Source organism: Falsibacillus pallidus (assembly GCF_003350505.1).
GTDB classification, from domain to species: domain Bacteria; phylum Bacillota; class Bacilli; order Bacillales; family DSM-25281; genus Falsibacillus; species Falsibacillus pallidus.
This window is the reverse complement of the sequence record NZ_QQAY01000002.1, coordinates 306,276-421,618: the sequence shown is the minus strand read 5'-3', so window position 1 is coordinate 421,618 and position 115,343 is coordinate 306,276. Positions and strand designations below refer to the sequence as shown.

The 115,343-nt window shown below is 42.2% G+C and carries 120 protein-coding genes, 1 pseudogene, 2 riboswitches and 1 other annotated feature (1 of these 124 only partly in view); of the genes and pseudogenes, 42 read left to right on the top strand and 79 right to left on the bottom strand.

The features are described from left to right. The 7 genes from parE to DFR59_RS05810 all read right to left on the bottom strand — a co-directional run. On the bottom strand, positions 1-1,114 hold the 5' portion of the coding sequence (parE, locus tag DFR59_RS05840) for a DNA topoisomerase IV subunit B (protein ID WP_114744662.1). It extends 857 nt beyond the left edge of the window; only the first 1,114 of its 1,971 coding nucleotides appear in the window; it begins with the start codon at positions 1,112-1,114; the stop codon falls past the left edge of the window. 205 nt (positions 1,115-1,319) lie between these two features. Continuing rightward, positions 1,320-1,733 (bottom strand): CoA-binding protein, encoded by a 414-nt coding sequence (locus DFR59_RS05835; RefSeq protein ID WP_114744661.1) that lies wholly within the window; start codon positions 1,731-1,733, stop codon positions 1,320-1,322. 201 nt (positions 1,734-1,934) lie between these two features. Continuing rightward, on the bottom strand, positions 1,935-2,828 hold the full coding sequence (locus tag DFR59_RS05830; protein ID WP_342768308.1) for an ABC transporter substrate-binding protein: 894 nt from the start codon (positions 2,826-2,828) through the stop codon (positions 1,935-1,937). 18 nt (positions 2,829-2,846) lie between these two features. Further along, entirely contained in the window at positions 2,847-3,485 is a 639-nt protein-coding gene (locus DFR59_RS05825; protein ID WP_114744660.1) for an ABC transporter permease, read from the bottom strand. After that, positions 3,482-4,615: an ABC transporter ATP-binding protein gene (locus tag DFR59_RS05820; protein WP_114744659.1), complete on the bottom strand. Its 1,134-nt coding sequence runs from the start codon at positions 4,613-4,615 to the stop codon at positions 3,482-3,484. The genes DFR59_RS05825 and DFR59_RS05820 overlap by 4 nt, the downstream gene beginning before the upstream one ends. A 217-nt stretch (positions 4,616-4,832) precedes the next feature. Then, complete coding sequence (locus DFR59_RS05815) at positions 4,833-6,122, bottom strand: purine/pyrimidine permease (protein ID WP_245948388.1); 1,290 nt, start codon at positions 6,120-6,122, stop codon at positions 4,833-4,835. A gap of 10 nt (positions 6,123-6,132) precedes the next feature. Further along, positions 6,133-7,875, bottom strand: a complete 1,743-nt coding sequence (locus tag DFR59_RS05810; protein WP_114744657.1) for a glycosyl hydrolase family 18 protein — start codon at positions 7,873-7,875, stop codon at positions 6,133-6,135. Between the two features lie 153 nt (positions 7,876-8,028). On the opposite strand from DFR59_RS05810, the gene plsY reads away from it, so the two are divergent. The 3 genes from plsY (at position 8,029) to DFR59_RS05795 (ending at position 10,232) form a co-directional block, all read left to right on the top strand. Next, positions 8,029-8,613 carry a glycerol-3-phosphate 1-O-acyltransferase PlsY gene (plsY, locus tag DFR59_RS05805; RefSeq protein WP_114744656.1) on the top strand — a complete coding sequence of 195 codons (585 nt, stop codon included), beginning with the start codon at positions 8,029-8,031 and terminating at the stop codon, positions 8,611-8,613. Positions 8,614-8,732: 119 nt separating this feature from the next. Beyond that, positions 8,733-9,878 carry a CapA family protein gene (locus DFR59_RS05800; RefSeq protein ID WP_114744655.1) on the top strand — a complete coding sequence of 382 codons (1,146 nt, stop codon included), beginning with the start codon at positions 8,733-8,735 and terminating at the stop codon, positions 9,876-9,878. A 63-nt stretch (positions 9,879-9,941) separates the two neighbouring features. Continuing rightward, positions 9,942-10,232, top strand: a complete 291-nt coding sequence (locus tag DFR59_RS05795) for a HesB/YadR/YfhF family protein (RefSeq protein ID WP_114744830.1) — start codon at positions 9,942-9,944, stop codon at positions 10,230-10,232. A gap of 39 nt (positions 10,233-10,271) precedes the next feature. Here DFR59_RS05795 and DFR59_RS05790 read toward each other — a convergent pair whose 3' ends face one another. The 8 genes from DFR59_RS05790 to DFR59_RS05755 all read right to left on the bottom strand — a co-directional run bounded on the left by DFR59_RS05790 (position 10,272) and on the right by DFR59_RS05755 (position 14,849). After that, positions 10,272-10,571, bottom strand: a complete 300-nt coding sequence (locus DFR59_RS05790; RefSeq protein ID WP_114744654.1) for a hypothetical protein — start codon at positions 10,569-10,571, stop codon at positions 10,272-10,274. A 23-nt stretch (positions 10,572-10,594) separates the two neighbouring features. Further along, on the bottom strand, positions 10,595-11,014 hold the full coding sequence (locus DFR59_RS05785) for an acyl-CoA thioesterase (RefSeq protein ID WP_114744653.1): 420 nt from the start codon (positions 11,012-11,014) through the stop codon (positions 10,595-10,597). A 136-nt stretch (positions 11,015-11,150) separates the two neighbouring features. Further along, entirely contained in the window at positions 11,151-11,402 is a 252-nt protein-coding gene (gene tlp, locus DFR59_RS05780) for a small acid-soluble spore protein Tlp (RefSeq protein ID WP_114744652.1), read from the bottom strand. A gap of 105 nt (positions 11,403-11,507) precedes the next feature. Then, complete coding sequence (locus DFR59_RS05775) at positions 11,508-11,651, bottom strand: acid-soluble spore protein N (protein WP_114744651.1); 144 nt, start codon at positions 11,649-11,651, stop codon at positions 11,508-11,510. 66 nt (positions 11,652-11,717) lie between these two features. Next, positions 11,718-11,849 carry an FbpB family small basic protein gene (locus DFR59_RS05770; protein WP_114744650.1) on the bottom strand — a complete coding sequence of 44 codons (132 nt, stop codon included), beginning with the start codon at positions 11,847-11,849 and terminating at the stop codon, positions 11,718-11,720. A 64-nt stretch (positions 11,850-11,913) separates the two neighbouring features. Further along, entirely contained in the window at positions 11,914-12,465 is a 552-nt protein-coding gene (locus DFR59_RS05765) for a peroxiredoxin family protein (protein ID WP_114744649.1), read from the bottom strand. Positions 12,466-12,706: 241 nt separating this feature from the next. Further along, complete coding sequence (locus DFR59_RS05760) at positions 12,707-13,870, bottom strand: iron-containing alcohol dehydrogenase (RefSeq protein WP_114744648.1); 1,164 nt, start codon at positions 13,868-13,870, stop codon at positions 12,707-12,709. Between the two features lie 103 nt (positions 13,871-13,973). After that, positions 13,974-14,849 (bottom strand): LysR family transcriptional regulator, encoded by an 876-nt coding sequence (locus DFR59_RS05755; RefSeq protein ID WP_114744647.1) that lies wholly within the window; start codon positions 14,847-14,849, stop codon positions 13,974-13,976. Positions 14,850-14,992: 143 nt separating this feature from the next. Here DFR59_RS05755 and DFR59_RS05750 point away from each other — a divergent pair, with 143 nt between their 5' ends. Next, positions 14,993-15,532 (top strand): flavodoxin family protein, encoded by a 540-nt coding sequence (locus DFR59_RS05750; protein ID WP_114744646.1) that lies wholly within the window; start codon positions 14,993-14,995, stop codon positions 15,530-15,532. A gap of 129 nt (positions 15,533-15,661) precedes the next feature. Here the strand turns inward: DFR59_RS05750 and acnA are convergent, their stop codons facing one another. Beyond that, entirely contained in the window at positions 15,662-18,373 is a 2,712-nt protein-coding gene (acnA, locus tag DFR59_RS05745) for an aconitate hydratase AcnA (protein WP_114744645.1), read from the bottom strand. Between the two features lie 390 nt (positions 18,374-18,763). On the opposite strand from acnA, the gene sspO reads away from it, so the two are divergent. Further along, complete coding sequence (gene sspO / locus DFR59_RS05740; protein WP_114744644.1) at positions 18,764-18,913, top strand: small acid-soluble spore protein O; 150 nt, start codon at positions 18,764-18,766, stop codon at positions 18,911-18,913. 61 nt (positions 18,914-18,974) lie between these two features. On the opposite strand, the gene DFR59_RS05735 is transcribed toward sspO, so the two are convergent. After that, positions 18,975-19,238 (bottom strand): hypothetical protein, encoded by a 264-nt coding sequence (locus DFR59_RS05735; RefSeq protein WP_114744643.1) that lies wholly within the window; start codon positions 19,236-19,238, stop codon positions 18,975-18,977. A 113-nt stretch (positions 19,239-19,351) separates the two neighbouring features. Here DFR59_RS05735 and DFR59_RS05730 point away from each other — a divergent pair, with 113 nt between their 5' ends. From DFR59_RS05730 to DFR59_RS05705, 6 genes are all read left to right on the top strand, one after another. After that, complete coding sequence (locus DFR59_RS05730; RefSeq protein ID WP_114744642.1) at positions 19,352-19,495, top strand: small acid-soluble spore protein P; 144 nt, start codon at positions 19,352-19,354, stop codon at positions 19,493-19,495. A 136-nt stretch (positions 19,496-19,631) separates the two neighbouring features. Continuing rightward, positions 19,632-21,170: a spore germination protein gene (locus DFR59_RS05725; protein WP_245948387.1), complete on the top strand. Its 1,539-nt coding sequence runs from the start codon at positions 19,632-19,634 to the stop codon at positions 21,168-21,170. Beyond that, positions 21,154-22,251 (top strand): GerAB/ArcD/ProY family transporter, encoded by a 1,098-nt coding sequence (locus tag DFR59_RS05720; protein ID WP_114744640.1) that lies wholly within the window; start codon positions 21,154-21,156, stop codon positions 22,249-22,251. The genes DFR59_RS05725 and DFR59_RS05720 overlap by 17 nt, the downstream gene beginning before the upstream one ends. Further along, a complete protein-coding gene (locus DFR59_RS05715) occupies positions 22,244-23,380 on the top strand; it encodes a Ger(x)C family spore germination protein (RefSeq protein ID WP_114744639.1) in 1,137 nt (378 codons plus the stop codon). The genes DFR59_RS05720 and DFR59_RS05715 overlap by 8 nt, the downstream gene beginning before the upstream one ends. Before the next feature lie 87 nt (positions 23,381-23,467). Then, entirely contained in the window at positions 23,468-23,848 is a 381-nt protein-coding gene (locus tag DFR59_RS05710) for a hypothetical protein (protein WP_114744638.1), read from the top strand. Between the two features lie 112 nt (positions 23,849-23,960). Then, entirely contained in the window at positions 23,961-27,113 is a 3,153-nt protein-coding gene (locus DFR59_RS05705) for an EAL domain-containing protein (protein ID WP_114744637.1), read from the top strand. A 40-nt stretch (positions 27,114-27,153) separates the two neighbouring features. Here the strand turns inward: DFR59_RS05705 and DFR59_RS05700 are convergent, their stop codons facing one another. From DFR59_RS05700 to DFR59_RS05660, 9 genes are all read right to left on the bottom strand, one after another. After that, the gene (locus tag DFR59_RS05700) at positions 27,154-29,643 is read right to left on the bottom strand and encodes an AAA domain-containing protein (RefSeq protein WP_158538329.1); all 2,490 of its coding nucleotides are present in this window, start codon (positions 29,641-29,643) and stop codon (positions 27,154-27,156) included. Positions 29,644-29,764: 121 nt separating this feature from the next. Next, positions 29,765-29,971 (bottom strand): spore germination protein, encoded by a 207-nt coding sequence (locus DFR59_RS05695; RefSeq protein ID WP_114744635.1) that lies wholly within the window; start codon positions 29,969-29,971, stop codon positions 29,765-29,767. A 228-nt stretch (positions 29,972-30,199) separates the two neighbouring features. Further along, on the bottom strand, positions 30,200-31,765 hold the full coding sequence (locus DFR59_RS05690) for a glycine betaine uptake BCCT transporter (RefSeq protein WP_114744634.1): 1,566 nt from the start codon (positions 31,763-31,765) through the stop codon (positions 30,200-30,202). Between the two features lie 235 nt (positions 31,766-32,000). Further along, positions 32,001-32,624: a lytic transglycosylase domain-containing protein gene (locus DFR59_RS05685; protein ID WP_211318523.1), complete on the bottom strand. Its 624-nt coding sequence runs from the start codon at positions 32,622-32,624 to the stop codon at positions 32,001-32,003. Between the two features lie 195 nt (positions 32,625-32,819). Next, positions 32,820-33,314 carry a cupin domain-containing protein gene (locus tag DFR59_RS05680; RefSeq protein WP_114744633.1) on the bottom strand — a complete coding sequence of 165 codons (495 nt, stop codon included), beginning with the start codon at positions 33,312-33,314 and terminating at the stop codon, positions 32,820-32,822. 86 nt (positions 33,315-33,400) lie between these two features. Beyond that, positions 33,401-34,057 carry a type 1 glutamine amidotransferase domain-containing protein gene (locus DFR59_RS05675; protein WP_342768307.1) on the bottom strand — a complete coding sequence of 219 codons (657 nt, stop codon included), beginning with the start codon at positions 34,055-34,057 and terminating at the stop codon, positions 33,401-33,403. Between the two features lie 125 nt (positions 34,058-34,182). Then, positions 34,183-35,538, bottom strand: coding sequence for a TldD/PmbA family protein (locus DFR59_RS05670; RefSeq protein ID WP_114744632.1), 1,356 nt, complete (start codon positions 35,536-35,538; stop codon positions 34,183-34,185). A 1-nt stretch (position 35,539) separates the two neighbouring features. Then, positions 35,540-36,931, bottom strand: coding sequence for a TldD/PmbA family protein (locus DFR59_RS05665; RefSeq protein WP_114744631.1), 1,392 nt, complete (start codon positions 36,929-36,931; stop codon positions 35,540-35,542). 163 nt (positions 36,932-37,094) lie between these two features. Then, positions 37,095-38,354, bottom strand: coding sequence for a GNAT family N-acetyltransferase (locus DFR59_RS05660; RefSeq protein ID WP_114744630.1), 1,260 nt, complete (start codon positions 38,352-38,354; stop codon positions 37,095-37,097). A 161-nt stretch (positions 38,355-38,515) separates the two neighbouring features. Between DFR59_RS05660 and DFR59_RS05655 the strand changes: the two genes are divergently transcribed. Then, a complete protein-coding gene (locus DFR59_RS05655; RefSeq protein WP_114744629.1) occupies positions 38,516-39,313 on the top strand; it encodes a GNAT family N-acetyltransferase in 798 nt (265 codons plus the stop codon). Between the two features lie 16 nt (positions 39,314-39,329). Further along, on the top strand, positions 39,330-39,755 hold the full coding sequence (locus DFR59_RS05650; protein WP_114744628.1) for an NUDIX hydrolase: 426 nt from the start codon (positions 39,330-39,332) through the stop codon (positions 39,753-39,755). A 33-nt stretch (positions 39,756-39,788) separates the two neighbouring features. Here DFR59_RS05650 and DFR59_RS05645 read toward each other — a convergent pair whose 3' ends face one another. Both DFR59_RS05645 and DFR59_RS05640 read right to left on the bottom strand, forming a co-directional pair. Next, entirely contained in the window at positions 39,789-40,727 is a 939-nt protein-coding gene (locus DFR59_RS05645; RefSeq protein ID WP_114744627.1) for an acetamidase/formamidase family protein, read from the bottom strand. Positions 40,728-40,908: 181 nt separating this feature from the next. Then, entirely contained in the window at positions 40,909-41,733 is an 825-nt protein-coding gene (locus DFR59_RS05640) for a 3D domain-containing protein (protein ID WP_114744626.1), read from the bottom strand. A gap of 303 nt (positions 41,734-42,036) precedes the next feature. On the opposite strand from DFR59_RS05640, the gene pyrH reads away from it, so the two are divergent. Both pyrH and DFR59_RS05630 read left to right on the top strand, forming a co-directional pair. After that, positions 42,037-42,786: a UMP kinase gene (gene pyrH, locus DFR59_RS05635; protein ID WP_114744625.1), complete on the top strand. Its 750-nt coding sequence runs from the start codon at positions 42,037-42,039 to the stop codon at positions 42,784-42,786. Further along, positions 42,779-43,255: a GNAT family N-acetyltransferase gene (locus tag DFR59_RS05630; RefSeq protein WP_114744624.1), complete on the top strand. Its 477-nt coding sequence runs from the start codon at positions 42,779-42,781 to the stop codon at positions 43,253-43,255. Before pyrH ends, DFR59_RS05630 begins: the two co-directional genes overlap by 8 nt. Before the next feature lie 54 nt (positions 43,256-43,309). Here DFR59_RS05630 and map read toward each other — a convergent pair whose 3' ends face one another. The 5 genes from map to DFR59_RS05605 all read right to left on the bottom strand — a co-directional run bounded on the left by map (position 43,310) and on the right by DFR59_RS05605 (position 49,313). Continuing rightward, positions 43,310-44,053 (bottom strand): type I methionyl aminopeptidase, encoded by a 744-nt coding sequence (gene map / locus DFR59_RS05625; protein ID WP_114744623.1) that lies wholly within the window; start codon positions 44,051-44,053, stop codon positions 43,310-43,312. Positions 44,054-44,214: 161 nt separating this feature from the next. Beyond that, complete coding sequence (locus DFR59_RS05620; RefSeq protein WP_158538328.1) at positions 44,215-44,859, bottom strand: class D sortase; 645 nt, start codon at positions 44,857-44,859, stop codon at positions 44,215-44,217. 19 nt (positions 44,860-44,878) lie between these two features. Next, positions 44,879-46,189 (bottom strand): COG1361 family protein, encoded by a 1,311-nt coding sequence (locus tag DFR59_RS05615; protein WP_114744621.1) that lies wholly within the window; start codon positions 46,187-46,189, stop codon positions 44,879-44,881. 179 nt (positions 46,190-46,368) lie between these two features. Then, positions 46,369-47,814: an aldehyde dehydrogenase gene (aldA, locus tag DFR59_RS05610; RefSeq protein WP_114744620.1), complete on the bottom strand. Its 1,446-nt coding sequence runs from the start codon at positions 47,812-47,814 to the stop codon at positions 46,369-46,371. Positions 47,815-47,891: 77 nt separating this feature from the next. Beyond that, a complete protein-coding gene (locus DFR59_RS05605; RefSeq protein WP_114744619.1) occupies positions 47,892-49,313 on the bottom strand; it encodes a PAS domain-containing sensor histidine kinase in 1,422 nt (473 codons plus the stop codon). Between the two features lie 216 nt (positions 49,314-49,529). On the opposite strand from DFR59_RS05605, the gene DFR59_RS05600 reads away from it, so the two are divergent. Together DFR59_RS05600 and DFR59_RS05595 are read left to right on the top strand one after the other, a co-directional pair. Next, complete coding sequence (locus tag DFR59_RS05600; protein ID WP_114744618.1) at positions 49,530-49,952, top strand: pyridoxamine 5'-phosphate oxidase family protein; 423 nt, start codon at positions 49,530-49,532, stop codon at positions 49,950-49,952. Positions 49,953-50,097: 145 nt separating this feature from the next. After that, a complete protein-coding gene (locus tag DFR59_RS05595; protein ID WP_114744617.1) occupies positions 50,098-52,335 on the top strand; it encodes an FUSC family protein in 2,238 nt (745 codons plus the stop codon). 83 nt (positions 52,336-52,418) lie between these two features. On the opposite strand, the gene DFR59_RS05590 is transcribed toward DFR59_RS05595, so the two are convergent. The 13 genes and pseudogenes from DFR59_RS05590 to DFR59_RS05525 form a co-directional block, all read right to left on the bottom strand. Beyond that, positions 52,419-53,891, bottom strand: coding sequence for a SulP family inorganic anion transporter (locus DFR59_RS05590; RefSeq protein WP_114744616.1), 1,473 nt, complete (start codon positions 53,889-53,891; stop codon positions 52,419-52,421). A gap of 600 nt (positions 53,892-54,491) precedes the next feature. Further along, positions 54,492-55,244 (bottom strand): FixH family protein, encoded by a 753-nt coding sequence (locus DFR59_RS05580; RefSeq protein ID WP_114744614.1) that lies wholly within the window; start codon positions 55,242-55,244, stop codon positions 54,492-54,494. Positions 55,245-55,277: 33 nt separating this feature from the next. Then, complete coding sequence (locus DFR59_RS05575) at positions 55,278-55,862, bottom strand: DeoR family transcriptional regulator (RefSeq protein WP_114744613.1); 585 nt, start codon at positions 55,860-55,862, stop codon at positions 55,278-55,280. A gap of 203 nt (positions 55,863-56,065) precedes the next feature. Then, a complete protein-coding gene (locus DFR59_RS05570; protein WP_114744612.1) occupies positions 56,066-56,467 on the bottom strand; it encodes a DUF2500 domain-containing protein in 402 nt (133 codons plus the stop codon). Positions 56,468-56,578: 111 nt separating this feature from the next. Then, positions 56,579-57,412: an undecaprenyl-diphosphate phosphatase gene (locus DFR59_RS05565; protein WP_114744611.1), complete on the bottom strand. Its 834-nt coding sequence runs from the start codon at positions 57,410-57,412 to the stop codon at positions 56,579-56,581. A gap of 143 nt (positions 57,413-57,555) precedes the next feature. Then, positions 57,556-58,167: a class I SAM-dependent methyltransferase gene (locus DFR59_RS05560; protein ID WP_114744610.1), complete on the bottom strand. Its 612-nt coding sequence runs from the start codon at positions 58,165-58,167 to the stop codon at positions 57,556-57,558. An 85-nt stretch (positions 58,168-58,252) separates the two neighbouring features. Beyond that, positions 58,253-59,722, bottom strand: coding sequence for an adenosylcobinamide amidohydrolase (locus tag DFR59_RS05555; RefSeq protein ID WP_114744609.1), 1,470 nt, complete (start codon positions 59,720-59,722; stop codon positions 58,253-58,255). Beyond that, positions 59,715-60,782 carry a FecCD family ABC transporter permease gene (locus DFR59_RS05550; RefSeq protein WP_114744608.1) on the bottom strand — a complete coding sequence of 356 codons (1,068 nt, stop codon included), beginning with the start codon at positions 60,780-60,782 and terminating at the stop codon, positions 59,715-59,717. The genes DFR59_RS05555 and DFR59_RS05550 overlap by 8 nt, the downstream gene beginning before the upstream one ends. Then, positions 60,745-61,719: an ABC transporter substrate-binding protein gene (locus DFR59_RS05545; protein ID WP_114744607.1), complete on the bottom strand. Its 975-nt coding sequence runs from the start codon at positions 61,717-61,719 to the stop codon at positions 60,745-60,747. Before DFR59_RS05545 ends, DFR59_RS05550 begins: the two co-directional genes overlap by 38 nt. Before the next feature lie 148 nt (positions 61,720-61,867). Continuing rightward, a riboswitch (cobalamin riboswitch) is annotated at positions 61,868-62,060 on the bottom strand. Between the two features lie 97 nt (positions 62,061-62,157). After that, complete coding sequence (locus DFR59_RS05540) at positions 62,158-64,332, bottom strand: DNA topoisomerase III (RefSeq protein WP_114744606.1); 2,175 nt, start codon at positions 64,330-64,332, stop codon at positions 62,158-62,160. Positions 64,333-64,531: 199 nt separating this feature from the next. Next, positions 64,532-65,260, bottom strand: a pseudogene (gpmA, locus tag DFR59_RS05535) (2,3-diphosphoglycerate-dependent phosphoglycerate mutase); the annotation flags it as partial. A 147-nt stretch (positions 65,261-65,407) separates the two neighbouring features. Further along, the gene (locus DFR59_RS05530; protein WP_114744604.1) at positions 65,408-65,947 is read right to left on the bottom strand and encodes a GNAT family N-acetyltransferase; all 540 of its coding nucleotides are present in this window, start codon (positions 65,945-65,947) and stop codon (positions 65,408-65,410) included. A 29-nt stretch (positions 65,948-65,976) separates the two neighbouring features. Beyond that, a complete protein-coding gene (locus DFR59_RS05525) occupies positions 65,977-67,752 on the bottom strand; it encodes an ABC transporter substrate-binding protein (RefSeq protein ID WP_158538327.1) in 1,776 nt (591 codons plus the stop codon). Between the two features lie 106 nt (positions 67,753-67,858). On the opposite strand from DFR59_RS05525, the gene DFR59_RS05520 reads away from it, so the two are divergent. After that, positions 67,859-69,115 carry an MDR family MFS transporter gene (locus tag DFR59_RS05520; protein WP_158538326.1) on the top strand — a complete coding sequence of 419 codons (1,257 nt, stop codon included), beginning with the start codon at positions 67,859-67,861 and terminating at the stop codon, positions 69,113-69,115. Positions 69,116-69,153: 38 nt separating this feature from the next. Beyond that, the gene (locus tag DFR59_RS05515) at positions 69,154-69,633 is read left to right on the top strand and encodes a hypothetical protein (protein WP_114744601.1); all 480 of its coding nucleotides are present in this window, start codon (positions 69,154-69,156) and stop codon (positions 69,631-69,633) included. Positions 69,634-69,681: 48 nt separating this feature from the next. Here the strand turns inward: DFR59_RS05515 and DFR59_RS05510 are convergent, their stop codons facing one another. Beyond that, positions 69,682-70,230, bottom strand: coding sequence for a CcdC protein domain-containing protein (locus DFR59_RS05510; protein ID WP_114744600.1), 549 nt, complete (start codon positions 70,228-70,230; stop codon positions 69,682-69,684). A 251-nt stretch (positions 70,231-70,481) separates the two neighbouring features. Between DFR59_RS05510 and DFR59_RS05505 the strand changes: the two genes are divergently transcribed. Beyond that, positions 70,482-70,580: a YjcZ family sporulation protein gene (locus DFR59_RS05505; RefSeq protein ID WP_114744599.1), complete on the top strand. Its 99-nt coding sequence runs from the start codon at positions 70,482-70,484 to the stop codon at positions 70,578-70,580. Between the two features lie 60 nt (positions 70,581-70,640). Here DFR59_RS05505 and DFR59_RS05500 read toward each other — a convergent pair whose 3' ends face one another. The 4 genes from DFR59_RS05500 to DFR59_RS05480 all read right to left on the bottom strand — a co-directional run bounded on the left by DFR59_RS05500 (position 70,641) and on the right by DFR59_RS05480 (position 73,645). Next, on the bottom strand, positions 70,641-71,549 hold the full coding sequence (locus DFR59_RS05500) for a cation diffusion facilitator family transporter (protein ID WP_170137267.1): 909 nt from the start codon (positions 71,547-71,549) through the stop codon (positions 70,641-70,643). Positions 71,550-71,795: 246 nt separating this feature from the next. Further along, positions 71,796-72,563, bottom strand: a complete 768-nt coding sequence (locus tag DFR59_RS05490; protein ID WP_114744596.1) for a hypothetical protein — start codon at positions 72,561-72,563, stop codon at positions 71,796-71,798. Further along, positions 72,556-73,131, bottom strand: a complete 576-nt coding sequence (locus tag DFR59_RS05485; RefSeq protein ID WP_245948386.1) for a sigma-70 family RNA polymerase sigma factor — start codon at positions 73,129-73,131, stop codon at positions 72,556-72,558. Before DFR59_RS05485 ends, DFR59_RS05490 begins: the two co-directional genes overlap by 8 nt. A 121-nt stretch (positions 73,132-73,252) precedes the next feature. Beyond that, on the bottom strand, positions 73,253-73,645 hold the full coding sequence (locus DFR59_RS05480) for a thiol-disulfide oxidoreductase DCC family protein (RefSeq protein WP_114744595.1): 393 nt from the start codon (positions 73,643-73,645) through the stop codon (positions 73,253-73,255). A 201-nt stretch (positions 73,646-73,846) separates the two neighbouring features. Here DFR59_RS05480 and DFR59_RS05475 point away from each other — a divergent pair, with 201 nt between their 5' ends. After that, positions 73,847-74,557, top strand: coding sequence for an SGNH/GDSL hydrolase family protein (locus DFR59_RS05475; RefSeq protein WP_114744594.1), 711 nt, complete (start codon positions 73,847-73,849; stop codon positions 74,555-74,557). Positions 74,558-74,619: 62 nt separating this feature from the next. Here DFR59_RS05475 and DFR59_RS05470 read toward each other — a convergent pair whose 3' ends face one another. Beyond that, positions 74,620-74,889: a late competence development ComFB family protein gene (locus DFR59_RS05470; RefSeq protein WP_245948385.1), complete on the bottom strand. Its 270-nt coding sequence runs from the start codon at positions 74,887-74,889 to the stop codon at positions 74,620-74,622. 142 nt (positions 74,890-75,031) lie between these two features. Between DFR59_RS05470 and DFR59_RS05465 the strand changes: the two genes are divergently transcribed. From DFR59_RS05465 to DFR59_RS05445, 5 genes are all read left to right on the top strand, one after another. Continuing rightward, positions 75,032-75,634: a DNA-3-methyladenine glycosylase gene (locus DFR59_RS05465; RefSeq protein WP_114744825.1), complete on the top strand. Its 603-nt coding sequence runs from the start codon at positions 75,032-75,034 to the stop codon at positions 75,632-75,634. An 87-nt stretch (positions 75,635-75,721) separates the two neighbouring features. Beyond that, positions 75,722-76,390 carry a BMQ_0737 family morphogenetic spore coat protein gene (locus DFR59_RS05460; RefSeq protein ID WP_114744593.1) on the top strand — a complete coding sequence of 223 codons (669 nt, stop codon included), beginning with the start codon at positions 75,722-75,724 and terminating at the stop codon, positions 76,388-76,390. 138 nt (positions 76,391-76,528) lie between these two features. After that, entirely contained in the window at positions 76,529-77,461 is a 933-nt protein-coding gene (locus tag DFR59_RS05455; protein WP_114744592.1) for a nucleoside hydrolase, read from the top strand. Between the two features lie 188 nt (positions 77,462-77,649). Beyond that, complete coding sequence (locus DFR59_RS05450; protein ID WP_114744591.1) at positions 77,650-78,213, top strand: BclA C-terminal domain-containing protein; 564 nt, start codon at positions 77,650-77,652, stop codon at positions 78,211-78,213. Between the two features lie 300 nt (positions 78,214-78,513). Then, positions 78,514-80,382, top strand: coding sequence for an LTA synthase family protein (locus DFR59_RS05445; RefSeq protein ID WP_114744590.1), 1,869 nt, complete (start codon positions 78,514-78,516; stop codon positions 80,380-80,382). Between the two features lie 81 nt (positions 80,383-80,463). On the opposite strand, the gene DFR59_RS05440 is transcribed toward DFR59_RS05445, so the two are convergent. From DFR59_RS05440 to DFR59_RS05425, 4 genes are all read right to left on the bottom strand, one after another. After that, positions 80,464-80,874 carry a disulfide oxidoreductase gene (locus DFR59_RS05440; RefSeq protein WP_114744589.1) on the bottom strand — a complete coding sequence of 137 codons (411 nt, stop codon included), beginning with the start codon at positions 80,872-80,874 and terminating at the stop codon, positions 80,464-80,466. A 1-nt stretch (position 80,875) separates the two neighbouring features. Beyond that, positions 80,876-81,577: a DsbA family protein gene (locus DFR59_RS05435; RefSeq protein WP_114744588.1), complete on the bottom strand. Its 702-nt coding sequence runs from the start codon at positions 81,575-81,577 to the stop codon at positions 80,876-80,878. Between the two features lie 236 nt (positions 81,578-81,813). Next, positions 81,814-82,089 (bottom strand): hypothetical protein, encoded by a 276-nt coding sequence (locus tag DFR59_RS05430; RefSeq protein WP_114744587.1) that lies wholly within the window; start codon positions 82,087-82,089, stop codon positions 81,814-81,816. Positions 82,090-82,629: 540 nt separating this feature from the next. Beyond that, positions 82,630-83,634, bottom strand: coding sequence for an S-layer homology domain-containing protein (locus DFR59_RS05425; protein WP_114744586.1), 1,005 nt, complete (start codon positions 83,632-83,634; stop codon positions 82,630-82,632). A gap of 261 nt (positions 83,635-83,895) precedes the next feature. Here DFR59_RS05425 and DFR59_RS05420 point away from each other — a divergent pair, with 261 nt between their 5' ends. Then, complete coding sequence (locus DFR59_RS05420; protein ID WP_114744585.1) at positions 83,896-84,324, top strand: RDD family protein; 429 nt, start codon at positions 83,896-83,898, stop codon at positions 84,322-84,324. Positions 84,325-84,539: 215 nt separating this feature from the next. Here the strand turns inward: DFR59_RS05420 and DFR59_RS05415 are convergent, their stop codons facing one another. The 4 genes from DFR59_RS05415 to DFR59_RS05400 form a co-directional block, all read right to left on the bottom strand. After that, positions 84,540-85,154, bottom strand: a complete 615-nt coding sequence (locus DFR59_RS05415) for a DUF2238 domain-containing protein (protein WP_114744584.1) — start codon at positions 85,152-85,154, stop codon at positions 84,540-84,542. A 62-nt stretch (positions 85,155-85,216) separates the two neighbouring features. After that, positions 85,217-85,537 carry an MGMT family protein gene (locus DFR59_RS05410; RefSeq protein WP_114744583.1) on the bottom strand — a complete coding sequence of 107 codons (321 nt, stop codon included), beginning with the start codon at positions 85,535-85,537 and terminating at the stop codon, positions 85,217-85,219. Between the two features lie 87 nt (positions 85,538-85,624). Next, positions 85,625-86,119 (bottom strand): hypothetical protein, encoded by a 495-nt coding sequence (locus tag DFR59_RS05405; protein WP_245948384.1) that lies wholly within the window; start codon positions 86,117-86,119, stop codon positions 85,625-85,627. 4 nt (positions 86,120-86,123) lie between these two features. Continuing rightward, positions 86,124-86,912: a hypothetical protein gene (locus DFR59_RS05400; protein ID WP_114744582.1), complete on the bottom strand. Its 789-nt coding sequence runs from the start codon at positions 86,910-86,912 to the stop codon at positions 86,124-86,126. 193 nt (positions 86,913-87,105) lie between these two features. Beyond that, positions 87,106-87,191, top strand: a riboswitch (ZMP/ZTP riboswitch). Positions 87,192-87,243: 52 nt separating this feature from the next. Between DFR59_RS05400 and DFR59_RS05395 the strand changes: the two genes are divergently transcribed. Together DFR59_RS05395 and DFR59_RS05390 are read left to right on the top strand one after the other, a co-directional pair. Then, positions 87,244-88,086, top strand: a complete 843-nt coding sequence (locus tag DFR59_RS05395) for a bifunctional 5,10-methylenetetrahydrofolate dehydrogenase/5,10-methenyltetrahydrofolate cyclohydrolase (RefSeq protein WP_114744581.1) — start codon at positions 87,244-87,246, stop codon at positions 88,084-88,086. Between the two features lie 160 nt (positions 88,087-88,246). Further along, on the top strand, positions 88,247-88,534 hold the full coding sequence (locus tag DFR59_RS05390) for a hypothetical protein (protein ID WP_114744580.1): 288 nt from the start codon (positions 88,247-88,249) through the stop codon (positions 88,532-88,534). Positions 88,535-88,551: 17 nt separating this feature from the next. Here DFR59_RS05390 and DFR59_RS05385 read toward each other — a convergent pair whose 3' ends face one another. The 7 genes from DFR59_RS05385 to DFR59_RS05355 form a co-directional block, all read right to left on the bottom strand. After that, entirely contained in the window at positions 88,552-89,292 is a 741-nt protein-coding gene (locus DFR59_RS05385) for a cytoplasmic protein (RefSeq protein WP_114744579.1), read from the bottom strand. A gap of 20 nt (positions 89,293-89,312) precedes the next feature. Beyond that, positions 89,313-90,032: a polymer-forming cytoskeletal protein gene (locus DFR59_RS05380; protein ID WP_114744578.1), complete on the bottom strand. Its 720-nt coding sequence runs from the start codon at positions 90,030-90,032 to the stop codon at positions 89,313-89,315. Between the two features lie 13 nt (positions 90,033-90,045). Continuing rightward, positions 90,046-90,669, bottom strand: a complete 624-nt coding sequence (locus DFR59_RS05375) for a YhbD family protein (RefSeq protein WP_114744577.1) — start codon at positions 90,667-90,669, stop codon at positions 90,046-90,048. Positions 90,670-90,857: 188 nt separating this feature from the next. Beyond that, a complete protein-coding gene (gene cls, locus DFR59_RS05370) occupies positions 90,858-92,366 on the bottom strand; it encodes a cardiolipin synthase (RefSeq protein WP_114744576.1) in 1,509 nt (502 codons plus the stop codon). A gap of 229 nt (positions 92,367-92,595) precedes the next feature. Beyond that, positions 92,596-93,183, bottom strand: coding sequence for a signal peptidase I (lepB, locus tag DFR59_RS05365; protein WP_114744575.1), 588 nt, complete (start codon positions 93,181-93,183; stop codon positions 92,596-92,598). 184 nt (positions 93,184-93,367) lie between these two features. Next, on the bottom strand, positions 93,368-93,844 hold the full coding sequence (locus tag DFR59_RS05360) for an NUDIX domain-containing protein (protein ID WP_114744574.1): 477 nt from the start codon (positions 93,842-93,844) through the stop codon (positions 93,368-93,370). Positions 93,845-93,995: 151 nt separating this feature from the next. Continuing rightward, positions 93,996-94,853 carry a VOC family protein gene (locus DFR59_RS05355; protein WP_114744573.1) on the bottom strand — a complete coding sequence of 286 codons (858 nt, stop codon included), beginning with the start codon at positions 94,851-94,853 and terminating at the stop codon, positions 93,996-93,998. A gap of 209 nt (positions 94,854-95,062) precedes the next feature. Here DFR59_RS05355 and DFR59_RS05350 point away from each other — a divergent pair, with 209 nt between their 5' ends. The 3 genes from DFR59_RS05350 to DFR59_RS05340 all read left to right on the top strand — a co-directional run bounded on the left by DFR59_RS05350 (position 95,063) and on the right by DFR59_RS05340 (position 98,179). Then, positions 95,063-96,106: an ArsR/SmtB family transcription factor gene (locus DFR59_RS05350; RefSeq protein WP_114744572.1), complete on the top strand. Its 1,044-nt coding sequence runs from the start codon at positions 95,063-95,065 to the stop codon at positions 96,104-96,106. An 87-nt stretch (positions 96,107-96,193) separates the two neighbouring features. After that, positions 96,194-97,414: an MFS transporter gene (locus tag DFR59_RS05345; RefSeq protein ID WP_114744571.1), complete on the top strand. Its 1,221-nt coding sequence runs from the start codon at positions 96,194-96,196 to the stop codon at positions 97,412-97,414. Positions 97,415-97,480: 66 nt separating this feature from the next. After that, positions 97,481-98,179 carry a DUF421 domain-containing protein gene (locus DFR59_RS05340; RefSeq protein ID WP_114744570.1) on the top strand — a complete coding sequence of 233 codons (699 nt, stop codon included), beginning with the start codon at positions 97,481-97,483 and terminating at the stop codon, positions 98,177-98,179. Here the strand turns inward: DFR59_RS05340 and DFR59_RS05335 are convergent. After that, on the bottom strand, positions 98,174-98,569 hold the full coding sequence (locus DFR59_RS05335; protein WP_114744569.1) for a His/Gly/Thr/Pro-type tRNA ligase C-terminal domain-containing protein: 396 nt from the start codon (positions 98,567-98,569) through the stop codon (positions 98,174-98,176). The two genes, DFR59_RS05340 and DFR59_RS05335, sit on opposite strands and share 6 nt — an antisense overlap. A 326-nt stretch (positions 98,570-98,895) precedes the next feature. Continuing rightward, positions 98,896-99,126 (bottom strand) — a binding site (T-box leader). Between the two features lie 205 nt (positions 99,127-99,331). Between DFR59_RS05335 and DFR59_RS20500 the strand changes: the two genes are divergently transcribed. The 5 genes from DFR59_RS20500 (at position 99,332) to DFR59_RS05315 (ending at position 102,577) form a co-directional block, all read left to right on the top strand. Beyond that, complete coding sequence (locus DFR59_RS20500) at positions 99,332-99,460, top strand: hypothetical protein (protein WP_281269338.1); 129 nt, start codon at positions 99,332-99,334, stop codon at positions 99,458-99,460. Positions 99,461-99,556: 96 nt separating this feature from the next. Next, the gene (locus tag DFR59_RS05330) at positions 99,557-99,808 is read left to right on the top strand and encodes a hypothetical protein (protein ID WP_114744568.1); all 252 of its coding nucleotides are present in this window, start codon (positions 99,557-99,559) and stop codon (positions 99,806-99,808) included. 172 nt (positions 99,809-99,980) lie between these two features. Beyond that, positions 99,981-100,823 (top strand): P-loop NTPase family protein, encoded by an 843-nt coding sequence (locus DFR59_RS05325; RefSeq protein WP_114744567.1) that lies wholly within the window; start codon positions 99,981-99,983, stop codon positions 100,821-100,823. An 81-nt stretch (positions 100,824-100,904) separates the two neighbouring features. Beyond that, on the top strand, positions 100,905-101,867 hold the full coding sequence (locus tag DFR59_RS05320; protein ID WP_114744566.1) for a helix-turn-helix transcriptional regulator: 963 nt from the start codon (positions 100,905-100,907) through the stop codon (positions 101,865-101,867). Between the two features lie 74 nt (positions 101,868-101,941). Beyond that, positions 101,942-102,577 carry a type 1 glutamine amidotransferase family protein gene (locus DFR59_RS05315; RefSeq protein WP_114744565.1) on the top strand — a complete coding sequence of 212 codons (636 nt, stop codon included), beginning with the start codon at positions 101,942-101,944 and terminating at the stop codon, positions 102,575-102,577. Positions 102,578-102,693: 116 nt separating this feature from the next. Here DFR59_RS05315 and DFR59_RS05310 read toward each other — a convergent pair whose 3' ends face one another. The 9 genes from DFR59_RS05310 to DFR59_RS05270 form a co-directional block, all read right to left on the bottom strand. Next, positions 102,694-103,413: an MraY family glycosyltransferase gene (locus DFR59_RS05310; protein WP_114744564.1), complete on the bottom strand. Its 720-nt coding sequence runs from the start codon at positions 103,411-103,413 to the stop codon at positions 102,694-102,696. Between the two features lie 237 nt (positions 103,414-103,650). Then, the gene (locus DFR59_RS05305; RefSeq protein ID WP_158538325.1) at positions 103,651-104,427 is read right to left on the bottom strand and encodes a class I SAM-dependent methyltransferase; all 777 of its coding nucleotides are present in this window, start codon (positions 104,425-104,427) and stop codon (positions 103,651-103,653) included. Between the two features lie 94 nt (positions 104,428-104,521). Further along, positions 104,522-105,208: a DUF4825 domain-containing protein gene (locus DFR59_RS05300; RefSeq protein ID WP_114744562.1), complete on the bottom strand. Its 687-nt coding sequence runs from the start codon at positions 105,206-105,208 to the stop codon at positions 104,522-104,524. Next, positions 105,198-105,716 carry an RNA polymerase sigma factor gene (locus DFR59_RS05295; RefSeq protein WP_114744561.1) on the bottom strand — a complete coding sequence of 173 codons (519 nt, stop codon included), beginning with the start codon at positions 105,714-105,716 and terminating at the stop codon, positions 105,198-105,200. The genes DFR59_RS05300 and DFR59_RS05295 overlap by 11 nt, the downstream gene beginning before the upstream one ends. Positions 105,717-105,856: 140 nt before the next feature. Next, positions 105,857-106,459, bottom strand: a complete 603-nt coding sequence (locus DFR59_RS05290) for a hypothetical protein (protein ID WP_114744560.1) — start codon at positions 106,457-106,459, stop codon at positions 105,857-105,859. Positions 106,460-106,475: 16 nt separating this feature from the next. Further along, positions 106,476-107,795, bottom strand: a complete 1,320-nt coding sequence (locus DFR59_RS05285) for a PD40 domain-containing protein (RefSeq protein ID WP_114744559.1) — start codon at positions 107,793-107,795, stop codon at positions 106,476-106,478. Further along, positions 107,796-108,296, bottom strand: a complete 501-nt coding sequence (locus DFR59_RS05280) for an RNA polymerase sigma factor (protein ID WP_158538324.1) — start codon at positions 108,294-108,296, stop codon at positions 107,796-107,798. It lies immediately after the preceding gene. 183 nt (positions 108,297-108,479) lie between these two features. Then, complete coding sequence (locus DFR59_RS05275; RefSeq protein WP_114744557.1) at positions 108,480-109,298, bottom strand: alpha/beta fold hydrolase; 819 nt, start codon at positions 109,296-109,298, stop codon at positions 108,480-108,482. A gap of 121 nt (positions 109,299-109,419) precedes the next feature. Further along, positions 109,420-109,704: a hypothetical protein gene (locus DFR59_RS05270; protein ID WP_114744556.1), complete on the bottom strand. Its 285-nt coding sequence runs from the start codon at positions 109,702-109,704 to the stop codon at positions 109,420-109,422. Between the two features lie 163 nt (positions 109,705-109,867). Here DFR59_RS05270 and DFR59_RS05265 point away from each other — a divergent pair, with 163 nt between their 5' ends. Beyond that, positions 109,868-110,116 carry a DUF3949 domain-containing protein gene (locus DFR59_RS05265; RefSeq protein WP_114744555.1) on the top strand — a complete coding sequence of 83 codons (249 nt, stop codon included), beginning with the start codon at positions 109,868-109,870 and terminating at the stop codon, positions 110,114-110,116. A gap of 118 nt (positions 110,117-110,234) precedes the next feature. Here the strand turns inward: DFR59_RS05265 and DFR59_RS05260 are convergent, their stop codons facing one another. Beyond that, positions 110,235-110,753 (bottom strand): PCYCGC motif-containing (lipo)protein, encoded by a 519-nt coding sequence (locus DFR59_RS05260; RefSeq protein WP_114744554.1) that lies wholly within the window; start codon positions 110,751-110,753, stop codon positions 110,235-110,237. Positions 110,754-110,923: 170 nt separating this feature from the next. Between DFR59_RS05260 and DFR59_RS05255 the strand changes: the two genes are divergently transcribed. The 3 genes from DFR59_RS05255 to DFR59_RS05245 all read left to right on the top strand — a co-directional run bounded on the left by DFR59_RS05255 (position 110,924) and on the right by DFR59_RS05245 (position 114,071). Further along, positions 110,924-111,940, top strand: coding sequence for a S66 family peptidase (locus DFR59_RS05255; protein ID WP_114744553.1), 1,017 nt, complete (start codon positions 110,924-110,926; stop codon positions 111,938-111,940). Between the two features lie 194 nt (positions 111,941-112,134). Continuing rightward, the gene (locus DFR59_RS05250; RefSeq protein ID WP_245948383.1) at positions 112,135-112,701 is read left to right on the top strand and encodes an RNA polymerase sigma factor; all 567 of its coding nucleotides are present in this window, start codon (positions 112,135-112,137) and stop codon (positions 112,699-112,701) included. Positions 112,702-112,703: 2 nt separating this feature from the next. Continuing rightward, positions 112,704-114,071 carry a DUF4179 domain-containing protein gene (locus DFR59_RS05245; protein WP_114744552.1) on the top strand — a complete coding sequence of 456 codons (1,368 nt, stop codon included), beginning with the start codon at positions 112,704-112,706 and terminating at the stop codon, positions 114,069-114,071. Positions 114,072-114,461: 390 nt separating this feature from the next. On the opposite strand, the gene DFR59_RS20025 is transcribed toward DFR59_RS05245, so the two are convergent. After that, positions 114,462-114,629, bottom strand: coding sequence for a hypothetical protein (locus DFR59_RS20025; RefSeq protein ID WP_158538323.1), 168 nt, complete (start codon positions 114,627-114,629; stop codon positions 114,462-114,464). Between the two features lie 36 nt (positions 114,630-114,665). Here DFR59_RS20025 and DFR59_RS05235 point away from each other — a divergent pair. Further along, on the top strand, positions 114,666-115,343 hold a 678-nt coding region (locus DFR59_RS05235; protein WP_245948382.1), incomplete at its 3' end, for an LD-carboxypeptidase.

Genomic DNA, 115,343 nt, shown 5'->3' with positions numbered 1-115,343 from the left:
TGACATCATTGTTTTCTTCAAGGAAATAAGATAAATGTTCGGAAACAACGGAATCCACCGCAGACCTTGCTTCGCTTGTCCCTAATTTCCCTTTCGTCTGACCCTCGAATTGAAGGAGTTCTTCCGGGATCCTGACTGAAACGATAGCAGACATTCCTTCGCGAATATCCGTTCCTTCAAGGTTTTTATCCCGCTCCTTCAAAAGGTTGACCTTGCGTGAAAATTCATTGAAGACACGAGTCATGGCTGTCTTCGCTCCCGCTTCATGGGTTCCGCCGTCCTTTGTCCGCACGTTGTTTACGAAGGAAAGAACGTTCTCAGAGAAGCCGTCGTTGAATTGAAAGGAGAATTCGACTTCAATTCCGTTTGCTTCTCCTTCAATGAACACAACCGGATGGAGGACATCTTTTTCTTCATTCAAATACTGAACAAACGCTTCAATTCCACTTTCATAGTGAAAAACGTCCTGCTGATCATGACGTTCATCAATGATTTCGATTTTTAAGCCTTTGAGCAGGAATGCGGATTCTCTTAGACGTTCACAAAGTATGTCATAGTTGTACGTGGTGGTGCTGAAAATGGTGGGATCCGGTTTGAAATGAATGGTTGTCCCGCTATGTTTGCTTTTCCCGATCTTTTCCAAGGTTGTTTCAGGTTTGCCGCCATGGCTGAATTTTTGCTGGTAAGTAAATCCGTCGCGATTGATTGTGACAACCAGCCATTCGGAAAGGGCATTAACGACAGAGGCACCTACACCGTGCAATCCTCCGCTCGTCTTGTATCCGCCTTGTCCAAATTTCCCTCCTGCATGAAGGACGGTGAAAATGACTTCCGGCGTCGGCTTCCCTGATTTATGCATACCAGTAGGCATCCCGCGTCCTTTATCCTGGACTGAGATGCTGTTGTCTTTATGTATTTTCACAATTATATGATCTCCGTATCCGCCAAGTGCTTCATCAACGGAGTTATCTACGATTTCATAGACTAGATGATGCAGTCCTCTGGCGTCTGTAGAGCCGATATACATCCCAGGGCGCTTCCTGACTGCCTCGAGGCCTTCCAAAACCTGAATGGCATCATCATTATAGTCGAATATATCCTGTTTAGTGGCCACGTGCATTCCCCTTTCAAAACAAAAACAACAACGAACGAGTGTTCGTTACATTCAATTGTAGCATATTTTTTATGTCTTATTGTACTGTTTTCTGGCGTTTTGGCAAATCCCTCTGAAACAGGAAGCTGCCAAATCCTATTTTTAAAATACGGTTAAACCCAAAACGAAAGCAAGCGAAATCGTTACGCTTGCTTGGTCAGCATGGTTATTTCGTAAGAGCATGTTCCACCTTGATGCAGCGATCCATAATAACAGTATAACCTTTTTTCGCTAAGAATTCATAGGCTTCCTCATTTGCCACCCCGAGCTGGGCCCAAAAAACATCCGCATCTATTTCATCGAATTCCTTTGCAATGGCCGGCAGGAATTCAGAACGCCTGAAGATATTCACAATGTCGATGTGCCCTTCAATGTCCTTTAATGTCGGCACCGCTTTCATTCCGAGGACCTGTGAGACATTTGGATTAACGGGTATGATTTCATAGCCGGCATCCTGCATGGCTTTGGATACTGCATAAGAAGTGCGTTCAGGCTGATCGCTCAACCCAACGACAGCGATTCTTTTTGATTTTTTTAAAATAACACCGATCTCTTCCCTGGATGGATTGTTAATTGGCATTGATGAGTCCCCTTTCAGCAAGTAAGGTTTTCGTTTGAATTATCGCACCTAGTTAAGTTGGTGAAATATTCCTTCTTTTTTTAGAGTAAGGCAAGTTTTGCCGTTGTGCAAGTTTCTTTTTAATTATTGCCTTAGCCTATGTTTAGAAAACAGACTAAAGCAAAAAGGGAAACGACAGGCGTTTTCCCTTTTTTTGTCCCATTATTTTTTGATTAATCCTTTTTTGATCAGGAAGTCCTTTGCTACTTTTTTTGGATCCTGATGGTCGATGTCCACTTTTGCATTCATTTCACTCATCTCTGCTTCGGAGATTTTTCCGGCAAGCTGGTTGACGACATCTTTCAGTTTCGGGAATTTCTTTAGGACATCCTCCCTGACGATTGGCACTGCATCATATTTCGGGAAAAAGCCTAAGTCGTCTTTCGTTGTCGCAAGGTCATAGCGCTGGATGCGTCCATCGGTCGTGAAGGCGGGTATTACGTCAACATCTCCGTTTTTAACCGCATCGTACATGACATTTGGATCAAAGCTTTTTTGATCCTTGAATTTAAACCCATACGCTTTTGCCATGGCATCATATCCATCTGCACGTTCATAGAACTGGTGAGGTGCTCCGAAAGTCATGGAGCTTGAATCAGGGACTAAATCTGAGAAAGTTTTTGCATCGATTCCTGAATCTTTTTTATAGGCTAAAGTATAGGTGTTTTCAAAGCCGAGCGGCTCAAGCCAGTCTACCTTGTATTTCTTTTTATAGCCTTCCCTGACTTTTTTCAACACATCTTCTGAGGATTCTCCCGGTTTTGCTTTGTCTTTAAGGACCGCTTCCAGCCCTGTTCCGGTGTATTCCACATACATGTCGATATCCCCTTTATCCAGGGCAGGAGTCAAGATTGAGACTTCTCCCAAGCCTTCTTTGACTTTGACTTTGTAATCCGTTTTGGCTTGGATATATTGGGATAAAATCTCTGGGAGTATGTACTGTTCGGTCCATTTTTTCCCTGAGATAACGATGGTATCTTTATTATCGTTTCCGCAGCCTGCGGAAAAAACGGCAGCCATGATAACGATGGCCAATAGGGTGCTTATTTTTTTCACTGAAATTCCTCCGATTTTCTAATTTTTTAATCCTTTTGGCGTTGTTGCTCTTTCAATCAACCTAAGCAGGAAATCAAAAAGCAAGGCGAGCAGGGCGGCAGGTAAAGCGCCGGCCAAAACGAGCATATTGTTATAGGTTGAAAGGCCGCGGTAAATGATGTCGCCAAGGCCCCCGGCACCGACAAAAGTGGCAAGTGTGGCTACACCGACGGTCAAAACTGTCGCCGTCCTGATTCCTGCCATCATGACTGGAAGGGATAGCGGCAATTCGATCTTCATGAGGATCTGCCCTTTTGTCATCCCCATCCCCCGTCCTGCTTCAATGATCCCGCTGTCGACCCCCACAATTCCTGTATATGTATTCCTTAAGATTGGCAGGAGGGCATATACCGTTAAGGCGATGATGGCTGTCGGGTTTCCGATGCCAAGCAGCGGTACGAGAAATCCGAATAAGGCAAGACTTGGGATCGTTTGGAAAATAGCCGTGATCCCTATGAAAAACTCCGCCATTCTTTCATTGCGTGAAATAAAGATGCCGAGCGGGATGGAAATGACGATCGCAATCAGAATGGAAATGAAAGAGAGATATAAATGCTGGATGAGGCCCTCTATAATCAAATCCTTGCGTGATGTTATGGTCTCCCAAAACAAGCTCATACCGTTGATTCCTCCTTAAGGCCAGCCATTGCAGCAAACAGTCTATCCTTCGTGACCAATCCTGCATAATGCCCATTTGCCGCTACAGGAACACTTGTTCTGTTCGTTGAAAATAGCATTCTGGCTGCTTCTTTAATGGTATTGGTGTGAAGTGCGAACGTATCTGAATGATGCAAAAGGTTCAAGGTTAACGGCTGGGATTCCATTTCTTCCTTGAAGACAGTCCCTGCATAGGAATGATTTTCGTCAACGACGTGGATTTCATGGATTCCTGCTGGCATATCCTCCGGCCAAGGCTCAAGCTTAGTCGTGAAATCTTTTTCCAATGAAAGGACAGGAAGGCCGGTCATGCAGTAGTCAAGAAGGTTGTATTCAGGTGGGCCTGCTGCTGCCCGAGCATTCTTCAATCGTTCCTCTCCGATGAATTGCTCGGCAAAGAGATTGGCTGGTTTTGCCACTAATTGCGCAGGGGTATCGTATTGTACGATTTTCCCTTCTTTCATCAAGGCAATCCGGTCCGCAAGTTTTAACGCTTCATCGATATCATGTGTGACAAAGACGATCGTCTTTTTGATCTGCTTCTGCAGATTTTTTAATTCATCCTGAAGCTGTTCCCTGCTGATTGGGTCTAATGCACTGAATGGTTCATCCATTAAGATGATGGGTGGTTCAGCGGCAAGTGCACGGATGACGCCGACGCGCTGCTGCTGTCCACCGCTCAACTCCAATGGATATTTCCGTTTGAATTGAACGGGGTCTAATCCGACCATATCGAGCAGCTCGTCTACCCGCTTTACGTATTTTTCTTTCTTCCATCCTTTAAGCCTTGGGATCAGGGCTACATTTTGTTCAATCGTCATATGTGGGAACAATCCGATCTGCTGAATGACGTACCCGATATTCCTTCTTAATTCAACAGGATCTTTTGCTGCAATGTTTTCACCGTTTATGTAAATTTCACCGCTGGTCGGTTCAATCAGCTTATTGATCATCTTCATTGTTGTCGTCTTTCCACAGCCGCTCGGTCCGATCAATGCAGCGAATTCCCCTTCCTGAATATCAAGATCCAGACCATCCACTGCAGTGGTTCCATCTTTGAAAGTCTTCTCCACACCCTTGAATGAAATCAATTCAATCACCTTCCTTCAATTGTATTCCGTTCATGTTTCCCTAATATTCCAGCAGGCAAACCTTATAGTGTTTTCTTTTCTTATGATATAACCCCGAGTGAGAAAATATGTGAGAGCTGACCATAATGCAAGAAAAATCGGGAAGTGACAGGGACGCCCCGGTTTTTGTCAAAAAAGAAAGAACCGCCTGCAATGCAGCTGCTGACGGTTCTTTCTGTCACGTATTCCTTTGTTTGAAGCGGATGAATTGTTCTGTGAGAATGGCCGCTAGAGTTCCGAGGATGAGGCCGTTATTCAATAATGAAGCAAATATGGTTGGCAGACCCTTTGTGGCCTCAGGAGGGATGAACATCGCTCCTACCCCGATCATAAGGGAGACTCCTGCTGTCAATTTGGCCAACGGCTTGTCTGATTCTTTTTCAAATTCACTGAAGGCCATCCCTACCATTCTAGAGAAAATTACGAATGTCACTGCGTACCCGGCAGGTGCAGGGATGGAAGCCATGATATCCATGACCTTTGGGAATAAAGAAAGGATGGTAATTAAGATTGATCCAAGTATGAATGGTTTTATCGATGGCACGTTGGTAGCTGAAACAAAACCGGCTGCTCCTGAGATCGGAACAGGGCCGACAGCTCCAAACAGCCCACCCGCAGCCTGATTCACACCAGACACAATCCCTGCCCGCTTGTAGTCAGGTGTCGGAAGTTTCCCAGTCAGCTTCTGCTGCGCCTCTTCCATGACCCTTACGGAAGCAATCATATTAGTTGTCAGAAGGAGTGCGGTGAATGCCGCTGTCGCAATCATCCCGCTATCTATCTTCGGAAATCCGAAGGGAAAGATTTCAGGCATCGCCATAATGGGATGGCTTGCTTCTGATACCGGCGGAGCTAGCCCTAAAAGGATGAACAATAGCCAGCCGAGCGCTAGACCTAAGAGTATGGAATATTGATTGATCCACCTAATTTTGACACTGCCAAGGAAAAACGTGAGAATCACGATCACAGTGCTTCCGATGAGCACCATCGGCTGTACATGTGGATGTTCATTGGATAGTCCCAGCATACCCTTAATAAAGGATCCGCTCAGCTGCAGGATTAAAAGGATCAGATAAACAAATGTAGCCGTTGGGGTAAAGAGATTCTTCAATTTTTCAATGAGACCGAATACGGCAAGAATGATAAATACAGCGGCACTGATAAGCATCCCGCCTTCTAATGTACGGAGAGCTTCATCCCCTGAAGAATAGATGGTACCGATGAAGCCAGCATAGATAGCAAATACACTCCACCATAAACCAGCCGGTCCTTCATTGATGGGAAGCCGGTGCCCGAACAAACCTTGAAGAATACTGGAGATCCCAAGAACGAAGATCGTCCGTTGAACGAATAGGGTTGTTTCAACCGGCTGCAAATGGAATAGATCTGCTATCGCGATCGGAGCCACGACAGAACTGGCAATCATAAATGCCACCCATTGGATGGCACTGAAACTAGTCTTAAACACTGTTAAACACCTACTTTTTTGGATAAAACGCTGTCATGGAAGAATTCATGGCAGTCCACGCCTTGTCATCTGCGAAAATCCTCGCCCATGCAGCAATGCCTGCCAGCTGATACTTATCAGCCAGCTCTACTCTCTTTTGAAGAGAGGTTTCATCTTCCAGCCACATGCGATAAATGGCTTTTTCTTTTGGATCTGTATATTGAACAAAATTTTGTCCAGTTTCCGGGTCATACTTCGGGGAAAGGCTCCTCTCTGCCATCCACTTTTGAGCGGTCTGCATCTTTAATGCTTCAGAAGTCATCTGAGCTGCCCCGGAAGAATCAGTCGTTTCCTTCCAAAGACGGGTATAAAGAGGCACGCCAAGGACAATTTTCTCATTTGGAACCTGCTCCAATAGATTCTGCAAATTCTGTTCGACCCATGGAAGACTCGCGACGCTGCCTGCAGTCTGTGAACTTGCCCAATGCTCATCATAGGCCATGACCATGAGATAATCAACTGATTTGGCCAGCTCTTTGCGATCGTAGAATTGAGACCAATTTCCGCTTGATGATAGGAATGTGACGTCCATGGAAACGATTAGTCCAGCCTGATGGAATCTGGCGGCTGCTTCTCTAGTAAACTGTGTGACATAGGCTTTGTCTGCAACATCTACATTTTCAATATCCAGATTGATGCCGCTGAGGCGATACATCTTGCTGTAATGAAGCAGCTGCCTTATGACTGCCTGCCTCTTTTCATAATTCGAAAAGGCTTCATGCGTCAACTGAGGATCGAATGAATTCGTGAATACACCCCAGATTTGCTTCTGGTTCTTTTCCGCCCAGTTTACATACTCGTTGGAGCCCATATTATCGACTTCGCCAGTTCCATTGATTAAATGAAACCAGGTCGGTGACACGATATTCACGCCGGTCATGGAAGGAAGCGATGTGACATCAGGATTTTTGCTATAGACGGCCTCCCACGCAAGTTGAATCGGGTATGGACTTTTTGGCATGGCCCATTCATTTTCCTTCTGGCTTATCATAATGCTTTGTACATTGCCTATATTAATATAGTCCTTCTGGATATAGCCTGCCGTTCCATTTTCTTTTCTGACAAATAAAAATCCATCCGTTTCGTTTTCTACAACAACTTTTTCACCCTGGGCGACTTCTTGATAATAAGGTGATTGAAGGTCTGGTTTTTCTCTTAAACGGAGAAAGGCTTTCCTGGCTTCTTGATTTTTGACAGTTGCCTGCTTGATTGTATCCCCGTTCTTTTCTATTAAAAGGATGCCTGTCTCTTTCAATTCCCTGTAGCGGATGCCGTATAGTTCAAGCAGTGGGTCGAGCGCAATGTATTGTTCGCCGCCTGCTGATTTTGCTGCAGGGAAATGCAGTTTGACTTCCTTATCATTGATATAATACTCCAAGGAGGAATCAGGGAAATGAATGACTTTATTCTTAGTCGTGAGAACGACAGAATGGCTGTCAGAGTCTTCAAATAGCGAAGGGTCGATGTTTTTTTGTATGATGGAAACTGGAACATATGCCGTCCCATTTTCCATAATCGCATTCCCTTGCAGCTTGCCGTGATAAAGAATAGGATGCCCGCTCCGGACATATGCCTTCTTTTCATTGGAAGCGTAAGGGTAAAATATGTATAAAAGAATGCTTGATATTAGTATCAAGACAAGACTGACCGCCAACCCTGCAATCAGCGCAGCTTTTTGCGGTGCCCTTTTTCTATTTATTTGCATTGTTTCCATTTTTCTTCCTCCCCCAATTTAATCGTACAGGATGCCTGTTAAGTTGAAAAGAGTAATTAATCAAATCCGGCTGTGAAAATTGATTTCATTTCCTATGATTTTTCATGGTACAATAAGAGGACCTATGGGAGATTTAGATAAAGGAGTTTTCAAATGGTATATGCACTTATTATCCTTCTAGCTTATTTACTAGGATCGATTCCTTCCGGGCTTATTGTGGGGAAGGTATTCTATGGAAAAGATATCAGGCAATTCGGAAGCGGCAACCTTGGTGGAACAAATACATTCAGGACATTGGGAATCAAAGCAGGAATTGCTGTGACACTGGCAGATATTTTAAAGGGAACGCTTGCGACTGCCCTTCCTTTCCTTTTTGGAGTTGAGCACCTCCACCCTCTTCTTGTCGGGACATTTGCCGTCATCGGCCACATGTTCCCGGTCTTTGCAGGTTTTCGTGGCGGCAAAGCGGTTGCAACTTCAGGAGGCGTTTTGCTGGGGTATGTCCCGCTAATATTCCTCCTATTGATTGCGATTTTCTTCCTTGGACTTTACTTGACAAAATATGTTTCTCTTTCCTCGATGATCGCTGCATGTGCAGCATTTATCGTAAGCCTCTTTACGAAGGATATCCCGCTGATCATCGTCATTACGGTCATGGCCTTCTTTGTCATCTATCGCCACCGGGCAAATATCAGCAGGATCAAAAACGGAACTGAACCAAAAATTAAATGGCTGTGAAACCAGCAGCATCCAAAGAGCCGAGGAATTCTCAGGCTCTTTTTTCTTTTGGGGCCACACGCTTTCCCGGATTTATTGTAAAATTATGATAGATAAAATAATTTAGGGGAACTAGAGAGATGAAAAACAAATGGGTATGGGTCATCATTGTTTTAATCGTATGCATCGGCAGTCTATTATCCTGGCAGTATACACAGAGCAAACAGAAAATGGCTAAAGTGCTTCATGTTGTGGAGCTGAATAAATCAAGCACTGTTTCCATTGAACCAAAAGGATATCAAACAACAGCTGTCATCGGGGGAATCGGGGATGTCCTTCTCCACGACTGGGTTTATGATGATGCGAAAACAAAAGATGGCTATCAATTTGACAAAATGTTTTCAGAAGTGAAAGATTCGCTTATTAAACCGGACTTCCTGATTGCCAATCAAGAATCCATTCCAGGCGGGGAAGGATTGGGGGTTTCCAACTACCCCATTTTCAATAGTCCCTTTGAAATTGTCGACACCTTGAAAAGAAACGGAGTAGACCTCATCTCTTCTGCCAACAATCATTCAATGGATAAAGGGGAAAAGGGTATCTTAAGTGCCATCGGGTATTTTAACAAAGTTGATATACCATATGTAGGAATCAATAAAGATATGACGGATCAGCAAAGGCTCCGCATCTCCAACATCAACAATATTTCAACGGCCGTCCTTTCCTACACTTTCGGAACGAACGGGATCCCAATTCCAAAGGGAAAGGAATATTTGGTCAATCTTATCAATAAAGACAAGATCATCAGCGATATCCATCTGGCAAAAGAAAAAGCCGATATCGTCGTCATCAGCATTCACTGGGGAAGCGAATATCAAAGGATGCCGAATGACAGCCAGATTACTCTTGCCCAGGAGATGGCGGATGCGGGGGCAGATATCATATTTGGCCATCACCCCCACGTTCTTCAGCCAATCGAGACCATCAAACGGGCGGATGGATCGAATGCTGTCGTGGTCTATTCGCTCGGGAACTTCTTGTCCGGCCAGATGTGGGAATATAAAGATATCGGCGGATTGGCATCTGTTACTGTCCAAAAGACTGTCAGCACAACCGGCACAACCATCAAGGTTGGAGATGTGCAATTTCAGCCTACATATGTTGAAAGCCACCATTTGAGGAAGTATAAAGTACTGCCGCTGGATAAAGCATTTAAAGAAGGATTGATCGACCATTCTCCGGAGGAAATCCAGCATTTCATGTTCGATGAGATGAAAGGTCAATAACTAGACCTCGACCGGGGCAATCTGTATACTGAGGGGACAGATGTCTTGAAAGGAGAATCCATCATGAAAATCGTATTATCCGAAGGAGCCTTGAAATGGTTTCAGGAGGAAATGGATGCAGCAAAAGGAGACACAATCAGATTCTACGTTAGATATGGCGGCTCCAGCCCTGTGCAGCAAGGGTTCTCACTGGGGGTCACGAAAGAAGAGCCGATTGATATGGCAGTATCCGTCCAACATGAAGATGTGACTTATTTTATTGAAGACCGCGACGTATGGTACTTTGACGGCCATGATTTGCATGTGGTCTTCGATGAAAAGAAAAATGAATTGGTGTACGAATATAAAAAGTAAAAAATAAGCGCATTCCCACCAATAGGGAGTGCGCTTTTCTTATCTAAATGGGGTGAGCTGCTCTTCCAACCCTTCTTTATGAAGGATCTCTTTTTCTTTATCCCCCAATAAGTCAAAATGGGAGTAGCCATCTTTTCTGATATCGATCCATGCTTTCTTGAGGCCGTATTGGGCTCCCCACTCTGCAAGCTTGTCCAGGTCCCTGCAGCCGACCTTTGTGACGGTTTTGCATCCCGGGAAGCGTTCATCGATCCAGTAATGGGTCAGGAATGCGATTTCACCGTTGTCTATCTTTCTTTTCCACTGACGGACTGTCTGACGGTCAATTCCAAATGCCATTTGACATTCTTCCTTTCAACGGATCAGTCCTTTTTGGCTTGTTCATAAGCTGCATGCCAGTCCGGATAAAGTTTTTTCACTGAAATCGGACGGAAATTGCTCTTTTTCACACAAACATGTTTGGAGAGTGCCGTAACGGCCAATTCCTGCTCATCTGTGAATATTTCATATTCGTATGTAACGCGAAGGCCATCATAGTGATCGATCCAAGTATGTACGATTGCTTTTTGGCCATATCTGAGCGGTTTTTTATAAGAAATTTCGATATCCATGACCGGTGATATGATGCCGTCCTTTTCCATATCCGCATAGCGGAAACCGAGGTCTTCTATTAATTGGGTGCGTCCCAGTTCCATCCATACCAGGTAGTTGGCGTGATAGACTACTCCCATTTGATCTGTCTCTGCGTAGCGGACTTCCACTTCTTTTTTTGAAATATGCATGTCCTCTCTCCTTTCGTTTTCATGCAATGTTCAAATTATAGCATTGATTTGGCAAAGTCGCCTTTGGTTTGCATTTTGAATAAGGAGCCGGAGCCTGAATAAAGAAGCTGGCTCCTGAAGAGAAGCCAGCACTGGATTATTGATATTGGTTATTTTGTCCCTGCCCGTTTTGTGCAGCAGCTTCGTCCTTCATTTCTTCGCGCATTGCATCAATGCTTTCGCGTCGGCGTTGGTTTTTCGCCTGGATCTGCTGCTCTTGTGTGGAGCTGTCTGCATATGCCAGCGATTCTTCTGCTTTTGCGATATTTCCTAGTGTATTCTGCACCATGTTTTGCAATTTTTCTACATTATCGCTGCGGTCATCTGGATTCGGTTGATTTCTTGTCATGATGAAATACCTCCCGGTGGTCGTTAATTGGTCTTGCACAATTCATAGTATGTTCGATAATCCATACCCCTATGATTGTGAGTTTTTGTTATAAAAGGAGAACAATTACTCCCCTTTTGTTTGGATGACTTGTGCGTGCTGTCCGGATTGATCCTGCATTTTCTTCCCTTTATTCCCGCCAGCTGAACGAGACTGGGTACCGATGTGGTTTGGTGCAAAGTGATTTGGATTTGCTTTCGGATTGCTCATAAAAAAATCCCTCCCTTAAGAACATTTTTTCCTGCGGGGAAGGATTTATGTCACCAATATAGTGGTTTATTCTGCCTTTTGAACATGTTTGTCCTCAAGCCTTGCTTCGATCCTTTCCATTGCTTCAGAATCCTTAAGCAAAGCCAATTTATTTTCTAACACGAGGTCTGAAAATGATTTCTTTCGTGGTTTTCTCATCCGTTACTCTCCTTTATTTGCGTATTCATACGTGTAGTATGGACGAGAAATGGAATAATTATAATTATTTTGTAAATTTTTGAAAATCTTCGAATGTCATGGCCCCAATGTGCTTGTTGATGATGGTCCCTTTTTCATCAATCAGATACGTGGTTGGTATCGTTAGCAGCTGATAAGCTTGATTGACTTCATCTTTTTTGTCGAGGAGGATTGGGAACGTCGCGCCGTATTTTTTGGCAAACCCTTTGACATTGCTCATTGGGTCGATATTGATCGTAAGCAAAACGACATGATCATTGAGTGTTTTTGAAAACTTTTCAAGCTCCGGTATTTCCATCTTGCATGGCGGGCACCATGTGGCCCAAAAGTTAAGAAGTACTTTTTTGCCTTTGTAATCCTGGAGGGACACGTTCTTTCCTTCAGTAGTAGTTAATGAGAAATTTGGCGCATGCTCCCCTATTTTTAAACCTGGAAGCGTATCTGTCGTCTCTGTTTGAATGAGCTCTTCTCCTTGAGTTTGGGGTTGGGTCGATAATGCCGGCCGTTCAGCTGCTTTGACGATAAAAGCGGTGCAAAGGCCGCCAAGAAGCACGATAAATGCTATTTTTTTAAACACGAAAATCCCTCCTGCATCTGCTTGTCTACTAGCATTATTATTCCTCAATTCCAAAAAATATTGCAGGAGCGACAGACTTTTCCAATAAACGACAGAATTTAATCAAACGTTTGATTAAAATAGAAAAGCGGAGACTCTAGCCGGCAGAGCTGGACAAATAGAAAAGCGAAAGCGCCATGGTTGCGGCTAGGAGCTGGACAAATAGAAAAGGACAAATCGAAATCGATTCGTCCTTAATTGCTCAAAGGGAGCGTCTTAATATATCCCTTACGCTGTCATGATCCATTTCCTTATAAGTCCCTACACCTGGTTTTATGAATGTTTTTTCGACAATGGCATCAAACTCGCTGTCATCAATATCATAATCAGCAAGTGTGCTTGGAGCGCCTAATGAATTCCAGAATTCCCGGAGTGCTTTCGCTCCTTCTCTTGCCAATTCCATATCGTCTTTCCCTTCAGGGGAGATACCGAACACGTTGACCGCAAGCTGTTTCACCCGTGACGGATCATCTTCAAGAACATGCTCAAGCCAGTTTGGGAAAAGAATCGCAAGACCGCCTCCATGTGGAATATCATAAATCGCAGAAATGGCATGCTCAATCCTGTGGGTGGCCCAATCTCCACCATCTGTCCCGTTGGAAAGCGTCCCGTTGTATGCGGTAGTACTGATATACATCATCGTTTCTCTATGCTTGTAGGATTGCAGGTCCATAAGCAGCTTAGGACCTGCCTCCATCGCCGTTCTCAGTAGGGACTCAATGAAGCCATCAATCATCGGAGCGTTTTCAGTGCGGTGGAAATAATTCTCCAGCGCATGAGACATGCTGTCCACAATGCCATAAACCGTCTGATCACGTGGTACTGAGAATGTATATGAAGGATCCAGAATGGAAAACTGCGGAAACACATGTGGAGACCCCCAGCCTAATTTATCCTTCGTCTCCCAGTTTGTGATGACGGATACGCAATTCATTTCGGAACTTGTAGCAGCAAGAGTCAAAACTGTTCCAAAAGGAAGTGCTTCATGAATTGTTGCTTTACCGGTAATCAGCTCCCATACGTCGCCTTCAAATTTTGCACCTGCGGAAATGGCTTTTGTGCAGTCGATGACACTTCCACCTCCTACTGCAAGGATAAAGTCGATGCCTTCCTTTTTGCAGAGTTCCACGCCTTTTCGTACAGTCGTTACTCGGGGGTTAGGCTCCACTCCGCTTAGCTCGAACACCTGGGCATCCAGTTTGTTCAACTGATCCATTACATCATTGTAGACGCCATTTCTCTTGATGCTCCCTCCTCCATAAACAAGCAGGATATTCAAACCTTTATCAAGGACGGAAGCCAATTGCTTCACTTCATCTTTTCCAAAGTAGAGTTTCGTCGGATTATATTGTAAGAATGTTTCCATTTTTTTGCACCTCATTTTAAAATAGTCTCTATAAAAGAGTAGCATGATTACGCCAATATCAATATCGATAGTTTTTCATGATTATCATCAATAATATTGATGATTAAGAAGTGAGTGAAGAAATCAATTGTGTAATTGGAGGTGTTAACCATTTTTTCTTTTGATAAACAATCTGTGTAAACACTGGTTTTTTCTCATGATTGAATGGCAGTTCTATTATTTTCCCGCTCTCGATGTCTTTTCTCACGGCAATTTCAGGCATGATGGCAATGCCTAAATCATCCGCTACACACTGCTTGATGGCTTCTAAGCTGCTAAAGGAAATGACCGATTTTGCTTCTACTTGTTCTTCTTTTAATAACTGCTCCAATAGTACCCGATAAGAACATCCTTCCTCTGTCAAAATAAGCGTTTCGGCTTCAAGTTCTTTTAAATTCATACCACTGAGGCTGCGAAGTCGATGATTTGGAGAAGCAATCATCACCAATTTCTCTTGGCGTATGGGAATGGTCGTTAATTCGGGATGTTTTGTTAATCGGTCGAGTATAATGGATAAATCGAATTTCCCTTCCAAAGTGCCCTCTTTTAAATTTGGGCATAAGCCGGATTCCAGAAGGATTTTTAATTCAGGATTTTTTCCTTTTAAATCTTTAATATATGGAGTGATAAAATAAGCTGCGAGGGATTCCACTGTTCCCACCCTTAAGGTTCCTCTCAAATTGCTTTTCTTAGAAATTCTCTCTTCCGCTTCATCGACTAACGCTAAGATTTTCTCAACATAGTAGTAGAGCTCTTCGCCCGACTGGGTCAGCCTCATTTTCCGGCCAACACGCTCGAATAATTTTACCTTGTAGTGATCTTCCAGCTTTTTGATCTGGGTTGTCACACTTGATTGGGCATAGCCTAACTTCTCGCCTGTTTTTGTATAACTTCCCCATTTTGCAACTTCTTTAAATGTATAAAAATAGTTCAGATCCATAATTATCTCCCATCAGTAATTACAATAATTAATATCGAATATTATAGATAACTTTGATCCTCACATCAATGATATACTCCAAAGGAATGCTATAAAGAGGACGAATAAGCCCTGAACGGAATTTCATGAAGGAGTGTTGATAAATGAAAATATTAGCCTTGTTAGGAAGTACACGAAAAAACGGAAACTCTGAATATCTAGCCAAGAAAATTGTTGACGGGACAGATCACACCATCGTTCACCTTGCTGATTTGCATATTGAACCAATCGAAGACCTCCGCCACGCTGAAGGAGGATTTTTACCCGTCGAGGATGATTATGAACAACTAGTACGATTGATGGAAGAGCATGACGTGCTGCTGTTTGCCACTCCACTTTACTGGTATGGGATGAGCGGTCCGATGAAGAATTTCTTCGACCGTTGGAGCCAGTATTTGCGCGATGAGCGCTTCAATTTAAAAGAAGAGCTTGCGAAGAAAAAAGCGTATGTAGTGGTTACAGGAGGAAGCTCGGCTAATATAAAAGGGCTGCCACTCGTCCAGCAGTTTGATTACATTTTCCAATTCGTCAATATGGAGTTTAAGGACTATATGATCGGTGCAGGCGTGAAACCTGGTGAAATTGTCAACGATACAGCTGCACTTGAAAAAGCTGAACGCTGGAATGCTGATTTTAAATCATAAATGACTTTGTTTGAAAGCATCCTATGGAGATTGTTCTCTATAGGGTGCTTTTTCATTTTTAAATAAAAAAGATGACCCCTGAATTACAGGGATCATCTTCTTCAGGCATCTGCCTTATTTCATGATGAATTATCCTTTTAATTTGTCGCGAAGGACCATTGGCAGGATACCACCATTGCGGTAGTAGTCAACTTCAACGTCAGAATCGAAACGTGCAAGGACTTCAAATACTTTTGTATTCCCTTGTTCGTCTGTAGCAGTGACAGTAAGGATGTCACGTGGCTTAACGTTTTCATCGATTTGAACTGCGATGGACTCTTTTCCAGTCAATCCAAGTGTTTCAGCGCTTTCGCCTTTCTTGAATTGAAGTGGAAGTACTCCCATCATGACAAGGTTGGAACGATGGATACGCTCATAGCTTTCCGCGATGACTGTTTTGATGCCAAGAAGGTTTGTACCTTTGGCAGCCCAGTCACGGGAAGATCCCATTCCGTAGTCTTTTCCTGCCAGCACAGCAAGACCAGTTCCGTCAGCTTGATATTTCATGCAAGCATCGTAGATAGCCATGACTTCATTTGTTGGAAGGTACGTAGTGTATCCACCTTCAGTTCCTGGAGCCATGCCGTTGCGGATGCGGATGTTAGCAAATGTTCCGCGCATCATGACTTCATGGTTACCGCGGCGGGAACCGTATGAGTTGAAGTCGCGGATCTCTACGCCATTGCTGCGAAGATATTTTCCAGCTGGCGTATCTTTTCCGATTGCACCTGCAGGAGAGATATGGTCAGTCGTTACGGAATCACCGAATTTACCAACGACTCTCAAGCCGGACAATGGTTTGATTTCTTCCGCACTTGGAGCAAGCTGCTCGAAGAACGGAGGATTTTGAATATAAGTGGAGTTGTCATCAAAGCTGTACAACGGCTCGTTGCTAGTTTTGATTTCGTTCCAGCGTTGGTTGTCATTGAAGACATTTTCGTATTCTTTACGGAACAACTCAGGAGTGACGGAATGCTTCACAGCTTCTTTTACTTCTTCCGTTGTTGGCCAGATATCTTTGAAGAATACGTCATTTCCGTCTTTATCTTTTCCAATCGCATCTGTTTGAAGATCGATATCCACAGTACCAGCAAGCGCATATGCTACAACCAATGGTGGTGAAGCAAGATAGTTTGCTTTTACAAGTGGATGGATGCGTCCTTCGAAGTTACGGTTACCGGAAAGAACTGAAGTAACAAGCAAATCGGAATCAGCTACTGCTTTTTCGATTTCATCCTTCAATGGGCCGGAGTTTCCGATACATGTTGTACAGCCGTAGCCGACAACGTTGAAGCCTAATTTATCAAGATATCCTTGAAGGCCGGCATCTCTTAGGTAGCCAGTAACAACCTTAGATCCTGGAGCCAAAGAAGTCTTAACGAATTTAGGTACTTCCATACCTAGTTCAACAGCTTTTTTCGCAACAAGTCCAGCACCAAGCATTACGTATGGGTTGGAAGTATTTGTACATGAAGTGATCGCAGCAATCGCTACAGCACCAGTCTTCATTGTAGTTTCATCGCCGTTTTCAAACGCTACTTTCACTTCTTTATTCACTTCTTCACCAGTCAATCCAAAACCTTGGTTGCCAGATGGAGCTGTAAGAGAAGTGCGGAACGCTTCTTTCATATTAGAAAGAGGAATCAAATCTTGCGGACGTTTAGGACCGGAAAGATTCGCTTCGATGTCAGAAAGGCTGATTTCCACAACATCTGTGTAAATTGGATCTTCATTGTCTGGTGTGAAGAACATGTTATTTGCTTTCAAGTATTGTTCAACCACGCAGATATTAGACTCTTCACGGCCAGTCAGGCGCAAGTAGTCAAGAGATTCAGCGTCAACCGGGAAGAATCCGCAAGTTGCACCGTATTCAGGAGCCATGTTGGCAATTGTAGCACGGTCTGCAAGCGGCAATGTAGCAACGCCTGCGCCGAAGAATTCTACGAATTTACCTACTACGCCTTTGCTGCGTAGTACTTGAGTCACTTTAAGCGCAAGGTCAGTAGCAGTAGCACCGTTTGGAAGCTCGCCAGTCAATTTAACTCCGATAACTTCCGGAATCGGGAAGTATGAAGGTTGGCCAAGCATACCAGCTTCCGCTTCGATACCGCCTACACCCCATCCAAGAACACCGATACCGTTGATCATTGTTGTATGAGAGTCAGTTCCGACAAGTGTATCAGGATATGTTTCGAAATCGCCTTCAGTTGTTTCAACAGCGTGGACAACGTTTGCCAAGAACTCAAGGTTAACTTGGTGGACGATACCAGTTGCTGGTGGAACTGCGCGATAGTTTTTGAATGCTTTTTGTGCCCAGCTCAAGAACTGGTAGCGCTCAGCATTGCGTTCGAATTCAAGCTCCATGTTTCTTTCAAGAGCTTCAGGTGTACCATAGCGGTCAACCTGTACAGAGTGGTCGATTACTAGATCAACCGGAATTTCAGGGTTGATTTTGTCAGCGTCGCCGCCCATTTTAGCCATCGCTTTGCGAAGGGAAGCCAAGTCAACTACAGCTGGAACCCCTGTGAAGTCCTGAAGGATAACACGGGAAGGTTTGAATGGAACTTCTGCATCTTTAACAGACTCAGAACCCCATTTAGCCAAGTTTTCTACGTGTTCTTTCGTAATGACGCGTCCGTCCATTTGGCGAAGCACAGATTCCAATAATACCTTAACGGAATAAGGCAAACGGGAAACTTCTGCCACACCTGCTTCTTCTAAAGCAGCCAATCGATAATAGTGATAACGTTTTCCTTCGAGTTCGAAAGAAGAACGAGCGTTGAATACATCGTTCTTTGCCATTTCGATTCCCCCTATAAAAAGTTTTAAGTTTGGGATAGAATTTGTCTGAAAAACTCGATAAATAACCGTTCAAGCTTTTCTCACAATACAATCTTAATACAAGCGATTACATAAGTAAATAACAAGAAAGTTATTGTTTTTGATAAGTTTTTCTTATTATAAAAAACAAAACGAATCAACTCGCTTAATGAGTGTATCATAAATGGGCTGATATTGGTGAACATTATGCATAAAAATCATTCAATTCTGACTGTGTGAATTATATGTAATTCCATTATCGATATTATTTTGAAAAAGTAAATTGAGGGAAAATAGGGTTCGATTCCCCTCCTCTTCCCTTGTTGTAAAAAGTCGAATCCGTAACATACTAAAGGAACGGAGGTGATTTTCATGGCAAAGAGGAAAGCAAACCATGTCATCCCGGGCGCAAATGCTGCAAAGGCACAAGGGATGGGCGCAGGCTACAACGAAGAATTGGCGAATGAACCAATGACGGAGATGGAACGCCGAAACAATAAGAAGCGTAAAAAGAATCAGTAGATCATAAAAACAGCCAGCATCCCTTTAGCTCTAAACGCTGTGAAGGCTGCTGGCTGTTGTTTTACTCCTGGTAGTCGTTGACTTCCTGGACAAGCCCCTGCAGGTCTGACTGGAATCTTTGCAACTGGGCTTTTTGGTGTTCGCTTGCGACTTCCATGGCATTTTCAATCTGCTGGAAAGCTTCGTTCACTTCATTTTTCAGATGGGATAGCTGAGCTCCATAGCTGCCGCTATCCTTAACGATCATATTGGAAGCAAGCTGTGCTTGGTCAAAGCTTTTTTGAGCATCCTGGAAAGCTTGCTGTTTGTCCTTATGATATGGCATGGTCGGCACTCCTTCATAGTTGATTGCACATTTATCATTTCCGTTAATCCAAAATATATACAGTATACCGCCCCTCCTTTCTATCCATCCTATAAAAAAGGGAGGGATTCACCATGGACAAAAACAACAGCAAAGACATGCACAGAAATGCACCAAAAGGAAATCAATCCGGCCAGCCGCAGCCACTAAGCGGCTCGCACAAAGTAAAAAACCGCCAGCACTCCAGGCAGAAGCATAATTCAGGACACGATATGTAAAAAGCTAAGGTGGCTATTTAGCACATCCAAACCTTGCATAGTAAGACGCTATGCAAGGTTTTATTATTGATTGACGAATATTCCTCAAAAAATTTCCCAAAATAAGTACATCTTGTATTGAATGGAGGGGTGTGGAGTGTTAAGGAGAAAACGGACAACCAAAAAATTGAACGAATTGACCCAGGAAAAGAAAGTGGAAAAATCTGTTCCAAATAGTACTCTTATCACTTCAGACCTGCAGAAGAATCTAGATTTTATTTATGAATCTATTTCACAAACAGAGGATTTTAGCACTCGTGAAATTATTTTTAATCATAAAAGGTGTCTGCTTATTTACCTCAGTACCATTATTGATAATGACATTATACAAAATTTAATTTTGAAGCCGTTGATTGAGAAAGTTGAAGGAAGCATTCCGCAAACGGTATTTGTCAATAAGGTGGAAGAAATTACTCAAAAGGATGACTTGTCCCTTGCTCTGCTAGATGGAAATGTTCTTGTATTAATGGAAGATGAAAGCATCATTTATAGCTTAGGGGCGCATGAAAGCAAGAATAGAAGTGTTGAAGAACCAGTTAATGAATTAATTATTCGCGGCTCTCATGAAGGTTTTGTCGAGGATCTGAGATCAAATCTAAATTTGATACGAAAGCGGGTAACGAATGCAGACCTGCAAATCTGCTTCCGGACACTTGGCACTGAAACACATACGAAAATGGCCTATTTATATATTAAAGACATAGCCAATTCTGAACTTGTGCAGGAGCTGGAAAGACGCTTGTCTTATGTCGACGTCGATTACATTGATTCGCCGGGACAGTTGGAGGAATTTATTGAAGACTCTCCTTTCTCTCCTTTCCCGCAAATGCTCAATACAGAAAGGCCTGACCGGGTGACTTCCCAGCTTCTGGACGGACGGATTGCCCTATTTTGTAATGGAAGCCCTTCAGCACTTGTGTTTCCCATTACATTTTTTTCGTTCTACCAATCTCCGGATGACTATAACAGCCGTTGGCATGTAGGGTCTTTTTTCAGATTTATCCGCTTGATGAGCTTCTTCGTTGCAGCAGGGCTGCCGGCTCTGTACATTGCCATCGTTTCTTTCCATTATGAAGTCATCCCATTGGACCTGGTGTTTACCATTAAAGGTTCGCTGGAATATGTCCCTGTCCCCCCGCTTGTAGAGGCTTTATTGATGCAAGTCATTTTGGAATTGTTAAAAGAAGCAGCCATCCGCTTGCCTGGCCCCATCGCCCAGACGCTTGGTGTTGTAGGCGGTTTGGTCATCGGTACGGCAATCGTTCAGGCGAATATTGTTTCAAATACTATGATTGTTGTCGTCGCCCTCACAGCAATTGCTTCTTTTGTTGTGCCAAATTCAGAAATGGCTACCTCCGTTCGAATTCTCGGGTTCCCCCTAATGCTGAGTGCTGCATTTTTGGGGTTTATCGGAATGACGTTCGCTTTTATCTTTCTAGTCATTCATTTATGCAAGCTGGAATCGTTTGGATCGCCGTATTTCTCACCACTTGCCCCTTTCCGTTCGAAGGACTTCAAAGATACATTTATTCGTTTGCCATTGTGGAAAATGAGCACCCGCCCTTCTACACCTGGTACTCAGCGAATCAAACGTCAAAGCAATCCAAGAGGGTGGAAAAATGAACAAGGAAATTAAGTCTGTTTCTCCATTCCAATTGGTTTTCATCATCATTCAAGCACAGGTTGGGGTCGGATTGCTGTCATTGCCATTCAGTGTCCATGCATATTCGAATCAGGATTCATGGATTTCTGTCATTATTGCAGGTGCAGTGATTCAATGTTTCATTGTAGTAATCTGCTTGCTTGGCAAAAGATTCCCATCCAAAACAGTTTTCGAAATCGCTCCATCCCTTTTTGGAAAGTTTGCAGGCAATGCTCTAAATTTATTGTATTTAGTCTATTTCCTTGCTGTTGCCTTATTGATTGCATTATTGTCTGTGGGCGTCATTAAGGATTGGATTTTGGCTTATACACCTGATTGGGTCCTTTATATATTGATTCTCTCTTCTGCCTTATATTTGGCAAGAGAGAATATCCGCATCATTGCGAGATTTACCGGATTGGTTACCATTTTTATCGTTTTCTTCATCTTGTTTTATCTGATGGGTCTGACTAATGTCAATTATCGGTATTTGTTCCCGATGGCGCACACCAATTATCTTGATTTGCTAAAAGGAGCACATGCATCAGTTGTTTCAATGCTCGGCTTTGAAATTCTATTGGTCATTTTTCCTTACATCAATGGGAAATCGGGCAAGGTATTGAAGGTATCTTTAATTGCATCAGGATTTACCACACTTTTATATGTATTTTTCATGGTCATCACATTAATGTATTTCAGTCCGGCAGAAATTGAAGTAATACCCGAGCCTGTGCTTTATCTCTTGAAATCCCTGGTTTATCAAAGCATTGAAAGGCTTGATTTGATCTTTCTATCTTTTTGGCTCATCACGATGATCACATCCATTGTGGTCTATATTTATTTGGCCAGTAAAGCGCTTGGCGTATTTTTATTCAAAGGGAGCCACAAAAAAACAAGCCCATTCATTTGCTTCACTATATTTGCCTTTACATTTTTTATTAAAAATGAAGATGTAATCCAGGTCTTCAGCAAATATGTCTCATTAGCAAGCTACCTGTTTACTTTTGCTCTTCCCCTCTTATTACTGATTATTTCAATCCTTTTCAAGAAGAAGGAGGCAGCACTGAATGAATAAATCGTTGTTGATTATCATAATGTCTCTTTGTCTGATATTGTCAGGCTGCTGGGATCAACAGCCGCTTAGAAACGCCAGGCTTGTGTTTGCTTCCAGTTTTGATTTGACTGAGAATAATAAAATTTTGACGACTTCAGATATCAGGAGTTTAAAAGGTGAGGTGCGGGGGACTGAAAATTTACAGGCAGCAAACGTATTCGTAGAAGCGGAAGGAAATACATTGAGGGACACCCGCATTCTAATGGATAAAAAACTGTCTGGAGACTTTTCACCGAATAAAACGAGGGTGCTGCTGATAGGAGACGAATTGGCGGCAAAAAGGGAACTCTATCCCCTCTTTGATATCTTATACCGTGACCCACGCAGTTCCCTTGGGGCAAAAGTAGCCATTGTAGAAGGTTCTGCATCTGAATTATTGAAAATGAATGTGGTCGGAGAAGTCCTGATCGGAGAAGAGATTTATAAGCTTTTACAAAGTGTTGAAGTAAATACTCTTGCCCCGATTGAAAATGTCCAATCTGTCTGCACCAAAATTTTTGATGAAGGACAGGATTTTATGCTCCCTTATTTATCAAGAATCCAAAACCAAGAGGAATTTGCTGTAGATGTAACGGGAACTGCTTTGTTTCATAAACAAAAATTCACCGGTAAAATACTGAGGGGCGATGAACCTTCATTGATCCTCCTATTAAAAGAAGAGCGAAAAAAATTCACGCGGTTTTCCATAAAAGTGAACCCTGATGCTATCAATGGCCAAAAATACATTACGATTCAAGTGAAAAGGGATAAAGTGCAGCGACATCTCCATATCCAAAATAACAGATTGCAATCTGTTACGTTTGATGTGAATTTTGATGTAATCGCAACTGAATATCCAAAAAATAAGTTATATAGTAAAAAGGAAATAAAGGAATTAAACAAAAAGATATCCAAATCGATGACCGATTGCATGAATCAGGCAATAAAGAAAATACAGGACGCGAACAGTGATGTTTTGGCCATCGGCAGAGACCTCATTTCCTTCCATCCGGAAGTTTGGAAGCAAATGGACTGGGAAAACGAGTACCCTAATATTCCTATTAAAGCCAAGGTGAATGTAAAGATTGTCGATACGGGAATCATTAAATAACCAGGCTGCTTGTGATGCCGACAACCTGTTCACTTTTTGATGCGCTATTGAATACACTGCTTAAAAGGTGTTTTCGGGGGCATATTCATGAGCAGCGAAAAAAAGGATTGTAATTGGGGAGATTTAGAAAAGTGCTTGGAAGAGATGTTTTTGGATCCGTACACGTCCGTATTGGATCATACTCAATTCCGCATTGATGTGTTTGAAACAGGAGAAGAAATCATCATTGAAGCGCAGTTTCATGACGATGCCATGGAAGAAATCATCCTCGCTCGGAAGGAGCATGAACTGACGGTTGAAGCGGTATGGAAAGATTTAAGCGTCAGGAAAAGGACGATTCAATTCCCGTTCTCCCTTCAATATATTCCTATGGAGTATTTTTTCATGGATGACAGAGTGGAAATAAAAATGAAGAAGACTCTTGCCTCCTCCGCTCAGCCCCCTTATTACAGGATTCAAACGCAGTAATCAGAATATTCTACAAAAATCGGGCCAATCCCCGATTTTTTTGTTGCCTCCACTATTAGGACAGAAGTATGATAGAGTGTGACAGTTTTTTATAAAGGTGGTAATTTTTTCAATGGAATATTCGCCGATTCGGTTTAGTCCTTTTATCGTAGTTATGCTGTCCACCCTAATCCCACTCGTTGGCAGCTATACTTTTTTCGAACTTTTTTTAGTTGGACGCGGACAGCCCATCCGGATCCGAAAGATCCTTCTTGGCACCGCCATTTTAAGTGTCGCCGTGTGGTCAGCAGCTGCCACCAGCATCATCTCTATCAGCGGGAATCATTCTTTCCATATTTGGAGGCTGGCAGGGGCTTTTGGAGTATCAATTCTTTTTTCATTCTTGTCTATATTTGTCTTTGCTAAAAAATCTTCAAAGGCTATTGGCTATTTATCATCCGGTTTCCTATTAGGGGCGGGTCTTCTTTTCACACAATTTTCACTTGAAAAAAGTCTTGTTGACCTTTCTTTTTCCCAGACTGGCATCCATTTTTTCTGGATCATCAGCTCTTGCTTCATCTGCACGATGTTGGCTGCTTTTGTTTTTTATAGGACGTTGGCCAAAAATCAAGTCATCTTTAAGTATTGGCAGACCCTCTTGTTAAGTGCTGCCATGTTCATCATGAATTTTATAACATTAGCCTTCTCAAAGGGTGCGTCCCATCCCGCGGTTTCAGGACCGGCTGTAGGCGAATCGAATGTTATCATCTTTATTTTATTTTCCATGTTCTTGATGGTCGGGGTATTCTTGATGATTTCACAGATCAAACAAAAGATGTGGGAAGAGCAGGCGGAATGGAAAAATGTCCAGCTTCAATCTTTATTCCGGCAAAACCCTCATGGATTGATCATTTTCGATCGAAAGGGCACGTTTGTCAGGGCAAATCCTGCAAGCCAGAGCATAACTGGCTATTCTGCTGATGAAATTAAAGGAAAGAGCTTTACATTTTTTATTTATCAAGAGGATACAGAAAAGGTTAAGAGGTATTTCAAAGAATCTTTGAACGGGGTCTGTCAAAATCTCGAAATTAAAAGCCGCCACAAGGATGGCCGGGAATTACTCTTAAAGGTCGAAACATTTCCTATTTTACATAACGAATCGATCGTTGGGATTTATTGCCTCATTGAAGATCGCACCAATGTCTTTCAATTAGAAACAAATCTCAGGGAGAAAGAAGAACATTACCGGCTTGTATCAGAAAATACAAGTGATCTGGTCAGTGTAATGACTCACAAAGGAAAAATTGAATTCGCTTCTCCCTCACATAAAAAAATATTAGGCTATGATGGTGAATTTTTTATCGGTCAGCAAATCAATCATTTTATCCATCCCGACGATTTTCAATTACTCCTTTCCAAATATCGAGTGATGATGCGGACAACGGAACCGGTCATCGTCCATTATCGCTTAAAACATCGGGAAGGACATTATATTCCGACAGAGTCTTATGCGGTTCCAATTCTGGATCAAGAAAAGAAACTCATAAAAATGCTTGTTTCTTCACGTGATATCACGGAAAGAAAGAAGCATCAGGAAGAACTGCAGGACAGTGAAGAAAAATATCGGATCATAGCCGAGTATTCCTATGATTTGATCAGGGTAATCGATCCAGAAGGCATCGTGCAATATGCATCCCCTTCCCATGAAGTGGTTTTAGGCTATTCTCTGGATGAAATTATTGGTTCGACCTTCGACCAATCGATACACCCGGACGATAGAAAGGAAATATCAAATCGTTTTCAGCAAAATCTTGCGAATGTGAAAAGGGAAATTTTGGAGTATCGCCTGATCTGCAGCAGCGGGGAAACGATTTGGGTGGAAGCCCATTCCACGCCGGTTTTTGATCAAACCGGAGCGTTTCGCCATTTTGTAGTGGTATCAAGGAATATTTCTGAAAGAAAACTGTACGAATCCCAGCTGGAGCAGCTTGCCTTCTATGATTTATTGACAGATATACCGAACCGCCGCTTTTTTCAAGGAGAATTCCAAACTCTTCTTTCGAGAACCATACAATCACATTCGATGTTAGGTCTCATGCTTATAGACTGCGACCGGTTCAAATGGGTGAATGATACATTCGGACATGATACCGGGGATGCCCTATTGAGAGAATTTGTCTTGAGAATCAAGGATCACTTATTGGATAGCTATGTTTTTGCCAGACTAGGCGGTGATGAATTTGCTATTTTAATTCCAGATTCCAACAAGGGCGATATCGAATTTTTCGCTGAAAAAATCATTGATGCCCTTCAATCTCCGTGGCATATCAACGGTCATGAGTTCATTACGACTTCCTCTATCGGAGTCTCTTGTTCTCCGACTGATGGAGATACGATGGATTTACTGATGGCTCATGCAGATCAGGCACTATATCATGCAAAAGAATTAGGCAGGAATAATTATCAATGGTATTCAATGGAGATGGAGAGGAAAATGTCTCGTTCCCTCTTGATTGAAAATGGGTTGAAGACCGCATTGAAGCATCATCGCTTCCATCTTGTTTTTCAGCCGCAGATTCATATGCTGAATGAGGAACTGACAGGTGTTGAGGTGCTGCTGCGCTATGAGCATCCAGAGCTTGGATCGATCTCCCCGATTGAATTCATACCGCTTTGCGAACAAACGGGGATCATCGATGAAGTGACGCATTGGATTTTAACAGAAGCCGTCTTCCACCAATTAGAATGGAAGAGAAAACAATATCCGCGAGTGAAAATGGCCATTAATATTTCTCCTTTGACCATCGAGAAAAAAGGATTTGTTCAGTATGTCAAAAATTTAGTTGAAAGAACAGGCGTCGATCCATCCCTGTTTGAATTCGAAATCACTGAAGATGCTTTTATGAACTTTACTGAAGAAGTAAAAAGTCATATGCTTGAACTGCAGAATTTAGGAATCCGAATTGCTTTGGATGACTTTGGATCAGGATATTCCTCACTCAAGCAGCTCAAGGATCTGCCGATTGATAAGATCAAGATTGACCGCACCTTCATTCAGAATGTCCCTGCCATTGAACGGGACCAGGCCATCATTGAAAGCATCCTTGATTTGACGTCTAGATTGAACAATGAAATCATCTGTGAAGGCGTTGAAACCAAGGAGCAGGTAGACTACCTGATTACGCAGAATTGTCTTTATGCCCAGGGGTATTACTACAGCAAGCCGGTGAATTCAACGGAATTAGAAGAACGTTGGTTTAAAAAAATGCAAAAGATTAGATCTTAATATAAAAAACTGCACGGGGATTTCCCTCTGTGCAGTTTTTTTAGTAGTAAATACTTGGTATATTGTTTTTTTCCTTGCAGACCCTGCACTTGATTTCGAGGTGCCTTCCGTTCTTTTCTGCATATAGATCGGTATGGCCTTCAGGGCAGGTCATAGCTGCGTGATTCAGATATAATTCTAGCTGCTTGATTGTTAAGTAGCGTTCTTCGCTGCAGGAGAGACAAGAAAATAAGACTCTTCCGCTTCCTTCTAATATGGTATTCCTTCTTCCTCCGCAAAACGGACATGTATCCCATGTGGCCAGATATTCCTGAAGGGAGATCCTTTTCTTCCATCCTTTTCGTACGCTGGCTGCTTTTATGATTTTCACTTTGCATTTATGGAGGTCCATCATTTCGATGAACGTCCTGACGGCATCCTTAGACCATAGTCGCGCAAAGGGTAGTATAGATTTTTCTGTAAGCGCTCCCCCGCTCCAGATTACTTTTCGGTCGATGATGATGAATGGAATCTGGTAGTCCGTTTCAACTTCCTGGTATGTCGTTAATGGCGTCATCCTTGAATCGGGGGTGATGATTCTAATCTTTATAGATGCTCCTTTGTTTGAGAGCTCGTCCCAAATTTTGCTCCCGAGCATGTTTGGGTGTTGAATGGAGATAACAATCTCCTTTTCCGCCCGTTGTATATCTTTAACGATGCCCGCCCATTGCTGTCCGTCCATCCATATCAATCTTTTATTGGTTGATTGATATGAGACGCCGCGGATATCTTCAAATCTTCCTTCTTCTGAATAGTGGCTGGCCATTTTTCTTACCGGCTGCTGTTCGTTGAATTTTCTCTTAATGAATCGATCATTTCCAAGCGCAATGAATTTCCCTCTGGACCGGGTGACCGCTACATTCACCATCCGCAGGCTGTTTTCATTCGTCAATAGCCTTCCTGCCGTGGAATGGCTGTCCGTATCCACCAAGTCAAACAGAATCATATCTTTCTCCGAACCTTGAAATTTATGAACGGTTGCTGATGACAGTCCTTCCTCTTCCCCTTCAAAAATGTGATCGATGAAAGTTTGGACCAGTTTTGCCTGGGCCCTGTAGGGGGAAATGAAACCGATCGATTGAAGGCCGTCAGACTTAGCGTTCATCATCAATTGCACGGCAGCAAGTGCTGAAAATAAATGAAAACGGGAGAAGGAGCTCCCTTCCCTTCCGCCGTATTGCGACGCCGTATCCATATTGAGAAATATAGCAGCTGCATTCGGAAATGGGGCTTTTTCAACAATGGATGCCCTCGATTCAATCGTGCTGGGATGATCGAATACTTGATTCTGATAAACATGGCGATTTGTAAAAGAAGAAATGGCTGGATGCATCCGGCGCTGTTCCTTCAGCATAAACAATTGGGGATGAACTTCTTTTTTCTTATCCAAAGAAGATGCGACTCCTGCATGGTGGAAGATGTCCTCTTGCAGCCACTTCGTCGTCATCGGATGCTTCGAAATGGCTACAGGTGGAAGCTGCATGAAGTCCCCGCACACAGCGATCCTTTTCCCAAGAGTGGAAGCAAAGGCAAGCTGGGGGACATACGCCATACTGGCTTCATCGATGATGACAAGGTCGAATGATTCCAAATAAATGGCTGGATCTGCCGCCGCTTTGGAAAGCGTACTGCCAATCATCCTGGCATCTTTCACAAGCCCCTTTTCTTTTTCTTTAAATTCAGTTTTTATCGCAGAGGGAGTTTGGTCGGCAGGAATTGAAAAATGGTCGCGATTGATTTCGGGATAGCATTCTTCTGTCCACTTCATCGAACTTAGAAAGGGATATTTCTTTAACACATCCGACCCGGGCATTCCATATCGAAGCACCTTTCCATCTTTCCATTTCTTTTTGGCAATCAAATAGCGCGTGATCTCTTCCATTAATACATCCAAAGCAGCATTACTGTGGGACAGGATGAGCACCCTTTTTCCTTTGACCAATTTTCTGGCTGCCAAGCGTGCCAGCGTATAGGTCTTGCCAGTTCCGGGTGGTCCCCAAATAAAGGTGGATGGATTATATTTCGTGCGGAGATACAGTTCATGAATGTTATTTTTTATTTTTTCAACCGGATGGTTTGTTTCTTTTGAAGGCTTCATCAGGTGTTGAATTTTTGATCGCTTGTGTTTATCTTCTTTTGCTTCTTCAAGTCTTTTAGATAACTCCAGCAGCAGCTGCCATGTTTCACTGGATATCCATGCTTCTTTGAAGGATTCCATGATTACATCTGTAATGGACAGCAGTATTTCTCCTCGAGTATTTGAGATGATTAGTGCCTGGAAGCTCTCCCCGTTGATTTCAATCATGACAGAAGCTCCATCAGGCAGCGGCAATTCACCATTCGTAATACATGTGAAGTACCTTGTGTTTTTTATCCTGTGCACGCATGTCCCTTTTTGGAGGCGGTATTTCGCTCCCCCATTTTTTTTAAGCTGGGCAGCTTCATATTTTAAGGCAAATTGCCATTGTTCGATCAATTTGTGTATTCTCATCGCTATACTCCTTATTCTTGCCGAAAAAACAAGCACGATTTCTACCTTACTAATAGACCCTTTTATCGTCAAGTGTCGGAATTTAGCAATAAACAAAGCAGGATAGTACTCTCCTGCTTTGTTACTCTTTTCTTTTCGTGGAAATCTTCGTGATCGGATTGATCTGGATACAGCGGCAGGAACTGAAATCCCCAACCGAAAAACAGCTCCCGACAACGATGGAATTAGCCGTATGGCTGTTCTGATAGACAGGGCCGAAGTTGATGTTGGCATTGTTTGTCATACTCCCAACTTCAAATCGACCGATATTAATGATCTGGGAAAACATTTTGTCCACGCCCTTTTTGATAGGGTATGCAGACAAGGCCGGACAGGCGTGTGTTTTTGTCCATAAAGAAAGGAAGGATTTCCGATGTGGAATCCTTCCTTGTTGTCGACGTCCAGCTCCAGCACCTAGCCCCTCGAGTCATAAGCCGTCCCTCTACGGAAATCAGGATTTCCTTCGAGTTCCGTCTTATGCTGGTCGGGGCTGACCAAGGTGCTTGCGCTTTTGTACTTACCCGTTTATTTCAGGTTCCCCGTCTGGATTGCGGGTTTTTACTTTCTTTTCTTTATTCCTTGGTTTTGGCTTGATATAAAGGCCAAGTTCTTTTCTTTCCCAATTCAATGCTTTATAGAGCGAAATCATCATCAGGATCATGATGAAGGAGAACGGGAAAGCTGCCACAATGAGGGCATTCTGCAAGGCCTGAAGTCCTCCGCTGTATAAAAGGATCAAGGCAACGGCTGACTGTGCAATACCCCAAGTCAATTTGACTGAGTTAGGTGGTGTAAGAGAGCCGTAAGTTGTCTGCATTCCCAAAACGAATGTAGCAGAATCGGCAGATGTGATGAAGAATGTACCGATCAAGATGATTGCCACAATCGATAGAATGATTGAAATTGGGTAATGGTTAAAGACAGCAAATAATACCTCTTCAGTTGCATTTTTAGTTAAATCAGCTGCTCCTGATTGCTGAACATCAATCGCAGCGGTTCCGAAGACTGCGAACCAAAGGAAACTTACAACGGAAGGCAAAATCAAAACGCCTATTAGGAATTCACGGATTGTACGGCCTTTAGAGACACGTGCAATAAATATTCCGACGAATGGAGACCATGAGATCCACCAAGCCCAATAGAAAATGGTCCACCCGTTGATCCATTCGCGATGTGCAGCATTCAGTGGAGCGATTCTAAAGCTCATTTGAACGATGTTTTGGATATAAGAGCCGAGTGTATCGGTGAATAAGTTTAGAATAAGCAATGTCGGACCTACAATCAACATGAGGATCAACAAGGCGGTTGCAAGCACCATGTTTGCATTACTCAAATATTTGATTCCTTTACTCAATCCGGACCATGCTGACATCATGAATAATACTGTTACGATAGCAACGATGATCAGCTGGACAGTAAAGTTTTTCGGTATTCCGAATAAGTAAGAAAGTCCACCGTTGATCTGGACCGCACCAAATCCTAGAGTAGTCGCAACTCCTACAACTGTTGCGAATACAGCGATAACATCTACGAGCACTCCGATTTTGCCTCTTGAATATTTACCTAGAAGCGGCTCTAAAGTAGCACTAATTAATCCTGGTTTATCTTTTCTAAATTTGAAATATGCCAGCGCCAAGGCGACTACAGCGTAAATCCCCCATGCATGAAGTCCCCAATGGAAGAATGTGTAGCGCATTGCATCCTTCAATGCCTGATCTGTACCCGGTTTTGCAAGCGGCGGGCTGGAGGCAAAATGTGAAATCGGTTCTGCTGCTCCCCAGAATACGAGGCCGATCCCCATCCCGGCACTGAATAGCATGGCAAACCATGTTCCAGTTGAATACTCAGGACGATCTTCTGGCTTTCCTAAGCGGATGGAGCCCATCGGACTGAAGATGAAGAATAGACAGAATACGACGATCACGGTAACGAGAATTAAGTAGTACCACCCAAAAGAGGATGTAATGAATGATTGAATATTGGCTGTAACAGTTTCAAAGCTTTTCGGTGCAGCCACACCGTAGATTACAGCAGCAAGTACGATTGCAACCGTAATCCAAAAAACATTCGATATTTTTTTCATAAAATACTCCTTTCAAGATAATTTTTGTGTGGGGAATGAAAAGATAATGGCAACAGGTATATATTCCCCGGTTTTCTAATAAAAAAACCACGTTTTCAACCATAACAAAAAAAAGAACCTGAATTCAAAGGATATCCCTTGATATGGTTCTTTTTACCCATGAATACAAAATTTTTAAACAAAGAAAACCCGAATTCATTGAATCACGATGCACGGATTCCTATGAATTCAGGTTTTAGTTAGGGCCTTTATAGATCTTGGCAAAATAAAGGACCTCTTTTACATAGCGCTGGCTGTGGTTATAGGCAAATACGGCTTTTGAGATTTCCCCGTCTGCAGCCCCGTTTTTCGCTAAGTAATTTGCAGCGCTGTAAATGGCGTCTTCATCGTCCCATGGATCTGCTTTACCGTCTCCATTGGCATCGACCCCGTATCCGCCGTATTTCTTGATGACATCCGGATTTGTTTTATCCTTTTCAGGGATATTCCCTTTACCGAGGCCGCTGCATGAAGGATACGACCATCCAACAAATGTGCAGGGCATGAATTGCATCGGGCCTTCCGCTCCAACTGAAGAGACCATATTGTTCATCGAAGAGAATTTAGTTTCCACCCGATGGTGCGCGGCAAGCAGGGTCCATGGAATACCGTATTCCTTCGCAGCTGCTTTATAGATCGGGATATAGTCTGGGGGTATTTCTTTTTTCGCCTGGTTGGAAACAAATTGGTTGAGCTGATTCATTGACTTGTCCGGGCCATAAATTAAAAGATGGAGGCTGAAAAGAATGACTGGGATCAGCAGTATATGTATAATTCGAATTTTTCTTTTTTTTCTTTTTGGTTTTTTATTGATTGTCATCGAGCAAAAGCCCTTTCTATTGGTGAATCTATTATGAAACCTTAATAGAGTAAAGAATAATTGCACTTTTTTAATTATAGTCCAAAATAGTGCGATTTTAAAAGGGGATATCCGCCAGAAATGGAGAATTAAAGCGTTTGTAATCGTATTGTAAAAAAAGGAGGACCAAATTTGGCCCTCCTTTGTTGAAATATTCTATTTCCAATAGTCAAACAGTCCGTCTTTTTCACCAAATACCGGGTCTTTTTCTGGCAGCGGGACATCTTCTATGTTTGATTTGGCTTGTTCATGGTCATGGTTTTCGGATTTAAGCAGGTCAGCTTTTTGTCCTTTTGGGTAGGCGCCAACAACGTGGAAGTCGCTGCTTGCCTCTAATTTTTTGTGGCCCACGCCTGCCGGGATGATGATGACATCCCCTTTTTCAACGGTCAGCACTTTTCCGTTTTCTCCGCCCATCTGAACGACTGCAGTTCCTCCTGCAACACCAAGGACTTCATGTGCTGTGCTATGGAAATGGTGGTACGGGTACACGCCGTTTACCCATACTCCATCCCATCCGTTCGATTCAAATAATTCTCCGCAGGCTTCGGCTGTATTCTTGTCTCCCAATCCATTTTTATAAATAAGCAACGGCCATTTAGAATGGTTAGGTGTTTTTCCATCATCGGAAAATTGATAATGATCAATCATTTTAAAGGTGCTCCTCCTTTATAAAAATAATATTAGGCCCAGCATATTCGCCGGGCCAAAATATTCATATCAAAGTCTTATGTCGATTATCCTAGAGCTTCAATGAAAGCTTTTGCTGTTGATGCACTTGACTGCGGATTTTGTCCAGTGATGAACTTGCCGTCTGCCACAACATAATCTGAGTAAGCAGCAGCTTTTTCAAATTTTGCCCCTTGTTCTCTCAGTTTGGATTCAAGCAGGAACGGCATGGCTTTTTCCAATCCCGTCTGCTGTTCTTCTTCATTGGTGAAGCCTGTCATGTTTTTTCCATCAACGAGCCATTTGCCATTTGATAATTTAGTTCCTGTAAATCCTGCAGGACCGTGGCATACGGCACCGATTACTTTATTATTTTCAGCGAAGTGTGCGAGCGTTTCCGACAGCTCCTTGCTGTCAGGCAGGTCAAACATAGTACCGTGTCCACCTGGGAGGAAAATACCGTTGAAATCGTGGGTGTTCACTCCTCCAAGAATTTCGGTGTTTTCCAGTTTAGAAATGGCTTCGTCCCATTCAGATAGCTGCTCGTCTTCAAGGCTGTTTGGGTCTAATGGGATCCTTCCTCCTTCGGGACTGGCTACCTTTATCTCATAGCCATTGTTTTTGAAGGCCACATACGGTTCGGCAAATTCAGAAAGCCATAGGCCGGTTTCGTGTTCGTCATCAATTTTGCTTGAATTCGTCAATACCATTAATACTTTTTTCAAAACAATCCCTCCAAAATCTATTATGATCTCCACTTAGTATTTAACCGAAACGCCCCTTTCATAAACACTGAGATAGGAATTCAAAAAAAAGAACCCCGCCTCAAAACTGGCAAGGTCCCCTTAAATTATTCCACCGTAACGGAAAGTTTCTTCACTTTCAATGATGGAGATCCGATATATCCTGGAGAGACGGAGAAAGCAAAATCGAGGTCGCTTCCTACCTCTTCTATATCCTTTAAAAGGTCAAAGAAATTTCCGGCAATCGTCATTTGATTGACGGCCGATTTAATTTTCCCATCAACAATCCGGTATCCGTATGCAGCCACAGAGAAATCACCTGATACGGCATTCGCCCCTGAGTGCAATCCGGAAAGGCCTGTGATCACGACACCTTCTTCAATAGATGAAACGAGATCATCAAATGATGATTGGGAAGGTGTGATATACAAATTGGAAGGAGCAACCGTCAACGCGCCTTTATATGAATCTTTGTAGGCGTGGCCAGTTGATTCCGTTCCTTCTTTTTTGGCTGTCTTGCGATTGTGAAGGAGAGATGTCAATTTTCCTTTTTCAATCAAGTTTAACGGCTTTGATGCCACACCCTCGCCATCAAATGTCCGGCTGAAAACACCTGTTTTAAGGAAAGGGTCATCTACGACATCCAGGATGGAGGAAGCAATCGAATCCCCTACTTTGTCTTTTAACTGGGACATTCCCTTTTGAGCTTCTTCAGCTGAAAAAATTGAGGCAAATGTACCAAACAAGCTTGCGGCTGCAGTGTTTCTTAAAACAATCGGATACTGTTTATTTGGGATTGATACGGCTTCTAAATAGGAAACAGCTTCTTCCACTGCTTCTTTTGCAATTTTAGCAGGGTCTAATTCCCGCAGATCTTTTGAGAATACAAGCTTTTCACCGGTTTTTGTGATCCCATTTTCTTTCACGACGACTGAAACATATAAGATAAGGTCATTGAGCTTCTCATGAAGGGAAAGCCCTTTATTGTTGAAAAGTGCACGTTCTTTCTCCTGCACTTGCATGGTGAAATAATCCGTACCATCCACTCTGGGATCGGCTTCATAGATGCAGCGGTCCAGTTCCTTGAGGAATGCCAATTTTTCATCTACGGACGTTTCTTTTAAACTCGCAGAATAAAAATTTCCTTGTTCATAAAATGTGCTGCCTGAAAAAATTTCTTCAGGGGTATCCACTTCCATGATTGCGGCATTTTCCATGGCACTATTCAATAGGAAATCAATCGACTCTTCATCGAGTTTTTCCGTGTAGGCATACCCCATATTCCCGTTATATAATCCCCTGAAAGACAGTCCCATCTCAACTGATGTTGAATAGGAATCAATCTCTCCTTTATAAATATTACTGGCAAAATTCTCTGCTTTTTCATAATAGATTTCCATATCCGAAAATCCGTGGGCTTCCCCTTTATTCAGAAGTTTTTTTTGAAATTCCTGCAGATTCATCTTAATTGCCCTCCTTGCTTCCACCGACTGTCATTTCACTGACGCGGATCATGGGCTGCCCCACATTGACCGGGATGCTGCCGCTTAAAGAACCGCACATTCCTGCTCCATGGCCCAGGTTGTTTCCAACCATGTCAACTAATTGGAGCGTTTTCGGACCATTTCCAATCAAAGTGGCTCCTTTGACAGGCTTTGTGATTTTTCCATTTTCAATCATGTATGCTTCCATAACAGCAAAGTTGTAGTCGCCAGTTGTCGGATTTACTTGTCCTCCACCCATATACTTCGTATAAATTCCGTGTTCAGTATTGCTGATGATTTCTTTCGGAGTGGATGCTCCCGGAGCGATGTATGTATTTGTCATCCTGGATGTCGGGGCGAAGCGATAGTTTTGGCGGCGGCCAGATCCGGTTGAATCCATTTTCATTCGACGCGAGTTGAATTTATCAATCAAGTATCCTTTTAAAATCCCATTTTCGATGAGGACATTTTTACGTCCCTGCTCCCCTTCATCATCAATGGAAGTGGATCCCCACTCGTTTTCAATTGTGGCATCATCGATATACGTGACAACATCCGAAGCCACTTGTTCTCCTATGCTATTGGCGAAAACCGAGTTATTTTTCGCAACGGATGTCGCTTCCAAACCATGACCACATGCTTCGTGGAAAATGACTCCGCCGAATTCATTATCGATGACTACAGGGAATTTTCCGCTTGGGCAGGCCTCTGCATCGAGCATTGTTACTGCGATTCTTGCCGCTTCTTTTGCATAATGCTCCAGGTTGAGGTTTTCAATGAATTCAAATCCTTTGCAAGCTCCCGGTCCATAGAATCCAGGCTGCATCTTGCTTCCCTCAGCTGCAACGGCTTGAATGGCCATGCGGCTTCTTGTTCTTTTATCTTCTGTAAAAGTCCCTTCAGAGTTGGCAATGAGGACATTTTGCTCTTCATCAAAATATCTGACCATTACCTGCTGGATTTTTTCATCATAGTTCTTGGCAATTTCATTCGCTTTTCTCATCACGGCCACTTTTCTCGCGTTTTGCACACTTGTCGGCGGAATGGCAATCAAATGTGGAGATTGATAGATTCTCTTTTCTAGTGGAAGTCGAGTAATCATCCCTCCTCCTTTTACAGCCTGTGCAACATTCCTCGCTGCCTGCAAAAGACCATCCCTTGAAGAATCATTTGTATAGGCATAGTAGCTCTCTAAGCCTTTGAAAATACGGATGCCAATTCCGTAGTCTCTTCCTGATAAGCTTTTTTCCACTTTTCCGCTTTGCATCGTAATGGTATTCGTCAAGCGATCTTCTACGAAGATTTCTGAAAAGTCCCCGCCAGTGCTGAGGGCCTCAGAAAGGACATCTTCAATCAATGCTTTATTCAGCATAGTCTACCTCCTGAGAAATCTTATTTTAGAGAAAATTAAAACAACTTATCTCTATGTTGATTATACATGAACATAATTCCTTTTATAACCATTAGTAGGAATGATTTCTAATCCGTCTCAAGGCGGACTTAAAAGAAAAATAATCCCCCGGTACGGAGGAATTTTAAAATGCAGTCATGGACACAGGACGGTCCATATGGGAAAACACTGTTTTGATATGGCGGATGTTGTCTGGCCCTGAGATTGAAAGTTTGCCATATTGATAGAGCTTCGCTGGTGAAACAGCACCCATGATCATGGAAGAAAAATCAGCGATGTCGATTTGTATTGCGAAGTCATGCCCTTCGCCCTCATTTTTTTTAAGAGAAAGAATATGGTTCTGATTAGAAAGGATCCATTCTTTTTCTCCGTCAAGGTCAAAAGAGTCGTTGATGAATAGTTTACAAACGAAATCAGCTGCAGGATTTGGCATGATTCCAATGGCGTTGATAAGTTGAGGGGGATCTACCGCCCGATACATGATTCCTGCACCTGATTTATTGGTTTCATGGTAGACGCTTGGAATTAAATGATCCGTCCCATTTCGCGGGTCGTCAAAAATCATATGGAAACTTTCATCCTGCGTATTAATGATGATCCGTTCGAATTGATCGTCCTGTGAATGAAGGAACGACGAAAATTGCTTGAATGCTTCTTGTGTTTCGTAAATCCATTCTTTAATGATCAAGTGATTTTTGATGAAATTCATTTCGCTTGCTTTCTTAAAATGAAATTGCAGATACCCTTCCAATTTCCCATTATTCTTATAACCGATTATTTTTATTTCGGGATTTTGAAACATCCGGTCGAGTTCAGCCTCTGTTTTGTGCATCATTCCGTGGGTGCTCATTACTTTTAGCTCATAGCATTTTTTTACATCCTCTTTGTCGGATGCATCCAGGAATACCAGCCCGCTTTTGTCTTTGAAATTAGGGAAGGCTCTAGGGACTACTGCATATTGATCCATTTTCGTACCCATTCCAAACCCCATTTTTTTATAAAAATCAGGACGAAATGGATACAGACTAAGAAGGGGAACGCCTTTTTCCTTAAAATGACGGATAAAATATTGAATTATTTCTTTGGCGATTTTTTCTTTTTTGTGGAGTAAATCAACACTAACAAATCCGACACCCCCTGTTTGAATCATATTCCCATGAAAGTTCATTTCATATTGATGAAGCCGCATTCCTCCGACAAGTGTGCCGTTTTTCCAAACGCCCATCAGGTCAATAGAAGGATCTTCGGCTTGTGCTTTTTGCAGCGATTCCATTAATTTTTGCTTTGCTTCAAGCCCTCCGCTCATCATCCCTGGATAAGCATTTACGGCAATTTCGACAAATGCGCCCATTTCTTCCTCTTTTAACAGCCTGATATCTGTCATTTTTCCCCTCCTCTAATAAAATAGACTACCTAGTTTATATTATATGTATCCATCAATTTTTTGGCAATTTTATTTTTTCAATATTTTTGGAGATTCTCCACGTTTATGTTTATGGTAAAATGGAAGAAAAATACTTGTTATGTATTGGGAGAGTAATTGACATGATTAGAAGATTGACAGAAGCTGACCATGAGAAAGTGATGGAATTGGTGCTGCCGAAAGCAGCGGAAAATCTATTTATCATTGGGGATATTGAAGCATTTGGATATGATCAGGATTTTCAAACTTTATGGGGCGATTTTGACCATGAAGGTTCCCTTAAAGGCATTCTATTGAAATATCAGCAGAATTATATCCCTTATGCGGAAGATGTAGAAGGAGTTGATGCGTTCGGTTTTGCCAAAATCATTGGAGAAGATGATCATGCAGAGATGGTATCGGGGCTTGAACCCATCCTTGAACGGGTCAGACCATTCCTCCCTTGGAATTCGCTGCATGCACGGAAATTCTACTATGCAAAATGTACAGATGCCGAAAATGTTCCTTCCGACCTGGACTTGGTAAAACAAGCAAAACCGGCAGATGTCGATAGAATAGTTGAACTGTATGGGCATATCAAGGAATTCAACAGTATGGAAACTGCTGAACAGAAACGAAGGAACATGGAAAAAGGTACTGCCAGGTCATTTTTCATTGAAAAAGATGGTGAAATAATTTCCGCTGCGTCCACTGCAGCAGAAAATACCCAATCGGCAATGGTTGTCGGGGTATGCACCCACCCTTCCCACACGAAAAAAGGATATGGATCCATGTGTGTCAGCAAGGTTTGCCAGGTTCTGCTGGCTGAAGGCAAAGAGCTTTGCCTCTTCTACGATAATCCGGCTGCAGGAAGCATCTATAAGCGGATCGGGTTTAAGGATATCGGATTTTGGACGATGTATAAACGGAACCGGGATTAGAAAGGAGCAGCAGAAAATGAAAGAAGAGAACCAAATTGTTATGGCGGTAAAAGGGATCATCCTGCATGAAGGGAAATTTTTGATTGTTCAGCGCTCCCCCCATGACTCTGGAGGCGGAACGTGGGAATTCCCGGGAGGCAAGCTGGATTTCGGAGAACAGCTTGAATCGGCACTGGCAAGGGAGATAGAAGAAGAAACGGGACTTTCAGCATCCGTGAAACGCATCCTTTATGCCACCTCTTTTTTCACCCATGCGCACCGGCAAGTGGTGATCAATACGTATTTATGTACAGCCGATCGTAATGATGTCACCCTTTCTTTTGAGCATTCGGATCATAAATGGGTCGATTTTGCGGATGCCCAAAACTACCTGCCTGAAAATATCAAGCATGATTTTGAGCGTTATCAGGTTGCGAATATGCCAGAATTTTTACATATGTAAATAGAGAGCCCCTGACTCGGGGCTCTCTTTATTTTAAGATTCGCGGAAAACCCCATGCGGCAAAATCGCGTGGACTCCCTTGACCCCATTGACGATTTGAGTGATATGCAGATCAACGGCGGTACTGGCCAAAGTGACAGCTTCCGTTCTACTCAAATCATATTTCTTTTGCATGAAATGAATCATTTCGTTCAGTGCGATGATGGTCGCCTCATTCAGATCTTTATGGAAGCCGAACGTCATCCATCCTTTAGGGGTATTCGCCAGTGGTCCATTCAATTGCATGTCAACGGCTTCAATATTAAGGACGACAGAATCCATAGGGCATTCAATAGCCTGTCCGGAAACCTCCCCATCCCCTTGCTTTGCGTGCCCATCGCCCACAGAAAATAATGCACCTTCGACGAACACGGGCAAATAAAGCGTTGTGCCTTCCACAAGTTCTTTACAGTCGATATTGCCGCCAAAACGTCCAGGCGGGATCGTCGGATGTATTCCCGGCTCTTCAGGTGCAACGGCCATGACCCCCATAAATGGTTCTAGATCTACGGTGAATGACCTTTCTCCTATGCGGGTTTTACCAGTCTTATGGTCCCGGTCAATTTCCCAATCCAATGTCGATTCTTCCATTGTGTCTACTCCCAAAATCCTGCTGTGCCAGCTTTGATTGCCCCCAGCGCAGTTCCAGCCATAATGAGCAGGGGTGATTTGTTCAATTTGAATCTTTAAAGCCATTCCTGGTTTCGCTTCCTGAACGTAAATTGGGCCGATCATCGGATGCCCCCACTCCTGCTCTTTTAGACGGGAGTGGAAATTCGTCCTGTGACCCTGCGGATCGTTGTAGCCCCAGCCGATATCCGGTGTCATGCACTCAATGGAATCCCCGGATTGTATCGTTAAGACAGGTTCATAGTCTCTCGAAAAAGACGCATGAAGATGTTCATTTTTCAATTCAATTTTATGTACAGCCATTACAAAACCCCCTTCAATCAACTACATTCTATCAGACCACAAATTCTGAAAAATGACAATATTTTAATGGGGTGGTGATTCTATCTCAATCTTCTCTCCCCTTTAATAGAAAAAAAGAGGCCCGCCAATCGGCGGACCTGAAAAATTTATAGTTTAATAGGGGGGAACTAAACTAAATGGCTTATTTTAAAACTTTCACTTTAACTGTTCTTACTCCCCAGTCCATTGCTTGATCCTTGGATGGGAATAAGATATCGATGCGGTTGCCTTTGATGGCGCCGCCCGTATCGGCTGCAGTTGCATAACCATAGCCTTCTACGAATACTTTAGAACCAAGCGGAATGACACTAGGATCTACAGAGATTACCTTGGCATTCGGGTTATCTTTTACATTCATCCCGGTAGCGGTAATTCCTGAACATCCTTCACAATCAGCTGTGTAGCCTGTTGCTTTAACAGTAAGTTCTTTCGCAACATTGCTGTCTTCACTGGATGCAGCTTCTGCTTTTGCAGGTGCAGCTTTTTCAGTGTTTGCTGGTTGTGAGCTTGGTGCTGCTGCTGGTGCAGCTGTATCTTTTGCTGGTGCTGCAGGTTTTGCCTCTTCCTTAGGTGCTTCTGTCTTTTGTTGGACTGGAGCGGATGAAGCTTTATCGTTTAAGTAAATAACTAAGCTTTGGCCAGGCTTGATCAAGTCAGATGAAAGTTTATTCCATTCCTTCACTTGATCCACTGTAACGCCATATTGATTGGCGATGCCCCATAGTGTATCTCCTTCGCCAACAGAATAATGTTCTAATGGGGAAACCGTTAATTCCTGATCAGGATATATGATATCGGAACCTAGATTGTTCCACTCTTTAAGATTTTCAACGGTTGTACCGTAATGTTTTGATATACCCCAAAGTGTGTCTCCCTTGTTTACTTCATATTCTTGTGCGGAAGCAGTTCCAGCCATTGCTCCTGTAAATACTGCGGCTGTCGCCAACGCTACGATAGATTTTTTCATTGAAGTATCCTCCTTTTCGTCAGCACGTTTTTGCTAACAGGAAAAAGACTAACACATGAAAATGACAAGCAAATAACAAAATAATGTTCATTTGGTTACATTCCCATTACATATACAGTTGTTTCCATTAGTGGAAATTCCACTGATATAAATAGGTGGTTTTTCTACTATTCTTTTACATTAGGGGTTTATTTTACCTTATCATTTTTAAGGAATATTTAAGAAAAATAATGGACAGTGGAGGATTTAGTGGTATAATTTTGACAGTTTGCAAAATTATGGGTGTGATTTGGAGGGGTTGGAGTGAGTTTTTATAAACGAGTTTTGATCAAATTGAGCGGCGGTGCCCTCGGAAATGATGCAGGAGAAAACTTTGCGCAGGAAAAATTGGAGCACATTGCCGAAGAAGTGATGAGCATCGTGAATCTTGGCGTGGAAGTCTCGATTGTCATCGGCGGCGGGAATATCTTCAGAGGGAATCTTGCTGAACAATGGGGCATCGATCGTGTGGAAGCGGACAATATCGGAACGATGGGAACCATCATTAACAGTTTGATGTTACGGGGTGTCCTGAAATCGAAGACTGATAAGGAAATACGCGTGATGACATCCATCCCCGTCCCTTCTGTTGCGGAACCATACATCCGATTAAAAGCACTTGAACATTTGAAAAAAGGATATGTCATCATTTTCGGAGGCGGCAACGGCCAGCCGTTTGTGACCACGGACTATCCAAGCGTGCAGCGTGCCATAGAGATGAACTGCGATGCCATCCTGGTTGCCAAGCAAGGGGTCGATGGAGTCTACGATATGGATCCCAAAAAACATGTGGATGCGAAAATGTATCAAACATTGAACTACGATGATGTCGTCAAGAACAATATCCGAGTGATGGATCAATCCGCCCTCCTCCTTGCACGCGACTACAGCCTCCCTGTCCATATTTTCAACTTTGATAAGGCGGGTGTGATGAAGAATATTTGTCTCGGAGGAAAAAACGGTACAGAATTATCATCTCAAAAGTCCAGCTGGATGGAGCAAAAGGTTGAATGATTCTGTTGAACTGGCGCTTCAGTTTGAAAAGATGAGGGATGGAACTGCAAATGCTGCACTTGAGATCATTATCCAAGGGTTGAAAGAGTATTTCGATCCTTTTGATATCAAATATAATGAGGATTTAGTCCATTTTAGACAATATTATATGGAATCGCCCAATACTCACCAAATGTATATCGGCAAATGGAATGGGGAAATCGTTTGTACGGGTGCCCTTTCGATTGAAGATATATATACGGGGCGGATTCAGCGGCTTTCTGTAAAGACTGAATTTCGCAAGATGGGGTTTGGCGCCGAGATGCTGATCTTTCTTGAAAGCATTGCCGCTGAACAAGGATTCGATAAAATCGTCCTCGAAACCAACCGGGATTGGGAAAAAGCAATCAGGCTTTATCAGCGAGCACATTATATAGAAGAAACTCGTTCAGAAGAAGAAATTCATTTTTGTAAAGTGCTGGCATTTTGAATGAATGTACACAAAAGAGCATCCTCACAAATGGAGGATGCTCTTTTTAAAATTTTAAAGTGTCAAAATGATCGGTTTGTCTTTTGTAATGACGATGGTATGTTCAAGCTGCGCCACTAGACTTCCGTCCGGAGTTTTATATGTCCATCCGTCGCTTGCTTGGATGACCTCGTCAGCCCCCATTGAGATGAATGGTTCGAAGGCAATGACTGTTCCTTCTTTGAACAGTGCATTATCCCATGGATCAAAGTAATTGAGGATATGATCTGGTGCTTCATGGAGCGATTTGCCGATTCCATGGCCGGTCAGGTTCATGATGACATTGAAGCCATTTCTTCTTGCTTCATTCGTTACCGCTTTTCCAATTCCGTTGCGTTTAGATCCTGCTTTTGCTTTTTCCAATCCTTTTTGGAAGGCGCTCTCGGCACATTGGCAAAGTCTTTCGAGTTCCGGATTCCCGCCTCCGACCACAAAAGAAATACCGGTATCTGCATAGAATCCATCTTTGGAGCCGGAAACGTCGATATTTACTAAATCGCCGTCTTGAATCACCCGGTCCCCTGGAATTCCATGTGCGACTTCATCATTGACACTGATGCAAGTGAAGCCAGGGAAGTCGTATTCGCCTTTCGGTCCGGAGATGGCCCCAGCCTCTTCAAACATTCTTCCTGCTATCTCATCAAGTTCCTTGGTTGTGATGCCTGGTTTTGTATTACTTTTCATTTCTTCTCTAATGGAGGAAACAATTTTACCGATTTCCTTCAGTTTTTCTAATTCCTGTTCTGTTTGTACAATCATCGAATCTTCCTTTATTAAGAATTTATCACATCTATCATTTTATATAATAAATGCCCATTGCACAAATCAAGTGCACGGCTGTGAGCTTACATATGAGGAATGATACCGCATTTATTTTGGAGAATCCTGACAAAGCTAAAAGAGGCGGAATTTCCGCCTCTTTAAACTTTTATCGCTTTTACGATTAATCGGTTTTTGCTTGAGTACATTGGAGTACAGGTGATCAAAGTCAATTCTGATTTTTTTGAAGGGTTTAGAACAGAAACTTCCGTTGGTTTCACTACAAATTTTTTATAAACTTTGTAGCGGTAGATTCCCTTTTTGGTCTCGATGGTAATCATGTCGCCGTTTTTGAGTTCGTCCAATCTATTGAAAAATTGGCCGTATGTGTAGCTTCTGTGTCCGGCCAGCGCCATGTTGCTTCCTTGATCAGGCAAGGATGTGTCCGGGAACCAGCCGACAGCATATTTCAGATCTTTTGCTTCTACACCCTTCACGATGTAAGCCGATAAATCAATTTTATCTATCGTGATTTTCCCGATGGCCGTCCTAGGCAAAGAAACTTTAGATTCTGTTTGTTTATCAGATGTCTTATCAGGTTTGTCATTCGGTTGGTCATTTGCTGATTCCACTGTTGGCTGCTGCTGCAGTAAATCTGGTTCATCTGATGCATAGGCTGTATTCAGGTTATTCCATTGATTTTCCAGATTGGCTTGAACGGTATTCACTTTATAGCTTGAATAGATTGGAAAAGCAATGAATACCGCTCCGATGATGATCAGAAAAAGTGCCAGCCATTTACTCATTGTGAAACGCCTCATTGTTTTAGATTTTTCCTAATGATTTTCTAAAGAAAAGGAATAGTCCTGCGAATAGGAACATGCTGCCGATTAAGATGAATGCTTTCCCATTCCATACAGATCCCGTTTTTGGAAGCATCATCATGGATCCGTTTGCAGCTGATGCTGTCAATGTTCCATTCTTCACCATAGTGGAGCTTGAATTGTTGGAAGCCGAAGACGTGCTGCCGGATGAAGGAGTTTTTGTTGAGACTCCTTTTACGGCTGTTCCACCAGTTTGATTGGACCCCTTATCAGCTGATGTAAATACAGGTAAAACAAGCTCTGATTTAAGGGTAGTTCCATTCGATTCATTTGAAACGTCTCCTGTAACCCCTGAAGTTGAATGTATCATTGCACTAAGCATCTTGTGTTTTTCTCCTGGCAGCGCCTCTACCATTAAAGTAAAATGGCAATCTTTTGATTCACCTGGTTTTAAATCTGGAAGAATGAAGACTGGATTGTTTTTTTCATTAAGTTTAATTTCTTTTCCTTTTAGGTGCAAGGCTTTATCCAGCATCAATTCCAGCATCGCGCCTTTTGAAAGTTTATCCATGTTGTTTGTAGCCATGATGGTTATATCAATCTTATAATTCCCTTTGTCATCCAATGCGATGGCATTTGTTTTGATTTTCGCATCAATTTTGCCTTTAGGCTCTTCCTTAGAAGGAAGTCCTGGCAAATATAGATCGCCTTTCATGCAAGTTTCTTCTTTACCATCCTCTATATTCGCTGTAATCTTGGCGTTGATGGCTTTATGTTGAATTCCTGGAGAGGCTTTAACATTCATTGTCCATGTATATGTTTTCGTTTCGCCTGCCGCAAGGTCTGGGAGGCTGATAACGAGATTGTTGTCTTTGTCCAGCTTGAGGCCGTCTAATAGGTTGTCCAATAGGTGGATGGAATGATCAAGTTTTATCTCAAGTTGGACATCCGTTGCTGTTTTATCCATTTTATTAGTCGCTGTTACCGTCAAATCGAGTTTATATTCACCTTCTTCGTCCAGTGCGACAGCCTTTGCATCTACATTTGCACTGATGTGGCCTTTTCCTTGGATTTTACCGCTTTCATCCTCTTTGTTTCCATCTTTATCACAATCTTCATCTTTTCCGTCATTTTGATCCTTGCTGTCTCCATCCTGTTGTGAATCGCTGCTATCAGAATATGTTTGGTTATTATTTGTAGTTATTTTTACAGTCGTGCTATTCCCCGAACTGCCATCGCCTTCGGATGCAAATGCCATCGTAGGAACCATCATGATAAATAAAAGACTTAAAACCAGTGCAAACTTTTTCAAATAAAATCCTCCCCTGAAAATAATTGTCAGTTTGTGCGCACGGTATTTTCTTCCCAAAGTCCCGGGACCTTAAACCTATATAAAGAAAATTTAGTTTTTTTTAAGAATTTATTTTCATAATAAAAAGCCATTCCCCTATAAAACAGTGGAATGGCTTAATAAATAAATGCGGGTAAAAATCACTTCAACCCTTTATATTCTAAATAAACTGCATGCGTCACGAGGAAGTCTTCTACTCCATGTTTTCCATCGGCACCGCCAAGTCCGGATTTTCTCAGACCGGCATGATAGCCCTGGATGGCTTCAAAGTTTTCACGATTGACGTATGTCTCTCCATATTTCAATCCGTCGATTACCTGCATAGCCTCATGGATGTTTTCTGTATAAACGGATGAAGACAAACCATAATCGGAATCGTTGGACATTTCGATAGCTTCATCAAGTGTTCGATAGGTCATGATCGGAAGGACGGGGCCGAATATTTCCTCTTGGATGATTTCCATGTCTTGACGGACATTCGTCAAAATCGTTGGTTCATAAAAATATCCTTTTTCAATTGAAGCACGCTGACCTCCCGTTTCAATCTTCGCTCCTTGGGAAACGGCTTTTTCGACCATTTCATGAACCGTCTTCAAACGGTCCTCACTGATCAGCGGCCCCATATCGGCTTGATGGTCTTCTGCGGGGTTGCCAAGTTTAGTATCTTTAAAGGCATGGACAAGCTTTTGGATAAACTCTTCTGCAATGGATTCATGGACATATACTCTTTCGGCATTGTTGCAAGCCTGTCCGGCATTGGTGATTCGGGATGTCTTGATATGTTTGACTGCAAGATCGATATCCGCATTTTCGGTAACAATGGCTGGTGCCTTGCCGCCAAGCTCAAGGTTCACTTTTGCCATGCTTTTGGCAGCTGCTTCCATGACTTTTTCACCTGCGCCAACACTGCCGGTCATACTGATCATCCGGACTTTTGGGTGGGAGGCAAGGACGTTTCCGATTTTAGAGCCTGTTCCGAGCACAATATTAACGACCCCAGCTGGAATGTCCACTTCATCGATGACCTTGGCAAATTCCATCATGGTATTTGGCGTTTGTTTACTCGGCTTCAACACAAGGGTACAGCCCGTAACCAGCGCTGTGGCTACTTTTCGTGCCAAAATGAAAACAGGGAAATTCCAGGGGACGATCCCTGCAACGACCCCGATAGGTTTTTTGAATATCATGATATGTTCATTGGACCGGTCGCTCGGGACAATTTCCCCTTCAAGTCTTCTTGCCCATTCGGACATATAGTGAAAATAGTCAATAGCAGTGTCGACTTCACCTACTGCCTGTTCGTAGCTTTTTGCCTGCTCTTCCAGCAGGAGGCGGATAAAGTCTTCTCTGCGCTCAGCAAGCTTGTCCCCAAGCTTCCTCACAATCCTGCCTCTATCAATGGCGGGCTTTTTTTCCCACTCTTTAAGCGCGTTATGTGCTGCTTCCACTGCTTTATTGGCATCCTCTTCCGTTCCATCTGGGATGGTGGAGATAACCTCTTCAGTGGATGGATTGATGATTTCAATGGTTTCATTTGAAGTTGATTGGACATATTGTCCATTTATATAGTGTTGATGTTTCTTCACGGTACCACTCCTCACAAGAATTAAAATCTATTAATAAATGTTCCCTTGTGAGGAGCCACTAAACATTTGCCGGCACATCAATCGATTCTTGGAAGATAGATATGGACTGTTGTCCCTTGCCCCAGCTCACTTTCCACTTCTACTTTGCCTTGATGCTGCTCAACAATGTTAAAGCTTGTCATGAGTCCGAGGCCTGTCCCTTTTTCCTTAGTGGAGTAAAAAGGTTCACCCAGTTTATTCAAGCGGTCTGGCGGGATTCCGCAGCCGTTGTCTTTTATTTTGATGCAGACATAAGAAGAATCGCTCTGAATGCTGATGACCACTTGGCCATGTTCTTCGATGGCATCCAATCCATTTTGAATGATGTTGACGAACACCTGCTTTAATGAATTGGAGTCACCTTTTATCTTTGGATTTTGCACGGATGGATAAAAGTTGATTTTTTTATTTTTCATATTGGCTTCAGCCTCTAATAAATCGACCAAGTCTGCCAATTGGTGGTTGATTGCCAACGGTTCCGACCGCTCATGATGGGGCTTTGCCATCGCAAGGAATTCAGAGATGATATTCTCCACCCTGTCCAATTCATCCAGCACAATATTTACGTATCTCTCATCCACTTTTTCAGCATCCTTGAAAAGCTGGACAAATCCCTTGATTGGAGTTAAAGGATTTCGGATTTCATGGGCTACTGCAGCTGCCAGCTGACCTACGACTGCCAGTTTTTCGGATCTCCTTAACAGCCTGTCCGTTTCAATCCGCTTATCGATATCCCTGGAAACGGAAATGAAGTCCGGTTCACTATCTTCATCGGGGTTATTGACGATTTTAATAGTCGTTTCCAGCCAGACATAGCTGCCATCGCTCCTCAGTGCCCGATAGGTTATAAGAACGGGCTTGGAATCCTCTAAGATTTGTTTATGATATTTTTCAACGAGCGATCTATCATCAGGATGTATATAATCATAGGGATTCTTGCCAATCATATCAATCGCATCATAGCCAAGAGTTGTCGTCACTGACGGAGAAACATATAAATAGGTTCCATCGCCTGCATGCAGATTGATGATATCGGAAGAATTTTCAGCAAGGAGACGGTACTTCCTTTCGCTCTCCCTCAATGATTGTCCTATTTTGATTTTATCTGTGATATCCTGAATCTGCCTGAGAAGATACTTTTCATTCGAGGCGTCATCATGGATCAAGCTTACATTTAAAATGCCGTACTTTATTTCGTTGTTTTTGCACACATATCTTTTTTCAAAATGGTACCCTGACCTTTTGCCATCATACATTTCCTGAAGAAAATTCCGGTCTTTTTCAAAATCTTCCGGGTGTGTCACATCCTTGATCGTCAAAGTCTCCCATTCCTCAAGCGAGTAGCCTGTGAATTCTGCCAGTGCCTGATTGACCCATGTTTGCTTAAAATCCAGGGTACTAACCATTTGAGGGATCCTTGATTGAAAAAAGACTTCTTTAAAAATAGATGAAATAGACATAGTTCCTCCGTTCACTTCATTGCAGCACTGCGGTTATATACCGAACTAAAGTATTGATGTCCTTATTTTATACGATTTTTGCCAAAATAAAAAGTAACAGAAGAAAGTAATTATTTTTAACCGACTTCTAAATGTGCTCCCCTTTCAATTTAAAGTTTAAAGGGACAAACTTTAAGGAATAGTAAAAGAAGATAAGTATAGGAAGGGGAATTTATTATGAGTGATCAAAAATTACGTGAAGAAGTTTTGGAAGTCTTGAAAGAGAATAAGGTCGGGACATTGGCTACTGTTCAAAACAATAAGCCGCATACGAGATATATGACATTTTTCAATGAAGATTTAACCCTATTTACGGCAACTGATAAAAACACCCATAAAGTCGAGGAAATCGAACGCAATTCAAACGTACATATCCTGATCGGGTATGATGGGGAAGGTGTCGGTGATGCCTATCTTGAAATCGAAGGAACTGCAGCGGTCAAGGACAACCAGGAGTTGAAGGATCAATTATGGAATGATCATATGAAACCTTGGTTTGATGGACCGAATGATCCGAATTATATCATCCTTGAAATTCATCCATCTGCCATGACGTTGATGAATAAAAAGGATGAATCAGCGAAGACATTAAATGTATAACGGCTTCCCTATTGCCAGCAGATTCCGGCAATAGGGATTTTTTTAAGCAAAATGAATGTGTATCAGTTGGCTAGGGCATTAATTTCCTATAAGATATAAACTACATCTATCAGGATGAACATTAATGATAAAGGTTTGATTGCCTATGAATTATTATCCAAGCATCCGGCATTGGCTGACACGGTTGTCTGCATCCGATCCGGGACTGCTTAGATTGAAGCAAGCATCAAAAGTGATTTTCAGTGTCATCAGCTCCGTTGTGACCACCCTGCTTCTATTAAAACTCGCAGGCAGCCCCCTTTTTACTGCTGCCATCCTATCGGGTGTCATCGGAATGATGGGCATCTTGGTCGTCATGGGTGATACGGAAAAAGAAAAGAAAGTAACGACTTTACTTCTTGCATTATCAAGCTCCGTTTCTGTAACACTCGGCACATTCCTGCCTCGTTGGAATCATGCTGCGGACGGGGCACTTCTATTAATTATTTTTCTTGCCTTCTATCTTCAAAAATATGGGATGAGGTATTTTTCCATCTGTATGGTTGGATTTATGTCTGTCTATTTTTCATCGTTGCTGAAGCTCAAGCTGACACAGGCACCTTGGTTTTATGTCGCTATTGCAGTGGGAATCACCTACGCTTTTCTATGGAATTTCTACTTGATGAAGGACAAGCCGGAAAAAGTGCTGAAACGAAGCATGATGTCTTTCCATAAGCAGACGAATCTCACATTGGAAATCGTGAAAGAATCCATCCTTGATCCCAATAAGAGCAAGGCACGGCTTCGCTCCCTTCGAAAAAATGCTACCAAATTAAATGAATATGCAAGGGTCATTTCAGAACAGCTCGGTTCTACCGATCCGGGAGACATATGGCCGGGCATCAAGCCAAATCAGCTCCGCCTTTATGTATTCGACACTGAAATGCTGATCGAGACATTTGTAACCGCGTCTGTTCAATTGAAACTCCTTCACGCCCTTGAACACAAAGAAGTTCGTGAAACGTTGTCTAATGTGGCAAAAGCATTAATAGATGCCGAGGTCCTGCGTGATGAATACGATCCGAAACATTTACATGTAGCGGAAAAAACCGTTCAATCCCTTCGAAGTCAATTAAATGCCTATAATACGAAACAAATGGATTCCTCAAAATGGCTGTATCTGGTCCGTAGAATTGAATCCATCGCCAATCATGTCATTGATGGGGCGTACATCCTTCAGAAAGCTCAAGAAGATTACCTGAAGTATGGCGCCAAAGATGAGACCAAGCCAAAAGAAGATGAGCCTTCTGATGAAGAAAATGATTCAAATGATGATGAAGAAACGGGTTTGAAACTTTCTACCAAAAAAGCGTTCCAAGCGGTTATTGCAGGAGGATTATCTATATTATTAGGGTATCTACTGTCTCCCACGCACCAGTATTGGATTTTATTGACTGCATATATCGTTCTCTTGGGGACAGAATCAGTGGGAAGCACCTATGTAAAAGCATTTCAACGGACTGCTGGAACATTGATCGGTGCGATTCTTGGATTCTACCTGGCTGAACTCGTGTCAGGGACAGGCATTTTTGAAGTGATCTGCCTCTTTTTCTGTGTTTTCATGGCTTTTTATTTGTTCCAGGTATCCTATGCCATCATGTCCTTTTGGATTACGATGATGCTTGCCTTGATGTATGATCTGCTACTTGGCGGAATTACCGAGAAGCTCCTGCAGGACCGATTCGTCGATACATTGATCGGTGCTGGAATCGCGTTGCTTGTCTCCTCCTTCCTCTTCCCGCTAAAGACGCGGGACAAAATCAATGAGTCCATCATCGAATTTTTCGAGGAGTTGGAAACGTACCTGTCAGGATTCTTAGAGAGCTTCGCAGGTAAAAATAAAACGATCAATCTGGCAGATGCTGCTTTTAATTTGGATCAAAAATTAAACCAGATTCGGATCAATGCCAAACCATTTGAAAAAATCCCCGGGAAGTTTCAAAATACCGGGGTCGAAAGATGGATGACGATCTTGGTGGCGATCAACTACTATGCCAAGCACCTTGTCGCTTCAACAAGCAGAAAATCGCAGTACGAACAAGAGAATGAACTGGTCGAAATGATTGAACACATCAGTGAGTGTCTGAAAGATAATTCGCAGACGATGAGAGAGCTGCTAAAAGGAAATCGAAACCTTTCCGTCTGGGACCTGCATGATGAACGGAAATTCATCGAAAAGTATCCCGACCGGAATAAAGGCAAGGTGCTGAACCACGCCCTACTCATTCACAACCTGTACTATGTGTGGAAAATCAATCAGTCCATCCTTTCCCTTGCTACTGAACTTGGAGCAAGCAGAAAATTAGCATCGACCCAAAAAAGCAGCGGAGACATGGCGAAATAAAAAAAAGCGGAAGTTCCTTCGAGAGAGGAGCTTCCGCTTTTTTGTCGAAAAAAACGAGCCCCCAATTGGGACTCGTTCCTTTTTTAATGATTCGCTGCTTTTGCATTTGGTTTATGATGGACGCCGATTTTTTCAACTAGTAATGAGCTTTGGTCATTCATCCCTATTAATTTCACCTTAGTTCCATTCTCGCGGTATTTCAATACAACCTTGTCGATTGCATCTACTGCAGAATGATCCCATAAATGGGTATGGGCCAAGTTAAGCTCTACTTTAGCGACATCTTCTTTGAAGTCAAATGATGCTACAAAGTCTGAAACAGATGCAAAGAATAACTGGCCACTGACTGTGTATCTCTTAATGTTCAAGGCCTCATCCAACTCGGAAGTGATGTGCACTTTGGAAATCTTCGATGCGAAGAAGACGGCGCTTAAGATGACTCCGGCTACGACACCGATGGATAAATTGTTTGTATACACAACTGCGCCAACGGTAACGATCATTACAATTGTATCTGTCGCTGGCATCACATGAAGCGTTTTTAAGGATGTCCAATCAAACGTTCCGATGGAAACCATAAACATAACGCCTACAAGGGCAGCCATCGGGATTCTGATCAAGAATCCATTTAATACGATGATTAGAATCAATAGGAAAACACCGGCTACGAGCGTTGAAAGGCGGCCCCTCCCGCCGGACTTCACGTTGATAACAGATTGGCCGATCATTGCACAGCCTGCCATTCCTCCAAAAAATGCGGAAACAATGTTGGCAATACCCTGTCCTTTTGCTTCACGGTTTTTGTTACTGGATGTATCCGTCATATCGTCGACGATTTGAGCCGTCAGGAAGGATTCTACCAAACCGACAAGCGCAATCCCAAATGAATAAGGGAAAATGATCTTTAGTGTATCAATGTTAAAAGGAATATCCGGTATCATGAAAGTCGGCAATGCACGCTTCAGTTCACCCATATCTCCAACCGTGCGAACATCGCTTCCAGTAAAGACAGCGATCAGCGTAATCACAATAATAGCAACTAACGGTGATGGAACTGCTTTGGTGAAACGCGGGAAAATATAAATGATGGCTAAAGCACCTGCAACCATGGCATACATCGGCCATGATTCCCCTATAAAGTGTGTAAGCTGAGCCATGAAAATCAAAATGGCTAGTGCATTGACGAATCCTACCATAACGGATCTAGGGATGAATTTCATCAAACGTCCTGCTTTAAAATATCCAAGAATGATCTGAATCACACCTGTAAGGATAGTAGCAGCCAAAAGATATTGGAGACCGTGGCTTGCAACCAATGATCCCATCAATAAGGCTGTTGCCCCTGTTGCAGCAGAAATCATCGCAGGTCTTCCACCAAAAAAGGCAGTCGTCACTGCGATACAGAAGGACGCATACAATCCTACCATTGGGTCAACTCCTGCAATGATGGAAAACGCTATGGCTTCCGGAATCAGCGCCATGGCAACAACCATACCAGCAAGGATATCTCCTCGAATGTTTCCAAACCATTCAGTTTTAAGTTTCTGTATATTCAATACAGCACCTACTTTCTATTCTGTTTTTATTCAATAATCATGGCTTTCAACTCTCATGAAAGCCGGGTCCGTTGGCAACGCTGAGTATTATATCACAGAAGGCAGTAAGTTGTACCCATTGAAAAATCGGTTACAATATGTGATTTCTTTCTTTTTCGAGCGTATTCTCTTTATTTTGTAGTTTCATGGAAAAAAGAAATTTCTTAAGGGGATTTTTTTCACTTTTGAATGGCAGGTTGTACGGTGATATTAGGGAGATATATTGGGCAGAAATTTTTCAAATTAGTGGGCATATAGTTAATTGGAGTCAGCGTGACCACTGGTTAATGCCGATGGCGCATAAGAAGGGGATTTTGGTGCATAGGAGGTATTTAACGGCGCATAAAATCCGTTTCTCGCGCATAAGAGGGGAAAAACCGCGCAAAGCCACCATTTTTTGGCGCAAAGGGCATGTCTAAAGGTACTATTCGGGATGATTTTCTCCTTAATTTCCTTCATGGATTATCTTCAATGGCATATTTCGGACTCAATAAGAACAATTTGGCTCTCCTACACCCTAAAATAAGAAAAACTGCCCTATATCAGGCAGTTTTCTGCGAATTATTGAACAGCGACAGTCTCTTCCGTATGATCATGGAGTCCTTCATCGTTTTCCACGTGGATTTTTACTGTATATTTTCCACTTTCCTTAAATGTATATTCAGCCGTGTATTGTCCGGGACCTTCTGCTTTGGTTTCAACATATTCATGCTTCTCGGAATTCTCTTTCCAAATCTCAAAGCGGACATGTGCATTTTCCAGCATTTCATCACCTTTCATGATATGCGCCATCAACTTGACTGATTTCCCAGCTTCGATGACCTTAGGAGACATAAGATGAATATCAACGGCATGCTCATGGCCTTCCTCTCCGTCGTGATGGTGTTCTTCTTCTTGAGTCTGAGCTGCCTCTCCAGTCCCTACCGTTACTTGTGTCTTAGGCATCGTATGCATCTGCCTTGCTGTCACGTGGACTTGTACCGAGTAGACACCCTCCATATCGAATTTGTATTGCGCTGTGTAGTGGCCGTTTTTCTCATTTTTAGCATCGATTAATTGGCTATCATCTTTCATGCCGTCCATCCACACTTCATATTTCACTTCATCCGCATCTTTTACGGCTTCTTTTCCTTGTGTGACATATGCATCCAATTTTACTTTTTGGCCTTTATCCACTTTTTCAGGAACTTTTATATCTACTTTTACCTCTTGTGGTACACTGCCCCCGTTTTGTTCATCTTTCTCATTTTGACCGCACGCGCCCAGGATTATCATGGAGACGGCGAGGATCAAAATTCCTATCATCTTTTTCATACATAACTTCCTTCCTGAATGTACTGGACTTTATTATTTTTTCTTCGAATCACAGCTCGAATGGCTATTCATGGACTGATGAATCGTTTCAAGTGCCTCTTCAAACGAGTAAATCTCCCCGCCAAATCCATTTAAAAACCTTTGAGCGTCCCGAAGCGTGCCAAATGTTAAGACAGTTGGCTGGCAGCAATTGAGATCCAGCTCTGGATTAAATACATAATAGGCAGATTTTGCATTAAGAGTCGTATCCCTCAAGAAATCTTTGCAAATGATTTGGACAAACGAATCTGGCCGGTCAGAATATCTTAACAATGCACAATGGGCACAGCACGTATGCTCGACTGCATGTCCACTCGTAAAGAGCTGGATGGACTGTTTGGTAAGTGAAATTTTATGGCAATAACTGCAGGAGTGATGCTGCAGCTGCCCTTCTGGTGTGGGGGCAAGCATGATGCCTCCAGATGTCTTGACGACTTCCCCGCTTTCCAAAAGTGGACGGAGATCGCGGTAGACTGTCATTTCAGATACTTCCAGACGGCTGCTGATTTCAGCAATCTTAAGACTTCCCTCTTTGGTCAGCCAATCGACGATTTGTTTTTTCCTTTCAATTGGAAGCAATCTGTCCACCTCTTTCGATCGTTTTCTATCTTCTTAAGCTTATTCCATAGAACGCTTTCAAACAAGTTGGCCCAAGGGATTAAATGTTACTATTTGTTGAACTTTAACATCATAGCCAAATATAGGAGTTTCCACACGCAAAAAAGACCTCTTTTTTAGAGGTCATCATTTGTAAGAGTTTGTTAGTTAACATAATAATATTATTAAAAACTAGCTTTTGAGATGGATCGCTCAAATCCTAAGTAGCGCGTACCTTGGAAAGACAGCGTCCCTTTGTCCCCTTCTGCGAGCATCCCGAATTCGCTTCCGTCGACTTGAAACTCCATCCGGTCACCGCTTTCGACTTCAAATGTGGCATAATAATTAGTCGAAGTAGAGTGATGGTGGTGTCCATCGTGATTGTGGCTGTGCCGGCTGACTTCGTCACGCTTAGATACCACTTTCGCATCTACTGTCAGTTTAGGCTGTTTATTATTATGGCTCCATTGAGAAATCCCTTTAATAATAGAAAAAATAATTCCCCCGATGACGATGATGAATATAACCCCGATAAAAATTGGCCCGAGTGTGAAAATCAAGTTTGAAGGGCCGTTGTCAAATGGCATTTCGATTCCCCCTATTTTATCTCTTATCATTAGTCTACGAACGAATTTTCAAAAAAGTTTCATTTTCTTCATAAAAAAACTCTCCGCATACACGGAGAGTTTTTCTTTCAATCAAATATGAATGATCACAAACAAAATGACCGCAAGTACGATTCGGTAAATCGCAAATGGTACGAGCTTGATGCGGTTGATCAATGCCAGGAAGAACTTGATGGAAATCAAGGCTACGATAAACGCACTGACAAATCCCACGATAAAAAATGGAATGACGTCAGAAGTGATCGCAGATGCGTGTTTCAATAATGTTAATGCACTTGCTCCCGCCATGATTGGAACAGCCATGATGAATGTAAAATCTGCTGCTGCTTTATGGCTCAAGCCGGACATGACCCCTGCTGAAATCGTAGATCCTGATCGGGAGAACCCTGGCCATAGAGCCAAGCATTGAGAAAGCCCGATGATCAAGGCGTGTTTATACGTCAGCTTGTCTACTGTATCGACTGCAGGCGTCCTTTTTGCTTTCCAGTCAGCAATCAGCATGAGGATAGCTCCGGCAATCAACCCGACGATGACCGTATTGACGGAGAACAAATGAGCCTCGATGTAGTCATCAAATAAAAGTCCTAAGATGACTGCCGGTAAGAGTCCGACAATGACTTGAAGCAAATTTAATTTGTGGTGGTGCACTTCATCTTCGCTTTTCATTCTCTTCAATCCCAATAGGTCAAAGAAACGATTGCGGAAAACGACTACAACAGCCAGGATGGATCCGAGCTGGATGACGACTTTAAAGACCGTCGCAATTTCTGGTGTCAATAATTTTTCTGATTTTAAAAACATATCGTCGACAATGACCATGTGTCCTGTAGAGGATACTGGCGCAAATTCCGTCAGTCCTTCTACTAATCCAAGGATGGCTGCGACGAAAAGATTCCATAAGTGCAAAGAATACACACTCCTTTGTTTCGAATACTTTCTTCTGAATCACTTCCTAATATTAAACGTTCTGGCAAAGGAATGTCTAGTGAAAATAATAATGGAAGAAAGGATTGATTCAACATTCATAGATAATAGGCAGGACTATCCTTTTACTTCTTCTTTAAAATCATTGCTTGATAGTCTGGCCCCTGCCCGTCCATCGGAATGACCTTAAGGTCTATAATTTCAAATTCTTTTATGACTTCATTCTGGATATCTTCATTTGTATAAAAGGAAAAGAATCTCTTCGGTTCATAATGATCCCCTTCCCATATCCCTTCACTGTCCTCTCCCCCATAGACGCCTAGATAGAATAATCCGTTTAGCTTAAGTACGGATTTCAGGTTCTGAATCACCGTCTGGAAGTCTTTTTTTGGCACATGCAAAAGGGAGTTCATCGACCAGATTAAATCGAAGGATTCAGTTGGAAGATTCATATGGAAGTAATCCATCACTTCTGCCTTGAGTCCTTTTTCTCTGCAAATCTTCACCATATTCTCCGAAAGATCGATGCAGGTGACATCAAATCCATTTTCTTTCAGGTATTCCCCTTGAAGCCCCGGTCCTGCTCCTGCATCCAACAGACTCAATCTGCCTTTAGCGGGTACAGCTCCAATAAATCGGTTCAATTCTTCGATTTTCCAAGGCTCCATATGGATTTTGCTGCGTTCGTCAGCTTTTTGTTCGTAGCTTTCTTTTAAGAGATTTCTATATTCTGACATCCATTTTCTCCTTCTTAACGTTTTATAATATATATTTTACCATAATGTGCTAATTTTTAAGGAAGAAATTAATCTGAATAGGTTTTTAGTTACTGATCCGTTTTCTATAGTTATGGACGGCTTTTCTCGTACATTCATACACGCCTCTACTGATCATTTGACCAAGGGCTGTCATGGTTCCGGCAAAAGGATGTTCTTCACCCGATTGTGTTGCTGCAATGGATATGCTGTCCGTTGACGTTCCCGTGGCAGTAGTCCCTGTTGTCGGGTCAATGATTTCTTCATCCTGCATGACTTTGACCTTTGCTTCAGTCGCTGTGACGATCCCTTGGATGAAGGCTTCTTCAGATAGTTTTCCATTGACGAATATCCACGTATTGATGGTACCAGGTGAAAGATATTCATCGCGGAAATCTTCATGCTTCGACGCATCGATTGCATTGGCAGTTCCGGCAGTGACAAGGATGAAGACGGAAAAAGCACTGGCACGATATAGATGATAAGCCGCATCTTCCAAGTTTACGGCTGTCATGAAACCGACTGTTTCCATTGGATCGAAGTCATTCTCTATCAAGTAATTTGCCATTTCTTCCTGGTAGTTCAAGTGACTGTATTCAGGCGGCACCCTTCGGATCATAAAGCTTCTGTGCCATCCCAATCCCGCTCCTGTCACTCCAGAGGATAAGGTTTTTAAAGGCATCGGTGACTGAATAACAAGATGAGACTCACCGATAGTTAGAAAAGAATCATTAATTTCCGGGGATTGATTCTTTTCGATATATTCAGGCACTAGCAGCATCTGCGGCTTGGCAACAGAAGGATGCGCCTGCTTTTGAATGCTGGTATTATAAACTTCTTCGATCAGCTCTTCCTTCAATACTTTCTTCGGTGCATCTACCGCCATTACTTCCCCGTTTTCCATCAAGAGGATGCGGTCGCAGTAAAGACTCGCCAGATTCAAATCGTGAAAAATCGAAATAACTGTAAGTTTTCTCTCCAGCGTCCACTGCTTCAATAAATCCATCAGCTCTTTTTGAAAGGAAAGATCTAAATGGTTTGTCGGTTCATCCAATAGCAAAATCTCAGGTTCTTGCGCAAGGGCCTGGGCAAGGAAAATACGCTGCTGCTCTCCACCAGAACATTCGGAGATTTGCGCAGACTCAAGATGACGGACCCCGGTCTGCTCCATCACGGATTGGACAATCTGTTCGTCATGTTCAGTCCATGTATGGAAAAGGCCGCGTTTGTGTGCATATCTGCCGAGGGCTACGGTTTCTTTAACCGTATAAGAAAAAGTTTGGGGTGACATCTGCGGAAGAACGGCCGCCTTTTTGGCAAAGTCTTTGGCAGAATATTTTTCAATCGGCTTCCCATCCAAGATGATTTCACCATTCTCCTTTTTGATCAAATGGGTCAAGCTCTTCAGGAGTGTGGTCTTGCCGCAGCCATTCGGTCCTGCTATCCCGAAGAATTCCCCTTTTTTGACGTCAAAAGAAACATTCTTCAGGATCGGCTTTGCCTCATATCCAGCTGTCAGGTTTTTTACATTAAGCATGGCGCTTCCGTCCCCCCTTCCGATTCCGCATTAAAATAAACGCAAAGACAGGCGCACCAATCAATGAAGTGATGACACCGATCGGCAGCTCAGACGGTGCGATGACGATACGGGCAGCAAGATCTGCCAAAATCAAAAATCCAGCACCAAAAAGCCCCGATAGGATCAAAAGTCTGCCATGCGGCGGCCCCCAGATCAGCCTGATGAAATGGGGAATGACCAATCCGACAAATCCAATCGTACCTGACACTGCGACCGCAGCCCCTGTCAAAATCGAGCCGGCCGCAAGAATCATCATCTTTCTTCTTTGAACATTGACGCCTAAATGCTGTGCACGTTCTTCCCCGTAGGAAAGGACATTAAGCTCCTTTGCATTAGCCATTAGCAGTACAGATCCTATCACGAAGCATGGTGCAATCAGTTTCACATAATCCCAGCCTCTCATCGACACACTGCCGAGCAGCCAGCCTATGATCTGCCTCAACTCTTGACCTGTCAGCGCAATCATGAGTGAAATAAATGCGCCAAGAAAGGAACTGAAAATGATTCCAGTCAAAATAATGGTCTCCACTTTCATGGAACGCTCCACACTTCTCGCAAAAAAAAGCACCGCGAACATCGTTAAAATGGCTGCACCGATACTGATGATGGGAAGGGTGTAAAGTCCGAGAAAAGGAATGGACAGTGAAAAGAAGAGAGTCGCAACCGCGCCTAAGGATGCCCCGGATGACACTCCTAATGTATAGGGATCAGCCAATGGGTTTCGCAGCAAACCTTGAAACGCTGCACCGGCCATTGATAAAGATGCACCGACAAATCCGGCCAACAGCACCCGTGGAAATCTGATTTCCATGATGATCGACTCGTACATTGGTTTTATCTTGCCGGAGCCCAGTCCCAGCTCCTTATTTAAAAACAGATGAATGATGTCCACTAAAGGAATAGACAAAGAGCCGGCTGATATGCCGGCTATTGCTGCTGCGATTAGAAATAAGATCCCCAAAATGTAGGGAATAAACGATTTATTTTGCAAATTTCTCTGGGTAAATGACTTTCGCAAGTTCTTCGATCCCCTCTGCAAGTCTAGGACCTGAACGCGTCACCAGGTCTGTATCGACATCGTAGACTTGTTTGTTCTGAATGGCAGGCACCTGCTCCCAGCCTTTTCGATTCAAGATATCATTCACTGGATCTTTCACAAACGCACCGCATGTTGTGATAATGACATCCGGTTTCAAGGCAATGACAGACTCATCTGACATCTTCGCCCATCCTTCCTGATCACCTGCTGCATTTTTAGCGTGAATGATCTGAAGCATTTCATCAAGGAATGTTCCTTTCCCTGTTGTAAACAATTCAGGCTCCGGGGACACTTCCACATAGACACTTTTCATCTGATCGTCAGGGATGGATTGGGCTTTTTCTGCAATGGCATTGATTTTTTCTTTCATCCTGTTCACCATTTTGTCTGCTTGATCTTTTGCCCCTATTGTCTTTCCAATCAGTTCAATCGATTGATAGACGCTGTCAAAATTATTCGCGTCATTTATCACAACGACAGGGATGCCGGCATCTTTGATTTGTTTCAAACCTGCTTCAGCCGATTTGGCAGTGGATTCATGGGCTAACACGACATCCGGCTGCAATCCGATGATTTTCTCTACATTGAATACCATGTTGCCGATTTTTTCTTTTTTGGCCACCTCTTTAGGATAGTTGTCAAAATCGGTTACACCAACAATTTTGTCCCCCATCCCCAAACCGTAAACGACTTCTGTGTTGCTTGGAATCAGCGAAACAATTTTCTTCGGCTCTTCTTTTAAGGTGATTTCATTGCCGATGGCGTCTTTAAATGTGGTTGGAAAGGCAGCTTCTTTTGATTGTTCGGTTTTTCCTTGCTGGTCTTTTCCTGTTTCGTTTTTCGCATCCTGTGCACAGCCTGTCATCAGGCCTGCAATTAAAAGAATCGAAAATAGAAGGGTGATGATTCGTTTCATGTGTTTCTCTCCTTTTAGTCCTTTGCTCGTCTAGGAAAAAACAAAAAATCCTGCTCAAATTACCTTGAGCAGGATGGTATGTATAGTGGCAGCGATTCTTAAAATCACATCGGCCATTATACACCTTCCTATCCTCGTAGGTTTATTGGTGCATACATCAAAATCGGCAGGTCTCCTGGCTCTTGATCATCGCTCGCTGCACCTTCCCATGCATCAATGCACAGTGGTAATAAACAGCTTGCTCTCAATTACAGTGGCGGGACCGCGTTGGAGTTTCACCAACTTCCCTTTTAAGAAAATGGGCTTATCACCGCATTTTCACCGATATTTGTACGACTGCAGGCGACTTTTAAGCAGCCTGCTATTCAATTTTTCCGCTAAGGGAAATTATAGCACAGTAATATTTAAATCGTCATCATTTTTTGTCAAAATTTGTTGTCATTTCGTCTGCTCAAACAAAAAATTCAATTTTCCGTCCTTCCAGCCAAGCTTCGCATTGAAAGTTTTTTCGCCCTTTTTGAAGCCTTTGATAAGGTTGGACTCGCCCGATTTGATGATTTTTTTCATATTCGCAGCAGAGACGCTTTTGCCCAGGATCTTTTTTGAAAATGTGAAGCCGCATTTGGTGTTTTGATAGTTTGAACATCCATACAGCTTTCCTTTGTCTACTACCTGACCAGTTTGGCAGACCGGGCATGGGCCAAGGTCCTCCTGGGTTTTGGTAGAAGAGCCCCTGCTGAATTTTGATTTAGAATTATTTTTCGGTTCAACGGAATATCGGGTAAAATCCCAGCTTGAGGACTGGTCCTTTGCATCTTCAATTATTTTCAAAGAGAGCTTCTTCACTTGTTCCATGAACACACCAGGTGAAGCGCCACCCTCGCCGATTTCGCTCAGACGCTGTTCCCATTTAGCGGTCATTTCAGGAGATGCCAGTATTTTTTCCCCGATGGCGTCAATCAATAGCTTCCCTTTATCAGTAGCAAAGACCTGATTCTTCCGGACATCAATGTAATTCCTTGTCTTCAGCATCGTGATGATTCCTGATCTGGTAGCCTCTGTTCCAAGCCCTTCTGTCTTCATCAGGACTTTCTCCAAATCTTCATTGTTCAAATGCTTTCCGGCCGTCTTCATCAACGTAATGAGCTGGCCTTCTGTATAGCGTTTCGGAGGCTGGGTCTTCCCTTCTTTTACCCATGCTTTTTGAACGTTTCCTGCGTCATTCTTTTGAACAGGCGGAAGGAGGACATCATTTTCCCCTTCTTCCTGTTGGAAAATGACTTTTCTCCAACCTTCTTGGATCTGCTGCTTCCCTTTTGAGATAAAGGATGCACGGCCATCTACCAAAGTGTTGAGCGTCGTATAGTCAAAGATGGCTTTTTCATGATGCGCTGCTATGAGGCGTTTCACTATTAGGTCGTATATTTTCCGTTCGTCCCCTGAAAGCTTGGAAGGATCCTTCACTTGCTCTGTCGGAATGATGGCATAGTGGTCTGTCACTTTCTTTTCATTCACGAAGCGCTTATTGTTTAGGATGGATTTAAACGGCAGCGGAAAATAATCTTTATAATCATCAAACTGGCTGATCTTCCGAAGGATCTCCGGGAACGTTTCTGCTTCACCGGGTGTGACATAGTTGGAATCGGAGCGCGGATAGGAAACGATTCCTTTTTGGTAAAGCGCCTGGGTGATGTCCAACGTTTTTTTAGGCGGGAAAGAAAAGATTTTATTCGCCGTTGCCTGCAGTGCAGACAGATTGAATAATAGCGGCGGCTGAAATTCCTTCCGTTCTTTTTCCGATTCTTCCACTTGAGCGGGCTTTCCTTGGCAGAAAGCTGCAATTTTCTCTGCTGTTTCCGCATCCTTTAATCGGGATTCTTGTTCCTTATGCCATTTTCCTTCGTATGTATGTCCATTGATTTTGAACTTCGCCATGACTTCCCAAAACGGCTCCGATTTAAAATCTTCTATTTCTTTTTCCCGCTTAACGATCAGAGCTAGCGTCGGGGTCTGCACCCTCCCAGCGGAGAATACGTCCTGAATGCCTTTTTGCTTCAAGAGAATGCTGAATACACGGGATGCATTCATGCCGATAAGCCAATCTGCACATGCTCTCGTATACGCCTCGTAGTAGACATTTTTGGTTTCCGTTTCATCCAGGAGCCGTTCGAATCCTTCGATTATCGATTTCTTCGTCAATGAGGAAATCCAGAGGCGCTTCATCGGTTTTTTGACACCGGACAAGTGAATGACATTCCTGACGATGAGCTCGCCTTCCCGTCCGGCATCCCCGGCATGGATGATTTCTGTCACTTCCGGTTTTTTCAGGATGGATTTAACGACATTGAACTGCTTAGCTTTCGTGCGCTCCACTTCATATTGGAATCTTTCAGGAATGATCGGCAGCTGTTCGAGGGTCCATTTTTTCCATTGAGGGTTGTATTTTTCCGGGGGAGCCAATTGGCAAAGATGCCCGATGGCCCAAGTGACGTAAGCGCCATTTGGGAAGAGTTCTGTGGGAAGGATTTCAATGTAGCCCTGCTGCTTCTTATGTTTAAAAGGCGATGCCAACGTAGCCCCTTGGTCGGGCTTTTCGGCGATAATCACTTTCATAGCGTCTCTCCTTATAGGAATCTTTTTAACTATTATACTGCTTTTTTACTTAAAGTGGCGAAGGAAGTTCTCGAATTTAAATGATAGAAAAATGAAGCCCTTCCAGGAAAGGCTTCACTTAGAAAACATTTTAAAAACCCGCATCTCCAATCAGGCCGTCTTCTTTCAGATGCTGGTCTTCTTTTTCCACCAGCTCCGGTATATGCTTAGGGATCTCCCCTTCCGGCACCGGTCCGACAATGCTTAAGTAGTAATGTTTCAGTGGTTTTAATTCTTCATCTAATTCGTAGACCAATGGGATGCTCGTCGGGATATTCAAATCAGAAATGCCGTCCGCTGAAATGTGGTCGAGGAGCTGGACCAGGGATCGTAGTGTATTGCCATGGGCGGAAATGATGACGTGATTTCCTTGCTTAATCACCGGTGCAATTTCTTCGTTCCAATAGTAAAGCACCCGTTTTTCAGTGTCCTCTAAGTTTTCTGATAGGGGAAAATCATTTTCTTTCAAATCGCGATACTTTGGATCATCTGCTTCAAACCTTGGATCTTCCTTGGTGATAGCTGGGGGTTTTTCCTTCATGGAACGCCGCCATTGGTGCACCTGCTCATCGCCATATTTTTTGGCCGTTTCTTCTTTATTCAATCCTTGCAGCGCCCCATAATGGCGTTCATTCAGCTTCCAGCTTTTCTTGACCGGGACCCACATCTGATCCATTTCATGAAGAATGATCCAAAGGGTCCGAATCGATCTTTTCAGTACGGAGCAGTAGGCTGTATCGAATTGAAATCCATTTTCCCTTAAGATGATGCCAGCTTCACGAGCTTCGTTCAAACCATTATCCGTCAAATCGACATCCGTCCAGCCGGTGAAACGGTTTTCCAGATTCCATACGCTCTGTCCGTGGCGGATCAGTACGAGTTTGTACATGGTTTCTCCCTTCCTTCCAACCAAGATCTTTCGTTTAGTATGGGGCCACTTTCCATTTTTTTATTCCACTTTTCGGCGTCTGTCTAAACTTCTATGAGGTTGAAAAAAAACAGCATCCATCTTTGTATGGGATGCCGGCTGTTAAAATTAGGATTTCCATTCTTCTTTCAACATTCCATAGACGCTGTGGTCAACGAAATGGTCATACAGCCATTCTGCCTGCCTAAGCGTGCCTTCAAGCTTAAAGCCCAATCTTTCTGGAATGCTTCTGCTTTTGTTGTTTTTGTCGGCTGCCCTGATTTCTACCTTGTTCAGATTGAATTCATTGAATGCCAAATTGGTGAGGAAATGAACGGTTTCGGTCATGATGCCGTGTCCTTGATACCCTTGGGCAAGCCAGTAGCCAATTGTGCCAATTTTATTGTTCCAGTCAAATGTATTAAAGCCCGCTGTGCCGACTGGCTCTCCTTTGAAAAAGATCATCGTGTTGAAGCTTCTTTTTTCTTTATAATTTTCCAGGGAGTTTTGAAGAAATGCTCTGGAGTCTTCGATGGTTTTAGAGTAATCAAGCCATCCGAGCCATTCTTTCAGGTATTCCCTGTTCGAGTCGATCAATGCTGCCATTTGTTCGGCATATTGAGGGTCCGAAACTTTTAATAGCAGGTTTTCATTAATTTGATAGTCCATATCTATGAATCTCCTATTCTGTCATGAATTTATTTTTTAAACCAAACCCGGTCAAATTCAACCCAGCCGTCGCTGGTCAATTGGATGTTTTGCACATCTTGGTTGTATTCGATAACGGATTGGTTCCGGTAGAGAGGGAGGATGTGAGTTTTTGAAACCATGATATTTTCTATTTCTCTCAGGCATTGCAGCCTTTCTTCCCTCTCGCTCATCTTCACCATTCTTAAAAGTATCGCTTCGACTTCTATCATCGCTGCTTCGCTTAAATGGATTTTCAAGACGCTGTTCGATGACAAAAAGTGATGCAGGAAACACATTTCCATCTGTTCGGTCATATTGGCGCTATCGTGAACAAGGTCGGCTTCCTCTAATCTATGATTCTGAAGGAGCTCGATTCCGGGAAAGAAGGATGCCTCGATTTTGATCCCGTAGTCTGCGCATCTCTCTATAATCCATGCCGTTTCTTCCACATGGTCCTGGTCTGTGAATGTATAAAGCTTCAACGTTTCCCCTTTGTAGCCTGAAGTCCTTAGGAGATCAGCTTCTGAAACGCTATCACGCTTTATTTCTGCCGCTCCTGGGAGAATTCCATTTGCTATATCCCCTCTCGGACCACCCAACTCCTTTTTCATCAAGGCCGGGTCTAAAATGGAGTGGAGAAGTTTTCGGAAATTATTATTCTGGCAGACTCCTTGTTTTCTAGTATTGATGGAAACGAATTGTGTATTCCATTCAATGGATTTTGTTCGATTTCCGGAGGATTCAGGATCGGATGGGTGGACATAAGACATGAACTCGAACGCTGAGCTGCCTGCTTCTTTTAGCCCCGGAATGCTTTCTTCATTCCAGAGTTCCACAAAATCCAAAAATGGCCGGCCATTGAAATAGTGGTCGTTTGCTTTTATTATGAGCCGGTCATCATTTAGTTTTTCCAAGGAGAATGGACCAGTTCCTATCAATGGTTCATGTCCTTCAGCATTTTGATTGTAACGAACAATGGAACATCTTTCGTCTGCCAGAATGGATAGGAAGAAGGCATGAGTTTCTTTTAAAACCAGTTCTACTATGTATTCTTCTGTTGCTTCAATAGATTCCACCTGTGAAAGCATCCACTGAAATGGGTGGCTTCTATCAAACTTGAGTTCAAGCAGGGATTTGGCAGCATGTTCGGCCCTCAATGGAGTCCCATCATGAAAGAAAACACCTTTTCTTATGTAAAAAGTCCATTTGAACCTTTGCTCATCATATTCCCAGTGAAAGGCCAGATGAGGCTTTATGGTTTTGGTGCGGGGATCAAACACTACCAGCGTGTCAAAAAGCTGCTTGACGACATGGCTTTGGGATCGGAGCTGCGCCCATTTGGGATCCAGGCTCGGGAAAAACGACGTGATGTTTACTTTTAACCGGAGGATATCCTTCTTCCCTTCTATCGTTTCTTCCTGATGGAATCCGAATAAACTTTCCATCCATTCCTTGAACTGATCCATAAGTTTTGGAAAGAACGTTTGGTATTCTTCCATGTATTTAGAAGCATTCTGCAAGTCGCCGTTTTGGACCATTTCTTTGCACATTGCTGAAAGGAGTGCTTCGGGGTTTTCCAGGAAAGTCATCCGGGATTTGTTTCCCCTTCCCCTGCCAGGAGCCCACTCGATCCATTGCCCTTTAATCAACCGGTCAATGACAAGCTTGCTGTTTCGGTTTGTGCAAAAGAGTAGTGTGGATATTTCATCGAGAGTCATTTCGACTGTTGGAAAATTTCGTTTTTCTCTTCCGTTAAAATATAGCTTTATGTAATGTTCGAACATCACGTAACCTCCCCTCTCTTCTAAAAGGTGAAATGGAAATACTGTCATTCTACTCTTTTTCTTCTGGAATAACCATCCTAAAATGAGATTTCCAGGAGGGATGAAAATGAGAAAAATAAAAACATTGCTAGAACGTTATGATCGGGTCATCTGGATCCGTTTTGTAGGAGAATTTATTACGGGAATATCAGGCGCGATGCTTGCACCGTTTTTAATCTTGTATCTTCATGAGGTATTTAATGGCAGTGTAATGATTCCCATGCTTGTTGTATCTTTGCAGCCATTCACAGAAATGCTCGTTACATTTCTGGCTGGGCAATACACAGACAGGGTCGGGCGCAAAATATCAATAAACGGATCCCTCTTTCTGCAAGGAGCTGCAATGATCGGGTTCATATTTGCAGACAGTGTATGGCTGATTGCAGTACTATATGCGCTGAACGGGGCTGGAAGAGCCATCTATATCCCTGCCTCAAGAGCGCAGATAGCGGATCAGACTAGTGAGGATATGCGATCGGAAGTGTTCGCGGTCATTTCTGCCATCGGGTCATTCGGGATGACGATCGGACCTGCTGCCGGCCTCATCCTTTACAAAAGCAGTCCTTCCCTTTTATTTTTATTAGAAGGGTCCGCACTTCTCATTTATTTCGCAATCTGCACGGCATTTATGAAAGAAACAGCTCCATTTACAACCGGCGCCCATGTGAATGGAAATGGATTTGGTACTGCACCGGCCATTCGAAAACCCCTTTCTTTTTATCTGCCATTGATTGGAGTCATGCTGCTTTCCATGCCAATCAGTCTTTTTTATGCACAGATGGAAACAACCTATCGCTTGTTTTCACAAGATATGTTTAAGGACGGGGTCTTCGCACTGACATTGATGTCTATTGCTAAAGCAGTAATCAGCCTGTTTGTGGAAATTCCTTTAGTGAAATGGTCCAGTAAATTCACCATGAAAAAAATCATCGGGATATCCTATGTATGCTTTGCACTTGCTGCTGTCGGCCTGGGGCTTTCAAGCACTTATGTCATGTTGATCATAACGGTGTTGATCCTGACAATCGGAGAAAGCATCGGACTGAACCACTTCTTGAGTTTTGTGGGAAGAATGGCGCCAGCCGATAAACGCGGCACTTTCTTTGCCATTTACGGGACGCATTGGGATCTCTCACGAACCATCAGCCCGGCCATTGGGGGCATAATAATGCTCCATGTTGGCGGCGGCTTCATTTTCTTTGGAGCAGGGGCACTCCTTCTTATTACATTGGTCATTCAGCAAAAGGTCGCCGGGATTGCCGAAAGGTCCTATTTGAATACTGTCCCTAAAAACATTCCCGATTCAAGACGGGTTGTGGTATAATCAACGGACAAAATCGAAGAAATGAAACGAGGATATGCATGCTTACATTTGAAGAAAAACAAACACTGATTGAAAAGAATTTTCCGCAATTAACAAAGAAAGACGTTTCTCTTAAACGGGTCAATTACCATTTTGAAGACAGTGCCTACGAAAAAAGCAATGTCGTTTACCATTTGCATCCGAATGGGAATGGATTCGTATATGGAGGATTGCTGAAAGGCTATCCGACAGACGACCGGGGAATGATCAATATCCGCGAGTTCTCTGCTGAGGAATTGATGAAAGTGATCAAGGAATCTATTGATTCCCTTTCATGGAATGAAAAGAACACGCGTGAAGCAGCCATTGTCGGGGAAGCTCAGGAAGAACGATGGATAAATGATGAAGGCCATGAACTAATTCTGGTTGAAGAAGACGAGTGGTGGAACATCTATGACGGACTCAATTTAGAAGCAGCCTACGGTTCTTATGACGAAGCGGAAGACTACCTGCTAGAGGAGCGGTTTAAAAGAAGCTGAGAAAAAGGAAGGCGCCATATTAAACTTGGCGCCTTTTTTTGTATTTCCTTATATCTGTATGGTCGGTTTGGATTCTGTTTCTTGGAGAAGAACTTTTCCTTTTTTCCAGACGTAGAAATAAAAGCCGATGTAATAAACCGCCAAAAGGAAAAAGACAGCCCTGCTTATTGGATCGCTCGTAAAAGCAATATTGACTTGATCCGGATTATTCCCCGCGTCAGCTGCTGCCTGTGAAATGGAGCCCCAGTTTGTGAAGCGGTAAATGAAGCGGCTTAAAAAAACAAATAAGATAAATGATTCAATCCATATATGCGTCCGATAATAAAGCCCATCCTCTTTCATTTCAAATAGACTCTTTCGGATGGCATACATAAGAATCAGACTACCTGCTGCAGCACCGAGGAAATCATACAGAAGGTTGATCGGATGACTGAAGCTCAACCCTAAAATCAAAACCAATAAGATTGAAAAGATGCTCATTCGGACAATGAGCCTTCTTTGTTTATAAAGCTGAAAACCGATTGATCTTCGAATTCTGCGGTAAAGCACGAATCCGATGATTGCAGCCGGCACGATAAATTGAAAAATATTCTGCACAATGCACCCCCATCTTCTTTGGAATTATTTTATCACTCTGATAGAAAAACGTCACCAGATTTTTCCACAACCTGTTCAAAATAAGGTTATTCTTCTCGGAACCTTACCTTTAAAAAAATGGGCACAGGCATAAACATAGAAGAAATAAGGCTTTTAGCCGCTACTGCTTCATTAGAGCTATTTTTATCATGTCAAAGTCTCCTCCACCTACATACTGTGAGATAGAAAGGGTCTTGAAGGAGGTGACTGTGATGGGCGGTTTTGGTGGATTTGCAGCAGGTGGATTCGCATTAGTGGTCGTATTGTTCATCCTTTTGATCATTATTGGATCTGCGTATATCAGATACTAGAATTTAATGACAAAAATAAAACGAAAAACGCCTTAGCTAATAAGGCGTTTTTCATTTATGCTACTCCTCTGCTTCCCCATCAGCATAATAGGGGTTTAAATGGATGAGCACTTCATCAATATTATCGTATTTATCCATCAAGGCTTGCTTGATCTCCCTTGCCAAATCATGTCCTTCTTTAATGGTTTTGTAGTGGTCAATTGCGATGCGGAGATCGACCACGATATAGTGTCCCAGCTCCCTTGCCCTCAATTTATCGATTCTCCTTACGAGTTCGAACTTTTCAATGATGGCAATAAAATCGGCCTGGGTTTCCATATCGATGTTGCGCTCCAGAAGAATATCAAAGGCTTCGACAAGCATCTCTTTTGCAATTTTAAAAATCAGATAGGCTACAAAAATACTGGCTACCTTGTCGCCGTATAAAAGGATATGTATATGGATTTTGCTCCCGATTACAGAAAGCAGCACACCGATAGCAGCAGCGATAGAAGCGACAATGTCTGCTTTATGATCAAATGCAATGGCTTCAATTGCTTTGCTGTTATGCTGTTTCGCGACCTTCATGGATGAGCGGTACAAATATTCCTTTGCCGCATAAGAAAAGATGGCGACCCACATGGCAAGGATGCTTGGAGTTTCAATCGGATGCATGAACCCGGTAAGAGCCTCATACACGACATATATAGAAATAAGGAATAACAGGATTCCAACGATGCCGGATACGATGACTTCGGCTTTCCCATGGCCGTATGGATGATCTTCATCTGCTGGTTTATTGGCGATTTTAATCACCAAAAGGACGATGAGTGATGCAAAGACGTCTGCAGCAGAATGGATCCCGTCTGCAAATACTGCGTCACTGTGGCTTGAATATCCGATGACCAATTTTCCGATAGTCAGGATAATATTGGCCACCAGGCTGATCCATGCAATTTTTTTGGCTATTGATTCTCTTGCTCCCAACAGTTTCACCTCTAACGTTAATCTCTTGATATCATAGCAAACCCATCATGGGTGGGTCTAGAGCAAGAGTGTTGCGGATAACTATCCTTATAAGCTGCACAAAACAATTTTGCATTAAGGAAACTTTTTCGACGATGCTAATCGGATCTGATCTTTCTTTATTATCTGTGATTCTCTTTGTTGTATTCTCCTGAAAATCAATATTTCTCATAAAAATAACCCCGGACGAATGCTTCCGGGGCAATGCAGCTATTGAATCGGCATCCAATTCACTTTCCAGACGCCTGCTTTATTTTTCGAGAGCCCGAACCCGAGAGAATTTTCCAGACCCTGATTCTTTTCGCTTGAAATGAGGATATAGGCATTTGAATCATCTACGATTTTTTCCTCTAAATATGAATTCTTCACTTTTTCCAGCAGGGAGCCTCCATCTTTTTGTGAAGATTGTATCCAATCTTCTTCAGATTTGAAAATTTGCTCCACGTCCGGGTCATGATTGAAAAGCCAATATTGGACTCCGTAATCTTTTTGATCCTCTGCATAAAAGTAAAGGGTGAAAATCTGCAGCGGAGTTAATCCCCTGAGGAGCATATCATCATGCTTTGCCGAGAATTGCTTATATAACGATAGAAGTTCCGGCTCTAATTGTACCCTGCCTGCATCATCCGTCAGTTCATTTGAGGTATCCTTTTTATCTGCACCTTCTGGATTGAATCCCTTTTTTGCTCCTGAATCATCTGCAGATTCCATATGGGAAGACTCTGCTGATTTATCACTTGAACCGAGATTATGAGTAAGTGCGCTTCCGATAAAAATGGCAAGGAAGCAAATGACTGCCGCTGCGACTCCCCCGGTCATCAATTTCGGAAACCATTCGGCTCTTTTTTTGCCTTCCATGGACACTGGTGCGCTTTGAATTCGATCACGTATTCTTTTTTTATCTTCTTCGGTGAAGACTTTATCTGGAGAAACATACGTCTCAAAAGCCTTCCTGCTCTTTTTCAGCTGCTCATCCATTCAGCATTCCTCCTTCCAAAGAATGCGACATCCTTAGTTTTTCCCTTCCCCTGTGCAGCCGTGTCTTAACTGCTGAAGGGCTCAAGCTAAGCATTTGACAGATTTCATCAATGTTCATGTCTTTGTAGTAAAAAAGTACGATGACTTCCCGATACTTGATTGGCAGTTCAAGGACTGCTTCAATGAGTTTTTTATTTTCATCTTGTTGAATAACGTTCTCCATCGGTCCATTCCCTTGTGTTTTTCCTGTTGTCATCCAATGGTCAGTCAATTGCAGCTTGCGGTAATGCCAGCTTCGCAAATAATCCTTGCATTTATTGATCGCAATGGAATAAATCCAGCTTTTCAACGCAGACTTTCCATTGAATGTGTGAAGTTTTTGGTAAATGGACAAAAAGACTTCCTGAATGAGATCATCTGTCTGCATCCAATTTTTCGTATAGGAATAGGCGAGCCTTTTCAACTCTTCCCCGTATAGATCCATCAACCGTTCGATTGCTTCTTCAGGCTCCATATCCAAAATTTCTCTATCCCCTATTTCAGAGGCGGAAAATTGATGCCTTTCCAAACCTCATCCCCCCTCATTTCAACTAGCTAGTCAACTGTATGACGAAGCACACCAAATAAACGTTACAATTAAAAGAAAAAAGCCGAGCAATCCTTTTGTGAATGCTCAGCTGAATGCTAATTTATTCTAAAAACCGCTTTCTTTCCTTCGGTGACGGAATCCGGCATGCTTCCTTTTGACCGAACCACTTGTAGCGGTTCTTGGCGATGAATTGATAGATTTTGTTTCTGATCGGTGCAGGGATTATTTTTAACCCCCACAAAAGCTTCCATGGACCGTCTAAATGGCGGCAGATAGCAAGTGCTGCATCAGACTCCACGTACAGACGGTTATTTTCAATGAGAACAACACTATCCAATCCTTTGGAAGCCTGATATTCCTTGAGGAGTTTTTGACCGATTTCGCTTTGGAGAGAGGCGAATTTAAAATACTCCTTTGAGTCTCTTTTCATAATGAACTGCACGCTGCTGTCGCAGAAGTTGCATACGCCGTCAAACAAAATGATGCCAGACATGCCATCCCTCCTTAAAACCTTTTTAATTGAATTAATACTATCGTACCAAATTAATTACATTCTGAGCATATAAGCGGGGAAAGATGTTATTTTAAATTACTCTATGTATTCTCCCTTTTCATCGAAAACCCTTTTAGTAGGACAACTGCTGATTTTATTGTAAAATAATATTAAAATATGAAAAATTTAAGGATGAATGCGATGAAAATGATTTGTCTTGGCGACAGCATCACCAGAGGAGTTTCTTTTACCGGAGGAAGACTGCGCATCATGAAAGAAAACTATCCTAACCTCCTTCAGCAACAATTTGTTCAAACAGGGAAAGAGCAGATTGAAATCATCAATAAAGGGGTCTTTAATGATAATTCTGACCTCTTGATCAAGCGAATTGAGAAGGATGTCATACAAGAACGTCCGGAAATCGCCCTCTTGAATATTGGCGGCAACGACTGCGATTTCAATTGGGGCAAAGTAGCGGAAGAACCTGATTCTACTCATGAGCCAACCGTGCCAATCGAAAGATATTTAAACAATGTCTCGCAGCTGATCGATACGCTGAAAAATGCCGATATCACACCAATAGTATTAACACTTCCTCCCCTTGATCCCGTCCGATACTACAAAAACATCGCATCCAGATTCGGGACGTCTATCAGCCACTGGATCAACACCGTCGGGGGAATCGAACATTGGCATAGTTCCTATAATCGATCGCTGAACATGCTGTTGGATCAAATGGATTCCATTAAACGGATCGATGTCCGCTCCTATTTGAAAAAAGCGGGAGACCTTGCCTCATTAATCAGTGATGACGGAATACATCTAACAAAAAAAGGGTATAAAGTGATGAGTGACTCGATATTTGCTGAATTGAGCCTGATGATGCAAAAGGTTGAATCTTATCAAAATTAAATAGAAGAGACCGGTGTACACAAAGTGTTCCGGTCCCTTCTATATTTATTATTTCTATTAAATTAATGTTTAGGGAATTTTCCCACGACATAAATCGCTTTAATGATCCTTTTATTGATCCAACTTCGATTCTCGACTGTATTAAGCATTTCGAATGTCAGCTTGCGGCCGTCTTCTGTCGTGACATAGTGGCTTGGCAGTGAATTCAGGCTCAGGGCAATGATATCATTGGTACATTTTTCACATTTGCAGAATGTTTGGTATTCCGGGCCTTTCATGTACATCGTGACAAGAGCTGAAACAATTTCTTCCATTACATTGGTGTATTTCATTGCATTCTCTCCCATTTTTCTAAGGTGTACTCGAAAAATTCGTTTCGTTATGGACTAGGACATGATCGTTATCTCTATTTTACCATTGCTTGTTGTCGAATTTACAGATTTTTTTATATCTTTAATAGGAAAGGAAGAGTTGATGCAAACCGATATTCATTATAAACCATTACCCATAGATTTTTATCAGCAGCCAACATTGGAATTGGCGAAATCCCTGCTCGGCTGTCTGCTTGTACATATGACACCGGAGGGAACTGTGTCCGGATATATTGCCGAAACAGAGGCCTACATCGGTCCCGGCGACCGTGCTGCCCATTCCTTTCAAAACCGCAGAACGAAGCGAACTGAAGTGATGTTTGCTGAAGCAGGAAGTGTTTATACGTATGTTATGCATACCCACTGCCTTTTGAATGTGGTCAGTGGAGCCATCGATGCACCTGAGGCAGTGTTGATTCGGGCAGTTGAACCATTCTCAGGAATCGACCTTATGAGCGCAAGGAGAAAGATGCCTTTCGGAAAAAATTTGACCAATGGACCGGGTAAGCTCACAAAAGCCCTTGGCATCGGCATGGAATATTATGGGCATCACTTTACAAATCCGCCTTTATTTATTTGTGAAGGGAAAACGCCATCAGGCATTGCTCACGGAAAACGGGTCGGGATCGATAATTCCGGAGAAGCGAAAGATTACCCTTGGCGTTTTTGGATAGAAGGCACCCCTTTCCTGTCAAAAAAGGGCTGATGCCTAAATTCTTTTTTAAAATCCTGCAACAATCCGCCTATGCCCACATACTTTGTTAACAAATTCATTCGTATGAGGAGTGTTACTATGGCGGTGCGGTCTCGCTGCGATTCTATTGAAAGCATGTGCATCAACGCGAAAAAAATCTATGATTGGGTCGTGCTGCAAAAATCGTTCGCTTCCACCATCAATGCCGCTGACCTTGGAAATTTAGCCATTGATCCATGCGGTACGGCCATTTCAAAGATGGCGGCCCGCTGCCTCCTGGTGGATCCCGATACCGGCGAACCTCTATCCCCCGGTTCTGTTATAAAGACATTTGAGATCAGCGACCGGCAATCAACGTCCCTAGTGATGGATGGGGCACTGATCACACTGCAGAAAATATCCTTTGTGAAGATGCTCGGACTGATTATAGAATTCAAGGGCATCAACGGTTCAACGCCATTTATCGAGCAATCTTCGCTTGTTGTGATTGAAGTGCCGGAAACTGTTCTCCTTTGTGCGCCTAATGATACGGCACTAACTGCCTATCTATCGAGTGTTCAATGCAAACTTAAAGTCAATTGTACAGGCGATATCCTGACAAGTGTGAATGTTTCCCTGGATTTATGCCAGAGCATTCAATCTTCTCAGGAAGTGACAGTGGAAGTCGGCCGAGCGGCATTTTGCCAGCCGCGGGAAATTTTGAAGCTGGAATGTTCGGCTCCCTCCTATCCCCCGCAATGTCCAATTTTGTTTGGGAAAAACAACTGAAATTGATAAATTGAAGCCCCCATCGATGGAGGTTTTTTTTTTATGACTCGTGACCAACGACCCATCAGGTAATATCTTCCATGCAGAAAGCATATATTAATTCAACTATTTTCAATAAACTGATTGGTGGGGTCCATTATGCCAAAGAAGATTCTACTATTCTGCGATCCGGGAATCGATGATTCAATTGCGATTATGTTTGCGTTGATCAACCCCGAAATAGAGATCGTAGGAATTGTTGCAAGCTATGGAAATGTTTCAAAAGAGCAAGCAACTGCCAATGCCGCCTATCTTCTCGAGTTGGCTGGAAAGCCTGATATTCCTGTGATCCCTGGTGCATTTATGCCCATCCAAAAGAAAATGATTACGTATTATCCTGAAATTCACGGGGAAGATGGCATCGGTCCCATACAGCTCCCGGTAAAGGACTATATAAAGGTCTATCCTTTTGACACGATCCGCTTGCTGATTGAAGCATATGGGAATGAACTCAATATCGTGGATACCGGCCGTTCAACATCCCTTGCAACAGCATTCATCCTCTATCCGCAACAGATGAAGCTAGTGAATGGCTTTTATTTAATGGGAGGTTCTTTTTTTGCACCAGGAAATGTGACCCCCCTTGCCGAAGCTAATTTTCACGGCGACCCCACCTCTACTAATTTTGTATTGAAGCACGCACATAACATTACTATCACCCCATTGAATACAACGAATTATGCCTACTTGACAGACGAAGTGGTCGACCTATTTTCCAAACACAAATCAAATCCATTTGCTTTTATGTTAAAACCGATCTTTGAATATTATTTTAAAGCTTACAAAAAACTATCTCCGGGAATCATCGGTGCTCCGATCCATGATTTGGTTACAGTCATGACGGTATGCAAGCCTAATATTGCTGAATACATCTACTATGATGCACAAGTGATAGAAGGAATCGAAGCAAAAGGCCTTTCTTATATCGACTTGAGGCCCCTTGGCCAGCCCGGTCAAACCCGGATTGCCATCAAACTGAACTATGATATTTTCATTAAAGAATTAAAAGACTGCATGCTTAAGATGATTTGAACTTGATAATGAACCTGCAGATGAATATTTCTTATTGAATGCATATTTTTTAAGATGATCCTATCACCCTTTCTCACTCCTATCTAAAATTAGGCTATATTTACATATTTCATAGAGTTGATAAGCCCTATCGCATTAATCAACTTTGAATAAGATATAGTATGCCAAATGGAAAGGAGTGATTAAATATGGCAGATTATAAATATCCCGGCGTGACTTGCTACCCGAATGGTTCAAACTTCTCAACCGGACCATCTCGTCAGCGTTCATCCGGATATGTAGTTAGGACAATCCCTGGCCCACAAGGTCCTGCGGGTCCTGCTGGAAGCGGACTTTCTTCTGCACTCAGCGCTTACAATGATGCAGGTGCGGTTGAGTTGGCCCTCGCCGCTGGTGCTGCAGTTCCATTCAATACACCAGGAGCTTCCTTTGGTGAAGCGATAACGCAAACGGATGATACTACTTTCAGTCTGAATGAAACTGGCTTCTATTCAGTTGATTATTCGGTAGGAACTGCTGCTGTTTCAGCTTTGGGAGGAATCCATTTGGAAGTTGGCGGTGCTACCGTATCCCCTTCTACAACATTGCTTAATGCAGGTGCCCGTTTATCGAAAGAGGTCCTTCTGCGTGTAGATGCAGCCCCTGCCAACCTTCAATTAGTTGTCGATGGATTGGGTCTAACAGTAGCAAGCGGAACAAGTTCTGATGTCACCATCAAAAAAGTCGCCGACCTTTCACAGGCACCTCAATAGTCTGAAACAATAGGAGTCTATTTATAGGCTCCTTTTCTAGTCTTCTAGGAAATTTTAAAATGTTACCTTGTGGATAATTCTGAAAGAAGTTAATCGACGTCCAGCTCCAACGCCTAGCCCCTCGAGTCATAAGCCGTACCTCTACGGAAATCAGGATTTCCTTCGAGTTCCGTCTTATGCTGGTCGGGGCTGACCAAAGCGCTTGCGCTTTTGTTCTGCCATGGCTATCCGTTGACATTTCCCTGCCTAATCGGAATAATAGTATAGGAGTTTTATCGCATCTGAAAGAAGGAAATTTCAATGAAAACGGCTATACGTACATTCAGAAAAAGCCATTACGGCTTTCATGCAGCTTTATTGATTCTAAAAGCATTTGCCCTGCATGCCATTTTGTTTAAAGATTTTAATCTATTAAAAGTCATTGCCTTAGAGGGCTGTTTCATTTTTTTACTGCTCGGTCTTGTGGAAGGTCTTGCAAAAAAGGGTGCGCCCTATATTTATTTAGCAGCTAATGCTCTCATCACTACGTTTTTTGCGGCAATTTTGCTATATGTGACATGGTTCAACACCATACCGACCTACCATGTGCTGCTTGAAATCGGACAGCTCGGTGCCATCCGGGACAGTGTAGCATCACTGCTCAGTCCTTTATATGCCCTGCTTTATTTGGATATCATCATTTTGCTGATCCTTTTGATCGCCAAAAAATATCCGCTCGTTCGAAGCGAAGCCAAAAGCCCTTGGAAAAGACGCACATTTTTAGGTGCTCTTGCCGTCTGTGTCATCGTCTTTTTTTATTACAAAAATGTTGAAATAGCGAACCCGGTCCTTGCGGCTGAGTCGAAGGGGATTTTTAACTACGAAGCGATCAATATCGCCAAATCCTCTGAGCCGAAATCAGCTGCAACGATGGCCAATGAAAAGGCGGATCCGTACGAAACCAATCAAAAAATCGCGTCCATCAAGGGAATCAAACTCATTCCTGCCGATCAGCGCAAATACTTTGGAATGGCCAAAGGACGAAATGTCATCGTCATTCAAGGCGAGTCCTTCCAGAACTTTTTGATCGGTTTAAAAATCAACGGAAAAGAAGTGACGCCGAATCTCAACGAGCTTGTGAAACACAGTTTTTACTTCTCGAATCTTTTCCAGCAGGTAGGGCCTGGGAATACATCCGATGCAGAATTCATCATGAATACATCCCTTTTCCCGAATGACAATACACCTACCTCTCTTACGGTCGGAAACAAAGAGATTCCGAGCCTCCCGAAGGTCTTGAAAGAAAAAGGGTATTCAACGATGACGTTCCATACCGATAAAATCAATTTCTGGAATCGCGACCAGTTGTATCCGGATCTCGGCTTCGACCAATATTTTGATGAAAGCTACTTTGGCGATTCGGATAAAGTGGGCATGGCAGCCTCGGATGATGTCCTTTATAAAAAAGGGACAGAAGCATTGGCCAATGCCAAAAAGCCTTTCTATTCCATGTTCATTTCGCTTTCCAGCCATCACCCTTTCGTCATTCCAGATGAAAAGAAAACGCTGGATCTGCCTTCAGAATACGATGGGACGCTGATCGGAGATTACTTGACCGCTCAGAACTATACGGATGCTGCGATCGGACGTTTCATCGAAGAATTGAAGAAAAAAGGGATATGGGATAATTCCGTCATTCTTTTCTATGGAGATCACCTCGGGCTTCAAGACAAAGCGCTGGATGATCGAGATCAGGAACTGTTTGAACAATTTACTGGACATAAATATAATTTGAAAGATCGATATACGATTCCATTCATAGTATCCATCCCTGGAAAAACGGATAACGGGACGGAGGTTTCATCACCGGGCGGCCAGCTCGACTTCATGCCGACGCTTGCCAACCTTCTTGGGGTAAAAATCGACCATAAATTGGTCCATTTCGGACAGGACCTTCTTCAAGGTCAGAACAACTTGATTGGCATCCGGTATTACCTTCCGCCAGGCGGATTTGTGAATGATCATATCATTTATTACCCGAATGAAAGCTTCGCTGACGGAGATGCATTTTCGTTAAACACGATGGATCGGGTGAAAGATTTTTCAAAATATGAAACCAGCTATCAAAAAATCCTAACACTCGAGGAGCTGTCTGACTCCTATTACGCACAGCTGCCGGAAAAAGAATAGAAAAAAAGCGTAGGCCTTGGCTTACGCTTTTTTTGTTAAAAGAAATGCCGCTTCCCTTTATGAGAAGCGGCATTTTCTATATTATTGCTGTTTATCCTGCTTATGCAGCACGAACATCAAGATGGTGATGATGGTAAATGCCGTGAAGGCTAATAGGGGAATTGTGATGAATCCAAGCCAGTCAATGTATTTGCCGGAGCATGGGACCCCGCTTGTACACATTTCGAATTCGCGTAAAGCAGGTACATGCTGCAGCAAGTAATGGTATGCCGATATGACAACTCCCAAAATGGAAAATGGCAGGATGTACGGATAAATGCGATGTTCATTTCGGTAAATGGCCACTCCCATGAACACAAATAATGGATACATCAAGATCCGCTGATACCAGCAAAGGGTGCATGGGATGAAATGCTGGATTTCGCTGAAATACAGACTTCCCAACAAAGCGATAATGGAAGTGATCCATGCGGCGAATAAAGGTTTATTCATATTAGGACTCCTTTTCCGCTTTGTTTACCATTTTGATGAAATCATCAAAAGTTTTGCCGTTAAATTGCTTGCCATTAATGAATAATGTCGGAGTACTTTCGACTTTCAATTCTTTTACTGTATCCATATCTTTTTGGAACGGGGCATCCCCTTCCCCATTTTGGTACGCTTTCACCACTTGGTCTACCTCTTTTTGATCAGCGATTTCAGCTAATGTTTTTTCTAGGAACTCATCTGTATAATAATCCATTTGTTCATATTTTTTATCATCCGGCTGTTTTTCGTAAAGCAAATCATGGAACTTCCAGAAGGTTTCATTTCCGAGCTCTTTATAGACCGTTTCAGCAAATTTAGCGGCCCGTTTTGAATCGACATTGATAAAGGCATAATTAATGAAATAAAATTTGGCTTTACCCGTATCGACTACCTGCTTTTTGATTTCAGGGACAAATGATTCATTGAAGGCCTTGCAGTAAGGACATTTATAGTCCCCGAATTCCACGATGTTCACCGGGGCTGATTTTTCGCCTAGATAAGGCTGATCTTTATACGAAAAAGCATCTTGCTTCTCTACATGATTTGATTGTTTTCCAATGAAGATAATTGCGATGATGACCAAGAGTACGATTCCGCCAACCCAGTAAACTAGACGGGCCGAAGATTTTGGTGTTTGTTTAGACGGTTTCTGGTTCGATTTCGCCATGAGTCTCTCCTCTTTCTATATTTTCAGATGATGGCAAATAGACATCCATCTGAATATTTGCAGCAAACTGAATACATTATAACATTTCCCTCTAATAAAATTCCGACCCAAATGTGACAGTTCCTTAACTACCGGGAAAAAGGAGCATATTCGATGGTATGCTCCAGTACTAATTTTCCATATTTTTTATACTATTCTATACGGGAGGATAAAGAATGGCAAAAAAAAAGCACTCACTAGAGTACTTGAATAGCTTTCACCTTTTTTTCTTTTTGTACAAATCTATTGGAAAAATGTCTGCAGAGTTGGATAAGCCGAACCGATAGCTTGTGTTGGCTACTCAAAAAATCCGGGTGTTTTTTTATGTATGTAAATACTTCTGAAAGGATTTTTTCTGCATGGTCTTGCGTAAGTCCATCATTTAATAGACATCTATAAAGTAGTAATAGGTACTTTTCAGCTATTATCTCCAAGTTTAATGAGTCATTTTTGACTACTAATTCTTCATACATTTAATCACTTCCTTTATAAATGGCGTCAAATCACCTATTCCACTTATACAAAAACATTAAACAAATATTGCACATTCATTAAGCGAAAAAGGTGACTGTCACCACCCGAATTTTGTCATGTTTTGTCGCCGGGACTCGATTCTATCACTCGAATGTTGGTGTCGAGGAAGCCCTTCTTGAGCAGATTTTTTGCAATGGCGCATAAGAATGGTGTTTTGGTTCATAAGATACATTATCTCGCGCATAGGTTGGATTTTCTCGCGCATAAAGAAATGTAAATGGCGCATAGACCGTGGTTTTTCGCGCATAGAACCTGCTGAGAGCTTAAATTGCCCATGTTTTCCTTACTTTTTCCTTCCTCTGATCGGTCCAAAAGGCCTTTCATAGTAAAAAAATTGCCCATTTTGATCAAAATACCCCGATCCAGGCACTTTTTGATACACTTTCACTATTCCTATGACCTTTCGCTCTTCAATCAAACCATTTTCACACCTATATAGAAAAAAGGACTGCAAACTGCAGCCCTTTCTATCTTTCTATTTATCTTTTAACAAATGTTTGGACCCAATAGGTTCCATAGGATCCGCCTTTGGCGAGTCCAATCCCGATTTCTGTATAATTCGGGTTTAGGATGTTTGCACGGTGTCCTTCGCTGTTCATCCATGCGGTCATGACGGATTTGGCATCTGGCTGGCCGGCGGCGATATTTTCTCCTGCAGCGGTCCAGTGAATGCCAAAGTTAGTCAGCATTTTAAATGGATCTCCATAGGTTGGAGACGTATGTGAAAAGTAATTCTTATCCCTCATATCGGCTGCTTTTGCTGCGGATACGCGTGAAATATCAGAAGCCAGTTTTAAAGGTGGTGCACCTGTTTTAGCCCTTTCTGCATTAACCAGGGTTAAAACGGATTCAACTTCACTGACAGATTGTCCATTTTTCTTATAATCCATTGCCCTTTTGACGAAGACGGCCATTTGAGACCGGCTCACTTTCCCGGTAGGATCATAGATTCCTTCTTTTTTGCCTGTTGTGATCCCTGAAGCCGCCAATTTTTCAATATAAGTATAGGCCCAATGATTGGATGCAACGTCCTTGAACGTATGGGATGATTGAATTTTCAGCTCATAGGAAATGGCCAGGATTTTAGCCATCTGCGCTCTTGTCAGAGGGTCTCCGGGATGAAAATAAGACACTTTAGAAAAAACACCCATGTCTGTTAGTGCGGTTATGTATCGATACGCTTCGGTCCCTTTTGGGATATCTTTGAATGGGGGTGCTGGGTGGCCGGCTGTTTCAACCCTCAACGAACGCCCAATCATGACAGCTGCCTGTGAGCGGGTAACATTCCTCTCAGGTTTGAAGGTGTTATCAGGGTAGCCAGTTAAAACCTGTTTATCTACCAATTCATAAATCTCGGATTTTGCCCAATAATTCGATGGGATATCGCTGAAGGCAGCTGCGGCAGCCGCATGCTTCAATGGCATCAGGATCATTGCCAGCAGCATGATGGATGCCAGAAGTCTCATTCTTCCAGTGTTTCTCATCTGCTTTTCCTCCTCTGATTCTATTTATCTCGCAATGCGTGAAAATACGGCTGCTAGATTGGCAGCCTAACCAAAGTATACCTGAACCTTAACGGCAATGGAGGATGTTCCAGTAAGTAACGATTGTGGAAGAATATTCATGTAAGGTGAAATATTTCGTATTGAGGAAAGAAACCCTTGAATAAAATAAAATGTACCGTCATTCCCCATCTTTTCTATGGTATAATTTCCTACTATATGGGTAAGGAAGGAGTTTTTCACATGGTAAGACCTGCAGGATTTTGGATCCGCTTGGGGGCTACGCTGCTGGATGGATTGATCGTTTCCACTCCACTTGGACTAATCATCAGTTTTTTATTTTACCAGGACTTTCAAACAAACCATCCGCTTAATAACTTGACGCTCCTTTATGATTTGATTACGCCGGTGTTATGGTCGGGGTATGTGGTTGGGAAAAGGATTGTCGGCATCCGCATTGTCAAAGTGGATGGCAGCAATGTCACGATTTGGACTATGCTTCTCCGGATTGTCGTCGCGGGGCTTGTTTATGTGGTGACCCTTGGAATCGGTGTGATTGTCAGTGCCATCATGGTTGGTGTGCGCGACGATAAACGCTCAATCCATGACTTTATCGCCGGCACTTATGTGACGTATGCAAAGCCAGGAGAAATGAAACCGGTAGAACTTTAAAGAACAGCAAGAAGGAACCCTCTCACTTGGAAAGGGTTCCTTTTTTGATTAAATAAGGCTGTTTTCGTAAACATTGTTGTTAAAATCTTAAAGCCGATTTTAACGTATAAATACATGTTTTGCGCATTGGGATAAAGTATCCAGGCTCTTTTCGAGCTAAATCTTCTGCATAGATTGCATCAGTTATTCTGATTTACTGCATAAAGCAACAAACTTTAAGAAAAGAGCCTTAGATAATATTGATGCAATCGTGATAATGTAAGAAGACTGAGCACCCCGCCTAAAAAAGCAAGGGCCATATCCCACTCGGAATCCCATATGTCCCCTTGCGTCCCAAGGAAATCATGTGCTTCACGTCCCAGGATTTCCGCCGCCAGCCACTCGGCGATTTCATAGGATGCCGACAAGGCGAGAACGACGCAAAGGACGAGAAAGATCAGCCACTTAGAAGGCTTCAGACAGGATTTTCTTATCAACACTTCCCTGACGGCGATGGCGGCAAAGCCTTTGAGAAAATGTCCGACTCGATCATACTCATTCCGTTTCAGGTGGAAATGATCTTTGATCCAATTAAAGAGCGGCACTCGTTCATACGTATAATGTCCGCCAATGAACATCCAAATGCACAGGACGGATAGGATGATGTAGACAAGCGTGGTAAATTGGAATTTCCGATATGCAGCAGCCAGAACGATGATGCCTAAGGTGGCGGGTCCTACTTCCAGAGACCATGTCAGATAGCTTTTCGGGGAAATTCCGGACCAGATCAAAACAAGCAGGACAATGACTAGCAAAGCAAGGTGAATTTTTTTGAAAGATGGTTGAGCCATCACGTTCCCCTCCTCTGGGGATATTTACCTTTAGTATGAAGACTTGCCTGCCATCTTATTCACTACTGCACATGTCTATCCGGAATCCAGCCGAATTCCGTTAGATCGATCTTGTTTTTGGGTGACACTTCAACCCCTTCATATTCTAGACGATCGACTTGCTCGCGCATCGAATCTTCATCCTGAAATCCGATTTCTCCTTTTGAGTTGATGACCCTGTGCCAGGGCAGGTTGTATTTAGCACTCATACTGTGGAGGATTCTCACCACTTGCCTCGCAGCGCGTGGACTTCCCGCCGCCCTTGCAATCTGTCCGTATGACATGACCTTCCCCTCTGGGATGGATAAGATGATCTCCACTACATTCTTTGTAAAACTCGTCATTCTTTTTTAACTCCCTTATGCTCTTTTTCTCCATTATATCGAAAAAAAGAAAACAGGCTCTCTTTAAGCCTGTAAAATGAATGTTAATTATTCCTGTAAAAAGGAATCCGTTGTTTCCAGCGAGTTGGCCACTTTCCCAATCCCCATGACCCGAAACATATTTAGTATATGCTCCACGCTGTCCACTTGGGTTTCCAAGCATTCCACAATCAAGATTACTTCTGATATCAATCCCGCTTGCAGCTTCATTTTGACCTTATTCTTCTTATAATAAATCAATTTGATCACGAACCCTAGAATAAATCCGGCTGCTGCATAAATCAAACCCCAATAGATCGGCCCCCATTTCAAAGAAAAACCGATACTGGCGCCAATGACCGAAAAGGCTGTAGCAAGCACCATGCCGATATCACTTAATGACACCCCGTCTGAATGGTGCATGGTATCAAACAATTTTGGATCAGCAGGAGGATTCTGCAGGGGAACCGCAAAGATATTCTCTTTTTTTATCCCTTTTTCCTGGAGTGCTGTAATGGCCATTTCTATATAAGTTGTATGCTGGAAGGTCGAAAAAATTTGCATATTTTCACTCCAATATGAATCCCTTTTTTACGACAAAATGCTTATTTTGATAATTATCTTTTAAAAATTGTTTCTGCTCTTGCTTAAACAGCTTATTGTTTTCAACGGTATTCAAATAGGAATCGAAAACGGAAAAGCCGTAAATGGACGGGAAAAATAGCAGCCACTCTTCATCCAGCACTTTAGTGGACCCCGCAATATCCCCCATAAACAGGAGTTGGATTGCTTCGAGTTCATGTGACTGGAAGAAGAATACAACCGTCCACACGATAATGAAGAATGCCGTAGCAATACGGTGGATATACAGCTGTCCGAGTCCTGGCATGAACATGGACCAGATGACAGACAAAAATGGCTGCCGTTTGTCCATGTAATTGATTTCAAGCGATCCCATGTCGAAGGTTGAGTACCGGTGATTTTCTTTGTCAGCTAGGTAATAGATTTTGTTCATGTCGACTGTAGTGCGGTAGCTGTCCCATATGGCGAAAAGATAAACCGGAATGTAGATGAGGAGCCATCTTGTGTCCAGCACTGCCTTTGCCTCTTCGATTTTCCCTTGAAAGGAATAGATCATTCCGAGATTGACATGCGCTTTTAAATTGATGACGACTTCCCAGATGAAGAGTACGTATCCTCTTAAGTATTTTGAAAGGAGCAGATGCCCGAAGCCTGGAAATGCGGCAGACCACCAGGCGACAATGTAGGGATTGCGCAGATGAACTTGAGTGGTGCCAAGAATGCTGACCTGCGCCCTATAGCGCCGTGCCGTATCGTCGCTTTTAATATTCTTCATCTTGATCCCCTTACGACAGTTAATATCCCTATTTTTTACTGATTATGGAATATTATTCGCTGTTAAATCTTAATGGAATAATTTATCCGATTTTCGACAAAATACGAACATTATGTGATTTTTAATAAATAACATTCGCATCTGAGTTGATTGGACATACAGTTTGTGATATGATGTCCGTAACATACAAGCTTGCCTGCACAGTGACTGACGACAAACGTGGAATCAACCACAAGGGAGCTGTGTTCAGTATAACGTCGGGTCGTCTGGGCAGAGATAAGGATTAGATTCCCCTTATCTCTTTTTATTTTTTCTCAGGAGGGATACATATATGGAAAAGTTGATCTTGGATGGGACCAAAGTAGCTGAAGGCGTGAAAGCCAGCTTGAAGGAACGAGTCGAAGAGTTGAAAAAGAAAGGAAAGACGCCATGTCTTGCCACCATATTGGTTGGAGATGATCCTTCCTCAGAAACCTATGTACGCATGAAAGGGAATGCCTGTCAGAAAATCGGCATTGACTCCAAGCGCATTCATCTGCCGGAAGAAACCACGACTGAGGAACTGCTTGCGGTGATTGATGAATTAAACGAGGATGAAAAAGTAGATGGCATTCTTCTGCAGCACCCTGTCCCTTCGCATGTCGATGAGCGTGCAGCATTTGAGCGGATTGACATCGAAAAGGATGTCGACGGTGTAACCAGCTTCGGCTACGGACAGACGGCCCTCGGCTTCGGAAAATATCCATCCTGTACACCAGCAGCGATTTTGCGCATCATTGATGACTACGAAATTCCTGTGAAAGGAAAGCACGCCGTTGTCATCGGCAGGAGTCCGATTCTCGGAAAACCTGTCTCAGCATTGCTTCTTAACCGCGATGCGACAGTGACTACGTGCCATTCACACACGCAAAATCTCCCTGACATCGTCAAGCAGGCCGACATCGTTATTGCTGCTGTCGGTAGACCGGAATTTGTCAAAGGCGATTGGATCAAAAAAGGCGCGGTCATCCTGGATGCCGGCTATAATAAAGGAAATATCGGCGATGTCGACTATGATGCATGCTATGAAAACGCAAGTGCCATCACCCCTGTCCCAGGCGGCGTCGGCCCGGTGACGATTTCCATGCTGCTCAAGCACACGGTGGATGCGGCTGAGGAGAAAACATTTAATTAAGAACAATTAAGCGCCTTGAATCCAGGGCGCTATATTTTTTAAACTAGCTCACTAAAAATCGGACTTTCGTTACAATTTTTTGTCACTTCATTCATCCCGTCATCACTGCTGTCCCTCTTGCATATTCTGTAATTCAGATTGGTTTTGAGAGGTGATCGACATGTTTTACGGAATGAAATTCGGCCTCAAGTCCTTCCTCCTGGCAATCGTAGGAATCATTCTTGAATTCTTCGCACAAGCAGTAGGATTTGGTTCATTTTTGACGGGTCTTTTCACAATCGCAGGCGCACTGGCCATCCTTTTCAGTTTGGTTTACTGCATCGTCAGCTTTATCAGAAGGGAACGGGGACGCTGGAAATACTCCGGTCTCATCCTGATACTGGCAGTAGCTGTTGCCATTACATTTTTCCCGTTTTTCATTGATATGTACCATTTTAATAAGCCGTAAAAAAACAAAGCCGCAGATCATTTCATCTGCGGCTTTTCATATGATCCATTAAATATTTTTTCTTTAATAGTCGAATTAGAATTATGCTTGAAGGACTCCGAATATTCAACCAATCCGATTTCACATCCTGAACCGATAGTCACATTCTTGCCTCGCACAATATCCGCACGTGTATTTTCAATCGTAATGTCATCCCCTTCGATGATCTTGACTTCCAGGGTGCCATCCCCTTTGCCGAACGGTAAAAAAGGAAGTGCAGATTTTTTCTTGATAGAAATTTTGCTGCCGCCGATTTCTGCTGCACGGCTCACGCCAAACCTTAAACCAACATCCAGCACTTCCGCACTCAGCAAGCCTGCTGCAACGAAATTGCCATGGAGTTGGAAGGTTTCCATTTCAATATTTCCACCAGATGAAATGCTCCCTTTGATATCTGCTTTCTCTCCTTTGATTCCTCCAGCAAGGTCAAGTGATCCACGCACTTTTGTATGATGAATAACTGCATCACTTCCAGAAGTGAGCTGCCCAATCACTTTCAGTCCAGTGCCATGCATGGCGCCTTTTACATTGGTTTCGCCGAACACATCCAGTTTTTCGTATCGGATATCACCCTGCAATTCACTGGTGCCAAATGTCTTAAAGACCTGGCATTCCACATCATCAAGGATCGTTCCTTCCCCGCGGATGGTGATTTTATCGTATGTTCCTCCGGATGCACTTCCTGATCCATGAATTTTCACATGATTTTGTCCGCTCATAAATACTCCCCTCTTTCTACTTAGATCTTTCTTGATTCTTTCACCACAGCGTTTTTATCTTGAAAGAATGTTCCGCTGTATTCGACCAATCCGATTTCGCAGTTTGGTCCAATCACCACTTGATTGCCGCGCACAACTTGTGCAGTGGTCCCTTCAAGTTCGATTTCGTCCCCTTCGATGACTTCTGCTTCAAGTTTATTTGGAAAAAAGGATTTAATCAGTTTTAATAATGCTTGCTTCTCTTGAGTAGCAATGATTTGTTGACCGCCGATTTCCTTTGCTTTGCTTTCCCCAGAAAGTTTGATCCTTACCGTTTCCGCATTCAGGAGGCCGCCTATCATAAAAGCACCTTCGCCTTTGAAGCTTTCGACTTCACAATCTCCATCAATAGTCACTTTGCCATTGACAGTCATCTCTTCCCCTTTAAGATTGCCTCCGACGGTAGCTTTGCCAGCCACAGTCATTTTCCCCATTTGGACATTTTCTTGAATGGAAGCAGAGCCGTTTACATTTATTTCGTCTACCGTCAATTGTCCGTTGATTTTCGCTGAGCCGCTGACCGTCGCTTTCTCTGCTTTCACATTTCCATTCATCACACCTGCTCCGTTGCATTCGAAAATTGTGCATTCCGCATCCCCATTTACAGTACCTTTTCCATTCAATTGGACTTTATTAAAGGTTCCGCCATTTGATGAGCCGATCCCATTGATTTGAAGATCCCCTAGTTTATTCGCGTTCATATTAATCCCCCATTTAAAGTAATTTTGTTTTCAGTTCTTCCATGCATTTTGTGATAGAAAGACGGGCTACCATTTTCGTCCCTTTTTCAAAAAACACGTCCTCCCCATTCATCAAAATGAGGCAGCTTGATATCCCTAGTTTCCGAATAAAGATGATGATCGCGTCCTTTTTCTGCAGCTGCTTAGAATGTTCCTTCAACAATTCCAGAAGCATCCTGCCTTCATCAAGCTGGATGTCGCCGGATTCAAGCATTGACGAGAGCATGTAAAGATTCAGGATCTGGTCAAAAGGGAACTCCCCTGAAACCCCTGTATGTTCCAAAAAGAAATTCATGACTGTTTCTGATGCGATCCCCCGGGAGATTAATTCACTAGCTGTCAGGTTTAAACTGGAGGCAGTCGGAGAAAACATATCCGCAAGTTCATCGAGCGAAAGGTTCTCCTTCATGGTTTGAATCTTATCGATCCGCTCCATGATTTTTTGCTTTGGAAAAAAAGTTTCCTGACCCGTGAAAGTCGATTTACGTATGAACCAATCTTCCGGGATCAAGTTCTTCCGTTTCCAGCGATAAAGCTGTCCGTAGGAAATGCCCGTAAGGTCCAATAAATCCTTTTTTGAAATTAATTCGTGGCTCAAATGAAACGCTCCTTTCTGATACATAGAATGTAACATAACACCGTTACGCATGTAAATAGGCAAATAGAAAAATTTGTTATAATTCTGCTTAATACTTGATATGATAAGGGTTTTTAAACACAAAAATAGCGAAACACTGTTCTGTTTCGCTATTTGATAAAGAAACTCTTGAGGTTTGTTACGCTGTTTTACAGAACGCCGGAGAACATCCGGGCAAACGATTCCTTCGTCCGATGCCAAATCCCCCGTTTATAATATTCGACCGGCATGATTCGAACGCTGTCTTTCATATCGGCTTCATAATGAGCGACAAGATCACGGATGGATGTGGACCCCAGCATGAAGACATTGACCTCGAAATTCAGATGGAAGCTCCTCATATCCATATTGGCCGTTCCGAGTGAAGCGAGATTTCCATCCACAATGATGATTTTCTGGTGCATGAATCCTTTTTGATAGGAATAGATCTCCGCACCGCAGCGCAGCAGTTCAGCGAAATAGGAGCGCGTTGCATACTGGGTCAGGAACCCGTCATTGATTTCCGGCACCATGATGCGCACCTGAATTCCTTTTGATGCTGCAATTCTAAGGGCTGTCCGGATCGATTCATTCGGTACGAAATAAGGCGTCGCAATCCAGATGGACTGTTTGGCAGATGACATCATCGTATAATAAAGGTCGCTCATGACTCCTTCTGCCGTATCCGGTCCGCTTGCAACCACCTGCACAGCGCCATTCCATTCATCTTCAGCCTCTGTTACCGGCGGTTCATAATCACCGAGTAAATTATCCCCGCTTACATATTGCCAATCAAGCAAGAACACGGTATGCAAGGTATGGACGGCTTCCCCTTCCAGCATCATATGGGTATCCCGCCAAAAGCCAAAGTCCGGATCCTCGCCAAGATACTCGATGCCGACATTCAATCCGCCGACAAATCCCACTTTCCCATCAATGACAATAATCTTTCGATGATTGCGGAAGTTGAATTTTTGATTAAAGAATCCATATTTCAACGGTGAAAATGGGTAAACCTGAATCCCGGCTGCCTGCATTGCTTTGATGTCCTCATTGGAAAGATGTATGCTGCCAGCTGAGTCAAACGTAAATAAGACTTCCACTCCAGCTTTTGCTTTCTCTATCAGAATGTCCATGATTTCCTTTCCAAGCCTGTCTGAACGGAAAATATAATATTCCATATGAATGTATTCTTCTGCTTTAGCCAGTTCTTCTTTTATTTTGGAGAATGTCTCATCCCCGTTTTTCAGGATGGTGGTCCTTGATTTTGAATTCAGCGATGAGAAGGCGACACGATCCGCAAACTTCGCAAACTCCAATTGATTGTCCTGCAGGAAGGAAAGATCCGGAGACGACTCGCTTTTCATCACCCTCTCCCATTCATCCCTGTCATTCCTCCGTTTATGGTAGAACAAATAACCTTTCAGATAGAGCTGCCCGGAATAAAGGTAAAATAAATACCCAAGCACCGGTATGAATACCAGCACATAAATCCATAGCAGCGTCGCCTGCGCCGATCGATTCTCAAGCATCAGGGAATAAGCTGTAATCAGTATGATAAATGTGTAAATCAATGCAAACGAGAGTTTAATCCAAAAGGAATACCCCGTTAAAAAAATCACATACAACGCTGCCATCAATACCAGCAGAAACAAAAACTCCATGCGTCGTCTCTTCATCCAAAAACCCCATATCTATATGTAATTCAATCTGCTTTTCTTTACCCTAGTATTGGCTGTGACTAACCTATGCCGCGGTCTGCCCAGCAAATATTTTATTGCTTATTAGTATCGGAAATTAAAGGGGATTTTATTTCAGCACTAGGTGGAGCCCTCGGGAAATCCGTGAAATTCTTCTTAAAAACACGAAAAAGCCCGCGGGATTCATATTGATCCAGCGGGCATTTCGTTATTCAGCAGCTGACGATGCGCCAGATTCTTTGTCCGTAAAGATTTGCATTTCATTGAATGGGAAGATGCGGAGATCCACTTTTCCCACCACTTTGTCTTGATCCACAAATCCAAAGACGCGGCTGTCTTCACTGACTTGGCGGTTATCGCCAAGGACGAAGAGCTTTCCTTTTGGCACGGTTGTTTCGCCTGTAATTTCTTCAAGCGTGAAATCAGGGGTTAGATTCCCTTGTGTCACCCTTGCTTTATATTGTTTTAAATATGGTTCTTTCATGGGTTTGCCGTTGATGTACAAAGTATCATTTTTGTAAGCAACTTTATCTCCCGGCAGTCCGATGACGCGCTTCACATAATCAGCGGTTTCGGTTGCATGGAAGACGATGATGTCAAATCGATCCGGCTTTTTCAGGTCATAGTCAAGTTTGCCGACAATCAAGCGGTTTCCATCCTGAAGGGTAGGCATCATCGATTTACCTTCTACTACATAATTTGAGAAGAGGAAGGATCTCACAAGGATGACGACTATGACTGTGATTCCTATGGTTTTTATCCAGCTCATTAGTTCACTTTTGCTGCTTTCTTTCATTCAAATCCCTCATTTACTAAGATCTTGGCGTCAATTAGTGCAATGGATGCTTGCTTTTAAGGATTTGCTGAGTCTTTTTATTTCATTAACATCCCAGCGTCCAGTGTTCATCCTTTTTCATTATACTGAATACCCGGACAAAAGAAAAAGGAAAAGGGAAATTTGATGGAAATTGGGCAAATCCTCACACTTTCTTGAACAGGGTATGCTCTTCTATGTATTGACCTTTCACACCGTCCTGCAAATAATTCAGCAATTCTTCCTGAATAACCGGATAAAGCTTGATTTCCCTCAGTTTCTCAATGGGAATCCACTTTGCCCCAATCTGCCTTGGATCCGGAGCCGCCGGTTGGAATGAATCGTAGTTTCTGTCAAGCGTGGCTTTGAAGATCATGCTGAGCGCTTGAACCGGACCAAATCGATGGTCAATCAAATGCGGGGAATATTCGTAGGAAAACGCAAACTCCCCAATTTCCACTTCCACTCCCCCTTCTTCCCAAGCTTCCCTCTTTGCTGCTTCTTTTACCGATTCACCGGCTTCTACGCCGCCGCTTGGAAAATTGTAATGAAGACCACTTTTTTCATCCTTAAACTCAGTAAGAAGAATATGATCATTCTCAATGATCACAACCCCTGCTCTCACCCTGATTGGATAAGACACCTAAATCCCCCCAAAAAATAAAAGATATTTCATGATCATACCACATTTCCATAATATTCCGAAAGTGAAAACCTAGAGTAACACCAAAATAGACACCACTCGAATCTTGTCGAAAAAAACGCTGGAATGCCCAAGGCACCCAGCGTGTCATTTAATATTTCAATGAAATGGTTATTCCAGATGGATCTTTCACAAGAACCTCATGATGATTTTCTTTAATGGAATAGCCTGCAGCAGCCAATTTTGCTGCGGCTGCATTCCTCTCTTGTTCACTTGGATAAATCAAGGAATACCAATTCAATCCTGTTTTATTTTCCGGCTGAGGGCCAGCTCCCTTGCTGTTCCACGTATTCAATCCAATATGATGGTGGTATTTTCCCGTTGAGATGAACAGTGCCTGCGATCCGTATCGATTCACCACATCAAAGCCAAGCAACCCGGTATAAAACTGCTCTGACTGATTCAAATCCGATACCTGCAGGTGGATATGCCCCATGATCGTATCTTCCGGGAGTCCGGTCCATTCATCTCCATCCCATTTGGCCATCAAATCGTTGACATTCAATTGGATAGTGTCCATGGATACCTTCCCGTTTTCCCATTTCCAATCGTCAGGGTGGCGGTCTGAATAAATTTCGATTCCATTCCCATCCGGATCGGCCAAATAAATGGCTTCACTTACAAGATGATCAGATCCGCCCTGGAGAGGATAGCCGGCAAGCGCAAAATGACGCAGAACATCAGCCAAGCTTTTGCGATCTGGAATCAAGAGGGCGAAATGGAATAGGCCGGCTGAAGATGGATTCCTTTTCGCGATTTCCTCAGGCTGAACCAATCGAACCAATGGTTTTTGGCCATCAGCTGTCAGAACTGCTGTTTTCTCGGTCTGCTGTAGAATCTTCAATCCTATGATTTCTTGATAAAAACGAGTGGATTGATCAATATTTTCTACTGATAACTCAATTTCTCCTGGATATATATTCGGAGATTCATGGAATGATTGTTTCATTATCTAGGACTTCCTTTCAAGCAAATACATTACATATGTACTATACTCCCGTAATATCTCGAAGTCAAAGTAAATACACCTAAAAAATCCTGGATTGATTTTAGATTCGATTTGTATCAAAAGACACAATTGACGAATATGAAATAAAGCATTATCATTCTATTTATATCTAATGTTTAATTCGAAAAATATCGGAGGTGCTTTTTCCGTTGACCAACCAACAAACCGGGATTCACTTTATCAGTTCTCCCGTCTTTGAATTTCTTGCTTCCCTTTATATCGTTCACAACAATGAAAAAATCAAGCCCAAAAAGAGTGAGTATGAACTACACCCCACTTTAAAATCTTGTCTGGAGCGAATTGGCTCAGCAATGAATCTGGAGCAAAAAAAGGAAGTGGATATTTTCTTCCACTATGAAACATTTATCGGTCTTTCGCTAATCCGTTTTTCATTCGAAACCAATACTCATCAAGATATTGAGCAGTTTTTAGTCAGACTAGCCGATACACCAGCAGCTGATTTATTTACCTACCTGCTTCAAACCGGTTATACATCCAAGGAGATCGAATCCATCAACGATCCCGGGGAGGTCCTTGATTTCATCAATGAATCGACCATTCCGGAATCCGAGAAATGGAAGCTGACTTTCCTATACGTCAATCGAGAAGAGACGAAAGAAAGACTGATCTCACTTCTTAAAAACTATTATGTTTCCATCTTTAAAAATGAACTGGATCTTGCTCTCGAACATCATGAGGAAAGCTACCTTATCATCAAAGATGCGGGAGTGTTATCTTCTCGATCCAAAGCCCTTGAGATTTTCCCATACCTGTCCAAGGATACAGTGTTGGATCCGATGACCGAGGTAATTTTTGCCCCTTCCTTCTTTTATGGCCACGCTTCAATGGTATCCAATAAGGAAGGGTCGATTTTATGCCTTTATGGAATCAACCAGCCGGAAAATGGCCAGCCAGAGGGATGGACCGAAGAGAAGCTATTGGACGCTTTGAAAATAATCGGGGACGAAAAAAGGCTGAAACTCATGAAAATGCTAAGCAAGTCGCCATTCTACGGCTATGAATTGGCCAAGAAACTCAATTTATCAAATTCAACTGTGTCGCATCACCTTTCCCTCTTGACCAGCTATGAAATCGTCACTTCAAAACGAATGGAGAATAAAGTTTATTTTGAACTGAACAAAGAGAAGGTCCAAGAGCTCTTCGAAGCTGCATCCAATCTTTTTTCCGAATGATTAGCCCTATAGGAGGGCTTTTCATAAAATCTTAAATTCGATTTGTATCGAAACACTATTTCAACAAATATTAAAAGAGGTGTTTTTATGTCATTATGGAAAAATCGGGATTTTCTCCTTTTATGGGTAGGAAATACAGTATCAGTCTTTGGAAACCGGTTGTACATGATTGCTTTGATGTGGTATATCGCAGAGAAGACGGGGTCTTCTGTGGCTTTAGGATTGAGCGTTCTATGCTTCACCATTCCAACTGTGATTTTCTCTCCCATTGCTGGTGTCCTCTCTGACCGCAATCTGAAAAAGCAGCTGCTCATTTCAACCGATTTGCTTAATGGAGTTCTAATGATAGGGATGAGTTTATTGATACTAGCAGAATCTTTTCCCCTTGCGTGGCTCTACGTCCTTATGATTCTATCTTCATCTGTCTCAGCCTTTTTCTCCCCTGCCATTTCATCGACGGTTCCTTTAATTGTGCCGCAAGATCAATTGGCAAAAGCGAATTCTTTGACGCAAATGACCACCCAGATGTCGAATATCCTTGGACCGGCAATCGGGGGTGCGTTGATAGCCTTTACAGATATGTGGATCCTTTTTCTGATTAACGGAGTATCCTTTATTTTATCCGCTTTGTCTGAATCCTTTATCAGAATTCCGATTCTTGATTTGAAGAACAGACAATCAAAATTCATGGAGCAATTTAAAGAAGGCCTTCAGTATATTTGGCATTTCGGTCCCCTTCTACACCTTATTGCAGTTGGAGGGATTTTAATTAACTTTTTCCTTGCGCCTCTGCAGGTTTATATCACCATCATTTGCAGCCAGATCTTGCAAACAAGCGCAAGCACGATGGGTTTCATCGATGCATCCATTTCCATCGGTGCTTTAGCCGGAAGCCTGCTCATTTTATGGAATGTCTTTAAAAATAAAACGGCCATGGTCATTTTTGGTCTAAGCATTGAAGGCATCGCGCTGCTGATTGCAGGTCTTTTCTTACAATCCTATTTTGCCTTGATTTCCTTTGCCTTTGTTTTGGGGTTTGGGATCAGCCTAGCGAGCGTCGGGATTTCCACTTTGTTTCAGACACTTGTTCCGGATGACAAAAGGGGAAGGGTGGGCAGCGTCCTGACAGCCCTTTCGACGTTTATCGTTCCAATTGGCACGTTGTTTGGCTCGTTCATTATCAACTATATAGCCATGTCTTCCATTTTAAGCTGGTCGGGGCTGATCGTAGCATTATCAGGGATTTCATTGATCATTCCTTTTATGAAGAAAGCATTCGTGGAGAAAACAAAGGAAACTGCTGTGTAAGGGGTATTTGATGACTCAACGGGTGGGATAATAATCCTAATACGTAAATGTTAGGATGTTATGATTATGGAAATCACCATACCCGCCGTTTTACGCACGATTTTTTCTTTACTGATATTATTGTTGGTCACGTTTTTTATCGGAAAACAGTTGAATGCCCACAAAAACCATTATAGTTTTGCCCTATCAATTACCTTGGGGTCATTCATTGCCAATATGGGATTCGATACAAACTTGAAATTTTGGCCCCTTCTTTGGTCATTTATTTCACTTATCATCTTGTATATCATAGTTCTCAATTCTTCCTTTTACAGCAGAAAATTCCGGTCATTTTTCTCAGGAAAACCGGAACCGGTCATTGAAAATGGAAAAATCAATGAAGAAGCAATGAAACGGATCAAATATTCAATCGATAACTTAAATCAACATTTGCGAGAACAAGGGATATTTGACATCACCCAAGTGGAAATGGCGATTTTGGAATCCAGCGGAAATCTCTCTATCATGAAAAAAACAGCCTATGAACCAGCATCCAAATCAGATATTAATCCGATGATTCAAAATGTCCAATCCCTTCCTATTGAAGTGGTGATGGAAAGGAAACTGATTAAAGAAAACTTGAGGACACCTTATACAGAAAAGTGGGTTTTGGAAGAATTGCTGAAGAGACGAATTCAGCTTAATAACGTGTTCTATGCAGTCATCAGCTCGAATGGCACGCTATTTGTGGATGAATACAACAAGCAGAAGGCGTCTCCCTTATAAGGAGTGCCTTCTTTTGCGTGCGATTTTTATAAAGTCGCCAAGCCAGAAAAATTCAAATTTAACTGCACTTTTTTCCCTTACACTCAAATAATAATATTCCTTTTCTTTGTCACCAAGAGAAACAACATAATCCCAGCCTTCTTCCACTGCCTCGTTCAATTTTTGCTCATACGATAAATTCCGTTCATCCAGTTTTAAGTGGACTCCTGCCTGCTTCAATTTTCTCGCGATTTCAGCGGCAAATTCTGAATGATCTTCCTCGGAATGAGGCAGGATGATGGCAGAAACCACTCCTTCTTCTTTTTGTACAGAATTCAAGCGGCCTTCCATGAATTCTTGTAAATCCTTTTTTAGCATTTCCTCATTAAGTGATTGAAATGAATTTTGCATAATACTCTCTCCTTTTTATTATTTAATAAAAATAAAAAAACACACCCATCCCTATAAAAGGGACGAGTGTGATAAATACCCGTGGTTCCACCCAAATTCCGCTGGTTTTTCTTCAAAAACCATGCGGCACTTCGTATGCTTTAACGCAGCGTCTGCGGCATCGTTTGCTCAATGTTCCCCAATGCGGCTCCCAGGCGGTAAATGATATTCCCTATGTTTAGGAGTTCTCAGCACTCTCCCTCTCTGTCAAACCGGTGAAAATCACTCGTGTCCTGTTCTTTGCTTTTCTTTTTTGGAAAATAAAAACACACCCATCCCTATCTATAAATAGGGACGAGTGTGTGAGATACCCGTGGTTCCACCCAAATTCCGCTGATTCATCAGAATCGATGCGGCACTTTGTCGCTTTAACGCAGCGTCTGCGGCATCGGTTGCTCAATGTTCCCCAATGCGGCTCCCAGGTGGTAAGTCATTCCCCTGCAATCGGAAGTTTTCAGCTGCCCTTCCGTCTCTTTGAATGAGGTTGGAATTACTCATGTCCTGATCCAAGCATTTCGCTTTGATTGATTACTACAGAATATACACTACCTTCATAAAAGTTGCAATAGTCTGATAAACATTTTTTTACAAACTATTTTTTTATAATATCTCCTAGCCCTTTTTAGAAAACTAGTAAATTCGCATAAGCATGTCCCCTTAACTTTCATATCTTATGAATGTAAGAAGATATCTTCTATTTCCTTTTGAAAGGAGGTAGAATTCATGATTAACTTAGTTTCCATTCTTTTGGCAATCGGGTTGGGTGTCGTTTATATCTTAGCCTTGCTTTTGGGCACAGATGCACAACGCCAAGCAATCAGAGATGCCATCACAGCAGTTTTAGGTATGTAAGAAGAGTTTTAGGATCCTGATATCTTCTGCCCCAAGAAGCGGTTCTTCCGCTTTCTGGGGTCATACATTCAATATTATGGAAGGGAGGAACAATGGATGTCTGATGAAAAATCTTTTGATTTGGAATCTTTAATGAACGCAGCATCTCAACTGATGAAAAACGATCAACTTCTCGAAAATGCAGTAAAATTAATGGCTGATGACGGTGTATTGAAATCAATCACGGATATCTCTTCTTTGAAAGATTCAGTGGGTCAAGTGCGTGAGACGGACTCCAACAACAATGCAATCCTGCAAGAACTGAAAGAAATGAAATCCTTGCTGGAAGAAATCAAGCGCAGGATCTAAGTTTCCTACCCTACCACAACCTATGTGAGCAGTATGGCAAATGGCCGGCTATACTGCTCTTTGTATTGTTTGGAACGGAATGATTTACATAATAATATTATCGTTTTCTTGAGAAGGGATTTCTGGGTTGCTAAGCGAATATATTTCTTGAGATTCAAAAGGAGATTACGAAATGAGAACAAAATTGATATTGGTAGAAGGTCTTCCCGGATTTGGAAAATCCACGACAGCAAATTTCGTCAAGGAACTGCTGGAGAAGCAGAATGAAAAAGTAGAATTATTCCTAGAAGGGAATTTGGATCACCCCGCTGATTATGACGGTGTTGCCTATTTAACAGAGGATGAATTTGATTCGCTTATGAAAGAATTCCCTGAATATACAAAGGCAGCTGCACCATATACCCTTCAAAGCAAGGGCAATCATATGCTTATTTCTTATGTGAAGATGAAAAATGACATAGAAGCACCTGATGAATTCTGGGAAAAGTTGAGTTCCCGGGATATTTATGAACTTACCCTTGATGTCCATATGAAACTGATTACGGAACGCTGGGAAGTAATCGCGGAGCAGGCAGCAGCGAATGATGTCATTTATATTTTTGAGTGCTGCTTCATTCAAAACCCGGTGACCATGAGTTTGGTGAAATATAATGAATCTGACATTTTGGCCATGGAATATGTACAACGATTGGCTGCTGCTGTAGATAGCCTGAATCCCCTTCTTCTCTATGTTACTCAAAATGACTTGGAAAAAGCATTCCTTAGAGCTGTGGAGGTTCGACCTAAAGAATGGAGCACTTTCTTCATGGACTACTATTGTGGCCAAGGATATGGAAAAGCGAATGGATATGAAGGATTGGAAGGCACCATTGAAGTGTTAAAAAAACGTCATGAGTTGGAGATGAAAATCTTCCATTCTCTCAAAATGGAAAAATTCCTACTGGACAATTCAGCATTCGACAGGGAAAATCACCAGTCCCGACTTGAAGACTTGCTTAAGGGAACCAAAATTTAAAAAGGAAAAAGGACTCTTTTTGTCAGGGTCCTTTTATTTTGGTAAGTGAAGTAAGAAAAATTGATATAAAGGTGGAATTATATGCCTAAAATTGACAATATGTTAGCAATTCTATGGATGCTTCGTTCAGGTAAAAAAATTACTGCTAAACAAATTTCAGAGAAGTTAGAGATGAATATAAGGACTGTGTATCGTTATATTGATACCATTTCAACAAGTGGAGTACCTATTATTTCAGAACCAGGACATAACGGTGGATACACTTTAATGAACAATTTTATTGAGGCTCCTCTTTTTTTTGATTTTGAAGAGCAAACTTCACTATTTCACGCTGCTGTTTTTGCAGAAGAAGCCGGATATTATGGCGGTGAAGCACTGAATAGGGCCATTTCAAAACTAAGTAAACACTCAAATCAAGAGCAGGAAACAAAGATAAACCAACATATAACCAGTCTTGAAGTAATAAGTCGATTAAGTTCACTCTCTATGGAACCTTTATTGAAGGAGTTGGAGCAGTCCGTAGCTGACGGGTACTCAGTAAAAATTCTTTACCATAAAAGTGCTGAAAAGCAATTAAATGATAGATTAGTCGATCCGTACAGAATTATCTATTGGAATAACAAGTGGTATGTGATTGGATTTTGTCATCTTAGGAATGATATCCGTAGTTTTAGAGTAGATCGAATTGAAAGTCTTATGCAAACTGAGAATACGTTTAATCGGCCGGAAAATTTTTCAGCACGTGACTACTTTATAAAAAACCTTCTTCCAACAATAGAGGATAAAAAAGGGATTATGTCTTTGGTTCTTAATGGGGATAAAAGTGCACTGGATGATATTTGCCAACATTGGTTTTTAGGACATTATGTACAAGAACGGACTTCCAATCAAGCCGTTTTTCTTCTTGTAAAAGATGTGATACATACATATGTACCTTATTTACTTTTACCGTACAATACATCGATTAAAGTGATTGAGCCAATCAGTCTTAAGAAAAGACTTGTTGAAGTTCTGTCGGAATTAATAAAATTTCACCAAGTATGATAACTTCCCTGACGTTAACTGTCAGGGAAGTTTTTTTATAATAGCTATATCAATTGTGAATGGAGTGTTATTGGATGCAATCAACAAAAGCTTTTCTCTATGTCTTTAATACAATGTCGGACTGGGAATATGGATATTTAATTGCTGAACTAAGCTCAGGAAGATATTTCAAAAAAGATGTAGCACCTATAAAAGTGATTACAGTAGGAGCTGATAAGGAAATGATTACTACGATGGGAGGACTGAGCATAAAGCCAGATATTTCCCTTGATGAATGTACTTTTGAGAGTAAAGATCTTTTAATTTTACCAGGAGGGACTACTTGGAGTGAAGAAATTCATAAACCCATTTTGGAAAGAGTTGGCCAAGCCTTAAAGATAGGCACGATTGTGGCTGCCATTTGTGGTGCAGTTGAGGGCCTTGCGAATATGGGATACCTAGATTCTAGAAAGCATACAAGTAATAACTTAGAATATACTAAAATGGTTTGTCCTAATTATAACGGAGAAAAATCCTATGAGATGGGACTTGCGGTTTCTGATGAAAATTTGGTTACAGCATCAGGAGTGGCCCCTCTGGAATTTGCGATGGAAGTACTGAAAAAAATTGATGTATTTTCACAAGATACATTACATTCATGGTATAACCTAAATAAGACTCACAAACCTGAATATTTCTTCCAGTTAATGAATTCAATAAATAATAAATAAATGAAGTAACTAAAAAGCTCAATTTCTCTATTTTGATTGCAGAGAAGTTGAGCTTTTTAATTTGGTATTTCCTTATCGGTGTAAAACGCTTTTTTATCTTAATCGATCTGTTTTACCTAAATAAAACGATATTTACGTGGGATTTGCATGATAGCCAGAAGAATCATGAAACCAACTAGAAGAATCCACAAGAAATTAGAAGGAATTATGAACAGCAATACACCAAATAACATGGCTGTTAAAGAGCTGACTGTTGTTGACTGCTTTGACGGAAGTATATCTTGAAGATAATTATGTACAGTCAATGGCAGCGCCAAAGTAAAAATCGGTATATAAATTGCTGCCATTGAAGCCAGAATTAAGGACGTCGAAAGCACTGCTATTACGAAACCTATTAACGTTGTGAGCGTTCTTCCTACAATTACTTTACCTGAAAAGTAGCCTAATAGCAGGATCATTATAATCGTTAAACATGCACATATCCCCGTATTTAATACAAATGGATCACCTGTGAAGAAAGCAGATAATGAAAAACAAATGAATGAGACGAATGGCAGCAGTAAAATTGAATTATTTTGCACTTTTTCTACATTCATCACATTTGAGAGACTTATAAGAAGCAGTAAGGTAAAAGGAATCGTTAGATACCCCAATTCGATTAGATTTAAATTGCCAAGATTAATATAGCTAACCTCAAGTTTGCCCATCATTATTACTATGAGTGCCGCAAAAATTTGGCTAATCACTTCAAAAACCCTTGTTGATTTTGAAGCTTGAAACAACTTTCCTGTAATTACAATAGCGACGATGTCAATCAGTAGAGCCGTATATAACACATTCTCGCCTCCCCCATTTAAAATGAGAACAATTTTGTCTTAATTTTCATTTTAACATAAAATTCCATATTCATTAATAATAGGATGGTTGAAAAATTTCAATATGGTAAGATCCATAAAAAGAGAGATGCTAATTGCTATACAAATTAGCTCTCCAATTAAGTTTCTATTTTTTATTTTCACTCCTAAAGCTCATTCGACAAAACCCTTTAAAAACCTGGTGGTGACTGTCACCAATCACTTTCTTGCCATATATAATCTTACTTCCTGTGGAACGGTTATGTTCGCACCATTACTGTCTATATAATCTCTCACTTCATCTAGGATAGCCTTTCGCTTATCTTTATCTATTGAATGAAAGTCAGAGTAAGAATTCATCAATCTCAGATATCTATCAGTAGTGTATTCATCATTCCATCTATAAACTTTGTGCACTGGATTACTAAATAAGTTATTGGTTTGAATTTGTGAAATTCTTAGTTTATGCAAATCCTCGGCTTCATCTAAACTTATATAGTCATCAAGCTCAGGAGCATATTTTCGATATATCTTTCTTATTTGATCCTGCATTTCAGTTTTTGGTTCAATAATAGAACCCAAATGCCAGAATACAGCCATCACTCCATTTTTTTTAAGGAGATTGTATCCTTTAGGGTACCCAACCTCCGGCTTAACCCAATGAAATGCTGTAGCTGAAAAAATTAAATTATATATTTCCGGTTTTGTATGAAAATCCTCAAAAGACAAAGGCAAGGCATTAAAATTTTCATAAGTACAATATTTATCTAATAAATATTCTACTTGATTTTCTCCAAGCTCTAATCCGGTAATAGGATATCCATTCTTTACGAAATAATCTGTCGCTTGCCCTGGACCTGAACCTATTTCAAGTACGGATGAATCACTTGTTACCATCGAATATTCAACAATATCTCTAAATAACTCTGTTGGATAACCCGGTCGTGCTATTGCATAATCAGAGATTATATCATTAAAGACATGTTTATTTTCCAAAGTAGCAACCATCCTCTTCTGATTTCATTATTTTAATCTTTGACCATCTGAGACTTGTGATTATTCCATGTTGAGGTCCCTGTCACCTGTAGTGTTAGTTGTCGTAGATTTCTTTTTTCCAGAGCTTTGGGTTTTTGGTGTATTCACTTAAGTCCCTGCCGAATGTTTTTTCGAGTTCGGACCTAGTGTATTCATACGTTTGGACGGGATCGGTTTCAACGATCATCTTCACTTGATCTGCATTATCGATTAAAATCAGACAAGCTGCAGCATTGGTCAGCATTTTATCCTTTAATCCTGATTGTGTGAACGCGTCAAATTGTTTGGAGTTTTTGGAAGCATACGTAATCGTCACTCCGTAAGATGCAGTTTTCGTCTGTAGTGAAATTTCTTTCACCAGTCCTCCCCCAGGCAACGAATGTGCAATCTGGATGACCTTGCTGTTATTCCCCACATATGGGGTCTGTAGTTTAGAAAGATCATACAAATTCATAGTTTCTCCCGCATAAGCAAAATGTTTGGCCGTTCCAGTTTCAGATCCTGCTCCGTTGTGATGCACGGGTTTCAGTGCCGACATGCCGATAAGCACAATGATGAAAAGGGTTGCCAATCCTGCTGCTGCCTGAACAATAACAGGTGTGAACTTCCATGTTCTTTTCGGCTTTGATTCAGTATTCAAAATTTGATTCAACATTTGACCTTTTTCTCTATCCGAAAGGCTTGGTTTAGGAAGATTCTTCAGACGGGATTCCAATCTTGCATCCGTTTCTCTATGCATCATAATCACCTCCTAGTTTTCTTGCCAATGCTTCTTTTGCCCGATAATAGGTAGAGCGGACTTTTTGTGGACTCCAATCCAGAATGGCGGCTGTTTCGTCAACGGAAAATTCCTTGATTCCCCGTAAAATCAAAACGTCGCGGTAGCTCCCCTTTAATTTATGGATGGCGTCGTAAAGCGCCCGGCTGCTTTCATTCATTTCTGCCATACGCTCAGGTGAAGGTCCACCGTTATCAGACTGTAAAAGTTCATGTTGAAAAATGGCGGCCAGTCCGAATCGGGTTCTTCTTTCGCGCCTGATTTTGTCCGTTGCTGCATTTAATGCGATCCTGAAAAGCCATGTTTTAGGTGTGGAGTTTCCGTTGAATGATTTGATTCCGTTGAGTGCTTTTATAAATACCTCTTGTACGAGGTCTTCTGCATCCGATTTGCCCAAACGATAATAAAAATAGTGGTAAAGATCATCGCTGTATTCATAAAACCACTGTGTAATCCGCTCTTTTTCAGTCATATGTCTTCCCCCAATTACCTTCTCAACAACATTAGACGATTCACATCCCATTTTATCGCAGTAAAAATGAAAAAGTTTAGATTCGACAAAATATAACAAAAACCGGGAGGTGCCTGTCACTTTGGCATCTCCCGGTTTCTTTATTGGATGGATTTGATAATGGATTGGAGTGTTTCGTTGTTGATTTTGCTGCTGATGAAGTGCAAATCATATGCTGCTTTCTGGTCTGGCCGGATGAAGAAGACATGTGTTTCTGTCTGCTTTTCTCCGTTCAAGGCATCGGTGGTCAATTTAACGATGACCGTTTTCACCGGGGCACCTTTTACATCTTCTGTCGAAAGCACTTCATGATGATTCGGCAGCAAACTTTGAACATCATCAGAATAGCCAAGTCCATCAATGCCGCCGATTGCCTCGCCGTTTACCTGGAACCCAGCTGAATCAAGACCTTTTTGAATACTCCATTCTTTCGGAACCTGAAGTGAAATGTGGTCAAGCTTCACCGTGTTAAAATAATCCTCTGAAGAGCTTTGAGCTTCTTCTCCATTAGTATCTTTTTGTTCTTCCTTTTGTGAGTTCCCTTCTGCATCTTTTTGATCAAAGCTGCTTTTCTCACTTGCGGATCCATTTTTTGCGTGCTCCTGCACATCTGTCTTTTTCTCAACAGGTGCGGAATCCTGGCTGGAACACGCCGCAAGGCTTAGCGCCAGGAACAGCACCGATAATTTCAAAAACCATTTCATTCCCTTTTCCTTCCTTCTATTTAATGGTCAATGTCAATTCAATCAAACGGAAGTGGCTTCCTTCTTCTGTGTTTTCATTTCTTGTCAGAAGGATATGTTTCCCGTCTTTTGCCCAAGTCGGCATTCCGTCATCAAACTTTCCGCTCACCATATATTTGATCGGACTAGTGGATGGAGTCTGATTTTCCACCTGCTTTTTGACTTCTTTAAGCTGTCTTTTTGAGAATTCATTTTTAGTCAATGTGGTGATTTGACCATTGGTAGTATCGAGAGCCATTACATCCCGATATGTTGCCTGAATTATGGCTGATGGTGCATCTTTTAACTTCAGATTCTCCTCGCGTTTTTGAACAAAGGCGATGAATCTCCCATCCGGCGACCAGGAAGGCTCACTTCCTTCAGTCAGTTTTTCTGCATTCGATCCATCGGAATCAGCTAGCCAAATAAACGTTTCCCCTTCAGCTGATGTCCTCGTAAATGCGATCTTATCTCCCAATGGTGACCAAACAGGGCTGCCACCTTGCGTTATTTTCTTCAGTCCTGAACCATCTGCATTCACTTTCCATACCTCATTTCCCACAACTTTTGCTCCATGCGGTTCAACGATTTTTTCACCAAGTTTTGAAAATAAAAGGGTCTCACCATCCGGTGACCAATTAGGATGTTCATGGAATTCTTCGTTTGAGGGTGGATCTGTCACCTGTTGAAGAACCGTTCCATCTGCATTCATGATCCAGATGCCTTCTTTTCCGTTTTTATAGCCCGCAAAAGCCAACCTTTTACCATCTGGAGACCATGCTGGGTCGTGCATGTATTGAAAGTTATTTAGAGGAAAAACCGTTTTTTCTCCATTTTCCGTCTGTAATCTCCATATTTGATCGTCTTTAGAATAAATGACTTCTTCTCTCCCCATCCCAGGTCTATAGGATGGAGCAAGTGCCGCGCTTTCTCTCAGGTCCGCGATCGTTTTTATTTCGACCACCGATATGTCGGAAGCACCAGCTGGTGGAGTGGCACCAAATGCATTCCATAGGAGCGATAAAGCTACAACCGCAGCAGCCCCGAGCGGCAGCCACTTTCCTGCCGTTTTCCAGCTGAAACTCTTTTTCTTCGATTTCTGTGCAGCCTCTTCCTCACGAATCCGCTTTGATACGCGATCCATAAACGCCTGTGATGGCTCGGACTGCTCGAGCTCCATTGAATGAATCATTTCAGCGGTTTCGAACATTTTTTCTAAATCTTTGTCTGCGGTTATTCCCATCGGATGGATGTCCTGGCGCTCATCATTCAGCCAATCGATGTAGTCAGACAACATTTCTTCTTTATTGAGTGCCATTTATTGATCCCTCCCTGCCGGCATTTGATGCAGCTTATTTTTCATTTTCTCTATTGCCCTGAATTGTATGACCTTCACCGTCGACTCATTTTTCCCAAGCAGGGCTGCCGTTTCCTTGACGGAATGCCCTTGAATGAGTCTGCAGGTGACAACCTTTAATTGATCCTCATTCAAAATCGAAAGGGCCCGTTTGATTTCGTCTTTTTCTTCAATCAATTTCTCCACGTTTTCGCTGCTCGAATGATTTCCTGCTTCCTCACTCAGCGGAAAAATCTGCGCGGTCCCTTTCGTCCGCCATTTATCGATGATTAGATTCTTCGCAATGGTCTTCAGCAACGCAACTACATTAACGCTGCCTTCCTGATAACGCTCGCCTGATCGGATGGCCTTAACAAAAACCTCCTGCGTCAAATCCTCCGCTTCTTCTTTATTTCTCACCCGTGTATAGACATAGGCGAAAATTTCTCGTCCATGCTCCCGCCAAATCAATTCCCAATTCACAGTACTGTTCCCCTTTAAACGTTTAATGGTGTTGACCAGTCTATTATGAAAAACGAACGGATATCCAAAAAGTTACATAAGAATAATTTCTTCACAAAAAAACGCCGGAACCCCGGCATCTTAAATTGGTTTATTTGATTTTTTCTCCTTCAGAAAAACCTGAAAATCAAGATAAAAAAATCCCTAAATGGAGTACCGAAGCCTCTTAAGCCAATCCCTTACAAGACTCTGCACCAATTCCCTTTTGTCGAATTGCAGCATGTGCCCGGCATCCTCGAGCACAGCAAATGTACCATTAGGGAATTTGTCCATTAACTTCATTTGATTTCTCCAGCCGGCCACAGTATCTTTTCTGCCTAGCATAAACAAAGCCGGCTGTGTCCATAACTCTTGTGTAGAAAATGGCTCCTCCTGCAAAAAGTATCTCTCTTTTCCCCAATCGGAGGTCAAAAATTCACGATTAGCCAATTCACGCCCAGGCTGGATCTCAGCAAGAAAATGGGTCAAATTCTTTTTTGTCAGCCTGATCATCAACGTTTCCATTGCAGCCTTGATATCCTCATCTACTCCCTCAAACCAGTCATCTTCCCGTTCAACGACGACTTTCTCCGGAGCTGAAAATTCTCGATTGTGGACAGCAGGTGCGAGCAGGCATATTCCTTTCGCCCGATCCGGCATATAATGCATGATCCCTTGCGCCAAGTAGCCTCCATATGAAGATCCGACAAGGGCAAATGATTTTTGATCAAACGTTTGATTAACAAAATCCAGCAAATTTTGCACACTATCATCAGTGGAAGTAAAAGTATCCGTGATGCTACTTTTCCCATGTGCAGGCAGATCGACATACACCCTCTGGAATCCACTCAGCTGATCAAATATCGGTTCCATCCATGCTTTCATGGACCGATGATCCGTTCCCATGGCATGCAAAATCAACAGTGGGAAGCCTTCCCCTGCTGTTTCATAATGAATGATACCTTTTTGTACATGACAATTCATGTAAACCCCTCACAATATCATTATGTATAACTATTAAGTTTCGCTGAAAAACTATTTTTTCCTTCAAATTAAAAAACCACAGCAGCAAGTACTGTGGATGCGGCTTTTGGAGGTGGTTCCCTCAACCTGCGCTTTCATCTGTAGTTTTCTTTAATCTTATCCGCTGATTCAAAAGCTTGACACTTGTTCCCCCAAGTGCGGCAGAAACACCATTTATGAGAACAGCAGTCAATGCGGTATTTACGGCTTCAATGGAAAATGTGTAGATAAATCCGAACATCATACTTAAAAATACCATCAAAAGAACACTCAGCTTAGGGTAAAAATACAAGGATGCACCGGTCAAAAGAAATACAAATGATCCGATCACCAAAAAATGATTGCCTGTATCCACTGCCGTTTCCACATCCACACCACCTTTTAAAAAATCCGTTCCATTCAGATACTCATTTAATTAGACGCGGAAAAAGTGAAAAAAGTTTCGGGAATTTCTTCTTTTCTATTTTTTAAATTTTTACACAACCCTTGTGGTATAATATGGGTAAGGTGAAAGAATTAGGGGGTGCAGCATGAACTATATATTATGGGCAGTCTTGGGATATGCCGTTATCAATCTCATTTTCCTCCCTGTTCAATATCTTTATGTCCGTGGCATGGAAGACGAGCAAAAGAGATTGAATAAGAAACAAGGGAAAATGTACGATGACATGGAAGCCGGTGAACTGGTTCTTCATTACGGTGCACAGGGCAATATGCTATTCCTTCCAGCCAATGTCCTTGCCGGTTTTATCTATAAAATCCGACATCCAAAAAATTAATCGACGAACAGCAGCCTCTTTATAAGGGCTGTTTTTTATTTCGCTAAATCTTTTCTCATTTCCTGCAAAAATAAAAAAAGACCCAATCCTGTTTTGGATTCGGTCTCCCTTTTTCTCATTAAACTTCTGGTGTCGGCGTCGGTTTTGCGTATCCTGTCTTGTATTGCTGATCAATCATCGCACGGATTTGTTTTACACTCATGCCCTGCTGCTTCGCTTGAATGGCTTTTTCAGCAATGTCGAGGCAGACGCCGCATTTTGTTCCATGATCATCCCAAACGACTGACCCGTCTTTGTGGTTTTCATGAATGTAGCAATCGTAGTTGTTCATATGTCCCACTGATTCCCCGCAGCCGCAATAGCATGGGATTTTTTCAAGCAGCTCCCTGTTCTGGGCAACCGCCAAATAGATATCCTGCATTTTCTGCGGCTTATTTTTCATGAAGCTCGGCAAAATAGTTGCTGAACTTGTCGCTTCACGGATATCTCCATGGTTCATAGCTTCCATTGCATTATGATCACCATGAGCGGCCTGCTCTCCATTGTTTTTTTGAGAAGGATTTTTCGCTTCATGATTTGCACAAGCTCCCAATAAGGCGAGCGGGAAGATCAATGTAAGAAAAAGTACTTTTCGCATGTAAAAATTCGCTCCTTGTTCATTTTGTAGTATTTTAGCATGAATCTTCTGATTAGACCCAACACCATTATGGACAACTTTTAACATTTTCATGACTATCATAGAAGAAAAAGGGATTCCTATGTTTTTGTCGAATGGTAGTCAAATGGTTTATGGAAAGGAGTTTACATATGATTACTTATCCATTATTAAAAGCGAACACGGTGATTGGCATTACCGCCCCCTCTTCCGGTGTACCAGAGGAACTGCACTCCCTAGTCAAACAGGCTTGCAGCAAACTGGAGAATGAAGGATTTAATACGATAATCGGGGATACGGTTTGGAAGCAAGAAAAAGCAAAATCCTCTCCGGCCACTAAAAGAGCCGCAGAGTTCATGGAAATGATGCAGGAGGATGCAGTCGGCCTCATCATCCCGCCATGGGGAGGAGAGCTGCTGATTGAAATAATCGAAAAATTGGATTTTGATAATATCAACCCAAAGTGGATTTTGGGCTACTCCGATACGAGTGTCTTGCTTCTGGCCATCACATTAAAAACAGGGATTGCCACGGCACATGGAGTCAACCTCATTGACATGCGCGGAGAATACACCGATGAAACAACGGTGATGTGGCATAAAGTATTAACGACCGAAAAGGATGGAATGGTTGTTCAGGCCTCCTCCTCTTTCTATCAGCACAAATGGGATCACGAAAACCCTTCTCCTTGCGTGTTCCATTTGACGGAGAAAACGGAATGGAAGACCGTTTCTGAAAAAGAGGAACACTTTAAAGGAAGGCTGCTCGGTGGATGCATTGATGTTATCCGCCACCTTATAGGGACACCGTATGGTGAAGTAGCAGCGTTTCGCGACCAACATATCAATGGTGAGAACGTCATTTGGTATTTAGAAAACTGCGAAATGAATACGACCGATTTGAGAAGATCCCTCATTCAAATGAAGCTCGCTGGCTGGTTTGAAAATACTAGCGGCATTCTGTTTGGCCGAAGCAGCGCCAACCAGCCGGTGAATGGCTACACAGCTGAAGATATTTATCAGGAACTTGCAGATGAATTCGGCATTCCCATCATCTATGACGTGGATTGCGGGCATGTCCCTCCTCAGATTACTTTTGTGAACGGTGCGTATGCTGAAGTGGAAGTGAAGGATGGGAAAGGGAAAATAGTTCAGCATTTTAAATCATGATAGTGTTAATTTTCAATGGTAATTTCATTTAAACCTATGTAAAAACGCTTGGATTTCTCTAAGCGTTTTTACTTTTTGTGTTAACCTTTCTAGGATATGTTTTATTCCCTCTCTAAAATAATTAAAAAAATTATTATAAATATTGAGCAAAACCTCTCTTTGTTCTATCTAATAGTAAGGAGGAGGAAAAAGAAGTGAAACTAACTGCCCTGCTAAATACAAATATTCATAAAAAGAAAGGATTGGTTGCATTAGCTAAAATCGGCGACAATGAAGCATTTTCTACATTAATTCATGAAAACAAAAGAAACCTTTATCGCATAGCAAAGGCCATGCTTTATCAAGAGCTGGATATAGAGGATGCCATTCAATATACAATCCTCAGTGCTTATCAAAATATTAAAAAACTAAAAAAAGACGAATATTTTCGTACATGGCTCATTCGAATTCTCATTAATCATTGCAACAATATCTTAAGGTTAAGAAAAAGAACCATCTCTCTCGAGGAATTAAGTTTTCCGTCGGCATCGTATGAAGATACATATAAAGATATGGACTTACAAGAAGCCATTTTCTCCTTAAAAGAAGACCTTCGGATAGTCATTATTCTTTTCTATTATGAAGACTTGCCTTCAAAAGATATAGCCAAGCTTTTAAAAGTCCCCGAAGGAACAGTGAGATCGAGATTATCGATTGCAAGAAAATTTCTTCAAAAACAATTAAATTTGGAGAATGAGAATATGGATACGGAGGATATTTAAATATGAATCATTTTATAGACAAAAAAATCAAAGAGGAGCTATCTAAAAATCTTATTACCCTGCCTAGTGATTTAGATAGTAAGATTCATAAAACAATAGCCAGTCTCCCAACTAAAAAGAAACGGAGGATTGAATGCTATCTATTACCGATTGCAGTCAGCTTATGTCTTCTCATCCTGTCAGTTTTTAATGTACCTACTTTCGCTAACATTTTTCCGATTTTGACTTCATTAGAGAAGTTTGTTCATATCGGTGGAAACTATGAAAAGATTTCAGATAACACATTTTTTTCCTCTTCTGTAAATGGAGATAAGCTAACCATTACGAATACAATATTTGACGGATTCCAATTAATGGTTTCCTATAAATTGGAGAGTAATAAGCCATTAAACGAAAAACCCAGCATGAATACTGACAAGACCACACTAAGCGGGAAAGGCGTAGATGGAAAACCAGACGAACAGAGAGAATATGGAGAATTCACGGATAAACTTCATAAGAAATATAATGGGGTTATCTTATTTACGTTGAAATCAGGCAATTTCACTTCAGATTTCAATAGTAATGGCCGTATTGATTTAGGAGAAAAAATGTTAAATGATCAACAGATTAATGTGAATCATATTCCTGATAAATTTTCACTAAATCTTGAACTCAAAAATATTCACGAAGAAGCAAGCGATTCAGACTGGTCCATGACCATTCCTATCACAAGTGAAAAAGCAAAAGGAAATGTGAAAGAAATAAACATTAATAAGAACATCTCGGCTATTCCGGGTACCAAAGTGGAGAAAATCATATTGACACCAATTAGACTTTATATCCAAAGTATTGTAAACGAGGATTCGGCCTTTTTAGATTATCTTGTCGTCGATGATCAAGGTAAATCACTAACATGGCTTGGCGGTCAATCAGCCGGGCATTATAAAGGAAAACAGCGAGTACTAAGTTATTATGCCAACGATGATGTTAATCTAAAAAATTTAACTCTTATTCCATTCAAACTAAATAAATCAGTCAATGAAAACCAGTCAAATGCACAGTCTATAGAATTAAATTCTAATAGAAAAACAATCATTCCATTAGACAGTAAAAGAAACATAACTATTACTAAGGCCCTAGAAAAAGACGGCAAGACCTATCTTTATTACGAATCACCTTATCCTATAAATCATTACCTTCCATTTGTACTTATCGATAAAAATCAAAAAGTACTGATTCGAGACCTTGAGGAAAGTATTTCTGCTTCCAAAGAAAATCAATCCGTTTTAGTTTACAACCAACCTCTTTTAAACAAAGATATAAAAGTACAAAATGTAAATACGATCTATTATGACAAGGCATATAAAGTCACTCTTTCAACAAAATAAAAAAATGGCACAAAAATAGAAAAAGGAAGTTCCAAAGAAATCACATAGGAACTTCCTGTTAATTAAGGAATGAACATTTTCGATGATTTTGATAATTAAAATGATGAACAAAAATAAGCAATTGGACAATCCAGGCACAAGGTTCCAAATCAATTTCTTTGAACGCATTTTGTTAGCGATCAATGGTCTGCGCTGGATTACAGGAATCAGGAAAAATAGAATGACTATGATTAAAATGAATAGGTCGAAGATCATTGTACCTGATCCGCCGCTTTCGTCATCTGTCACACTTTCCTGCTTGGAGGACTCTTTTTTTCTATTTAGTGGAAGATGCATTCTTCTCCGTTTTTTTCTCCTGTTTACCCCAATAGTTGTATCTATTTGTTCTTCCTACTTCTTCTCTTCCTCAGATGATTTTTCGACAGTTGTGCTTGCTTCTGCCATCTTCGGCTTTAAGGATGCGTACATGCCGCGGTATTTGTCTTTTGCATCATCCATGGCTGCACAGATTTTATCCTCATATTTATAGGTTCCATAATCGTAGAAATTCTTTACCAACCCTGCTTTTGTGTCAGCTCCTGTTCGAGTTTCCCATTGACTAACACCCGAGCAGTCGGCCTCATCATCCCGCCATGGGGAGGAGAGTTGCTGATTGAAATAATCGAAAAATTGGATTTTGATAAAATCAACCCAAAGTGGATTTTGGGCTACTCCGATACGAGTGTCTTGCTTCTGGCCATCACATTAAAAATAGGGATTGCCACGGCACATGGAGTCAACCTCATTGATATGCGCGGGGAATACACTGATGAAACAACGGCCATGTGGCATAAAGTATTAACGACTGAAAAAGATGGAATGGTTGTTCAGACCTCCTCCTCTTTCTATCAGCCCAAATGGGATCACGAAAACCCTTCTCCTTGCGTGTTCCATTTGACGGAGAAAACGGAATGGAAGACCGTTTCTGAAAAAGTGGAACACTTTAAAGGAGGGCTGCTCGGTGGATGCATCGATGTCATCCGCCACCTTATTGGGACGTCATATGGAGATGTAGCAGCGTTTCGCGAACAACATATCCCTGGTGAGAACGTCATCTGGTATTTAGAAAACTGCGAAATGAATACGACCGATTTGAGAAGATCCCTCATTCAAATGAAGCTCGCTGGCTGGTTTGAAAATACTAGCGGCATTCTGTTTGGCCGAAGCAGCGCCAACCAGCCGGTGAATGGCTACACAGCTGAAGATATTTATCAGGAACTTGCAGATGAACTC

Excerpts from the sequence above, each read along its gene's own strand:
- DFR59_RS05645 (WP_114744627.1), bottom strand. The coding sequence starts at position 40,727 with ATGGCTGTACATAAAATTGAATTGAAAAATGAACATCTTCATGCGTCT.
- DFR59_RS05770 (WP_114744650.1), bottom strand. The coding sequence starts at position 11,849 with ATGAGAAAACCACGAAAGAAATCATTTTCAGACCTCGTGTTAGAAAAT.
- DFR59_RS05490 (WP_114744596.1), bottom strand. The coding sequence starts at position 72,563 with ATGGATGAGCAGCTGAAAAAGAGCAGGAAGGCTTTTGAGACGTATGTT.
- DFR59_RS05555 (WP_114744609.1), bottom strand. The coding sequence starts at position 59,722 with ATGCTTAATGTAAAAAACCTGACAGCTGGATATGAGGCAAAGCCGATC.
- DFR59_RS05785 (WP_114744653.1), bottom strand. The coding sequence starts at position 11,014 with ATGCATATTTCAAAAAAAGAAGTGGAAGTCCGCTACGCAGAGACAGAT.
- DFR59_RS05580 (WP_114744614.1), bottom strand. The coding sequence starts at position 55,244 with ATGAAAAAGATGATAGGAATTTTGATCCTCGCCGTCTCCATGATAATC.
- DFR59_RS05385 (WP_114744579.1), bottom strand. The coding sequence starts at position 89,292 with ATGAGCGGACAAAATCATGTGAAAATTCATGGATCAGGAAGTGCATCC.
- DFR59_RS05420 (WP_114744585.1), top strand. The coding sequence starts at position 83,896 with ATGGTAAGACCTGCAGGATTTTGGATCCGCTTGGGGGCTACGCTGCTG.
- DFR59_RS05620 (WP_158538328.1), bottom strand. The coding sequence starts at position 44,859 with ATGAGTAAATGGCTGGCACTTTTTCTGATCATCATCGGAGCGGTATTC.
- DFR59_RS05455 (WP_114744592.1), top strand. The coding sequence starts at position 76,529 with ATGCCAAAGAAGATTCTACTATTCTGCGATCCGGGAATCGATGATTCA.
- plsY (WP_114744656.1), top strand. The coding sequence starts at position 8,029 with ATGGTATATGCACTTATTATCCTTCTAGCTTATTTACTAGGATCGATT.
- DFR59_RS05640 (WP_114744626.1), bottom strand. The coding sequence starts at position 41,733 with ATGAAAAAATCTATCGTAGCGTTGGCGACAGCCGCAGTATTTACAGGA.
- DFR59_RS05700 (WP_158538329.1), bottom strand. The coding sequence starts at position 29,643 with ATGAGAATACACAAATTGATCGAACAATGGCAATTTGCCTTAAAATAT.
- DFR59_RS05450 (WP_114744591.1), top strand. The coding sequence starts at position 77,650 with ATGGCAGATTATAAATATCCCGGCGTGACTTGCTACCCGAATGGTTCA.
- DFR59_RS05730 (WP_114744642.1), top strand. The coding sequence starts at position 19,352 with ATGGACAAAAACAACAGCAAAGACATGCACAGAAATGCACCAAAAGGA.
- DFR59_RS05650 (WP_114744628.1), top strand. The coding sequence starts at position 39,330 with ATGAAAGAAGAGAACCAAATTGTTATGGCGGTAAAAGGGATCATCCTG.
- DFR59_RS05335 (WP_114744569.1), bottom strand. The coding sequence starts at position 98,569 with ATGCAAAATTCATTTCAATCACTTAATGAGGAAATGCTAAAAAAGGAT.
- DFR59_RS05600 (WP_114744618.1), top strand. The coding sequence starts at position 49,530 with ATGAGTGATCAAAAATTACGTGAAGAAGTTTTGGAAGTCTTGAAAGAG.
- DFR59_RS05560 (WP_114744610.1), bottom strand. The coding sequence starts at position 58,167 with ATGTCAGAATATAGAAATCTCTTAAAAGAAAGCTACGAACAAAAAGCT.
- DFR59_RS05735 (WP_114744643.1), bottom strand. The coding sequence starts at position 19,238 with ATGCCATATCATAAGGACAAACAGCAAGCTTTCCAGGATGCTCAAAAA.
- DFR59_RS05695 (WP_114744635.1), bottom strand. The coding sequence starts at position 29,971 with ATGTTTTCCCAGATCATTAATATCGGTCGATTTGAAGTTGGGAGTATG.
- DFR59_RS05505 (WP_114744599.1), top strand. The coding sequence starts at position 70,482 with ATGGGCGGTTTTGGTGGATTTGCAGCAGGTGGATTCGCATTAGTGGTC.
- DFR59_RS20500 (WP_281269338.1), top strand. The coding sequence starts at position 99,332 with ATGATTAACTTAGTTTCCATTCTTTTGGCAATCGGGTTGGGTGTCGTT.
- DFR59_RS05595 (WP_114744617.1), top strand. The coding sequence starts at position 50,098 with ATGAATTATTATCCAAGCATCCGGCATTGGCTGACACGGTTGTCTGCA.
- DFR59_RS05750 (WP_114744646.1), top strand. The coding sequence starts at position 14,993 with ATGAAAATATTAGCCTTGTTAGGAAGTACACGAAAAAACGGAAACTCT.
- DFR59_RS05460 (WP_114744593.1), top strand. The coding sequence starts at position 75,722 with ATGGCGGTGCGGTCTCGCTGCGATTCTATTGAAAGCATGTGCATCAAC.
- DFR59_RS05340 (WP_114744570.1), top strand. The coding sequence starts at position 97,481 with ATGGAAATCACCATACCCGCCGTTTTACGCACGATTTTTTCTTTACTG.
- DFR59_RS05445 (WP_114744590.1), top strand. The coding sequence starts at position 78,514 with ATGAAAACGGCTATACGTACATTCAGAAAAAGCCATTACGGCTTTCAT.
- DFR59_RS05545 (WP_114744607.1), bottom strand. The coding sequence starts at position 61,719 with ATGAAACGAATCATCACCCTTCTATTTTCGATTCTTTTAATTGCAGGC.
- DFR59_RS05425 (WP_114744586.1), bottom strand. The coding sequence starts at position 83,634 with ATGAGAAACACTGGAAGAATGAGACTTCTGGCATCCATCATGCTGCTG.
- DFR59_RS05660 (WP_114744630.1), bottom strand. The coding sequence starts at position 38,354 with ATGACAGATATCAGGCTGTTAAAAGAGGAAGAAATGGGCGCATTTGTC.
- DFR59_RS05775 (WP_114744651.1), bottom strand. The coding sequence starts at position 11,651 with ATGAGCAATCCGAAAGCAAATCCAAATCACTTTGCACCAAACCACATC.
- cls (WP_114744576.1), bottom strand. The coding sequence starts at position 92,366 with ATGAAGAGACGACGCATGGAGTTTTTGTTTCTGCTGGTATTGATGGCA.
- lepB (WP_114744575.1), bottom strand. The coding sequence starts at position 93,183 with ATGAAAGAAAGCAGCAAAAGTGAACTAATGAGCTGGATAAAAACCATA.
- DFR59_RS05415 (WP_114744584.1), bottom strand. The coding sequence starts at position 85,154 with ATGGCTCAACCATCTTTCAAAAAAATTCACCTTGCTTTGCTAGTCATT.
- DFR59_RS05465 (WP_114744825.1), top strand. The coding sequence starts at position 75,032 with ATGCAAACCGATATTCATTATAAACCATTACCCATAGATTTTTATCAG.
- DFR59_RS05290 (WP_114744560.1), bottom strand. The coding sequence starts at position 106,459 with ATGAAATGGTTTTTGAAATTATCGGTGCTGTTCCTGGCGCTAAGCCTT.
- DFR59_RS05690 (WP_114744634.1), bottom strand. The coding sequence starts at position 31,765 with ATGAAAAAAATATCGAATGTTTTTTGGATTACGGTTGCAATCGTACTT.
- acnA (WP_114744645.1), bottom strand. The coding sequence starts at position 18,373 with ATGGCAAAGAACGATGTATTCAACGCTCGTTCTTCTTTCGAACTCGAA.
- DFR59_RS05470 (WP_245948385.1), bottom strand. The coding sequence starts at position 74,889 with ATGAAATACACCAATGTAATGGAAGAAATTGTTTCAGCTCTTGTCACG.
- DFR59_RS05710 (WP_114744638.1), top strand. The coding sequence starts at position 23,468 with ATGAGCAGCGAAAAAAAGGATTGTAATTGGGGAGATTTAGAAAAGTGC.
- DFR59_RS05530 (WP_114744604.1), bottom strand. The coding sequence starts at position 65,947 with ATGGACTATCAAATTAATGAAAACCTGCTATTAAAAGTTTCGGACCCT.
- DFR59_RS05665 (WP_114744631.1), bottom strand. The coding sequence starts at position 36,931 with ATGCTGAATAAAGCATTGATTGAAGATGTCCTTTCTGAGGCCCTCAGC.
- DFR59_RS05720 (WP_114744640.1), top strand. The coding sequence starts at position 21,154 with ATGAACAAGGAAATTAAGTCTGTTTCTCCATTCCAATTGGTTTTCATC.
- DFR59_RS05325 (WP_114744567.1), top strand. The coding sequence starts at position 99,981 with ATGAGAACAAAATTGATATTGGTAGAAGGTCTTCCCGGATTTGGAAAA.
- DFR59_RS05825 (WP_114744660.1), bottom strand. The coding sequence starts at position 3,485 with ATGAGCTTGTTTTGGGAGACCATAACATCACGCAAGGATTTGATTATA.
- DFR59_RS05380 (WP_114744578.1), bottom strand. The coding sequence starts at position 90,032 with ATGAACGCGAATAAACTAGGGGATCTTCAAATCAATGGGATCGGCTCA.
- DFR59_RS05800 (WP_114744655.1), top strand. The coding sequence starts at position 8,733 with ATGAAAAACAAATGGGTATGGGTCATCATTGTTTTAATCGTATGCATC.
- DFR59_RS05760 (WP_114744648.1), bottom strand. The coding sequence starts at position 13,870 with ATGGAAACATTCTTACAATATAATCCGACGAAACTCTACTTTGGAAAA.
- DFR59_RS05330 (WP_114744568.1), top strand. The coding sequence starts at position 99,557 with ATGTCTGATGAAAAATCTTTTGATTTGGAATCTTTAATGAACGCAGCA.
- DFR59_RS05275 (WP_114744557.1), bottom strand. The coding sequence starts at position 109,298 with ATGAATTGTCATGTACAAAAAGGTATCATTCATTATGAAACAGCAGGG.
- DFR59_RS05655 (WP_114744629.1), top strand. The coding sequence starts at position 38,516 with ATGATTAGAAGATTGACAGAAGCTGACCATGAGAAAGTGATGGAATTG.
- DFR59_RS05570 (WP_114744612.1), bottom strand. The coding sequence starts at position 56,467 with ATGCCATTTGACAACGGCCCTTCAAACTTGATTTTCACACTCGGGCCA.
- DFR59_RS05515 (WP_114744601.1), top strand. The coding sequence starts at position 69,154 with ATGCTTACATTTGAAGAAAAACAAACACTGATTGAAAAGAATTTTCCG.
- DFR59_RS05835 (WP_114744661.1), bottom strand. The coding sequence starts at position 1,733 with ATGCCAATTAACAATCCATCCAGGGAAGAGATCGGTGTTATTTTAAAA.
- DFR59_RS05300 (WP_114744562.1), bottom strand. The coding sequence starts at position 105,208 with ATGATGCATAGAGAAACGGATGCAAGATTGGAATCCCGTCTGAAGAAT.
- DFR59_RS05285 (WP_114744559.1), bottom strand. The coding sequence starts at position 107,795 with ATGGCACTCAATAAAGAAGAAATGTTGTCTGACTACATCGATTGGCTG.
- DFR59_RS05790 (WP_114744654.1), bottom strand. The coding sequence starts at position 10,571 with ATGGCATTTGGAATTGACCGTCAGACAGTCCGTCAGTGGAAAAGAAAG.
- DFR59_RS05395 (WP_114744581.1), top strand. The coding sequence starts at position 87,244 with ATGGAAAAGTTGATCTTGGATGGGACCAAAGTAGCTGAAGGCGTGAAA.
- DFR59_RS05320 (WP_114744566.1), top strand. The coding sequence starts at position 100,905 with ATGCCTAAAATTGACAATATGTTAGCAATTCTATGGATGCTTCGTTCA.
- DFR59_RS05390 (WP_114744580.1), top strand. The coding sequence starts at position 88,247 with ATGTTTTACGGAATGAAATTCGGCCTCAAGTCCTTCCTCCTGGCAATC.
- DFR59_RS05475 (WP_114744594.1), top strand. The coding sequence starts at position 73,847 with ATGAAAATGATTTGTCTTGGCGACAGCATCACCAGAGGAGTTTCTTTT.
- DFR59_RS05355 (WP_114744573.1), bottom strand. The coding sequence starts at position 94,853 with ATGAAACAATCATTCCATGAATCTCCGAATATATATCCAGGAGAAATT.
- DFR59_RS05345 (WP_114744571.1), top strand. The coding sequence starts at position 96,194 with ATGTCATTATGGAAAAATCGGGATTTTCTCCTTTTATGGGTAGGAAAT.
- DFR59_RS05315 (WP_114744565.1), top strand. The coding sequence starts at position 101,942 with ATGCAATCAACAAAAGCTTTTCTCTATGTCTTTAATACAATGTCGGAC.
- tlp (WP_114744652.1), bottom strand. The coding sequence starts at position 11,402 with ATGACAAGAAATCAACCGAATCCAGATGACCGCAGCGATAATGTAGAA.
- DFR59_RS05295 (WP_114744561.1), bottom strand. The coding sequence starts at position 105,716 with ATGACTGAAAAAGAGCGGATTACACAGTGGTTTTATGAATACAGCGAT.
- DFR59_RS05715 (WP_114744639.1), top strand. The coding sequence starts at position 22,244 with ATGAATAAATCGTTGTTGATTATCATAATGTCTCTTTGTCTGATATTG.
- DFR59_RS05705 (WP_114744637.1), top strand. The coding sequence starts at position 23,961 with ATGGAATATTCGCCGATTCGGTTTAGTCCTTTTATCGTAGTTATGCTG.
- DFR59_RS05260 (WP_114744554.1), bottom strand. The coding sequence starts at position 110,753 with ATGCGAAAAGTACTTTTTCTTACATTGATCTTCCCGCTCGCCTTATTG.
- DFR59_RS05795 (WP_114744830.1), top strand. The coding sequence starts at position 9,942 with ATGAAAATCGTATTATCCGAAGGAGCCTTGAAATGGTTTCAGGAGGAA.
- DFR59_RS05255 (WP_114744553.1), top strand. The coding sequence starts at position 110,924 with ATGATTACTTATCCATTATTAAAAGCGAACACGGTGATTGGCATTACC.
- DFR59_RS05755 (WP_114744647.1), bottom strand. The coding sequence starts at position 14,849 with ATGGATCTGAACTATTTTTATACATTTAAAGAAGTTGCAAAATGGGGA.
- DFR59_RS05265 (WP_114744555.1), top strand. The coding sequence starts at position 109,868 with ATGAACTATATATTATGGGCAGTCTTGGGATATGCCGTTATCAATCTC.
- DFR59_RS05440 (WP_114744589.1), bottom strand. The coding sequence starts at position 80,874 with ATGAATAAACCTTTATTCGCCGCATGGATCACTTCCATTATCGCTTTG.
- DFR59_RS05810 (WP_114744657.1), bottom strand. The coding sequence starts at position 7,875 with ATGGAAACAATGCAAATAAATAGAAAAAGGGCACCGCAAAAAGCTGCG.
- DFR59_RS05680 (WP_114744633.1), bottom strand. The coding sequence starts at position 33,314 with ATGATTGATCATTATCAATTTTCCGATGATGGAAAAACACCTAACCAT.
- DFR59_RS05520 (WP_158538326.1), top strand. The coding sequence starts at position 67,859 with ATGAGAAAAATAAAAACATTGCTAGAACGTTATGATCGGGTCATCTGG.
- DFR59_RS05245 (WP_114744552.1), top strand. The coding sequence starts at position 112,704 with ATGAATCATTTTATAGACAAAAAAATCAAAGAGGAGCTATCTAAAAAT.
- DFR59_RS05405 (WP_245948384.1), bottom strand. The coding sequence starts at position 86,119 with ATGCAAATTTTTTCGACCTTCCAGCATACAACTTATATAGAAATGGCC.
- DFR59_RS05525 (WP_158538327.1), bottom strand. The coding sequence starts at position 67,752 with ATGTTCGAACATTACATAAAGCTATATTTTAACGGAAGAGAAAAACGA.
- sspO (WP_114744644.1), top strand. The coding sequence starts at position 18,764 with ATGGCAAAGAGGAAAGCAAACCATGTCATCCCGGGCGCAAATGCTGCA.
- DFR59_RS05685 (WP_211318523.1), bottom strand. The coding sequence starts at position 32,624 with ATGACAATCAATAAAAAACCAAAAAGAAAAAAAAGAAAAATTCGAATT.
- DFR59_RS05410 (WP_114744583.1), bottom strand. The coding sequence starts at position 85,537 with ATGACGAGTTTTACAAAGAATGTAGTGGAGATCATCTTATCCATCCCA.
- DFR59_RS05605 (WP_114744619.1), bottom strand. The coding sequence starts at position 49,313 with ATGTCTATTTCATCTATTTTTAAAGAAGTCTTTTTTCAATCAAGGATC.
- DFR59_RS05400 (WP_114744582.1), bottom strand. The coding sequence starts at position 86,912 with ATGAAGAATATTAAAAGCGACGATACGGCACGGCGCTATAGGGCGCAG.
- DFR59_RS05480 (WP_114744595.1), bottom strand. The coding sequence starts at position 73,645 with ATGTCTGGCATCATTTTGTTTGACGGCGTATGCAACTTCTGCGACAGC.
- DFR59_RS05435 (WP_114744588.1), bottom strand. The coding sequence starts at position 81,577 with ATGGCGAAATCGAACCAGAAACCGTCTAAACAAACACCAAAATCTTCG.
- map (WP_114744623.1), bottom strand. The coding sequence starts at position 44,053 with ATGATTGTACAAACAGAACAGGAATTAGAAAAACTGAAGGAAATCGGT.
- DFR59_RS05430 (WP_114744587.1), bottom strand. The coding sequence starts at position 82,089 with ATGTATGAAGAATTAGTAGTCAAAAATGACTCATTAAACTTGGAGATA.
- DFR59_RS05670 (WP_114744632.1), bottom strand. The coding sequence starts at position 35,538 with ATGAATCTGCAGGAATTTCAAAAAAAACTTCTGAATAAAGGGGAAGCC.
- DFR59_RS05540 (WP_114744606.1), bottom strand. The coding sequence starts at position 64,332 with ATGAAAGTGATTATCGCCGAAAAGCCCGACCAAGGGGCTACGTTGGCA.